The organism is Algibacter amylolyticus, assembly GCF_014202225.1.
GTDB classification, from domain to species: Bacteria; Bacteroidota; Bacteroidia; order Flavobacteriales; family Flavobacteriaceae; genus Algibacter_B; species Algibacter_B amylolyticus.
The window spans coordinates 366,636-481,978 of sequence record NZ_JACHGE010000002.1 but is presented as its reverse complement, the minus strand read 5'-3'; the positions used below and the strand labels follow the sequence as shown (position 1 = coordinate 481,978).

Genomic DNA, 115,343 nt, shown 5'->3' with positions numbered 1-115,343 from the left:
AACGGCTACTTCTCGCATATTATCGCCAATTCTTGCTACTTTAAGATTTTGTAACTCATCCCAACCCAATACAACACGCGACCAAATTCCTAATTTTTTCTGAACCGGTTCTGCTTGCCAATGGCCAACAACCACTTTACGTTTTTTACGCATTCTAGACATTATAAACCCAAACTCTCTATCGCCATGTGCCGATTGGTTTAAATTCATAAAATCCATATCGATAGTACGCCAAGGAATTTCGGCATTAAACTGTGTATGCAAATGGCATATAGGCTTATTGATAATACTTAAACCTTTAATCCACATTTTTGCAGGCGAAAAGGTATGCATCCATAATATTAAACCAATACATTCCTTTGATTGGTTGGCGGCAACACAAATGTTTGTAATTTCATTTGGTGTTTTAACGGTTGGTTTAAACACAATTTTTACAGGAATATGAGAAGATGCATTTAATCCTTTTACAATGTCTTGCGAATTTAATGCGACTTGCTTTAAGGTTTCTTCTCCATATAAATGCTGACTCCCTGTAATAAACCAGATTTCCTTTTTTGAAATATCTATCATTTTAAATACTATTTTTTAAAATTATTGACCGTAATAGGAATTTGCTCCATGTTTACGCTCGTAATGTTTTTTAATTAATGAATCCTTTAATCGTGCTGCATTAGGGTTTATTTGTTTGGTTAAATAAGCCATTTCTGCAACTACTTCTAAAACTTTGCTGTTGTACACTGCCTTATCTGCATTTTTACCCCATGCAAAAGGACCGTGATTGCCAATTAGTATCATTTCTACCTCGGTATGCGATAAACCGCGGTCTTTAAAACAATCTAAAATTTGTACTCCTGTATTATGCTCGTAATTCCCTTGAATTAAACTATCGTGCATAGGTGCTGCACATGGAATATCTGATGTTAAATGATCGGCATGTGTAGTTCCAAAAATTGGAATATCTAATTGTGCTTGTGCCCATGCCACAGAATATGTAGCGTGTGTATGCGCTATGCCACCAATGGTATCCCAATGTTTATATAAATAAGCATGCGTTTTAGTATCGGAAGAAGGATGCATGTTGCCCTCAATAATTTGATTATTAAAGTCTACAATAACGATATCATCAGGTTTTAATACTTCGTAAGCCACACCACTAGGTTTTATTGCAAAAACACCGTGTTCTCTATCTACAGCACTCACATTTCCAAAGGTATACACCACCAAATTCAAGGCATTTAATTGCATATTGGCTTCGTAACATTCTTGTTTTAAATCGTTATACACAGAGCTCATACGCTTCTTTTTTTAATCCTTCAACAAAAACACATAACTCTGAATATGATGCCATAAGTTTTTTATAATCTTCAACGTTATCTACTTCCGGAAAATACTCGGCTTCAAAATCGCTTCCCATTATTTTACTGGCCTCAATAACATCTGGATAAATACCCGCAGCAACTGCCGCATAAATGGCTGCTCCCAAAGCTGGTGCTTGGTCCGACTGCGCTACTTTAATAGGTTTATTCAACACATTAGCCAATGTTTGCATAATAAATGGCGATTTTCTAGCAACGCCACCAATGCCTATTACACTTTCAATTTTAACACCTTCTTCTTCAAAACGCTCAACTATTTTTTTAGATCCAAAACATATGGCATTTACTAAGGCCTTAAAAATATGAGGCGCCTTTGTTCCTAAAGAAAGATTAGACATGGCTGCTTTTAATTCTTGATTAGCGTCTGGAGTTCTGCGCCCGTTAATCCAATCTAATGCTGTTGGAATGCTTTCTGACAACGGTATGCCCTCAGCTTGATCACTCAATTTTTTAATGAAATTGGCATCCATTTCTTCCTTTAACTTCAGTTTTTGTTCTTCTGAAATAATATTGGATGTTAGTACCAAATTATCAATGGGCCAATACAACACATCTTTAAACCAAGCTAATAAATCGCCAAAAGCAGATTGTCCTGCCTCTAAGCCAATAAGTCCAGGTATTACAGAACCATCTACTTGTCCGCAAATACCTTTAACCGTATTATTCCCGATAATTTCGCTTGGAGAAACCATAACATCGCAGGTAGACGTTCCCATAACTCTTACCAACGTGTTCTTATCTATTTTGGCGCCAATAGCTCCAGAATGAGCATCGAATGTACCAACAGAAATTACGGTGTTAGTGGTTAAACCTAAGCGTTTTGACCAAGTTTCACTTAAACAACCTGCAACAGTATCTGATGTATAGGTTTCGTTATATAGATTTTTTCTTAAGTCGCCTAAATATGGATCTAGTTGATTTAAAAACTCCTCTGGTGGCAATCCATTCCAGCTCTCGTGCCACATGGCTTTATGTCCCGCTGCGCATCTGCTTCTTTTAAATGTTTCTAGATTTTTATTTTCTATTAACAAGTAAGTCATTAAGTCGCAATGTTCCATCCAAGTATATGCGGCATCTTTAACGGCCTTATCTGTTCTAGCAATGTGCAATATTTTTGCCCAAAACCACTCGGAAGAATAAATACCACCTTCATACTTTGTAAAATCTTCACCACCCCAATTTGCTGCTAATTCATTAATTTCATTAGCCTCGTTAATAGCTGTGTGGTCTTTCCATAAAACCATCATCGCATTTGGATTGTCTTCAAAACCTTCTACAAGAGCCAAAGGCGTTCCTTCTTTAGTTACAGGAATGGGAGACGACCCTGTGGTGTCAATACAAATCCCTTTTACATCGTTTGGATTTACATCTTGTACTACCGACTTAATGGTGCTTTCTAAACCTTCGATATGATCTAGAGGATGTTGCCGAAATTGGTTGATAGAGGCATTACAAAATTCGCTATTTAACCATCTTTGGTAATAATGAACATGCGATTTTAACTCCGCTCCAGTGGCTGTATCTATTAATACAGCCCTAACCGAATCTGACCCATAATCTAAACCAATTACATAATTATTCATTTTAAAAAATTTTATCTTATTACTGTTTTATTTTACTTAGCACATTGTATTTTAAGTGCTCTATTTCACAACAATTTTTGCTCTTGTTGTATAATTTTTAGCTCTGATATCTATAAAATAAATACCACTTGTTTTTGGAGCCGTAAGTTTAATTTGATTGGTAATATCCATTTTATCCGATTGAACACGTTCGCCCAAAATGTTGTAAATAGATATGGTTGCATTATTAATTTGAATTTTGTTATTACTCCATTTCATATTAAAATCTTCACCGGTACCTATTGGATTTGGATATACTTGTAGACCATCGTTACCCATCGGGTCTATTGATTCTGCCGAAAGACCAGTATTATTATAAAGTTCGGCTATACCTGTATCGCTTAATGCGTAGTTATAAATTCTAAATTCATCGTAACTCTGGTTGGTGTATTTATCTTGAGATTGTTGAGACTTTCCTAAGTAATTTTGATGGGTTTCACCAACATCCGATGGTGTTAGATTACAGTTATTATCTGTAAAAACTAATTCGCCATTAATAAAATATTTAAGCGTTGTTCCTTCTAAAGTTAGAGCAACATGTACCCATTCATCTACCGGAAAATCGCAAGGCATATAAATATTATATCGGTTACCTTCCAATGGAGATATTATAAATCTAGACTCTGTTTCATTAGCCTTTGGAATAAGTAGCATGTACTTATCGCCGGCCGACCCAAAATCGAAAAGACGTAAATAATTATTGGTTACTGCAGGTGTTTTAAACCATGATACAATAGAAAAATCTTGAAGTCCATACACCACATTATCACCCAATTGCACATACGATTCATCGGTTTCTGATAGTGTTACCGCACTACCATCATTACCGGCAGACCACATGGCGTTGTTTTTTAATTCGCCATGAAATCCACCCCATTCATCATAAGCTATTAATCCTGTATTTTCGTTAAACCTGAATTTTGCATGCTGCCCCATTTCTGGTTTAGCTACAAGCACATTAGATTCTGGCCCATCACCTTCGGCATTTACAGGTTGGACTTTGTAATAGTATGTATTGCCATTTACAACATCTACATCATCAACATAACGTACACCATCAAACTCGGTAGCGATAGTTGTAAATGGTCCTTCTGGATTTGATGATTTAGATATATTATAATACGTATCAAAAACAAAATTCCATGTTATAATACTAGCAGCATCTCCAGAAGATATATACAAGTTTTCTATCTCATTAGGAGCATTTATACCTAATGTTGTAACATCCACAACATTTGAGTATTCCCCTTCGCCAGAACTATTTACACCAACAACTTTATAATAATACGTTGTAGTTGCTGTTAAATTCTCATCTCTATACGTTAAGGCATCTAAGTTTTCTGCTATGATTTCAAAGGTGCCATCTACAGTATTAGCGCGTTTTAAAGTATATCTTTTAGCATTGGCTGCATTATTCCAATCTAATTGAATAATAGTTCCAGACACGGCACTACCTGTTAAAACAGGTGCTTCTGCTGGCTGATCGATAGTTACTTCTACTTCTCTAGAGTATATGGATTGCGTATCCTTATAACTCGTTGCTCTTACTCTATATTTTGCTGAATTAAACGTAAGATTGTCGTAAAATTTAACGGTTTCTCCGGCTTCATAATCCTCACCTTTTACTAAAGTTGCAATAGGTACAAATACGGCATCGGTATCTGTTTTTCTTTCTAGAATATAATTTTTACCCGTTTCGCCATTATGGTCGTACCACGAAATAAAACTTTGGCTATAATCTTCTGAAAAGTCCTGATTTAACCAAGGCGGCGCAATTTTCCATAGATGATTATATTCGTTAGACTTTTTAAAACCTGTACCAGAATTAAATTCGCCAAACATTTCGCCCGCAGGTGTAATTTGTCCACCTAGCTCTAAAGTTCTAGCATCGTTAACCCATTGGTATAAAAAGTGATGTTCTACTAAATCGTTGGTTTCAAAGTAATTTAATATTTGCTCTAGCTTCACTTTATTTCTTTCGGCATTAGCAGGTGTAAGTGGTAATGAGCCTGTTTTTTGAACACCGTTTTCATCTAAAATAGGATCGCCATTAGGGTAAAATCTAGGTCCGCTAACATCTGGCCATTTAGACGCATCTGCCCCATTGGTCCAGTTTGCACCATTATTCCATTCTGTAATCCATACTGGTCTTCCTCCAAGAGATGCTGAAGAAATATTCCATCCCCACCAACTTGTTGGTTGATCTTGATAGGCATGAAAAGCAATAAAATCTACTCGATAATTAAGTTCGTCGCAAATTTTTATAAACTCATTAAGCCACGAACTACCAATTGCTGCAGGTGCAGGTGAACCAATTCTTAAGCCCGATTTAAAAATTTCTGGCCATTGGTTGATAGCAGAAGCCACCGACATGTTTGCTTGATCTGGTCTTGCAGGTTCATTATACCCTAAAACATGAGATACATTTGTTGATGAGTTGATTTTTGTAAAAGAATCCCATCCTAAATTATGTCGCATTGGTACGAAGGTAGCATCGACACTTTCTGTGTCGCCTCCTGCCGACCAATTGTAGGTTATTGTTGGACTTGCTTGGTAATTGGCATCGCCAGCTAATTTATTTGAAAGTCCTTTTTTGGAGTTCCATTGCCATTTAAAAACTCTAATAAAGGACACAAAACTACTTTGATCTGTTGCTGTTGCAATAAATCCTTCTGGCAACATAGATACTTCCATATCGTCATCGCTAGCGATAAACATTTTACTGTAACCCGTACCATTAGCATTATTAGCCAATGTAACTGCAAACCCTTTTTTAAGTTTAAAAGATTTTACATTGTTATTAAAAGCACCTAAATCGTTATGGTAAGTCTCAACTTCAAGAGGCATAGCATCGCCACCAAAATTCTCTTCGGTGTAAATGGTAAGTGCTTCTTGCATAGCAACCTTACCGTTTGGAATAATAACACAACCCGAAGCGTAAATGGCTATTCTATCTTTGGTATCATCAAAAGGTTGTCCGTTTATGGTAACAGCATCAAACCAACTAAGTTCTTCATTTAAAAATTTAGAAGGTTTAATTCTTTCAATATATAACCACGAATCATCTGATGTTAAATCTACAGTACTGTTTCTAAGTGGGTCTGTGCCTGTTATATGTACTTCAGACTTTCCAGACACCGTAACTTCTGCATTAATAAAACGCGTAATGCTATAGTCTTCATCCGTAATACTTACAGGTGTTTTAGGATAATCGCCAGAAGATACTGGCGCGTAAGAACCAGAAGCATCAAATGTTACCGAAGCTACTTGCATGTTAACGGCACCTTCTGGATAGTTTTTTCCTATAATGATTCGAGGTTCTGCTCCAAATTTCTTAAGCGATAAATCGCCCACTAACCAAATACCTTGGCCATCGTTTTCAAATAACAAATAGTAGGTTCCTGCTTCGGTTGTAGTAAATGCTAAATTGCTATCGGCTAATTTTCGTTGGTTGCCATTACCAATAGTTGTTACAAATTGGTTAATGATATTGTTTCCTGTAGTTTCCTGGCTAGCGCTTATTTTAAATGTACCAGAAGTACCGTTTCCCCAATAGGTATATAACGAACTAAGATTATAAGTTGTGTTAGCTTCCAATGTTACTGGGTAATAATAAGAGGAAGTATTACTTACACCACTTTCCCAACGCATCATCATAAAATGATTTGTTTCTGTGTAAGTTTCGCCATTGTAAGACAAATTACTATTTAAGGTATTTGTAAATCGAACACCAGAACTACTATTTGGCGTATTCCATGGTACATTACCAGCGCCATTATTATCCCATCCAGCTTGTAAAGGGGTTTGTGTGGTTAGATCTCCAAATGCATTTTCCAGAACATTTGGCCCCTCGGTCATATTGGAAAGGTCTGGATTTGTATTTTCAACACCATCAACTATATCATAAATAACCTCTAAACTTTTAGATTCAATATAGCTCCCGTTTTGATATATATGAACAGTATTTCCTTCTACTGCGTAACGAATGGTTTGTTCTTCGGTTGAAGAAAAATTCATCATATAGGCACTCGATAAAGGCGCTGTCCACTGAAATTTATCTGTACTTAATGAGGTTCTAAAACCTGTAAAATCCTTTTTTCTAAGATCGAAATCTAATCCTCTACCATCGGCGGTATTAATAGTTGCTTTTATTTCTATAGACATGTTTTCATACATATCTACCGGAAGACTTATGATATCTACGACACCAGAACCATTAAAGTTTTGTGTTGTATGAAGTGTTGTTGGTAAGTTGCTTTTTTGTTCTAAATTAGGCTCTTGCGAATACCCTTGAGTTGTTGCTAAAAACAGAACAACACTAAAGAATCTTATTAGTTTATACATTATTTAAAGTTTAATTTAGTTAGTTTAATTTTTAATTCCATTACTAGGAAGTAGGTTTTAGTAACTGTTATAAAAATTTGGGGTATTGTTGTTTGTTTGTAAATAAGGCTTGTAGTTAAAAACCAATATTTTTTACTTTCTACAATTAAATATGTGAGGCTTGGTTAAGACCTCTAGTAATTTAGTATTCATGTATATAACATTAAAAACCATGTAAAGATTTAAGTTTACATGGTTTTTAATGAGGTTACTCTATAGTTTCACAATTTTAGAAACACTTCTTTTTCCATTGGCTTGTAAATCTAAAATGTAAGTTCCGGATTTTAAATTTTCGCCATAGCTACTTAATCCTAAACCAAACACACCTTCTTCTATTTTGGCTCCTAATATGCTGTAAATTTTATAAGACACAGATTGCTCGTTGGATTTTATATTAAATGCTCCTTTTGAAGGGTTTGGATATAATGTTACAGAGTTTAAAGTGTTATGTTTTTTTGCACTTAACGTCGTGGCTGCTTCTAATTCAGCTACGGTATAACTAGAACTTGTTTTTCCAAAAACTAATTTGTCTATTAATAATCCATTTTCTCTTGCTCCTATTTGAAACGTAACAGTTAGTGCTCCAGGATTTACAGAGTAGTTCCAATCTGTACCTGTAGCATGATAATTAGATACATTTACCCATTTCCATTCTTCAAGAATTTGCCCGCCTACATTATCTCCAGTAACAATATCTGTAGATAAAGTGTGTCCCGTCACGTCTAGTTGATTAATGTTTACCCAATAACTACCATCATCTACAACATTACTTCCAACGGCTCTAGGGGTAAAAAAACTATCGTCGTTATTACCAGCGGCACCAACGTTAAGTTTTACGTATAAATCATAAGTATCTGCTTCAGGAAAAGTTAAGCTATAAGTAATCACTTTAGTGTCGTTTCCAGGGCTTCCACTTGCAGCTAAATCTGTTGTTGGGTACACATAAGTAATAGATCCATCGGTTCCTGTAGCATAATCGCTTCCTAATGTACCAGACTCAGCTTCTACAAGAAATGGTTCTGTGGTTTGAGCATTAACAGCTGCAAAACTTAGCGCTAATAAATAAATAGTTAATGTAATTTTTTTCATGATTTTTAGTTTTAAATTAGTTAGACTTAATTTTTTAGGACAACTAAATAGTTTTACAAATACTAAAAACATGTGCTTTTTATGTGGTGTAAAACACCTGCTTATATAAAAAAACATTTAGTTGGTTTTGTAAAGTAACCACCATTGCGTTATAATAATGGGGTGTAAATCAGTTAAAAAACGGGTTGAAAACAACTTAAAAGGAAATTTATTGATTAGGCTAGATCTAGTAATAGCAAGGAACGAGACAAAACTTGTCTTGTAAACTTAATTTTTTATTACAACCATAAAAAAAGCACCTCTTTGGAGGTGCTTTTTTAAGTAATTAATTTTTTATAGCATGATCGATGGGTATGTTTTCACCAGACCATATTTTCTTTTGTGTCCATGGTTTATAAGCATCTGTCCAAAATACATCGTTAGCAGGTAAACCGAGTACTAAAAAAGCTTCGGAACATAAATACAAGCTCCCTGTAGAAATATAACCTTCTCCAATATTAGGTTGATGTCCATACAAACCAATTTGCAACCAACCCTTTTTATCGAAGGTACCAGGTGCATTTATTTGATTATGAATCATGGTATAAAAAGCTGAACGTACTTGGGCTGGTGCTACGTTTTTAGGTAGTTGATTCCAAAGTGCGACTTGCGATAATAATTGAAACGCACCAAAACGATAAGCTAAAGAGCGCCCTATTGGCGGATAGGTACCATCGGGAGAAATTAACCGTTCTTGTATAGCTGCATAGCGTTTTGCTCGATTTAATGCCGTATCAAAATCTCTTTTGTAGTGTTTATCTTTTTCAATAACTACGTTTAAAATATCCAAAATCATTGGCTGAATTACAAAACTATTGTAGTAATCCCAATGGAAGTCTGGACCATCACCATACATACCATCTCCTAGATACCATTCTTTATGTTTATTTAAAGGGTAATCTAAACGCATCATGTCTGCACCCGCATCAAACTTTAATAAAGCAGCTTCAATCATTCCAGAAAAAAGCAACCAATTACTATAATATGGTTTTATAACGCGTGTAGATTTAAAAGCTGTTAAAACATTTTCCTTTGTTTTTTCATCTAAAGGTTCCCACAGTTGTTTTGGTGCTCTAATTAAAGCTTGTGCTAAAAAAGCAGCATCCACTAAAGGCTGTTTATCGTTATTAAAATTCATAAAATCTGGCGATTCTGGATTGGTAGCATTTGCAACACAAACCTGAGCCATTTTAATATATTTAGCTCTTAACTTACCTTCTTTGGTAGTATCTGGTCCTAATTCTAACCATGGTGCCATACCAGAAAGCAACCTTCCAAATGCCTCTAGGTAGGTAACGTGTTTGCGGTCGTCCCAAGCGCCAGGAGATTTTTCAACAGGCATTTTTACTTTTAATTCATTTTTACTTAACGCTGTTAAAACCGGATCTCCAATTTTTATTAATGAAGAAACTAAAAACTCCCGCACCTCTTCAGGCGATTCTTTTTGCGCATAACTCGTGTTGAAACTTACCACAGAAATTGTGAAAATGAGAAACGCATATTTTATTTTATAGCTCATCGATATTAAAGTTTATAGATTTATTTTTTGTTTGAAATACAAGATATACTTAAAATATTTAAGCTTTATTAAACTTAGTTAAAGATTAAATACATGTACGCAAAAAGGCTATCTATACCCGATAACCTTTTTAGTTAATTAAAAAATACTTTAGTGTTTTATAACTAGTTTTTTTATGGTAACTCGGTCTCCCCGCTTCAACTTAAGCATATACATTCCTGTTGGTAATTGCGAAATATTAACAGTGGCACCTTTAGTATTTTCAATGCTTTGGTTTAATAACAATCTGCCATTCATATCATAAAATTTAGCCGTTGTTATTTGGTTATCGGTTTTAGCAAAGCTGAAATTTAAAACATCGTTTGCTGGCATAGGCCAAACAGAAAGCCCTTCAATACAATTATTTTTGCAAGCTTCTACCGATAATATTTTGTTGTACAAATTAGCAATAGCTTCTGGAGTTAAGGCGTAATTATAAATTCTAAAATCGTCGATACTTCCATTTAATAAAGGATTACTACTAAACTGACTTTTGCCTATATAATTAAACAGTGGTTTAAAGTCTATTGGTCTTGCTGTTATACTGCTTGATTCATCAATTAAAGCCCCATTAACATAAAGTCTAGATACTGTTTCCCCTAAGGTTACAGCCACATGAACCCACTCATTTTCTGGTAAGGCTTCAGTAGCATCTAATGTTTGCAAACCATTACCATTATTAATACCAAAGCGTAAATATCCTGTTCCAGAATATGGAGACATGTACATAAATTCATTTTGATTATTACCAAAATCGAAAATACGTTGCCAAACATTACCACCACCCCAATTTAACCAAGTAGCCACAGTAATTTCGCTTTGGTTTGCAATTTCTGCTGGTAATTGTAAATATGTGTCTGAGCCATTTAAAGTTACTGATTTTGATCCTACCTCGCCAGCGCTGTAAGTCACTGCTCCGGTATATGAAGCGTGATTTAAATTAGCGGACTTATCGGTAATAGTATCCTCAAACTCAAAGTGTGCAACAAGCGCATCGTTTCCTGTAGCTATTGCAGAAACTTGGTTGGAATACTCTGATTGATTTAACGATTTATCAATCGCTTTAATTTGATAGAAATAGGTAGAACCTGTTGTAATTGTATTATCTACAAACGAGGTTGCTAATACATTTCTAGCAATAGTACTGTATGGTCCTCCTGATGCTTCTGCTCTAAAAACAGTGTAACCAGTAACATCATTTTCAGGGTTTGTATTCCAGTTTAATAAAATAGATTCTTCTTGTGCAGTAGCCACTAAATTAGCTGGAGCTGCCGGGGCATTAAACTCTACCGGTGCGTCTATAGGAATAAATCGCCATTGCTGACTATAACCATTCACGCCGGTTTTTTTCTCCCATTGGCGAACATTTGCATTTTCGGAAGTTGCTGCGGCATCTAAGAATTTCCCACTAATACGACTGCCAATATAAAACCAGCCATCTTCAACATATTCAATAAACCATTGTCTATTTAAACTGCTGCTATCTTCATAAGAAATAACATTACCATTATTTTCAAGGTTAGAAGCATCAACAGCCATTTTTTTGTTAGTACTGCTTCCTAATCCAATTTTATAATAACTAAAATCGCCACCAACATTGGCAGGAACCGCACTCATTTCCCATTGCTGATAACCCTGATCGCTATCTGTAGCAACTTCTAAATTCGCTCCATTATTGGCAGAACCATTAGCAGTTTGTATCACCTTTCCGCTTTCTCTATTTACCAATTTATACATACCGCTAATGGCTGGTTGTATATCAGCGCCCCATTGAATATTAATAACACGTTCGGCATTAGGTTGATTTTGATGATACCCGGTACCACCTGGAACTTCTATAAAAAATTCTCTTTGCGGACCATAACCATCATAATAAACCGCTCTATCTGTAGATATAAATTTGTAAGATGTAGCCGTTGCTTGCCTTTCTGATGCACCAAGAAAAGCCTCAACTTTACCATCGGGAGTTCTATAAACCGACGCGGCTGTCCAATTAGGACGGTGTTCTGCATACCCTAACCTATCGCCATCTGAAGCTTTTACAAACTGCCCACCTGCAAACTCTGGTGTTCCCCACCAAATTCCCATTTGTGCGCCGTACTCCAACCCAACCATGGACTCAATAACGTTATGCAACTCATCGTTACTGGCATATAAACCATCAGTTCTTACCGTTTGAAAAAAGGTGGCATAACTATTAAAAGTCCCTGCTAATTGGTGCGTATTACCTTCATCTAATGTTGGTTTTAAAAAGGTATACCAAGGCAATGCTTGATCTGCATTTAAAGTACTAGACGAAATACGAACACCATCAAGCTCTGGTAATTTGCGTAATTCTGTATTTAAATCGGCACTAAATTGTTTATCACCATTACCGTATGAGTTTCCTAAATCGCATTCATTACAAGGTGAAACCGAAATAACTTCATGTCCCGCTTCTTCATAATATGTTATTGTTGCCGCTATGTTTGCCGCCCAAGTAACGGGGTTATAATTGCCTTGCGTTCCAAAACTAGAATCTACAGACAAACGCACACTATTCATGGTAAGTTGCATGGGTCTGCCAAACAAATCTATATATCCCAGACGCTTATCTATAAGCGCTTTAATATCCGGATGAAGCTCGCCATTAACCAAAGGTTTGTCTGTAAAATAAGAGACACGAACCACATCAACGTTATCTGCACCCATAAAAGCAATACCGCGTTTCATGTTTTCTAAACTTGCCCAAGCTGTATCTAATCCCCAAACCATGGAATTAGAATCGCCCGGAGCACTTACGCTATAAAGCAAATTTCTATCGGCATCGGGTTGAACTTCTATATGACTACTTGTACTTATTTGTGCGTTGACCTTATGAACTCCCATTGCGAATAGCAAAAAAAGTCCTGTTAGAAAGCGGATTTTTATCATAATATTAATGTACTTTTTTAGTTTAGTTGTGGTAGTGTTTTTTTAATATGAAAAGTGTCTAAAACCTAACAAGTATTAGGCTACATAGTTATTTTTCAATCGTACTAATTCCTGTTAATGTTGGTTTAACCGGAATAATACTGCCATCGGGATTAAAGGTTAATTTATCAATACATACTTCGCGATTAAAGCCTGCCGCATCACCCATATTAATGCCGTTAGGACGATTAAAACGATGATAAACAATATGCCAAATATCTGTATCTGGTGTTTGTATTACGCTATTATGCCCTGTTCCATAAAGGCCATCTTCTGGTCGTTTTTCTAAAACAATATTGTTTTCTGGAATATTTAATGGCCCTAAAGGACTATTTGAAGTAGCGTAACGCACTCTGTAATTTGGACTTCTTGTATCGTCCTCAGACCACATAAAGTAGTATTTACCATTGCGGTAAAACACTTCGGTTCCTTCTCTAAACGTACGGCCTGGGTTAAATATAACTAGAGTGTTTTTTTTAACCGAAACCATATCCGGATTAAGCTCTACACCAGCCATATAGCTATTACCCCAGTACAAATAACTTTTACCCGAAACTGGATCTGTAAATACATCTGGATCAATTTCTTGACCGCCCTTTACACCTTTTGGTCGTTCTGCTATTAAAGGTTGTCCAGAATCTTTAAAAGGACCTGTTGGAGTATCGGAAACAGCAACGCCTATTTTTTGAGCCGCGGTAAAATAATAAAAGTACTTATACTCGCCATTTATCTTCTTTTCGATAGCTGCCGGTGCCCATGCGTTTCTATTGGCCCAATCTACATCTTTTTCTAAATCTAAAATAACGCCTTCATCGGTCCAGTTTACCAAATCTGGGGAAGAAAATGTTTTAAAGTACGTACCAGACCACCCCGTAAAGCCATCGCTTGTTGGGTATAAATAATACTTTTTTGTTTTATGTGAATAGATAATTTCTGGATCGGCATAAAAACCATCTAGAACAGGATTGTTATTTTTTTCAGCTGAAACCTTATACGTTTTAGTGCGATTACCTGTTGAAAATGTATACGATAAAGGACCAGCAGAGAAATCTTGCGAACCTTCGGGAGTTACGCTAATACCTGGTGTTAATTCAAATTTAGGATCTAAACTTTTAACATTAGCATTTAGTTTTAGCGGAAGGAAAACACTAAGATTTTCATCATCGATAACCACATTGTTTTTTTTAACATGCTCTGTATTGTAAGACACAAATGCACTTTTACCTATTTTACCCCACTTGTTTAAAAGGGCTTTTTCTTCTTTTTCGGTTATAGGAAGGACCGTACCATGACGCGGATGAAAATTCATTGAAATGGCATCATCTACCACAGAGAAACTTTTTAAATCTGTACTTTTTGTAAATTGATATTTACCAGAACTATACATATCATACATTAAAATAAAGGCATCAGAATCTATCAATTTAAAAACGCTAGAACCTTCAACAGGTTTTTTGGTAACATTCATAAACCCTTCTAATTCTTTGTAACCACTAGTTAGGTTATCTGAAACGGCTTGCATAATGCCTTTTTTAGATTCGTCTTCATTCTTAAAAAACAAATGGTATTGTCCATCTTTAAAAATAATATCACCATCAATACAAGCGGCATTTGAAGGACTAAAGTACAGCTGTTTTGGTGTTGTTTTTAAGCCTGTAAAATCTTCGTTTGCATAGGCATAGTAAATAATATCTGGGTTGTTACCCGTTTGCATAGACCAGTACACCATGTATTGCTTAGTTTCTTTATCATAAATGGTTTGAGGTGCCCAAACACGATGGATATCGCCAAATTCTTCAGGGAAAGTTTCTGGTATATTTATTACGGTAGAGGTCCAATTAATTAAATCTGTAGATTTCATTAATATCATAGCATAATTTCTCCATCCTTGCTCGGTAACGTATAAATCTGTAACTACCATATAAAACGTTTTGCCATCTTCGCAACGTAAAATATGAGGGTCTCTAACGCCTCCTGAGGTACTTATAACTTTGGAGTCTACAATGGGTTCGTTATTGTTAAGCGCGTAATAATTATACCCATCTGAACTTAAGGCATACCTAATTGCTTCTTCCCCAGGACCATTACCTGTAAAATAAGTGAATAGGTAAGATTTATACTCGCTTGAACTTCCCGCACTTTTACAAGATGTAAAGCAGGCCATGGTTAAGATTAGTGATACGTAGGTAATCACTTTTTTAGTTTGGTTTTTCATGTTTTAATACTTTGATATTTTATAATTCAATACAGATTTTTCTATTATTACTCGTTACTTTCAATATATCTATACAGTTCTGAAGCCGCTAATAAAAAAGCCCCCACTCCAAAATCTGCTGTAGAATTAACATCTACCACTTGCCCAGGAATCGCCCGTTCACCAATAGGCTGCACATAACCTACTGTTCCGTTAGCCTGAAGGGCTGTTTTACTTAAATATTCCCAACTTTTTTTAACAACAGGCACATATAGGTTCTCGTTTAAAATACCGTTGTTAATGCCCCATAAATAAGCATATGTAAAAAAGGCTGTTCCGCTAGTTTCTGGTCCTGGAGCATGCGCTGGATCGAGAATACTACGTGTCCAATATCCTTCTGGTTGTTGCGATGCTTTTAAAGATTCAGCCATAGCCTGAAAACGCTTTATATAATCGTCGCGATATTTACTATTGGCAGGTAAATCTTGTATAACTTTTGCTAAACCAGCAAAAACCCATCCGTTGCCACGTGCCCAAAAATCCTTTTTACCATTAGCACTTTTGTGTTTTGGATACACATACTTTGCATCGCGGAAATATAATTTCGCAGTGTCATCGTACATAATGCTATTTGCATAACTTAAATATGTGTTTAGCTTTTCTAAATACAAGGAATTTCCGGTTACGTTGTAAAGTTTAGTCATTACTGGCATTACCATATAAAGTCCATCGGCCCACCACCAATAATCGTTTGCAGGAGTACTCATTTGGTATTCCATAACTTCGATAGCGCGTTTTATTTTTTTTGGATCCTTTTGCCCTTCTAAATTGTAGATATCTATATATGTTTGAAAACAAATTTGCCAATCGCCAAAAAGCACATAGTCATCACTTTCCCCATATCTATATTTCCACGCTTCTTTATTAGTAGATTTAGCACCTTGATATTCATTTTTTTCGGCCCAAGCTATAGAATAATCTAAAAACTCTTGATTACCAGTTACCTTATAAGCCTCTATATTACCGGTGTGGTAAGCCGCGGGATTCCAAAACGCACGATCTTGTTCGGGATGCGTTTTTTGCCAATTTTGGTTTACTTTATTAATCATAGAAACAACTTCTATTTTGCTAAAATTAATCGCCATGTCTTCCTTGGACTTCTTTTTGCAGCCTACTAAAAACATAGACACTAAAAACACACTTGTAAGAGCTATACGTTTTTGATTCATTTTATTTAATTCATTTTATTATTTCGGCTAATAACACAGGTTGTAATAGCTTTTTTTGGTAACACAAAATCTTGCTTTGGGTGTATCGATACCGTTTTTTTTAAGTTGAAACCCTCATCACCAGATGTCACATAAAGTTCCATAACATTAAAGTCTTTTGGCACACCAGAAAGTGCTATAGTTTTGTTATTTTCATGCGGATTTACAAGTACAACTACAATCTCATTTCCTGAGATATAAGCGGATTCCAAAATACCTTTAAGATCTTCTTTTTTAGATGATTTACCCAAACGAGAAACTTCAATACGTTTCATTTTAGGAGAAATAAATCTTGAATAATTACCTAAAGCCCAAAGCATTTTAGACTCGTAATACGAACCTCCATATTTATTTTTATCGATATATATTAAGCCATCTTTATAATTATACGGACTTATTGCCAACCACCAATGCCATGCCGAAGCATTTGCTATTACTAGGTCTGAATGAATTACCCGTGCCATATAAAGCGCTGCATCCATTCCTAAATCGCGACCGTTGCCTTTAATTTGTTTGTTGTTTTCTAGTATGCAATACTCCGTCATCCAATATTCTAGATGTGGATTTGTATTGATTCTATTTTGATTTAATAGCGTTCTGCTTTTAACGGCGTTATCTAAATTATAGGTAGAAAAATAACTATGCCCTGCTATTTTTTGAGCCATTGATTTTAAATCTCCAACATAACCTTTCGAGTCTTTATTGAAAAAATAGTCTATTTGATTACCTCTATTGGCATTTTCACCGTCGGTGTATAAGGCATTAATTTTACCAGCTTCGGTAAGCTCTATTTTTGATGAAATATTATTATTTATAAAAGCCTTGTCTATTTCTAGTGTAGCACGGTACAACTCACTATTATTCCATGGACTACCTTCTTGGTTACAACATTTCCATTCCCATTGTGGCTCATTAAATGGGCTTATATAATTAAAAGTTACTCCCGTTTTATTAGAAACACCTTTAACAACTTCTACCAAAAAGTTAGCATAGGATTTATAGTTTGTATTCGCCAAGTTTGATGAAACACCATCTGCAGACCAAGCTTTTCCATTTTTAGTTAGATGTACTGGTGGACTATTTACAAAACCTATAAACGTTTTAACACCATGCTTTTTGGCCGCATTTAAAAACCATAATTGCCCTGATTGTTTATCCCAATTATAACCACCATTTTCTAGCAAAAAAGATTCTGCTCTACGCCACTCATCTTTAATCTTGCTAGTATCGCCTTGTTCCGCACTTCCTGCTCCAATATTAAAGCGCCACGCGGTTAAACCAATACCTTCTGGACTTCCATCTGCTTTTTTTGTTGTACCAAACAAAAGTTTAGCGATGTGTTCCTTTTTTTCTTCGGGCCAGTGCTTACCCACAAATTGCGTTGACCAAGCATCAGAAGCACCAAAGTTTTGAATGGTTTGATACGTTTTGTTTGTATTTAATTCAATTTTTAAAACAGTGTTGGCATTAGTAGTTTGACTTCTACATTCTAAACCCCTTAAAATAAAACATGCAAATATGCACCAGAATATGGTTATTGGCTTTGTATGTGCATGTGATTTTTTCATTTTTGGTAAATACAACTACATTTAATAAAGCAACGCTGTTACTTTTAATAAAAATCCGATTTAAAAGTTATGACTAAGCTTCTTACTTTTTACTAAAACTAGTAACCCCTTCCTGAGGAATTACTGTTAGCTTATTTCCCTTACTATCAAAGTTTAAACTATCTATAGCAATTTCTCTTAACAGGGTATCATCGTTATCTTTAATGCGGTGGTATAAAATGTAATCTTGATTATTTTCGGTAAACACAGTATGGTGCCCTGGTCCTAAAGTTGTAGCGTCTTTTGATGTGGATAACACCGGGCTATTTTCGCCTTCGGTCCATGGTCCGTAAGGTGTATCGCCAACGGAGTAACGTACCATATACGTTTCGTCAATACATTTCCCTTCAGAATACATTAAGAAATACTTATTGTTTTTCTTCAGCATAAAAGGCGCTTCAAAATAATGTGGTGGTGTAATATCTTTAATATTTTTTTCATCAAAAGAAACCATATCGCTATTTAAAGGCACAATAAAACAGTGACCGTTCTTCCAGTTTAAGCCGGAACCCCAATATAAATACGCTGTACCATCGTCGTCGATAAAAGCTTCGGCATCAATCATATGATACTCAGGAAACATATCGCCTTTAATTAATGGCGAATTGTCTGCTTTGGCATTTTTCCAAGGCCCTAAAGGATTCTCGCTAACGCCAACCCAAATTTCGCTTCCTACAGAAACATACATGTAAAATTTATTATTGGCTTTTATAACTCCAGGAGCCCAAACTCTACTGCTAGTAGACAATTCTGTTTGACAAGCCTCTAGAGTTGGCCAATTAATTTTTTTGCGTTCCCAGTTTATAAAATCTTCAGATTCAAAAACAGCCAGTTCATCGCCTCCCCAAGGGTCGATGGTGGCATAAACGTAATATTTACCATCATTTTTAATTAATGAAGGATCGGCAAAATGCCCTTTAATTACTGGGTTTTCTATTTTAACAATCTCAGCTTTTACCGCTAAATCTTCTTTTTTTTGCTTACAACCAATAACGGTTAATCCCAACAAAAAGATTGATCCTAATATTAGGAATGCAACTTTATTTTTATTCATTTTATTCATCATTTAAAAAGTGGGTACAATTAAAAAAGTATATTCATAAGTGTCACTAAGCAACTTATATTCTTGGTGTGTTTGCGCTCCCCAACTGGTATCGCCACCAACACCCATTTGTTTGTAATCTATATTTAAAGCGGTTAAATCTCTTTCTTGCACATCTATGGTATGGCGGTTAGTTACAATATCGCCATCTCGCTGTCTACCATCGGTACGCTCTAAAGATTCAAAATCTTCCATAATGGCATGGTGTGCGCTAAAATCAATTGTTGGGAATCCATAAATTTTAATTCCCTTATTACCACTGTTTTTTAGACTCATCCATCTTACATCACTTTTATTGCCGTTTTCTTGCGGACGGATGTATGCCCAATTAAAATCTTTAACTAAGCCAGAATACACACCTATTTTTGCGCCTGTTTTTCTATCTAAATAGCTTTCGTAAGGCCCTCTACCGTACCAAGACACATTATTAAATTCTTTTAAAAGCTGAATACTTAAGCCTATTCGTGGTAAGTCTGGTAAATCCTTCTTTACCTTTTCAAATTTGTTATTCATTAAAATAGAACCATCTCTTTTTATAGTGTAGTTTATTTCGAACTTGGCTATAATTTCATCGGCTTTATTTTGCAAATTATATTTTACGGTAACTATAGCATTTCCATTTTTAACATGCTCGGTTATACTAGACAGTGTTCTGTTTTTAGTAACGTGTCTCCAAACTCTACTTTTCTTATCGAGGTTATTACCAAAATCGTTATCGATTGGAGCTCGCCAAAAATTAGGCGTAAAACCTTGCTGATTTTTAATGATGTTTTTACCGTCTTTAAAACTTAAATCGACTAAAATCCCAGACGCCTTATTAAACATAGCACTAACATTATCGTTATTAACTTTAATAGCCGTTTCGCTTACTTCAATATTAAGTTTTGAGGCTTCTTTTACAGTAAAATTAGGCTTAGGTGTATGTAAAACAAATTGCTCCCACGCTACTTCATGGCCTTTTTCTAAAACACCTTTTGTGTCTTTTGTTAAAGCCGAAATAGTTAGTATAAGTTCTTTGGTTTTATCGAAATCTGTTGGTGTTTTTATAGGTAAAATAGCTTTTTCTGAAGGCAACGCAGGTACAGAACTTATTGTGTTTTCGAAAAGTATTTCGCCATCTAATTCGAATTTATACTTGAAATTGAAATCACTTAAATTCGTAAAATCGAAGTTATTTTGAATTTCGTACTTATCTGAAACTTTTTTAAACTTAAGGTTTTGATACACCTTTTTAACTTCCCATAAATGAGGTTTTGGCTCGCGGTCTGGATTTACTAATCCATTTAAACAAAAGTTACCATCTGAAGGTACATCTTCTGGTCCGAAATCGCCTCCATACGCCCAATACTCTGTTCCATCGTCGGTTGTTTTTAGTAATCCTTGGTCTACCCAATCCCAAATAAAACCACCTTGCAACACAGGATATTTTTCTATAACATCCCAATAATCCTGCAAATTCCCAACGCTATTCCCCATGGCATGCGCATACTCGCACATAATATAAGGGCGATCAGTATTGTTTTCGGCATACCTAATTAGGCTGTTAATACCCGGATACATTGGGCAAACAATATCTGTATTTCTATTTTCGCCTGCTTGTTCAAATTGTACTAAACGAGTGGTATCCCTTTGTTTTATCCAATCGTAAGCATCATAAAAAACCTTACCGTTTCCGCATTCGTTTCCTAAGGACCAAATAATTACCGACGGAATATTTTTATCGCGTTCCACCATATTTTTAACACGATCCATGTGGGCCGCTTCCCATTCTGGTAAATACGCCACGTGTTTACTTTTATCAAATGGTGCCTGATTTGTAGCACCTAAACCATGAGATTCAATATTGGCCTCATTAACCACATACATACCATAAACATTAAATAGTTTGTAAAAGGCCTCCGGTTGTGGGTAATGCGATGTTCTAACGGCGTTTATATTAAAACTTTTCATGGTTTTAATATCTTTAAGCATGGTTTCTTCATCTACATAATGCCCCGTTTTTTCATGATGCTCATGCAGATTAACACCTTTAACCAAAATAGCTTTACCATTTACTAGTAACTGTCCGTTTTTTTGTTCAACGTTTCTAAAACCAACTTGCGTTCCTATACGTTCAACTACAGTATTTTCATTATTCTTTAATGATAATACCAAATGATATAAATAAGGGTTTTCGGCATTCCATGATTTTACATTTTTAATGTGTTTTTCAAATTGAATAGTTTGGCTATTAATCGATTTTTCTTCATTTAAAACCGCTTTACCATCGGCATCAAATAATTGAAATTGTACAGACCCCTTAATAGTTTGTGCCGCTTCAGAAACTTTAACCTCAAGGTTATATTTTCCATCTTGATAATTGTTTTCTAGACTTGCTTTAGACCAAAAATCTTTAAAATGAATCTGTTCTCTGGTTAGTAAATAAACATTTCTAGTCATTCCGCTTAATCTCCAAAAATCCTGATCTTCAATATAACTAGCATCCGACCATCTATAAACCTCGACAGCCAATTGGTTTTCACCTTCAACAAGATATTTGGTAATATTAAATTCGGCAGGTGTTTTACTGCCCTCGCTATACCCTACTTTTTGACCATTAACCCAAACATACATGGCAGAACTAACGGCACCAAAATGTAGAATTACCTCTTTATTTAAGGCCGCTTTAGAAATATTAAACGTTTTACGATACGAGCCAACAGGATTATAATGCGACTGAATTTTAGGTGGTGTTTTTTCGTGAGGATACTTTACATTGGTATAAATAGGAATATCGAAACCTTGCATTTCCCAGTTACCTGGAACGGTGATATCTTTCCAATCGGAAATATCATAATCTTGTTTAAAGAAATAAAACGGTCTTTCTGAAGGCGAGTTACTTAAATTAAACTTCCATACACCGTTTAATGATGTATAAAATTTTGAATTGGAAGCATTGTCTTCCATTACCTGTTCAACAGTTTCAAAAGGGATAAATGAGGCTCTAGGCGCTTCTTTATTAATATTGAAAACTTCGGGATTTTCCCAATCTTGCGTGGCTTTTTCTGTAAAAGCAACACCTTCATATTTATGATTTGTAGAACATGCATAAATAAGAACTAGAGGTAACAGTAAATATTTTAATTTCATTAATTTTAATTTATAGGTTATAATCCTTTAAGAGCTAAACAGTATTAGAAATTTAAATAATGGGACAAAAAAGAAAATGTTACTTCTTTTTTGCCCGCATTAAACTAAAACAAACAACTAATCACTATTTTAATTTTTTCTGAATTCTATTTTAGTAATGTTGGTTTTGGACCTTTGTAGGACGATTTTAGTCCGCCAAAATCGATAACAACCTTTTGTATTACCATTCCCGGATTACCAGAAATAAGCTTTAAAGTATGTTTGCCCGGTTTAGAGACTAATATTTTACTTGTATTAATTGATGCGTTTCTAATAACGTTTTCTTTCCAGTTAAAGGAGTATTCCTCTGATGCTGTGGTTTCCCAATTCACCATACTATTATCGATTTGCACGCCATAAGCAGTTCCATTTTTCTCATCTTTTCCAAAAACAGGTAAAGCATAAGTATGTACGGTAACGTAACCGGCGTTTTCTGAATAAAAATCGTATTCTACACTTGCATTTCTCCAGCCTTTATCTACAATAGTACCAAGTTGAACACTGTTACCTGAATAACCAAGTTCTTCGATAACCTGCACATTCATGCCATGTTTTTCGATTTTTCTAGAGAATTGTGATGGATCTATAGACACCACACCATTATCCTCAACGTAAAGAACATCTAATGCTTGGGCTGTTAAATCTGGGTTATGAATGGATAGGTGAATGTTCTCATTATAATCTCCGGCAGAAACTAGAATTTCGCCAGTTACATTGTCACCCTTAGGCGCTTTATCCCAATCTATGCTAACTTGAATGGTTTCTTGTGTGTTAGTTTTTCCTTTTTTCTTATTTAAAAGAATCCAAGAATTCATAGCCTTTGCTTCCCATTTTAAAGCGTTTTCACCTTTATTATAAACCTCAATACTATGCGATTGTTTGGTGAATTTGCTAAACCTAGGTAATACATTTACTTGGGTTGCAGATGCGCCACTAGGAATAAAAATGCCCATTTTAGCTTGTTTAGGAACCTCTATTGTTTCGGTTGGTGGTAATTGTATTTCTGGTAACCTTCCTGGAGCCGTCATAATACCCGTCCATTTTCCGTTTTCTAAACCATTATAATGTGCGGTAATATCTGTTAAACGCTGGTCTAAATTTTTAACCGCTTCAACCAAATTATTTGTAGCCGCTCTGCCCTGTTGAGCGTACCAACGGTTTTTTTGCGCTGCAAGCATTTTTTGATTTTCTAGAGCCGCACCAACTACTGGATAATACACCAACTGGTAAAAAGTAGATTTATATGCTTCTGGCAATGCTTTATGCAGGTTTTCTGCCTTCTTAGCAATTCTTTCGTATTCGTTATAACGATTTTCTGCTTCGTTGTAATTAGCTAAAGAAAACTCGGTATCCGAAATGCGCTCTTTAGCATCCAAACTGTTCCATCTCCAATCCCAACCCATATATTCTGGTTTACGCTCGAACCCTAAACGGAAATAACTGTTATAAATATCTTTAAAATCGGCTTGGTATTCAGCTCCAAAAATAGAGGCTAAAAAGGTGCTGTTATAATCTGGAATGCTATTGTAAGTAACCGAGTTTATATCCCAAGCAAGGTCCAAGAAAAACTGCATACCTAATTCGCCTGGTTTAATATCACCAACATTTAGCAACCAATAACGGTCTGCTCCATTTTGGTAGGCTTTAAACATTTCCTCATACATTAAAGCTGGAGGCGTAGTGTTTAACCACAAGTAATCGTTAGGTTCACCTAAATAAGAAATATGATAATAAACACCAGCGCCACCTTTACGCTTAGCTTCATCCTTATTACTTAGTTTTTTAATATATCCAAAATTATCATCTGGCCAAACTATAGTAATATCTTCAGCCAATTTCATACCACTTTTATAGATGTCTAAAACTTCTTTATACGGCACAAATATTTGAGGAATTTCATCGCTTTCCTTTTTAATATACTTGGTTAATATATCTCTTTCGGCATCGATAACCTGCTCTAAAACATTAGCTTTTGTATAGCCTTCTGGAACATCTTTCATCCCTGTATCGTGGATACCACGTATACCTACGGTATAAATATTTTCGTATGGTGCGGCTTCTTTTACACGACTATCTAAAGCGGCTAAAACACCATCTTTATTACGAACATAATCCCATGCGCCGTTAATTTTTTTATTCCATTCTGTAGTGTTGTTGTACAGTAATGGTTCTGCATGACTACTGGTCATCATGATTGCAAATTTATCTGCAACTACTTTATTTTCTGGGTATTTAAAAAAGGCACCCGTAACCTCGTGCATAGCAGGAGCTAGCATGTTTGCTTTTAAGCGAAGAAGTAACTCGCAAACTTTCTCGTATGTGTTTGGACCAATATCATTTATTTGTGGATCCATTAACTTTGAAGCCCAAGGTTTTAATCCCCAATCTTCATCGTTTATAAATACACCTCTATATTTTACAGAAGGTGCTTTAGATGTAAAATTAATATCGGCAATATGAAGTTCTTTACTTTTTACTGTAGGCACATCTGCCCAATAATACCACGGCGAAACACCTATGGTTTTAGATAGTGTGAAAACACCATAAGCAGTACCTCGTCTATCACTACCCATAATAACCAAAGCTTTATCTATACCTGGTAATGGATTTTTAATGGTTTGGTAAGCGTATTGTTCCCAAGTACCTGATAAATTTGTAGCATTTACTTTTCCTGTTTTTACTAACTTATCTATTAATTTACTTTGGCCAAGTGTACCAATTATAATGGCATTTTTAGCTTTTGGTGTGTTGGTTGTAACTATGGGTAATTTACCTGTTACGCGCTCTATATCTTTAGATAATAATTTTGATGCAATACGTACAACTTCAAAATCGGAAGCATCATAATAAATAGTAGCACTCGAATTGCTGTTTACTATAGAAAAACTACTTGATTGATTATTATTTACATTGACTACGTTTAATTGTGCATATACAGCATTAAAGCCTAACACCATTAACAAAAGTAAAAGATATAGCGGTTTAGTTTTCATTTAAAAAAAGTGGTTTAGTCTAGTTTAGTAATTTTAAAAAAAAGCCGTTGTTAAGCCTGTTATGCATTAACAACGGCATTTTTGAGTTTTATTCAGCTCCAGGATAGCCTGGGTTTTGTTTTAATACAGCTCCACGATTTCTTTCAATCTCATTAGCTGGAATTGGCCAAAGATTATAAGTTTCTTTCATGCCTTGCTCTACATAATAAGGATTAAATCGAGACACACGATCGTATAGTAAACCAAGACGCATTAAGGTTAACCTTCTTTTTTCTTCTAGTCCTAATTCGCGCATGCGTTCATCTAAAATATAATCTATTGTTACATCTCCTGGCGAAACTGGTGATGCATTTGCGCGATCTCTAATTACATTTATATCTTGAGCAGCTAAACCAGGGTTAGAATCTGCTAAATAAGCTTCCGCTCTTAATAAGTATGTTTCTGCCAATCTTAGCATATATTGATCGGTATAAGTACCACCTGCTGCCGCCGATAGCGAAAATGTATCACTATTGTTATACAAGCCATCTGGATGATTAAAAGGCGTAGTTGCCTTAGTTTGGTATGCGTAAATTGCTCTACTAGGAACTGTATATCCTTCTTGAGGATTTTCAGTAGATACGATTTCAGCTTCAAAAGGTGCTCTGTTGGCTACATATTCTCGAACAAAATTTTCGTTAGAGTTTCTAATATCGTTTACAAAATCTGGATTGCTGCTATCGCCACCCCAAATTGTATTACTAAAATATGTTGTAGAAATCATCCAACCTATACCTCTTCCTCCTGAATAATCACCTACAGGCCAATTAAACGGTGGCCTTCTTCTATTGTCTGCCGGATCGATAAGTCTTACATCTCTAATTAATGGCCCATGATGTCTTTCTAACATATAAGAACCGCCCTTACTTCCAGATTGTAAGCCACCACCTAGAACATCCAACTCAAATTGAATAACCCACAGACCTTCAGTATTTCCAGAAGTCCTATTTTGATTATTTGTTCTAAATAAATCCCAATAAATATTTCCAGGTTCGTTTGCACGTGAGCCAAAACGTGTACCTCTTTTCATTAAATCTGTAGCAGGATCATTAATAACTACTGATGCTGCTGTAATAGCTTCGGTATTTTTTCCTGTCGATATATAAGTTTCTGCTAAATAATGATAAGCAACTAAATTATTTAGTTTACCATCTTGTGCCTCTGCTATTTTTGGTAAATTTTTTGAAGCATAATCAAAATCTTCAATAATTTGGTCTAAAACTTGTGATTTTGGTTGGCGCGTAAAATCTACTTTAGGAGCCGTTATTTCTTCAGTTATTAAAGGTACATCTCCATACAAATAAACCAATGAGCGATAAGAAAAGGCTCTAAAAAATCTAGCTTGAGATAAAATATCAATGGCTTGTTCATCTGTCAAGTTAGAGCTCCCAACTCTATTAATAACTGTGTTTGCTTCAGAAATGGTTTTATACAATAGATTCCAATGAACTGTTGCTATTTGTCCAGAAGGGTCGTAAGCGGCTTCCATTCTACTATGTCTTTGAGATCCATTATTTTCGCCATCGTAAACAATATCTGTTCCATATAAGAAATCGAAAGGACGATTTTCATCTCTATTAAAATATTGTCTTCTTACTAGATAGTATAAGTTACTAACAGACGCATTAAAGTCTTCGTAAGTTATGAAGGCACTTTCTGATGTTAGTTGGTCTAATGATTCTTCTTGTAAAAAATCTTCATTACACGACCAAAAAAGTGAAATTATTGCTGTAAATATTATTATTTTTTTCATTTTAGTTTTTTTTTTAGAAAGATAAATTAACACCTAAAGAATATCCTTTTAATACCGGTCTTCCTCCTGAATTCATAGCCTGACCTGTTTCTGGATCCCAGCCATCCCATTTTGTCCAAGTTGCTAAGTTTTTTCCGCTTACATAAATACTTAAATCTGAAAGTGCTAATTTTTCAACTATAGATTTACTAAATTTATAACTAAGATTTACATCTTGTAAACGTACAAAGCTTCTATCCACATATCTTGTACCTCCAACGGCAGGTCTAAAATACGATACCGGATTTACGCCATCTGGGTTAGTTGGTGTCCAGAAATCTATTCCGCTAATGTAGTTACGCATAATGGTATTACTGTCTCTATAAAGCGCATTAGTGTTAGCCCCTAAATATTTATTTTTACCTCCTTGAATGGTGTTTAAAAACACATTTAGTGTAAATTGTTTATAGCTAAAAGAATTTAATAAACTGGCTCTAAAAGCAGGGTCTGTTGTTCCTATTATTTTTCTGTCGCCTGCAGGTGTAATACCATCAACACCATCTTGATCTACAATTCTATGGGTACCCGGGCCATATCCATCCGGAATATTTTCTTCTCCAAGTTGATAGATACCATCAATTTCATAGTCGTATATTGCATTAATAGACTCTCCTATAAATAGCCCACTAGATATTAAGTCATCCTCTATACCATCCTCATCTTCATCTTCGCCTGTTAGCTCTAAAATTTTGTTTTCATTTTTAGAAAATGAAATAGTAGATGTCCATTTAAAACTATCATTTTTAACAATATCGCCTACTAAGGCAATTTCAATACCTTTATTTTCCATTTTACCAACGTTGGTATTGATACCATCAAAACCTGTTAAGTATGGTATAGCAACTCTAAACAAAAGATCGTCTGTAGTGTTTTTATAGACATCAACACTACCTTTTAACCTATTACTAAATAAACCAAAATCAAGACCAACATTTAATCCTTTGGTTTTTTCCCATTTTAAATCTGCATTTGCTAAAGAAGTAACTTCCTGACCAAAAGCCGTACTACCACCATCGCCAAACACATAAGAGTCTACGGTTTTTAAATTAGCTAAAGATGTATATCGACCTGTCTGATTTCCATTTATTCCATAACCTGCTCTTAATTTTAAGTTGTTTACTACATTAGAGTTACTTAAAAATCCTTCGTTAGAAATTACCCATGCAAATGCTCCTGTTGGGAAATATGCGGTTTTATTATTTTCGGCAAAACCTGAGTACCCATCTTTACGAATTGTTCCTGTTAGTATATACTTTTCATCAAACTTATAATTAACTCTAAACATTTGATAGTTTAGTTGATCTTTAAAAGCCGATGATCCCGTTTCCTGTATACCTCCTATTCCTAAATTATTGTATCCTAATCCTAATCGGTCAAAGTCTTTCGCATAAGCAGAAGTCCCTTCTCCTTCGCGCTCCATAGCACCATACAAGTAAGTTGCCGTAAGATTATGTTTACCAAAAGTTCTCTTATAAGTAAGTATATTATCTAAGGTATAATCTTTATAAAAGTTTACATTTTTCCCTGCGTCACCTGTGTTACTAGCAGAGTATTTACTAGAACCATAAGTTTTAGAGATTCTGTAATTGTTACCAAAATTTACACGATAAGATAACCCTGGTAGGAAAGGGAATTTAATTTCAGAAAACACATTAGCGAATAAGTAATCATGGCGCTCGTAATCCTGTACATCATAAGTTAAAAACGGATTTGAATCCAGTGTACCTGTAGGGTTAGCTATAAGATTTCCTTCTTCATCGTAAGGTTCTAACAATGGAGGTGCAATAGCTAAACTATATAGTGAAGGTTCATCTCCATCCTTATTAACAAACGAACCAAAAGATTGAACCCCTACAGTCCACCAATCTTTAACATCGGTATCTACATTTATACGTATACTTTTACGTTTAAATTTATCATTAATTATATAGCCCTCTTGTTCGGTTAACCCAAGAGATAATAAATAACTTACCTTCTCTGAGCCTCCTGTGGCACTTACTCGGTTTTCTTTTATATTACCTTGCTTGGTTCCTTCTCCCCACCAATCAAAATCTGTATCAACTAAATTTCCATCAGATATTATCTGATCAATTAAACCTGTAGTTATATCATAATTAGGATCTAAAGTAGTATAATCTGGAGCTAAATAGGCATCTTGATAATTAATACGCCTAATATGATCTATATATTCATTTCTATTCATAGGTCTTAAATCCTCTGATGGTGTTTGAGTAGTATATGAACTTGAAAATGAAATTTTAGGCGTTTGATTTCTTTTACCGCTTTTGGTGGTAATTAAAATAACACCGTTAGCAGCTTGTGCTCCATAAACAGCAGTAGAACTCGCATCTTTTAAGACATCGACAGATTTAATATCATCTGGATTAATGGACGATAAAGATCCATTGTATTGAATACCATCAAGAATAATTAAAACATCTTGATTCCCAGAAATAGAAACTTGTCCACGAATACTTATAGATGGAGTGGAACCTGCACTATTTACTTGTCCAATATTTAATCCAGGAACAGTACCTTGTAAGGCTTGAACCGCATTTGTGTTTGGAGAATCTTTAAAAGCCTCAAGATTTGCACTAGAAACAGAACCCGTTACATCGCTTTTCTTTTGTGTACCATATCCAACAACCACCACTTCATCTAGTAAAGAAATATCTTCTTTTAATTGAATATTTATGGTTTTTTGGTTGTTTACTGGGATTTCGAGGGTCTCAAAACCAATATACGATACTACAATGGTGCTAGAACCATTGGCTTGTATATTGTAAACACCATCAAAATCTGTTACTGCTCCGGTTGCTGTCCCTTTTACTATTATAGTAGCTCCTGGTATGGATTGTCCATTAGCATCGGTTACTTTACCAGAAACTGTAATATTCTGGCCCATTGCAGTAAAAATGCCCAGTCCAAAAAAGATCGCAATTAGAACGCTTTTTTTATTAGACAGAGAAAAGCATTTCAATAATTTTTTCATAAGTTTAATTATTAGTTAGTTTAATTAGGTTTTTGTAATTCTGCCGTTACAAAGCAATTGGTTTAATATTAGTAAAAAAAGATTAAGTACTAATAAAGTGGTGAACCAAAAATAGCACAACAACATGACATTACAAGTGTAAAACTAACACTTACATTACAACTTAACGCGGTGTAAATCGGTTAAAAAACGCCCTTAAAATGACTCTTTTAAGAAACCAAAACCCAATAATAACAACACACTACAGGGTTTTTGTAATTTTTCTCACGTAACTTAAAAATATCGCTTTATATATCTACTTTCCTTTGGTTCTTATTTAAAAAACATTAAGTTTGATAACAAAATTATTCCCTTTTACTATGAATAGAATCTTATTTAAGAGAAATATAAATGGAAATATTCGACATTTAGTTTTAAACTTGGTTTCTTTTTTTCTTTGCTTAATTCCATTATTCGCTCAAGATTCAAAAATAAAAACTAATGCTACCGAAGAAATTTTAACCTTTCATTTATTGGATGTTGAAAGTGGCCTATCGCATAATGTGGTAAACAATATAGAACAAGATTCTTTAGGTTTTATGTGGGTAGGTACTATAGAAGGGGTAAACCGCTATGATGGTACTCGATTTTCCAAATTTAAAAAAGACTACAAAAACCCAGAAAGTAGTTTAAATAATAATCATATCTCTCAAATAGAAATAGATCTTAAGGGTAATATATTAATTTCTTCTGATGAAGGCTTAAACACTTACAGCACCAAGCACGAAACCTTTGAAGCTTTTAAAGTAAATAACAAAAAGTTGGTAGAACCTATTAGTTCCTTTGCTATTGGTCCCAATAGAGAGCTTATTATAGGATCTTCCAATAAAGAATGGGGATTAAGGATAATAGATAAAAACGGAAAATTAACAACCGTTAGTCATGAGCCCAATAATCCACATTCTATTTCATCAAATTATATTTCAAAAATCTTGGTACAAGGCGATTCCATTTTATGGATTGGTACAAGCAATTTTGGGCTAAATAAATACAGCTACAAAACAAAAAAAATTACTCGAGTACCTAGCGGAAAAAACAGTACCATTTCTTCAGTAGATATCCATACACTTTATAATGATAACAATGGAAACTTATGGATAGGTGGTGCCGACGGTTTACAAGTTATAACGCCTAAAGGTGATACTTTAAGTTTAAAATCTTCTTTAAATTACGGTCGCGGATTAAGTGATGAAAATGTCCTTTCTTTTGAAGAAGACAACGACAACAAAATGTGGATTGGCACACGTAACGGCGGCCTAAATTTATTAGATATACCGTCCTTTATATCGCAACAAAAACTTTCCATAAAATGGTTTCTACCAAAAAGCGATGGTTCTAGCGTTTATAACAGAACCATAACCTCTATTAAAAAAGATAGAGAAGGTAACATGTGGTTAGGAACAAGTACCGGTTTAAATTTTGTTAATCCTAACGGCGAGCCTATAAAGCGCTTTCAAAAAAACATTGATAACCCCGATGGTTTAGCTCACGACCGAATTGGAGCCTTTGCGCAAAAAAGCGATGGCAAAATTTGGATTGGTACAGATGGTGCAGGCCTTAACTTGTATAATCCAAATACAGGTAAATTTTCTAACTTTAAACATGAGCCTAATAACAAACAAAGCCTTAGTAACGATTATATAATTGCTTTACTAGACGACTCGAAAAACAGACTTTGGGTTGGTACCTACGGAGGCGGTTTAAATAAAAGAAACCCATTAACGGGCAATTACAAACATTATTTAGAAGGTAATATAGAAGATGGTAACGATGTTAGAAAAATATACGAAGATGGAAGTGGCCAGATTTGGGTAGGTACAAACCGTGGTGGCTTATTTAAATATAATGAGGCCCAAGATGCTTTTAATTACATTTCTAGTTTAGGAAAAATAGATATTAGAGATATAACCTGCGATGAAAAAGGATTTTTATGGCTTGCTACTTACGGCGATGGTGTTTTAAAATACAATCCTAAAAACGACAGTACTGTAGCATACAACATGAAAAATACCGAAGGCATGACAAGCGATGTTGTTTTTTGCTTTCTTCGTTTAAATAATGGCGATATGCTATGTGGAACGCGTTTTGGTGGTTTAGTAAGGATAAATCCAGACACACACATGGCGGTAAACTTTACAGAATACGACGGGCTTAGTAATAATACCGTAAGTAGTATGGTATTTGAAAATGACAATAGCGTATGGATAGGAACCTTTAACGGTATTAGTCATTACAATACTCATACAGATGCTATTGAAAACCTTAATACCTTTAACAACATACAACGTAGCGAATTTAATGTTGGAGCTGCTATAAAAAGTTACAACAACGACTTATACTTTGGAGGTAACAAGGGTTTTAATATGTTTAATCCAAAAAAACTTGAAAATAACACGCCTACCACCTACTCTATTGTGTTTGAAAACATACATGTACTTAATAAAAAGGTTATAGTCGATCCTAATAGTACTAGCGCTATTTTAAAAGAATCAATTTCTTACCAAAACAGTATTACATTACCACACAACCAAAGTCTATTCTCTATAAATTTTACGGTTTTAAAATACCCCATTGCCAATAACATTAACTACTCCTACATTCTAGAAGGCTACCATAACCATTGGATAGAAAACAATAGTAATGGTACCGCCAACTTAAGTAATATTCCGCCAGGTGATTACACTCTAAAAGTTAAAGCTAAATTAGGTTCTGGAAAAGAAGTTTACAATCAGTTATTAGTTACTATTACACCACCTTTTTGGAAAACCATTCCTGCATATATTCTATACCTGTTGTTTAGTATTGCCGCTATTTATCTAGCATTAAAGTACTACACCAACCATTTAAAACTAAAAAACTCTTTACTTTTTGAGAAAAAACAACGCCAATTAGAACAAGATTTTAATAAAGAAAGAATTCGTTTTTTTACAAGTTTCTCGCATGAGTTAAGAACACCTTTAACTTTAATATTAGGTCCTGTTGACGATATGCTACAAGAGCTTAACAACAAAAAGCATTTGGACCGTATGCGCTTAATAAAAAAAAATGCTACATATCTGTTTCAATCTATTAATAAATTATTAGAGTTCCGAAAATCGGAAATAGGCCTAAGCGACCTTGTTGTAAACAAGTATAATTTACCGCCAATACTAAAACAATTGGTAGATAACTATGTGTTAATGGCTCAAAAAAAAGATATCAATCTTACACATACTATACCAGACGAAGATTTTATAGCTTGGTTCGATTTAGAAAAAGTTCAAATTATAGTAAACAATTTACTATCTAATGCCATAAAGCACTCAGCAGCAAAAGGAAATATAAATGTGGCTTTAAATTACGATGAAAATAATTTTAAGATTATAGTTAAAGACGATGGTTCTGGTATTCATCCGGAAGATTTCAGTCATATTTTCGAATGGTACTACCAGTCTAAATCTTTACCAAGAAAAAAAGGCTCGGGAATAGGATTAGCACTATCTAAAAACTTTGCCGAATTACACAAAGGCCAATTAAAAGTAGAAAGCAGTCTTGGTTCTGGGTCTACCTTCACTTTAGAAATACCAAGAGATGAGACAGTGTTTATTAATAAACCTATAGACGAGCATATAAATGCACCACTAGAAGAAGTAGAAATGTCTCCAGTAAACGCATGGGCACCACTTTCGGAAAAAATTACAGATGAAAAAAAGAAAATTAATGTTACTATAGACGAGGACAAACTCGTTGTATTAGTAATTGATGATAACCCAGATATTCTTCAATATTTAGAAGGTGTATTAGAAAAAACATATGATATCATTTATGCTGAGAACGGACAAGAAGGCATTGAAAAAGCATTAAAATATGTTCCAGATTTAATTATTTCTGATATTATGATGCCTAAAAAAAGCGGTATAGACCTTTGTGAAGTGTTAAAAAACGAAACCACGACTACCCATATACCAATAATACTATTATCGGCTAAAAGTAACGAAGAAAGCATTAAAGAAGGTTATGAAACTGGTGCCGACGATTATATTATAAAACCATTTAACAGTCAAATTCTTTTGGCTAGGGTGAAAAATTTAATTGATAGTCGTAAATCGTTAAGAAAGTACTTTTTAGAACAAGAAGAACCGTTACAGTCTATTTCTAAAGATCAATCGAAATTACTAGATAAAGAAAAAGAGTTTTTAAGAAAACTAGAAACTATCATTTTAAATAGTATAAAATCTGGGAAAGCCAATGTAAAGGATATTACCAATGAAATGGGTATGAGTAGAACCCCGCTTTTTAGAAAAATTAAAGCCATAACCGGTAAAAACATTAATGAATACATTACCATGGTAAAGCTAAAAAAGGCCGCTTCGCTTATAAAAAACGAAGATTTCACTATTTCTGAAGCTGCGTTTGAGGTAGGTTACAACAGTCCGAAATATTTTAGACAATTATTTAAAAAGCAGTTTGGTACCGTGCCTTCAAAATATAAAAAGTAAAAACTTAATAAAACAAAAAATGCGCATTGATTAGTGCGCATTTTTTATATAAACAAACTAGTTTAAGTTTATACTATCTTTTAATCGTTACCCATTAAATATCGCATTCCTGTTTCTAGTCCTGCTAATTCTGCAAGTCCTTTTAACCTTCCTATTAGCGGGTAACCTGGGTTAGACTTTCTATTAAAATCATCTAACATTTTATGCCCATGATCTGGCCTAATAGGTATGTTGTAATCTTGCCTTCCACTTGCTTTTCTTCGTATTTGCTCTTGTATTATCTCTTTCATAACAGCAGCTAGATTTACACTTTCATCTAAGTGCTCAGTTTCATAAAAGTCTCCATTATCCAATATTTTTGTGCTTCTAAGGTGTAAAAAATGCACTCGATCTGCAAATTTTTCAAATATTGAAGGGAGGTTATTGTCTTTACGAGCACCTAAGGATCCTGTGCAAAAGGTAATCCCGTTATTTAACGATGGGCACGCTTTAGTTAGCCACTCAAAATCTTCAGGAATACTCATAATACGAGGTAATCCTAACAACGGAAATGGAGGATCATCTGGATGAACTGCTAAATTTACACCGTATTCCTCGGCGGTTGGTATCACTTCATTTAAAAAATACGCAAAGTGTTCTCGTAATTTTGCTTTATCAATACCATCATACTCCGCTAATAACGCTAAAAATAGTTTAACAGGTTCTTTTTCATCTTCGCCAACGGCACCATCAATAAAAGCTTGTGTAACAACAATAATATTATAGGCAATGTCTTGAATTTCTTTTTTACTCAAGGTTTTGTAAATAGCTTCGGCACCTGCTATTTGGGCTTCGGTATAATCCTTTAAAGCTTGTGGTCTGTTTAAAATATAAATATCAAAGGCTGCAAACAAATCGGCTTGATAATACATAGCTTCTGTGCCATTTGGCAAGGTATAACTTAAGCTTGTTCGTGCCCAATCTAATACAGGCATAAAATTATAGCAAATAGTCGTTATCCCGCATTTACCAAGATTCTTTACGCTTTCTTTATAGTTTTTTATAATGGCATCGCGCGTTGGTTTTCCTTTTTTTATAGCTTCACTTACAGGTAAACTTTCCACAACATCCCACGTTAGTCCGTAAGACTCTATATTGGTTTTTGTTTTTAATATTTCCTCTACCGTCCAAACCTCTCCATTAGGAATATGGTGTAATGCAGTAACCACACCTTTAGCGCCCGTTTGCGCAATTTGGGCTAAACTTATGGGGTCTTTTTCACCAAACCACCTTAATGTTTTTTTTAGTTCCATGTTAATTAGTTTTAAACACCACTAAACGAACTAAAACCACCATCGATAGGAATAATGGTTCCGGTTATAAAACTAGCCGCATCAGAACATAAAAAGTGAACCATTCCGTTTAATTCATTTATATCGCCAAAACGTTTCATTGGGGTTCTAGCCAATACTTTTTTACTTCTTTCGGTGTAAGAGCCATCGTCATTAATTAAAACTTTTCTGTTTTGATCGCCAATAAAAAATCCTGGAGAGATTGCATTTACACGCACTTTTTCGCCAAATTTAGTTCCTAATTCCATGGCAAGCCATTTTGTAAAAATATCGATACCGCTTTTTGCAACCGAATACCCTGGAACTCGAGTTATAGCACTCAGCGTAGCCATTGACGACACATTTATAATACTCCCTTTACCGTTATTTGCCATAGCTTCGCCAAAAACTAAACACGGATACACGGTACCATTTAAATTTAGGTTGGTTACTTTTTCAAAATCTTCAATCTTCATATCAAATACGGTTTGCTCTTCGGTAAGAGTTGCTCCTGGTAAATTACCGCCTGCTGCGTTAATTAAAATATCTATACTTCCCCAAGCATCAAGAATTTTTTTTCTAGTGCTTTTCATCTCTTCTACATCCAACACGTTAGACACAAACCCAATAGCTTCTCCTCCTAATGCTTTCAATTCGGCTACGCGTGTATTTACGTTTTCCTCGCGTATATCTAATACAACTACTTTACAGCCTGCTTTTACTAAATGTTTGGAAATACTGCCACCTAAAACGCCGCCTCCACCGGTAACTATGGCTACTTTATTGCTTATGTTAAAAAACATATCATTCATAATTTAATTATCTTTTATTAGTTTAATGTTTGGTTTAAATTGAAAAAACTGGCTCTTAAACCTTGTTTTCTAATTAAACAAAGTAAGATAAATAAAAGATTACTTATGACGCGAAAATTGACCGCAATAAGGTTGTAAAATGACTTTTACCGCTTAAAAAGCCTTATAAACCGCGTATACTATCAGGTTATAGCAAAACTAAGGAGGTTACAATTTGGTAGTAAATACCTCTAAATATTAATACCAAGCGACCTTAAACTATTGTTTTAAAATTACACAGGCTTAATTTCCCAACCTGGTTCGTAAGTTCTAGACCATAGCTTCATGGCTTCTCTATTAAAAATACGTCCGGTCGTTTCGTCTACCTCGAAAGCATCATCAATTCTTGAAGCAATATTTGCATAGTGCGTAAGCATCTGGCTGATAACGCCTTGTTCTATTGGAGACGTTAAGGGCGCCTTTCCTCTTATGGCTTCAAAAAAGTTTAATGTATGGTTTGTTGAAAGTTGACCACCGCCACCAAGGGAATTTCCAGACTCAATACCTTTAACAATGTTTTCTTTTAAAACTTTATTCTTTTGATCGTATAATTTATAACCATCACGATCTATAAAGACACAGCCTTTCGATCCGTAAATAATAGTACCTCTGCCGGCTCCAAATTTTCTATAACCATTTCTACTTTGTCCATCCCATTTAATGCTTCTATTGCCAGAAAACTCGAAAGTAGCTTCCATGGTATCGTACATATCCCAACCATCATCTTTATAATGAAATTTGCCCGAATTAACATGAACACGCTCTGGATATATAACATCTAAAGCCCAACGTGCAATATCTAATTCGTGGGTTGCATTATTACCCATTTCGGCTGTTCCATAATCCCAACCGTACCAATGCCAATTGTAATCCCATGTATTATCGGTATACGCTCTTCGAGGTGCTGGACCTTGAAAAAGATCCCAATCTAAACCTTCTGGCGGTGCTGTTTTAGTTTGGTGTGGCACTGCGCCTCGACTATTAGTATAAAAGGCCGTGGCTTCATAAACATCGCCAATAATACCATTATGGATATCCTTTATAATTTCTTGCGATTGCAAAGAAGAACGCTGCTGGTTACCCATTTGCACCATTCTGTTATATTTTTGTTGATAGGCTACCAACAACTCTCCTTCTTTCGGGTTATGGCTGCATGGTTTTTCTAAATAAACATGTTTACCTGCTTGCATTGCCATACATGCTCCGGGTGCATGCCAATGATCTGGTGTAGCCATGAAAATAGCATCTACCTTTTTATCGTTTATTACGTTTCGAATATCGTTTTCTAGCGTTGGTTTAATATTTAAACCCTTTAACACCACTTGGGCTGCCTTATCTCTTTGGCTTTTCATGACATCGCATAAGTACACCAATTCCACATTACTATCTTTTGCTGCAATGGCGCCTAAATAGGCTTGGTATCGACGCCCAAGACCTTGAATTGCCACATGAATACGATCGTTAGCCCCTAAGATTTTTGAGTAACTTTTTGCAGACATGGCGTTTGCTGTGCTTCCTAATGCAATTCCAGCTGTTCCTGCTGCGGCTTTTTTTATAAAATTTCTTCTACTGCTCATATGGTTTTAGTTTATAACGATTTTACTTTAATGTTTTTAAAAGACACTCTATCACCATGATCTTGCAATAAGATTTGTCCTTTATCTAACTCACCAAATTTTGGCCATTTTACATACTTACTTTCCGATACAAGTTTTAAATAATCTTCACTTTTTCGTTCGTATTCTAAAACCTTCATACCATTTAACCAATGTTCTACATGATTGTTTTTTGATTTGATATGTGCTGTATTCCATTCGCCAATCGGGTTCATGTGTTTGTTAGGATCGGCTTGTATTAAATCGTATAATGAACCAACCGTTCTGCTACCTTCATGATTCCCTAACTTAGCGTCTGGATGAAGGTCATCGTCTAAAATTTGAAATTCTAATCCTATTGAAGATCCTGGACCTTTATTAATTTCGGTATCTACATAATATTTAATCCCGCTATTGGCACCAGGTGTTATTTTAAAATCTACTTTAAATTCAAAATCGCCAAACAACTCTTGGGTTACAATATCGCCACCTGCTCTAGATTCGGCTCCTCCAGAAGATAAAACGGTTAATTCGCCATTTTCAATAACCCAACCTTCTTTAGGAAACTCATTTAATTTAGCGCCTTTCCATCCTGTTGTTGTTTTACCATCCCAAAGTAATTTCCATCCATTTTTTTGTTCATCAATGGTTAAGGCGTTTTTAGTTACAACGGGCTTTAAAGATGTGTTTTTTGAGTATTTATCTAAATTCTCGGTAAGAATATTAATGTTTTTCCAAATAATTTCTGTGCCTTCTTTTTGAGTATTATGAATACTATGCACCTGCAAACCAATAAATCCTTTTGCCGTTTTATCATCTATTAAATGCGAAGCTTCTACGCCATTTATCCACGTTTTAAGGGTATCGCCAATAGCTTCAATACGATAGTGATTCCATTCGTTTTGTTTAAACGCTTTTTGAGCAATAGGATTATTGGTTAACGGGTTTAGCCAACCTCTGCGAGCTTCATCATAAATACCTGCACTCCAAGCGCGATCCGATGGATCTATTTCTATTTGATAGCCATGTACTCTTCCATTTTTGTAATAAGGAAAACTATTTGACCTTATTTGAATACCGGAATTCATTGAAGAATCTACCTTATATTCCAACTCTAAAATAAAATCGCCATAAAGTTTATCTGACCTTAAAAAGGTATTTGGCGTATTTTTAACTGTAGTTCCTACTATAGCGCCATCTTGAACTTTATAGGTGGCCTTTCCTCCTATAACCGACCAACCACTTAATGTTTCACCATCAAACAAGCTTACCCATGGCGTGGTATCTTTTTTTGTATTATCACATCCTAGAATTCCTAGAATAGCCACTAATAAAATTAGTTTTACCGACTGTCTTTTTTTCATAATAAAGTATTAGAAATGTTTAGTTATAATTTTTTTAAAAATATATGATTTATCATCTAATGATACGGATTTTTCAATCAAAAACATGGGGAATAAGACCAATAATTCATATGCTTTAATTTATTTCAGAATGATAAATTACACTATATGAATTAATCCATTTTTTCATATTTAAAAAGAAACTTGGTCGAATTCATATACATCCGACTGGGTTCTAGCCTCTTTTAAAATACCCTCCATGTCTTTAACAACCTCTGGGTATTTCTTAGCCACATTATGTTCTTCTCCAATATCCTCTGAAAGATTATAAAGCTGAATTGGTGCATTTTGATGCTTTAAAACATTATACTTTACAGCTTTCCAATCCCCTTTTCTAACGGCTTGCCTACCCCCTTTTTCATGAAACTCCCAATATAAATACTCATGATGCTTTTGTCGCTCAGGATTGTTTAATAAAGTTGGAAGAAATGAAATACCATCTAAATTATTTGGTATGGGTAATTCTGCTATTTCAGAAAATGTTGGAAACACATCCCAAAACGCCGAGACTAAATCTGTTTTTCTTCCTGCTTTAATTTTACCTGGCCATTTGGCTATCATAGGTACGCGAATACCACCTTCGTACAAATCTCTTTTGGTTCCTTTAAGTGGTCCATTACTATTAAAGTATTTAGGATCTGCACCACCCTCGGTATGTGGTCCATTATCTGAAGTAAAAATAACAAGAGTATTTTCTTCAATACCTAAAGTTTTAAGCTTATCTATTATTTCGCCCACCTGATTATCCATAACCTCAATCATGGCCACAAATGCAGCATGCGCATCTGGTTGAGATTCGTAACTACCTTGTCTATAAACTGCTCCACCATCTGTTCCTTTAAAGTGCTTTTCGGGTAAATACTTGCTTTTATATTTAGCCATTATAGAATCGGGCGCCACTAATTCGGCATGAGGAATAATTGTAGGTACGTACATAAAAAATGTGGTGTCCTTATTTCTTTCTAGAAACTCTAAAGATTGCTTATGAATTAAGGTTGGTGCATAAACTTCCTTTTTATGCCCTACATTTCCCTTTAAAACAATAGAATCCTTATTAGACCATAAATGATACGGATAATAATGATGCCCTAATCGCTGACAATTAAAACCAAAAAACACATCGAAACCTTGATTTAAAGGATCGCCTTCGGAACCCGGATAACCTAAGCCCCATTTACCAAATGCACCCGTTACATATCCTCCTTTTTTTAAAGCTTCGGCCAAAGTAAAAGTATCATCTGGAATAGGATGCTGCCCTTCTGGCTTAACTTCTTTATTCCCTCTAATTGGCGTATGCCCTGTATGCAAACCCGTTAACAATGCTGAACGCGAAGGTGCGCATACGGTACTTCCTGCATAATGCTGAGTAAACAATAAACCTTTAGAAGCCAATTTATCTATGTTTGGTGTATTAAATTTTTCCTGACCGTAGCAACTTAAATCGCCATATCCTAAATCGTCTGCTAGAATATAAATGATATTGGGTAAGCGTTCTTTACTTTGAGTAACTTTTTTATTATCCTGTTTTTTACATGATAAAAGAAATAAAACAGTAGCAATTACCCCTAAAATTTGGGTTCTATACTTAATTACATTAAAAATTGATACCATAAAAATTAACTTTAACCCGTATTAAATTCAATTGGTTTCTTGAGCTTTCATTCGTTTTAAAGAACTAAAACCATAATACCCTACAAAAGCCAAACATAAGGCCGGTAAAATAAAAGACATATTAACTTCTGGTATGTATCCTAGTAGATTTAAATCGTTAAATCCGTCGCCACCTAAATCTAAAATTGCAGCTTGGGCAATAGGCATAAACGCGCCTCCAACAATAGCCATTACTAATCCCGCAGAACCTATTTTAGCCTCATCGCCCATATCTTTTAAGGCTATACCATAAATAGTAGGAAACATAATGGACATAAATATTGAAATTGACACTAAAGATAATAAGCCCATCATGCCCGGTAACACTATGGCTCCAATGCTAGCTATGGCGCCTCCCATTCCAAAAATCCCTAAAACTTTTGGCGGGTTTACCTTTTTCATTAAAGCGGTACCAATCCATCGTCCAGATAAAAACAAAATCATAGCCGCTACATTGTAATTCGTTGCTGTAAGGTTCCAACCCGTGCTATCGTTTAAATTATCGACGTACTGAAAAATATAGGTCCAACACATAATTTGAGAACCTACACAAGCCGCTTGTGCCAAAACACCCATTACGTAGCTTTTGTTTTGAAATAATTTTGAAAATGAATCCGACAAACTCATTTTATCTTCTACAGGCGTTTTTGGTATTTTAGTAAAAAATATAACCGCCATAATGATTAGCACCAAAATACCTAAACTTAAATAAGGAATACTAATTACGCCTAAATCGTTTTCTCGTACGGCAGCTAATTCGGTTGATGATAAAGCTGTATAAGCTTCTGCTGTGTAATCGTCTGAACGTAGCGCACCTAGCACAAATACTTATGCTATAATCATTCCTGTTAGTGATCCCACAGGGTTAAATGCTTGCGCTAAATTTAAACGTTGTGTAGCTGTCCGTTTATCGCCTAACGCTAATACTAAAGGGTTTGCGGTAGTTTCCAAGAAAGCCAAACCACAGGTTATTACCCATAAGGAAACTAAAAAGTAATTATACTCCTCATATTTAGCTGCTGGATAAAACAAAAATGCACCAATGGCATAAAGCGACAAACCCAATAAAATTCCTGATTTATAACTGAACTTTCTAATAAATAGAGCTGCCGGTAAAGCCATAAAAAAATAGCCAAAATAAAAAGCAAATTGCACTAATGATGCTTGAATATTGGACAATTCGGGCATTACTTTTTTAAATGCCGATACCATAGGATTAGTTAAATCGTTAGCAATACCCCATAAAGCAAATAATGTTGTTATAATTATAAAAGGAAATAATAAATCTTTGCTAACTATAGGAATCTTAGTCTTGTTGGTCATTTAGTTGGTTTTAATTGTAATTTTTATAGAATTGAAGGTAATGTTCCGGTACTATCTGAAAATTTCTCGGTAGGCACATCTATTTTATTCAACATGCTTACAAATAGATTAGACATGGGTACTTCCTTTTCATTAAATTTTGTGTAGCTACCATGATTTACTCCTAAATTTGAACCACCAGCCAAAACCAATGGACAATTTCTAGCATTATGGGTTGAACTACAAGCACTACCGTAAAGAATTAAGGTATTATCTAAAAGGGAACCGTTCTCATCTTTTGTGTTTTTCATTTTATCAATAAAATATGCAAACTGCTTTGCGTACCACTGGTCTAAACGCCCCCAATCTTCCCAATGTCCTTTTGTTTTATCATGCGAAATACTGTGATGCCCTTTTAGTTTTAAGGCTATTTTGGGGAAATTATCGCCAAATCCCATGCCGTCTTCTCGTGCCATCATATAGGTCATAACCCGAGTAGCATCCGTTTGAAAACCAAGTACCATTAAATCAATCATGGAACGCACATAATCTTGTGGTGCATCAGTAGGATCGACATCCATATTAATTAAACTGGCATCAAATGCTTTCATAGGTACATTCAACCATTTTTCGTTTCGCTTAACCTGTTCTTCAACTTGATTTAAAGACGTTAAATACTCATCCAATTTCATGGTATCATTTGCTCCTAAACGTTTTTGAAGACTTTTACTATCTTCTAAAACCAAGTCTACTATTTTCTTTCCTTGATGAATACTCTTTCTTCTTTCGTTTGTAGAACCTCCTCCGTTTGGAGAAAAATAACGTTCAAAAATTTCGCGTTGACGATGCTCGGAAGGAATTGGTCGCCCTGATGAATTAAAAGACAAAGTTGAGACTCTTGATTTGTAACCTACGCCACCATCGGTAGATAATGATAATGATGGAAAACGTGTATATCTACTAAGTTTTTCGGCTGCAACCTGATCGACCGAAATACTATTTTTGTACTCCCCACGTAAATCGCCTCCTGTTAACCACGTATCGCCAGCAATATGACCTAATACTTTACGACTGTATGGATGACTTAACCCTCCCATAATCGAGATATCGTTTCTGTAGGCTTGTAAAGGTGATAAGGAATTAGTTAGTTTATAATTTGAACCTTCGCCCTCTGGAAACCAGTTCCAACTTTTATGAAATGCACTTTCTTTAGGTGGCAAGCCCACACCATTAGGAAAGTATAAAAAACACAGTCGTTTAGGTTTTACAGGTTCTAGAAACTTAGAAACTCCACTCATGGCCATACTTTCAAAGTAAGGCAGCATACATGCTACTCCTAATCCTTTAATAAACGTACGACGATCTAAATGCCAAGGTTTTTTACTCATGATCCAAATATTTTATTAAACCAATTCCGTTCTTTTTTGTAAAATGAAGAACTTAAAACGATTTGTTCTATTACAGTTTGAAAACGGAAATCGTCTTCTATAACGTTTTCAACTATTTTATTTATTTCTTTTTGATCGGCAAAACTTACATCGCGTCCTAAGGCGTATGCGTAAAGATGCTCGACTAAGGATTTTGTAAACTCTTCCTTTTTCATTCTAATGATATAATCCTTTATTCCTTGCACGCCTTCAACTTCGGTGCCATCTGGTAGTTGAGATTTTGTATCGATAGGTTTACCTTTTGATGTTAATTGATACCTACCAACGGCATCGTAATTTTCAAAAACAACACCATAAGGATCTATTTTTTTATGGCAATCCAAACACGCTGCTTTATTACGGTGTAAAAACAGTTGTTCTTTTAAGGTCATGTCTTCAAACCCCGGAGTGTCTGTATCCAGCTCTGGCACATTTGGCGGCGGTGGCGGTGGCGTATCGCCCAATATTTTTTCTTTTAACCAAACGGCACGCTTAATAGGATGCGCCTGAACACCATCGGAATGGCCATTTAAAAACGCCCCTTGAGAAAGCAAACCGCCTCTGTTTAAATCCTTAGGTAACTCCACAGGACGAAACTGATGACCTTTAACCCCTTCAACCCCATAAAACTCTGCTAAATTTTGATTCAGCATAGCAAAATCTGAGTCTATAAAATTGAGAATACTCATGTTATTTTTAAGTACATAACTAATAAACTCGTAGGTTTCATTGGCCATGTCTTCTTTAACAAACCTAGTGTAATCTTTATATTCATTTACATCGGTATCCATGGTTTTATGTCTATCTAATCGCAACCATTCGTAAGTAAAAGAATGAATCATTCGCGCTATTTTAGAGTCGTTTACCATACGTTCAATTTGCTCGGGTAATTCATCATGTAAATCGCCTTCGGCAGCCAAGGCCGTTAAGGTTTCATCGGGAGGCGAATTCCATAAAAAATAAGCCAATTGCGAGGCTAGGAAAAATTCATCTTCAGACTTTTTGTTGTCTGGTGAATTAGAATCTTCAGGCTCAAACAAGTAAATAAAATTAGGCGAACATAAAACGGCCACCAAAACCTCTTTAACGCCGTCTTCATAACGGTCGAAATCATGTTTTATACTGTTCCAAAAATCGACATACCTATTTAGTTCTTCTGCGGTAACAGATCTTCTAAAAGCTTTAGTCATAAAACGATTTAAAACTTCTTTTGTATAGACTTCTTTATCTGATTTATTAGACGAATCGAAAAAGATTTCGGTATGGCTATTTGGAGGCCAAACGGGATGGTAAGGTGCTTCAAACTCAACCGATTTAATAAGCAAAGGCGGACCTGTAAGACTATTTTCTTTAACCAAATGATTATTCCAAAGTCCTACGGTTAACATGTTTGCAAGGTCTCCACTTACTTGATTTCCTGCTAAAGGAATGGGTAAATTTTCTAATCGTCCTTTAAACTCGTAGGTTTTTAATTCCCCAAACGGGACGTTAACTTCCACACATTCATCAAAGGTTTTATAATCCATACCATCGTCTGTTCGTGTGCCCGAAAACACCTGAATGGATGGATTAACACCGGCATATTGCTGACTATTTAATTTAGCTTCTTGCTCTAATATTTGCGGTAAAGGATCGTTTTCTGCTAGTGGTGTTAGTACAATATGGCTAAAGCCAACAAAAAATTTACCACCAATATATCCTTTATGTGTTCCTTTAGATAAATACGCTAAAGTAACTGGAGTAACTACTTGATCTGCGGTTTCTAAGCTTTTATCCATGTACAAGCGCTCACTTACGCGCCCTTCTTTACTACCTCCAAAAAGACTAATTTGGTACGATGGCATAGCATCTTCAGAGCTATAAGGATGCACCAAATCTACCTGATAGATTCCCGATTTTGGCACCTTATACACAAACTTAGTTTTTACATTATTTGCAACGTTATCTGGCATTAACCAGCGTTTGTCTTTTAAAACAAAGCCTTTAGGATTTTTAATATCCTTAGCGACTACTTTAATAGCTTTAGGTGTTGTTCGTGCAGGTACTTTTTTTCTTAAATCGATAAGACGCTCAACCGAAGTAGATAGATAACCTTTTGATGCTTGGACTCTAAAAACAAAGTCTCCAGTTCTTGGAAAATCTTCTTTAACCAATAATTTTAAATTTGGTGAAGGCCCTTGCCACGACTTAGGCGCCACTTCTTTAGCTGGTAATGCAGAATATAGTAACATACCCTCCTTTTCTACGCTATACCTGTTACTTGCCGAACCGCGCATGCCAATACCTATTTTGTTTTTTAAAGCTAAAAGGGAATCTTTTTGAGTCATAGAAGCGCTAGAAAGAGGCCTACCGTTTTCGTCTAAAACATCGATAGTAAAATCCTTATTATTAATGGCTGCCGTTTGGTAACCACCATACTGCGCACCCGTTTTACCATCGCCTGTATTAGCACCTATAGTAACTTTATATTTTTTAGATTCTGGCTTATCTCTAAATACAATAGCCTTATCCAATGCCTCTCGGGCTATTTTTTGATAGTAATCAATATGTAACGCAGATGTTTGTAGTACACTACCATTGTTACTAAATCCCATTTTAGATTTACCATCGTCTGGTAAAACATCGCCAAAGTTAACGTTAACACCAAGTAACTCGTTTAAACTATTGGTGTATTGCCTTTTGGTTAATCTGCGCATCACACCTTTATTACTAGCTTGTTTTGCAGCAGCCGCTTTTTCTAAGTTAGTTGTCATCCAATCTACAACATCACGTCGTTCTTGATCACTTAATTGAGGCTCTTCCTTTGGAGGCATTTCTCCAGAATTAATCATATCTAAAGCGGAATGCCAACCTTCGGCATCTGGTCCGTTTATCATATCCCAATTCAAAACATCTAAACGTACACCGCCCTTTTCTTTTTCAGGGCCATGACAATCGTAACAATGTTTTTGCATTACAGGTTTAATATTATTTTTAAAATACAAAGCAGCCTCTGATGTAGAATCATTTGGATTCATTGCTAGGTAAGAATCTTGATTTGAAACGCCCAGAACCGCTTTCATTTTAGACGGCATATACTTAGTTAAATATGCTTCTCCATGGGTTAACGAACCTCCATAATGCCCAGCAAAAGACAATAAAACCACATTTACTAAAAGAAATAGCTTATAGGCTTTACTGACTTTGTTTGAAGCTTCGGCAGATTTTTTATTACGTAAAACCAAAAGCCACACACAAATTATTGCAGTGAACCATCCTAACCATTGGTGGGTGTTTAATAAATCTTCATTATAATGTCCGCTTGAAGCCAGAAAAAAACCTAAAACCACAGTTAGCAGAACACTAACTACCGAAAACCATAGCAAAATATTACACGCTGAATGTAAATGTAATTCCGGTCGTTTTGCATTAATAATTTCTAGCACAAACAAAACAACTAAAGCACCAATAGGTAGGTGTAAAATTATGGGGTGAAACCGACCTAGAAAAAAGATAAATGTATTTTCTGAATCGCCATTAAAAGGTATTAAGAGCAGTCCTAAAAGAACTAAGGTGAATACAAAAGCAAGTATCAGTTTGTTTTTCATAAAATAATAAACCGTTTATTTTGTAATACTATATTTTATAGCTTTTAACAAATAGCATTCTTCAATTTTAGCTTCGTCTGTCGTTTTTAAATTCATTGTTAGCTATCTGACAGATATTAAAGCGTATTAAAAAAAACTTTAAAGAGTAAATATATAAAGTCGGTTATCTTTTTTGTATAAATTATATCTCATCTATTATAACATATGACTCAATTAGCACTTTTATTAACGATTTAGCTGCTTACTAGCCATAAACTCATTGCGTTTTTATATAATTTTCGTTAGGAAGTATACCCCTAAATTATTTACAAATTTCGAGTTGCAAAAAATTATAGCAACTTCTAAAAAATTAATTCATATAGAAACCTTTTGATACCTCTCCTCTGTTTTAGCAAAAAGTATCATGCTTAAAAAAAAGTAAAAATAAAAGTGATAATTTTTTTATTTAGAATGATTCTTGATTAAATTTGTCAAAAAATAACAGATTATTTTTATTAAGTCTAAATAAAAGATTAAACCATTTATATTTTAAACCATGAATAAATTAGTGAAAATTGTATTGCTTTTAGTTTGTAGTCTAAATGCCATAGCACAAGACAGCAACCTATTAAGAGATAGAAAATTTTGGGCTAAAAAGCCAAATTTAGAAACAGTTAAACAAACCGTTAAAGCTGGACACAGTCCAACCCAACTTACATCCTCTGGTTTTGATGCTGTTACCAATAGTATTTTTGCAAAGGCAGATTTAGACATTGTAAAATACCTATTAAGTTTTAAAGAAAACAACCCTAATAAATTAACGCACGATGGCAGAACCTATATTTTTTGGGCGGCTTACTCTGGCAATTTAGAGTTAGTAAACCACTTATTAGAATCTGGTGCGCGTGTTGATATTATTGATGATAAAGGAAGTTCTCCATTAATTTTCACAGCAGCAGCGGGCGTTACGGATACAAAAATTTATGATGCGCTTATAGCACACGGTGCCAATGTAAAAACCGAAACTAGTAAAGATGGCGCTAATGCCCTTTTATTATTAATTCCTAAATTATCAGATTTTGAGATTGTAGATTACTTTGAAACTAAAGGTATTAGCTTAAAGAGTAAAGATAACTATGGTAATGGGGTATTTAATTACACCGCAAAAACTGGTAACATTGCTATGCTAAAGCAGCTTGTAGCTAAAGGTATTGAGTACAATACTATAAATAAAGACGGTGGTAACGCTTTTATTTTTGCCAGTCAAGGTGGTCGCGGACACTCTAACGGTATTGAAGTTTACAACTATTTAGAAAGCCTAGGTATTAATCCAAACATAACAACAACCAATGGTGTAAACCCGCTTTTAAATGTAGCTGGAAGCACTAAAGAGACCGCCGTAATTGACTATTTTATTAGCAAAGGATTAGATCCTAATGCTACCGATAAAGACGGTAATACTCCATTTATTAAAGCTGCTCAGGCTAATAGTTTAGAGGTTGTAAAACATTTGCATAACCTAACTAAAAATATAAATTTAGTTAACAAAGATGGGCAATCTGCTTTAACGCTTGCCGTAGAACGTAATAAACCAGAAGTAGTAGCTTATTTACTTGAACAAAACGCAAATGCTAACCTTGTAGATCATAATGGTAATAATTTAGCATATTATTTAGTAAACGCTTACAGACCGCGTAATAAGGTCGATTTTTATGAAAAAGCAAAACTACTACAAGCCAAAAATGTAGATTTTACAGCAACTCAAGCAGGTAATAATACGCTATACCAAATTGCCATTGAAAAATTAGATTTAGAGCTACTTAAATTTTTAGAGCCAACAAAAATTGATATCAATGCGGCCAATAACGAAGGGCTATCTGTACTACATATTGCAGCCATGAAATCTAAAGACGATTCAATTTTAAAATATCTAATTGCTAAAGGTGCTAATAAAAGTGCTTTAACAGAATTTGAAGAATCTGTTTACGATTTAGCACAAGAAAACGAGCTTCTTAAAGCCAACGCCATAGATATTAATTTTTTAAAATAATTTAGTATGACAACCTTATTAAAACAGACCAAATATATGGCGTTTCTTGCCATTTTAGTAGTGACTTTATTTGCCTTTTCTCCTAAGCCAAACACCTTTAAATGTATGGTGCAAATGATTAATTATTCGGGTGAAGGCGCTTATGTTGTTATCTCGCTTATAAATCCGGAAGGGGGCTATGAACAAACACTTTATGTACAAGGTGATGATGATGAATGGTACCACGATATAGCAGAATGGTGGCGTTTTTTCGGAAAAACAAAAACGGATATTGATGCCATTACTGGCGCTACTATTGGTGGTGGCGAGCGTGCCATTAATGTTATTGAAATAGACCAGGATAAAATTGATGCTGGTTATAGCCTTCGTTTTGAAACCGCTGTTGAAGACAAAGAATATTATATTAAAGATGTAGAGTTTCCTTTAACTACCGAAAACATAAAGCTAAAACATGAAGGCAAAGGGTACATCCGATACGTTCGAATGATGCCACAAAAGTAACAAATAAACACTTGAATGTCTTGTCTTATCCAAACGCAGTTAAGACAAGACATTATAAATCTTATAGCAACAATCAAATAAAACGTTTTAATGAAACCTCGTTAAATGCGCTACAAATTTTGCACCAATGACCATTTCTATATGGAGACTTAGCCATCTTATTTTGGCTATTTCTTCTTCCTTATTTATAATTCTTGCCGCTTTAACTGGTACTATTTTGGCTTTCGAACCCATATCGAATCAGCTAAAACCTTATGCTGTAAAAGATGCTCAATCCCTTAGTATTTCTAAAACATTAGAAAGTCTAAAAACGGAATACGATGAGGTTATCTATTTGGACATTGATAAAAATGATTTTATTTCCGCTTCGGTAGTTACAAAACAAGGCGAAAGCGAAACCTTTTATATCGATCCGTTTACCGCAAAAAAAACGGGAGATATTATTGAAAAAGCCCCCATATTTAGTTTTGCAACAAATTTACACAGATCTCTATTTTTAAAATCTACAGGGCGTGCCATTGTTGGCATTGTATCCTTTTTGCTGTTTTTAATGGCGGTTACAGGTATTATTTTAATAATAAAACGTCAAGGTAGTATTAAAGCTTTTTTTGCCAAAACTATTAAAGAAGATTTTAACCAATACTACCATGTAATACTAGGTAAATACACCTTAATACCAATAATTATAATTACCATTACGGGCGTGTTTTTGTCCTTGGAAAGGTTTTCGTTATTACCCGAAACAAAACACAAACACGTTAAAACAAAAACTACAACTTCTACCCCATCTAAAATTACGGATTCGAATATTTTTAACAGCTTAACCTTAGGTGATATAAAACGTATTGAGTTTCCTTTTTCTAATGATATTGAAGATTACTTTATTTTAAAATTACATGATAAAGAAGTCTATGTAAACCAGTATAACGGAAAAATAGTAAGTGAGAAATCGGATGGTTTTATAACTCTTGCTACGAGTTGGAGTTTATTTTTACATACGGGAGAAGGCTCCATTATATGGTCTTTTGTTTTACTATTAACAAGTATTAGTATATTGTTTTTTGTTTTCTCTGGGTTTTCTATGACCTTAAACCGAAAACGTAATGCTGTAAACATTAAAAATAAGTTTAATAAAGATGCTGCCGAATACATTATACTTGTTGGCTCGGAAACAGGCAGTACTTTTGGCTTTGCTAAATTATTACTAAACGCTTTAATTGCCGAAGGAAAATCGGTTTACATCTCAGAATTAAACCAATATACTACTTATAAAAAAGCAACTCACCTTGTTGTCCTTACCTCCACTTACGGCGAAGGCGATCCTCCTGTTAATGCCAAGTATTTTGAAAAACTCGTACAAACTACTCCGCAACAAAACAACTTAAAATATGCAGTTGTTGGGTTTGGCTCGTTGGCCTATAAAGGCTTTTGCAAATATGCCATTTTGGTAGATTCTATGTTACAACAACACCAAAAATACATGCCTTGTATGGCGCTTCATAAAATTAACAATCAATCGTTTACCGAGTTTAAAAACTGGATAGATTCCTGGGGTAAAACAAAAAATCTAACACTCAATGTTAATGAGCCTCCAACAAATCATAACAAAAAAAAACTAAGCTCTTTTAAAGTAGTAAAACGCACGACCATAAATAGCGATAATTCATTTTTACTAGAATTACAACCCATTAAGAAAAGAGCTTTTCGGTCTGGCGATTTACTCTCTATTATACCCAAAGAAAACGAAGTACCTAGGCAATACTCTATTGGCAAAATTGGAAAAAACATTCTTTTAAGTATTAAAAAACATGAGTTTGGAATATGCTCAAACTATTTAAACGATTTAAAACTAAACGATATGTTACCTGCTGCTATAGAACAGAATAAAGACTTTCATTTTCCAAAATCGGCAAAAGAAGTAATTATGATTTCCAACGGTACCGGAATTGCTCCTTTTTTAGGAATGATTAGCGATGATAACCTAAAACATTCTAAAAACTACCTGTTTTGGGGCGGACGCACAAATGAGTCATACAAGATGTACTCCAAACATATTGACGATGCCTTTTATAATAAAAGATTATCTGGTGTTTATTTAAGTTTCTCGCAAGGCGAAAGTCAGAAAAAATATGTTCAAAATGCATTAATGGAAAAAGAAGAGTTACTATCTAGAGTTTTAAAAAACAAAGGAACTATAATGATTTGCGGTTCTGTAGCTATGCAAAATGGTGTTTTAAAAACCCTAGAAAACATATCCAAAAACAAGCTTAATGCCCCGTTAAACATGAATTTAATAAAAACAGACTGCTACTAAAATTTAAGACCATGTGTACCAAAATAAAAGTACTTTCTAAAGTAAAAAGCGGCGAATTATACCTGTGTTGCCAATGTGAAATTTATCATTTAGAATTTAATAATATATACCTGGAGCTTAACAAAAAAGAGTTTAAACAATTTAAATCTTATATACTAGATCTAGAAATTGAATACTGGCAAATTAAATATGCATCGGCTAGAGTAAAACGTAAAATCCCTATTCCATCCATGCAGCACAATCTAGTTTTAATGTTTAATAGCCAAGAAATTTTAGAACTAAAACACCTTTTTTCCACTACTTCAAACCATGTTTTTACTAAGAACTTAACAACAAAAGATATCGATTATACGCTAATTTTAAATTAAACATGGACGATATTACAGTAATATATAGAAATGATTTTGGTTTAGTTTTTTGGTGGAAGCGCTGTGCCGTAGAGGATTACAAAAAAATAAATTTAGTTTTTAATAATACTGCATTGCATTTTACAGCCTTAGAATTACTCACTTTTTTACAACATATTGAAACCTCTATAAATAAACTAATTACTACTTGTAATAGCAACAATCAAGAACAGCTCATGCTTTTGGAAACTCCAGCCCCTCAAGTTAGTTTTGTTTTAAATTACGAAGACTTAATTGGCATTGAAAACTTAGTTATAGGTACGTTGTACGAACTTGAATTAAATACTGGTTTAAAACACTACAAAAATCAAAATACAAACAGAAAAAACAAATTTTAACCTTTCTTAGATATCCTGTTACCAGAACACTTACTTCGTTTTTCTAAAAAAAAGGTGTTACTTTTAAATTAAGTAGCACCTTTATTAATAATATCAAAAAATCTCTTTTTTTAGGATAGGTACACGTAAAGTAATATTACTAGAGTACACACTGTATAACCAACAGGCTTTAAGTATTTCCATGGCGTAATATCCACTTGTTTAGTATACTCTTCCTCAAATGCTGTTTCTCTTGGTTTAAAATGACTAATAATAAACATAAGAGCAATTGTTAACACGAAAAGAAGCCCCATAAGGTGTAAGAAGTGAATATCCGGCTTAATAACATATAATATAATTAAATAGGTTATTGCACTAAATAAAATGGCAATATTAGCCGATTTACCAGTCACGCGTTTTGAAAATATTCCAACAATAATTATAGCTAAAATAGGCACACTATGTGTTCCATTTAGTTGCTGTAAATAGGTAAAAACACCACCCTGAACACCATATAACATGGGTGCAATAGCCATAGAAAAAACGGCTAATACAACACCGAAAGTTTTTCCTGCTTTCACAACCTTCATTTCTGAGGCATCCTTATTAATATATTCTTTATAAAAATCTAGACCAAACAAGGTAACAGAGCTATTTAGCGCACTATTAAATGAACTTAAAATAGCACCAAACAATACAGCTGCAAAGAAACCAATAAAGGCTGCTGGCAGTACTTTTTTAACAAGCATTGGGTAGGCCTCATCTGCATTAGGAATATCGCCATTAAAAATATAAAATGCTATAATACCAGGTAATACCACAATAATAGGTCCTAATATTTTAATAAATGCAGCTAATAAAAGTCCTTTTTGTCCTTCCTTTAAATTTTTAGCACCTAACGCTCTTTGAATAATAGCTTGATTTGTTCCCCAGTAATAAAAATTTACTATTATCATACCAGTAAATAATGTCCAAAACGGCACATCAGAATCTGGACCACCTATAATATCAAACTTTTCAGGTAAACTAGTTGTTAGAATATTTAATCCGTCAAACATATTTCCATCACCAATATACATTAAACCAAAAACGGGAATTAATGATCCTCCAATAATTAAACCAACAGCGTTAATTGAATCTGAAACGGCAACGGCTTTTAGCCCACCAAAAATAGCATAAATACTACCTATAATTCCAATAGACCAAACAGTTACCCAAAGTGCAGCAACAGGCTCCATTCCTAACATTTCAGGAATATCAAACATACTATTAATAGCCAATGCCCCAGAATACAAAACTGTTGGTAACATTGAAATAGCATAACCCAATAAGAACAATAAAGAAACAATAGTTTTTGTTGTTTTACCATAACGCTTTTCAAGAAATTGCGGAATGGTTGCTATACCTACTGTAAGGTACTTTGGTAATAAAACAAAGGCAGTAAAAACCATAGCAATAGCTGCTATAACTTCATAAGCCATTATAGGAAGTCCATCTCTAAATGATACACCATTCATACCTACAATTTGTTCGGTAGATAAATTTGTAAGCAACAACGAACCGGCAATTACTGGACCTGTTAAACTTCTTCCCCCTAAAAAATAGCCATCGGAGGTATTCTCATTGGTTTTTCTAGTGGACCACCACGCAATAATTGCAACAAGTAAAGTAAAGCCAACAAACGATATTATTCCCATAATTTAAAATTTTTATCTATTTAGTTTTTAGTTTAATAATCGTAAATATACAGATTTATTTGAGAGAACATCTAAACGAAAATTAATATGTGTTATATTTACAGTTATTTTAAAGAAATAGAGAAAGTCTTCATAATTTTTCACATAAAATCAATTTATTATAAAATTTTTAAAACACGACTCTACTAAAACATTTAATACCACTATTAAATAGTTTTTCAAAACGATTAACCCTATCATTTTTAAATAAAAACTGTGTTATGTACCACTTCAAAAAAAAACTAATTGGCCTCCTAATTGGGATATTATGTATAAGTTCTGTAAACTCACAAATTGATACTCTTTTGGTTTATAGTAAAACCATGCAGAAAAACATTCCGAACTTAATTATTACTCCAGATAATTCTTCGGGTTACAAAAAGCCTGTATTATACCTACTTCATGGCGCTAATGGAAACTATACAGAATGGTTAAAACATGTACCTGCATTACAAGAATATGCCAAAAAATTCGACATAATTATAGTATGCCCTGATGGAGGAATTACTAGTTGGTATTTTGATAGCCCTATAGATACAAAGATGCAATACGAAACTTACATCTCTAAGGAGCTAATTGAAGCCATTGATAGCAAATACAAAACAATTACAGAAAAAAAAGGACGTGCTATAACGGGACTAAGTATGGGAGGACATGGTGCATTATATCTTGCCTTTAAACATCAAGATATTTGGGGAGCAACAGGCAGTATGAGTGGTGGTGTAGACATTAGGCCTTTTCCTAATAATTGGGATATTTCTAAACGTTTAGGAACATACCCTAAAAATAAAGATGCTTGGGAAGAAAACACGATAATAAACTTAGTGTATTTACTAGATGGCAACTTAAAAATAATTTTCGATTGCGGTACTAATGATTTCTTTTACCAAGTAAATAAAAACTTACACAAAAAATTATTGGAAAGAAATATAGCCCACGATTATATTGAACGTCCAGGAGGTCATGATTGGAATTACTGGTCTAATGCTATAAAGTATCAGTTAACTTATTTTAATGATTATTTCAAAAAATAGAAACTCTTCTTACTTCAGTTTTAAATACCTTTTATTAAATATTAATGCATTACCTTATAATTTAATATAAGCTTTTGATGTGCATAACTTATAGCTATAATTACACTATTGTGGGATAAAAATAAAAGTCAAATTATTTATTGAAGTGCACCTATTAGCTGAGAAAAGTGTACACCTAATTGCGCACCTTTTATTTAATTTTAAATGACACCAAACTAAACCATATAAAACAAAAAACACCGTTAATCATGGATTAACGGTGTTTTAAATAATACCTATCTCTAGGTTAGTCGGGGTGGCAGGATTCGAACCTGCGACCTCCGCGTCCCAAACGCGGCGCGATAACCGGGCTACGCTACACCCCGAATTGGTTATCTAAATTTCAATGAAGAAACTTGCGGAGAGACGGGGATTCGAACCCCGGGTACCCTTTTGGGGTACGACGATTTAGCAAACCGTTCCTTTCGGCCACTCAGGCACCTCTCCAGTAATTTATTAAATGAACTACGCATTTGTTTTTAAATGCGGATGCAAATTTAGTTTTTATCTTAAAGAACGCAAACATTTTTCAAGTTTTTTTTACTTTTTATTCAGGATATTCAATTCTTAAATGATAAATGTTTGCAAGCTTGTGCTTTAGCACTTTTTTTATCGATTGAATTTCTTTAAAAGTTATGTTCGCATTTAAAAATTGACCTTCTTCAATCTGTTTATTTATAATTTTTTCTACAAAGGCTTCAATTTTGGTTGAGGTTGGCTCCTTCAAGCTTTTAGATGCCGCTTCAATACTATCGCACATCATTAATATAGCCGTTTCTTTACTAAATGGTTTAGGTCCGGGATAGCTAAAATCTAATTTATCGATTTCCATATCTGGATAATCCTTTTTTTCTTGCATATAAAAGTAATATACAACACTAGTACCATGATGCGTTCTTATAAAATCAATAACTCTATCTGGTAAATTATTTTTTCTCGCGATTTCTATACCATCAATAACATGATCGGTAATTATTTTAGCACTTTCTTTGGAGGATAACTCATCGTGCGGATTGATACCTGTGGATTGATTTTCGGTGTAATACGTAGGGTTTTTCATTTTACCAATATCATGATACAGTGCTCCTACCCTAACTAACATCGCATTTGCTCCAATTTCATTAGCCGACGATTCTGCTAAATTTGCTACGTTTAATGAGTGATGAAATGTGCCTGGTGCTTTATTTGAAAGCTCTTTTAGTAATTTACTATTGGTATCAGAAAGTTCTAGAAGTGACACATCTGAAACTAACCCAAAAAGCTTTTCATAAGCATATATTAAAGGCTGCACAAACAAGGTCGCTAATCCACATAAAATAAACCATATAAATGTTTCCCACTTTAAGGTTTCAACACTTCCTTCGTGAATTACAAAAAAAGCAAAATAAGCTATAATATAAATAAGTGTTATCTGCCCTACCGAAATAAACAAATTAGCCCGTTTATAAAGCTCGGATACCGTTAAAATAGTTACAATTCCTGCTATAATTTGCAAAAACAAATACTCGTAACTATTGGGCACAATGAACCCTAATAAAAGCACTGTTAATACATGTGCAAATAAACCAAGGCGCGCATCAAAAAAGGCTTTAAACACTAATGGTAAAATACATATTGGAACAATATAAATATATTTAGAATCGTATTTAACCACCAAAGTGGTAATAAAAACCATCAATAATATATTAAAAAATATAAAGGTCACTTTGGTGTTATTCTCAAAAACGGCTATTCTATATTTTCTTAAAAAAAGAAGTAACATTAATAGCGCTAAAGCCACAAGTAGCGTATAAGCGAACAAAACCCAATTGTAATTAGATTCGTTCCAAACCTGAGATTCGTATTCTGACTGTAAAGATTTTAAAATTTGATATTTATCGCCTTCAATAACTTCACCCTTAGAGACAATTAAAGTTTCTTTGGCAACACTTCCTCTTGTATGTGATATTCGGCTTAATTCATCATTAATAGCCTTATCCGTAAAAGATTTATTATAGGTAATATTAGGTTCAATTAAATCGAAACAAAACGCTAAAAACTGAGTTTTAAAACTAGACAAATTACTTTTTGCTAATACGCTTTCTATAACACGGGTTACGTCGTTTTGCTTGACAAGATTAGAATAGAAACCATCTTGTTTTTTTTCTCTTCCATCCAATATAACAATGGATCTATCCTTATCAAAATCGTAGTTTTCACTTAAAACGCCATAAGCATACAATTCTGAAACCACTTGCTTACCTGCATCAAACAATTTAATTGAAATACTCCTAGATAAAGAATCGGGAAATGAAACTGCAAACTGCTCGTTATAAGAATCATTAACCTTTTTCTGTACAGTATTATCTAAATCGAAATACAGCGTTGCATGCTCTGTAATACTCTTTTTTTCTGAAGCAATTTCAGCATCTGTTTTTTTAATTGCAAAATCAAACGGTGCTTGTAAACTTTCAGATTGCCAAGGTTTGCCTTTTTCAAAACTATATTTAAACTTCCCGCTTTTAGGAAACAAATAAACAATTAAAAATGTGGTGCATATAAACAACAAGACTTTATATATTAAAGCATGATTTTTATATAGTTTATTTATTAAGTCTTTCATGTATTTGTATTCAATCCTTCTAAATGAATGGTGCGCAATTTAGCATCAACTAGATAAATAGCTGCCCTAAATTATTCCGCTAGATATCATTAAATTCGTCTAAAAATCAAATGTAATAAATTTATTGCCTTATAATGGGTTTTACACGCAAGTCCTATTAACATTTTTTTACTCCTTAACCAATATATCCAGTTAGTTAAACTTTTTAAATTTTACCTAAATATAAACTTTAAAAAACGCTAAAAACATGAGATTAAACGACTGCTTTTAAGAGAAACAAAAAGCAAGGTGATTAGTTCTATTCTAATCTTTCAAATTTCTACTAAAAAATCGTTATTTTCGCAAGTACTACACTAAAACCTTAAATTGATGAATAAAGAAGTCGTAATTGTTTCTGCAGCAAGAACTCCTATTGGAAGTTTTATGGGTGCTTTATCAACTATACCAGCTCCTAAGTTAGGAGCCATTGCTATTAAAGGCGCTTTAGAAAAAATAAATTTAAGTCCAGAACTAGTTGACGAAGTTCTAATGGGTAACGTGGTGCAGGCTGGAACCGGTCAAGCTCCAGCAAGACAAGCTGCTATTTTTGCTGGCATTCCAAATACAGTGCCTTGTACAACAATAAACAAAGTATGTGCTTCGGGTATGAAAACCGTAATGCAGGCCGCACAAGCTATAGCATTAGGTGACGCAAATATTGTGGTTGCTGGCGGTATGGAAAACATGAGTCTAATACCACACTATTTATACGCTAGAAACGCGACAAAATTTGGACCGACTACCTTGGTAGATGGTATGCAGAAAGATGGATTAGTTGATGTTTACGATCAAAATGCAATGGGTGTTTGTGCCGATGCATGTGCCACCAAATATGAGTTTTCTAGAGAAGATCAAGATGCGTACGCTATACAATCCTATAACAGGTCGGCAGCGGCTTGGGATAACGGTAAATTTAATAATGAAATAGTACCTGTTGAAGTGCCTCAACGTCGTGGAGAACCTATAATAGTAGTTAAAGATGAAGAATACAGCAACGTAAGAATGGATAAAATTCCGCAATTACGACCGGCTTTTTCTAAGGATGGTACAGTAACTGCTGCAAACGCTTCGACGATAAATGATGGTGCAGGCTCCATGGTTTTAATGAGTAAGGAAAAAGCACAAGAATTAGGACTAAAAATTTTAGCAACCATAAAAAGTTATGCTGATGCTGCTCACGAACCAGAATGGTTTACAACAGCGCCATCTAAGGCGTTACCTAAAGCTTTAAGCAAAGCAGGAATTTCTTTAAATGATGTTGACTTTTTTGAATTTAACGAAGCTTTTTCTGTTGTAGGTTTAGCTAATATTAAAATATTAGGCCTTACAGATAAAAATGTAAATGTTAATGGTGGTGCGGTTTCATTAGGCCATCCACTTGGATGTTCTGGAGTTAGAATTTTAATTACTCTATTGAATGTTTTAGAACAAAATAACGCGAAAATTGGTGCTGCAGCTATTTGTAATGGTGGTGGTGGTGCTTCTGCTGTAATTATTGAACGTCCTTAACAGATAAAGTTACAACCGGCTAAAACAGTATTTACCCCAATGGACCACAGAGCTATTTTTCTTTTTAGATATTTTATAACACTATTTTTTTAATGCAATACGGTATTTGTAATTTAAGCATTGTTCCGCTTCGAAATGAACCAGCAGATGCTAGTGAATTAATTTCGCAAGTTATATATGGCGACTTTTTTAAAATTTTAGAACAACGTAAGCAATGGACTAAAATTAGACTAGCTTTTGATAAATATGAAGGTTGGGTGGACAATAAACAGTATGCCGAAATTACTGAAGAACAATATAAAGACCTACATAACCAAAACCCAATATTATCAACCGATTTAGTTGAGTTTATTGAAGATAAAAACAATCAGCTATTCCCTATAACCATTGGCTCTAGTTTAAACGGACTATCCTTAGTAAATCATAATTACGAAGGCAACTCCATTAATAGAAAACTGGAAAAATCTAATATTATCCAAACGGCATTTACTTATTTAAATGCGCCGTATTTGTGGGGTGGAAAAACACCTTTTGGTATTGATTGCTCTGGATTTACACAAATGGTTTACAAGCTTAATGGTTATAAATTATTGCGTGATGCCTCGCAACAAGCAACTCAAGGAGAAGCTTTAAGTTTTATAGAAGAAAGCGAACCAGGTGATTTAGCCTTTTTTGATAACAACGAAGGTATAATAACGCACGTTGGTATTATCATGGAGGACAACTACATTATACATGCCCACGGTAAAGTTAGAATTGACCGCTTAGACCATTCTGGTATTTATAATGTTGACAAAAAAATGCACACACATAAACTCCGCGTTATAAAAAAGATAATATAAAAAAAGCCGCTAAATAGCGGCTTTCTTATATAAATTTATGAAAACAGATTGCCTTATTGACCAGACATTGCTGCAATTTTATTGCTCATTTCATTTGCTTTGGCTGTTTCACCTAAAGCTAAATAAATGTTTTTTAACTGCGTATAAATATCAGATTTAGTATCCGGATTCTTACTTATAAAATCAAGTAGAATATCAGCTCCGTTTTGAAACAACTGATTCTTTTCAACCTTAAATTTTTCGTATTTAGCGTCATCAGCTTTACTCATACCAAGTTTCCCCATAGCTTCAATTACCACGTTTCCTTTTTCAATATAATAATTTGAAAGGTTTAATGCAGCATCAGAATAACTAGGCTCTAAACTTAATACTTTCTCAAAAGATTTTTTAGCAGCTTCTGAATCACCTTTATTCATATTAACAACACCAACATTATAATGTAATGATGCGTTATCTGGTTGCTTAACTAAAGCTTGTTCAATAAGATCTTTAAATTTATCTTCATCCTTTAACTGTAAATAAATATTAGCTTCGTTAATAATTAAATCTACATTGTCTGGATTTTCAGCTCTAGCGTCTTTAATTGCTGTAAGCGCTTTTTCATTATCGCCATTAGAAATATAAATAAGCGCTATATTTTTAACAATCTCAGGTTTTTTCGATTCCGTTGTGCGCTCACCTGGCTTGATATAAGTTCCCGTTTTTACGTATAAATCTCGAGTTTCTTTGGTTAAGATTTCTTCTTCACCAGTCTCCTTATTTGTTGCAAAATATTCTTTTGAAACTCCGGTGTATCCCAAATCTTTTAGCTCTTCATAAAGACTTAAAGCTCTATCGTATTCCTGTTCGTTTACAGCAGTTGCCGCCGCATAGTAAAGAAACATAGTATCTTGAGTTTTTACTCTATATGCTTTTTCAAAATACTTTGAAGCCTTAGAATAATCCTGACCTTCATAAGCTTTATTACCAGTAGTAATTAAGTTGTTAGAAATGGTTTGCTTCATCTCTTTAATTTCAGAGCCATAAGCCCCTTCTACCTTCTCTAAATTTTCAAGAGCCGCACTAATATCATTAATGCTTCCTTTTCCGTTAGCGTACAGAGCTTGCCCTTTTAAGAAGTATAACTTAGCTTTCAACTTATCGTCCATACCAGACAATAAGCCTTCAGCTTGAGTAATAGCTGCTTTAGCTTCAGCGAAATTGTTACTTTTAATAGCTTTCTCTGCAAGTTTCAATTCTTTTTTCTGTGCAAATGTAAATGCACTTATTGAAAATGCTAAAGCGATGATTAATTGTTTTTTCATTTTAAATAATATTAAATTTAAGATTCAGTGTTATTATCTTCTATATCAGTATCAAGAGTTGTGCCATCATCAGAAGCATCAATGTTTTCGCTATCTTCAGCGATTATTACATTTCCATCCTCGTCTAATTCCACTTCATCTTCATCATGCATCACTTTTGCAACAGCGGCTATTGAGTCTTTACCTTTAAGGTTAATTAATTTAACACCTTGAGTAGCACGTCCCATAACTCTTAAATCTTTTACAGCCATTCTAATAGCTATACCAGATTTATTGATAATCATTAAATCATCGTCGTCTGTCACATTTTTAATAGACACTAAGTTACCTGTTTTTTCTGTAATAGAAATGGTTTTCACACCTTTTCCACCACGATTGGTAATTCTGTAGTCCTCTAAGCTAGAACGCTTACCATAACCGTTCTCTGATACAACAAGTACGTTACTCTCCATATCATCGACAGCAATCATACCAATAACTTCGTCTGTTTTTTCATCTTGTAAACGAATACCTCTTACTCCTGAAGCACCACGTCCCATAGGTCGAGTTTTAGCCTCTTCGAAACGAATAGCTTTACCAGATTTTAAAGCTAACATAACTTGACTTTCGCCTGTAGTTAATTTAGCTTCTAATAAAACATCGTCATCTTTAATAGTAATGGCGTTAATTCCGTTTGTTCTAGGACGAGAATACTGCTCTAATGAGGTCTTTTTAACTTGACCTTTTTTAGTCGCCATAATGACGTAATGACTGTTAATATACTCTTCATCTTTTAAATCTTGAGTACAAATAAATGCCATTACCTTATCGTCTTGCTCAATATTTATAAGGTTTTGAATAGCTCTACCTTTAGATGTTTTACTACCTTCTGGTATTTCGTAAACCCGCATCCAGAAACATTTTCCTTTTTGAGTAAAGAATAACATGTATTGGTGATTTGTACCAACAAATAAATGCTCTAGGAAATCTTCATTTCTTGTGGTAGATGCTTTTTGCCCTACACCACCTCTATTTTGAGTTTTGTATTCTGTTAAAGATGTACGTTTAATATAACCTGCATGAGAAATAGTGATTACCACTTTTTCGTTAGGAATCATATCTTCAATACTTAAATCTCCACCAGCGTATTCAATTACAGAACGACGCTCATCACCATACTTTTCTCTTACTACTTCTAACTCTTCTTTTATGATGTTCATTCTACGATCTTTTTTCTCTAAGATATCCTTAAGATCGATAATAGTCTTCATAATTTCTTCGTACTCTCCACGCAACTTATCTTGCTCTAAACCAGTAAGCTGACGCAATCTCATCTCTACAATTGCTTTAGCTTGAATTTCAGAGAGTTTAAAACGTTCAATTAAGTTAGCTCTTGCTTCATCTGCATTCGATGATGCTCTAATTATTTTAATAACTTCATCAATATTATCTGAAGCAATAATTAAACCCTCTAAGATATGAGCTCTCTCCTCTGCTTTACGCAATTCATAAGTAGTACGTCTTACTACTACCTCATGTCTGTGTTCAACAAAATAATGAATTAATTCTTTTAAGTTTAACATCTGCGGACGCCCGTTAACTAATGCTATGTTATTAACACTAAATGAGGACTGTAACGCTGTATATTTGAATAACTTATTCAATACGATATTCGGGATAGCATCACGTTTTAAAACGTAAACAATTCGCATTCCGTTTCTATCAGATTCATCTCGAATAAGCGAAATACCTTCTAGCTTTTTATCGTTAACTAAGTCGGCAGTTTTCTTAATCATATCCGCCTTATTCACTTGGTATGGAATCTCGTCAACAATAATACATTCACGACCGTTTACCTCTTCAATATTGGTTTTAGCACGCATTACAATACGACCTCTACCTGTATGAAAAGCTTCCTTTACACCATCGTAGCCATAAATTGTTCCTCCTGTTGGAAAATCTGGCGCTTTTATGTGTGTAATTAGCTCATCAATTTCAATATCATTATTTTCAATGTATGCTATTGTACCATTAACAACTTCGGTTAAATTGTGAGGTGGCATATTTGTAGCCATACCTACTGCAATACCAGAAGCTCCGTTAACCAATAATCCTGGAATACGAGTTGGTAAAACTGTTGGTTCCTGTAACGTATCATCAAAATTTAATTTATGATCTACAGTTTCCTTATCAATATCTGCCAACATGTCCTCAGAAATTTTACGCATACGCGCTTCTGTATAACGCATTGCTGCGGGACTATCACCATCAATTGACCCAAAGTTACCTTGACCATCTACAAGCATATAACGCAAACTCCATTCTTGAGCCATACGCACCATAGCATCGTATACTGATGTATCACCGTGTGGGTGATACTTACCTAAAACTTCTCCAACTATTCTTGCGGACTTTTTATGTGCTGTATTAGCTCTAACTCCCAGTTCGTGCATACCGTAAAGTACACGTCTATGAACCGGTTTTAAACCATCTCTTACATCTGGTAAAGCACGTGACACAATGACTGACATTGAATAATCAATGTAAGCCGATTTCATCTCATCCTCAATATTAATAGGGATCAATTTTTCTCCTTCTGCCATATATAAATTAATTTAGTTTTATGTAAATTTCTTAACACGCTAATATAAGAATTCCAACAGTCACAGTACGACTATGAGCCCTCCTTTTTCATGTAATTTATTAACAATTTACACGACTTAATTCGTTAATAAGTATGAGCGTTAAAATTTTGATTTAATAAAGTTTTTTTCGTCAATTAGCGCTAAGTACTCAAAACATTTAGTTTTTCGGCTTTTTCACTTATTCTTTTTCCATTTTTTAGTGCTAAAGCTTAATCCAAAGCACAGGATATTATTGTTTTTTTCTGCTTTGGCATAACATAATTTTAAGACTTAAAATCTTGTTAAAACCTAAATGTTTTTAGTATTAACACATTTTTAGGTATAGTTTTTGACTTTAGTTAAAATGTTTTACTATTTTTAAAGCAGAAAGGACACGATTTATGGATGATAATTTTTCCCCAAGAGTAAAAAATGTAATTGCGTACAGCAAAGAAGAAGCATTGCGTTTAGGTCATGATTTTATTGGCACCGAACACCTTATGCTTGGTCTTTTGCGCGATGGCGACGGCAAAGCAATAAATATTTTAAATGCTTTAGATATAGATTTAAATCATTTAAGACGAAAAGTTGAAATATTAAGTCCTGCGAACCCTAATATCATAATAGCTTCTAATCAAAAAAAGAACTTACATCTCACTAGACAAGCAGAACGAGCGCTAAAAACCACGTTTTTAGAAGCCAAATTATTTCAAAGCACCTCTATTAATACGGCGCATTTATTACTTTGTATTTTAAGAAACGAGAACGACCCCACTACCAAGCTTTTAAATAAGCTAAAAGTAGATTACGATAATGTTAAAGAACAATTTAAACTTATGATTACAAACGACAACGACTATATAGAGCCTAAGTCTGAATTTCAAGATGACGACAATGCACCAGAAGAAGAATCTACAAAGGATAACATTTTTAATGCTCCAACAGGTAAGACGAATAAAAAGTCAAAAACTCCTGTTTTAGATAATTTTGGACGGGATTTAACAGCGATGGCTGAAGAAGGCAAACTTGACCCTGTTGTAGGTAGAGAAAAGGAAATACAACGTGTGTCTCAAGTTTTAAGTAGAAGAAAGAAAAATAACCCACTTTTAATTGGTGAACCGGGAGTTGGTAAATCTGCCATAGCAGAAGGTTTAGCACTTAGAATTGTTAAGCGTAAAGTATCGCGTATATTATTTAATAAACGTGTTGTAACTCTAGATTTGGCAAGTTTAGTTGCTGGAACAAAATACAGAGGACAGTTTGAAGAGCGCATGAAAGCCGTAATGAACGAGCTTGAAAAAAATGATGATGTTATTTTGTTTATTGACGAAATACACACCATTGTTGGTGCTGGAGGAGCCACTGGGAGTTTAGATGCTTCAAACATGTTTAAGCCAGCTTTAGCAAGAGGCGAAATACAATGTATTGGTGCTACAACCTTAGATGAGTACAGACAATATATCGAGAAAGATGGTGCTTTAGAGCGTCGTTTTCAAAAGGTTATTGTAGAACCAACTACGGTTGAAGAAACTATCGAGATTCTTAATAACATAAAAGGCAAATACGAAGAACATCATAATGTTGATTATACACCTGAAGCTATTGAAGCTTGTGTAAAATTAACCAATAGATACATGACCGAACGCTTTTTACCAGACAAAGCTATTGATGCTTTAGATGAAGCGGGGTCGCGCGTACACATAACAAACATTGAAGTTCCTAAGCAAATTATTGAGTTTGAAAAACAACTTGAAGATATCAAGGAATTAAAAAATGCTGTTGTTAGAAAGCAAAAATACGAAGAGGCGGCAAAACTTAGAGATGATGAAAAACGCATTGAAAAAGATTTAGCAATAGCTCAAGAAAAATGGGAAGAAGACACCAAACAGCATAGAGAAGTTGTTACAGAAGACAATGTAGCCGATGTAGTTTCTATGATGACCGGAGTGCCTGTTAACAGAATTGCGCAAACCGAAATTAACAAATTAGCAGAACTACCTAACCTTATAAAAGGAAAAGTAATTGGTCAAGATGATGCGGTTGCTAAGGTCGTTAAGGCTATTCAACGTAACAGAGCTGGACTTAAAGACCCTAACAAGCCCATTGGTTCGTTTATATTTTTAGGGCAAACAGGCGTTGGAAAAACCCAATTAGCAAAAGTACTATCTCGCGAATTATTTGATAGTGAAGATTCTCTAGTTAGAATTGACATGAGTGAATACATGGAAAAATTCGCTATTTCTAGATTAATTGGAGCACCTCCAGGATATGTAGGCTATGAAGAAGGCGGACAATTAACGGAGAAAGTTAGAAGAAAGCCTTACGCGGTTATTCTTTTAGATGAAATAGAAAAAGCACACCCAGATGTATTTAACATGTTGCTTCAAGTGCTTGACGATGGCTATTTAACAGATAGTTTAGGCAGAAAAATTGATTTTAGAAATACTATCATCATCATGACGTCTAACATTGGTGCTCGTAAATTGAAAGACTTTGGTACCGGAATTGGTTTTGGTACAGCGTCTCAAAAAGCTCAAGAAGATGCTAATGCAAAAAGCGTTATTGAAAATGCGCTAAAAAAATCGTTTGCACCAGAATTCTTAAATAGAATAGACGATGTTGTAGTTTTTAATGCTTTAGAAAAAGAAGACATTAACAAAATCATCGATATTGAATTAGAGAAACTATTAAATAGAATTAAAGGTTTAGGTTACATTTTAACAATTACCGAAACTGCAAAAGACTATATAGCAGAAAAAGGTTTCGATAAACAATATGGAGCACGTCCTTTAAAAAGAGCGATTCAAAAATATGTTGAAGATGCTTTAGCTGAAGAAATTGTAGCATCAAATCTACAAGATGGCGATAATATTAAGATTGATTTAAACAACGATTCTGATGAACTTGTAATATCAATTGAAAAAGCTGAAAAACCAGCCGAATCATAATTTTAAAAGCACATTAAATTTAAAAGCCCGAATGTTACATTCGGGCTTTTTTTATGCCTTATAATTACAAGTAAAATTAGTAAATATTTAAATCTTACATTTTTATGAATGCAGCGAGAAGACACACAGCCTATTATTAAGTGAACCCATTTTTATATTACGGAATAATTTGCTCGGGTTCCTCGTGTAAATAATGCTCAGAATAAATTTTAGTAAAATGAGCCCCGTAAAACAAAATTAAACTAGAATACGACACCCATAACATAATCAAAATAATTGCTCCCGCAGCACCATAAGTAGATCCAGGTTCCATTTCGCTAAAATATAGTGCTAAAAGATATTTCCCTAAAACGAACAACACAGACGTAAGAGCAGCACCAATACGAACAGCACGCCATGGTATTCTGGCATTTGGCAGTATTTTAAACATAGTTGCAAAAAGCACATAGATCATTAACAAGGAAAGAATCACATCTAAATAATAAACATAGTCAACAAAATCTATTGGTATATAATGTTTTAAATTTTCACCAAAAGCGCTTAAAGCAGACGTTAGTACAAAACTAATTAAAAGCAAAAAGCCAATAACAAGAATAAACCCAAAGCTTTTAATCCTGCCAAAAACAGTCTCGATTAATCCATTTTTAAATCTTGGTTTCGCTTTCCATATTTTGTCTAAAACATTCTGGATTTGAAAAAACACTCCCGTAGAACCATAAATTAAAGTTCCAACGCCAATTAATGTAGTAAAAATAGATGTTGAGGCTTCTCCTCTATCAACCATCATAAGTCTTATCGATTCTGCAGTCTGAGTTCCCAATGCTTTAGAAATTTGAGCCAACAATTCTCCTTGAACTATCTCTTTACCCCAAATAGCACCTACTAGATTTACTATAATTACCATTAATGCGGGTAAAGATAAAATGGCGTAATATGCTACCACAGCACTTCTCTCAAAAGGATCACTATTAAACCAGGATTTACTTGCCTTAACTATAAGCTTTGGCAAATCAATAATTTTAAATTTGTTTTTTACTTCTTGGGTTTTCATTTTAAAACATTTATTTAAAACGCTCATTAGGCACTCTAAAAAGTAAAATAATGCCAGCTAAAAAGAAAACGAATAGAAACAAAATTCCGTTTCGCATGCTTCCAGTTATCTGATCTATAAATGCAAAAATCACCATACCTATCACAATCCCTATTTTTTCAGCAACATCATAAAAACTAAAATATGAAGTGGTATCTTCCGTTTCTGGCAAAAACTTAGAATAGGTTGAACGGGCCAAAGCTTGTATCCCGCCCATTACTAAACCTACCAAGCCAGCAGCAATATAAAACTCCGTTGGCGTATGCATGGTATAAGCATAAAAACACAATCCCATCCATGTAATATTAACTACAATTAGCGTTTTAATATTCCCGAATTTTGATGAAGCAAGAGAAGTTAAAAACGCCCCTAAAATGGCAACAAGCTGTATAATTAAAATACTACCTATTAATCCAAATGTTTTAGCATCACCATCTCCCCATAAAATTTCTTCTTCTCCAAAATAAACAGCTACCAACATAATGGTTTGTACAGCCATACTAAACACAAAAAAGGCATGCAAATAGCGTTTTAATCTTAAATTTTCGTTTAAATCTTTCCACACTAAACGCAATTCTTTAAAGCCATTAAATATAATAGCCCTAGTGACTTTATGTCCGTTAGAAGTTCCTTTTGGCAACCAGTAAAAACTATATTGACTAAAACCAATCCACCATAAGCCTACAAGCACAAATGAATAACGCATACCTACTTGGGCTGCAGATTCAATTATTTCGCCATTTTCTGAAATTTTATCGGTAATAAAAAAAGTAGATGGATACATAACCATGGCTAAATTTAAAACCAATAACAAAACACTACCCAAATACCCCAACGAAAATCCTTTAGCACTAATACTATCTTGTTGCTCCGGAAATGCTATATCTGGCAAATACGAATTATAAAACACTAAGCTTCCCCAATATCCTATTAACCCCATAAAATAAAACAGTAAACTTAAATGAATCTTATCTGGAGTAATATCAAACCAGTATAAACCAATGCAACCAATACTACCAACATAACAGAAAAATTTCAAAAAATTCTTTTTATTTCCTACGTAATCAGCAATACCAGATAGAATTGGCGAAGTAAAAGCAACAACCAAAAAAGTAAATGCCGTAACAAAAGTTATTAGCGCTGTACTTTTAAACTCGAAACCAAAAGCCAATACCGTTTTAACTTCCGAAGTACTTTTAAGAAACAATGCCGAGTAAAAAATAGGAAATATAGACGAAGCAATGGTTAATGTATACACAGAATTTGCCCAATCGTAAAAGGCCCATGCATTTAATAACTTTTTACTTCCTTTCTCTAAAAATACCATAATAAAAAAGCTGCCCTTTTATGAGCAGCTTCGAAAATAAGCAAATATTTTATTTATATCGTTAATACTAATTTCTAAATGTAGTAACGCCAAATTTCTTAGCCTCGGCTTTTGCACTTGGCGCCCATTTAGTAAGGTTAGCAATTCTTGTATCGTTTGATGGGTGCGTACTCATAAACTCAGCAGGAGCTTGACCACCACTGTTAGCTTTCATACGTTTCCATAATTCGGCAGCTTCATCTGGATTATAACCCGCAATAGCCATTAAATAAATTCCGATTTGATCAGATTCAGTTTCATGACTTCTACTAAAAGGTAACATAACACCTAATTGCGATCCAATACCATAATATTGGTTAAAAGCATTTCTTGCATTCTCATCTTTAATAGCAATATTTCCTGCAACAGCAATACCTTGTTGTAAATATCCAGCACTCATACGTTGCTGTCCGTGGTTAGCTAAAGCGTGAGCTACCTCATGCCCCATAATAGCTGCAACACCAGCTTCATTTTCTGCTATTGGTAATATTCCAGTATAAAATACAATTTTACCACCTGGCATACACCATGCATTTACAGTAGCATCGTCTACTAAATTATACTCCCATTTATAATCATTTAAATACCCTTCATTTCCATTAGCATTCAACCAACGTTCGGCAGCAACTGCTATACGTTGCCCTACTCTTGTAATCATTTCGGAATCTTTAGTTCCAGTAATTACTTTGTTTTCATTCAAAAATTGACCATATTGAGCAAAAGCTGTTGGAAACAACTGAGAGTTAGGTACTAAAGCCATCGTTTTCTTTCCTGTAAAGGGGTTCGTAGCACAAGAAAATACTAGAGCCGATATGGCTATTAAGCAAAGGGTGTATTTCATTTTCATAATTCGATGGTTTAATTTCAAGTCTTAAAAATACATAAAAAATGCATTGTTATTTTAATTGGACACTTAAATTATATTTTTGTCACATATTAAAAAAACCTAATGGTACTTTTGTTATGTTTTGAAAATTATTTCGACTTAAACATTATAAAAAAATTGAATATATGAACAAGTTAATAATTGCTTTTGCCTTAGTTTTATTTTTTAATTGCAACTCTACGGCGCAAAAAAAAACAAATACCAAGGAAGAGACTTATAAAATAAATAAAACAGAAGCTGAGTGGAAAGCGCAATTAAGCGCTAAAGAATTTCATGTTTTAAGACAAGCAGGAACAGAACGTGCTTTTTCAAGTCCGTTAAACAAAAACGAAGCAGAGGGTATTTATGTTTGTAAAGGTTGCGATACACCTTTATTTAAGAGTGCTCATAAATTTGATTCTGGTACAGGTTGGCCAAGTTTTGATAGAGAAATAAAAGGCAATGTTAGTTTTTCTACAGATTACGATTTGGGTTATGCCAGAACCGAAGAGCATTGTGCCACATGTGGCGGTCATTTAGGACATGTTTTTAATGATGGACCAAAGCGCACCACAGGTATGCGTCATTGTATAAATGGCGTGTCGCTAAAGTTTATTCCTAATAACTAAAAGGAAATAAATTGCTATCCAAATTTCAAAAAATTATTGAAGTGCATTAAAAGCTTGCTATTTAAAAATTGACGCTTTACCTTTATTACATGGAAAGTTATTTAGAAAGCGTAAATAAACAGTTTGAGTATTACAAAAGCTTAGGCGATAAAACGTTTAAACAGCTAAGTTTTGATGACATGCTTTGGCAAAGTGATGAAGATGCCAATAGTATTGCTATACTTGTTAAACACATAGCTGGCAATATGCGAAGCAGATGGAGCAATTTTTTAACTGAAGATGGCGAGAAAAGCTGGCGAAACAGGGATGATGAATTTGTTAGTGACTTCACTTCGGAAGAAGCTGTAATAGCTACTTGGGAAAGCGGATGGTTTTGTTTATTTAATGCTATTAGAGCTTTAAAACCCGAAGATTTAGAACATATTATTTACATTAGAAACGGCGGACACACGGTTACAGAGGCCATAAACAGGCAACTAGCCCATTATGCTTACCACGTAGGACAAATTGTTTTTTTAGGCAAACTATTAAAAGGAAAGGAATGGAAATCGTTATCTATTCCAAAAGGTAATTCTGCCACGTATAATAAGGCCAAGTTTAATAATGAGAAGGAGCGCAGACATTTTACTGATGATCTTTAAGCAAGTTGACAGTATACAGCCGCGGTATGCAGTTTGTTTCGTTGTGGTGATAAGCTTTAAGTCATAAAAATAAAGAGGCAAGTATTTTTTCTTGTGAAGATCTGGAGTCTTAGCATTATTTAAGAAGTTTACCTGACCTGCGAGGTTTTTAAAACCTTGTAGGTCTTATTTCTTATAATAAAACTAATCTATAAAAGGCGTGAAAAACTAAATCTTAAAACCATTATTTAGTAAGTATGCCCCGCGATAAGGATTGAGGCATTTGTTGAAGTTCTTTTTGTGTTGTTGCACGTATGCAACACAAAAAAGCGACTGCTGAAATATTTATATTCACGATTTAATATATTAAAAATATAAACCGATGAGTAAAGCCTGACCCGATTTTTCTTCTGAAATCGCCCAAAGGTTATTATACTTTATGTTTGTTTTTAAAGGGACGAATTATTAATCGGGCTTCCCTGTCGAAACGAACATAATTATACACCCAATTTACAAACACCACCATTCGGTTTCTGAAACCTATTAGGAAAAACAGGTGTACAAACATCCAAACATACCAAGCAAATACGCCTTGAAATTTCCATCGTTTTAAATCGACTACGGCTTTATTTCGTCCAATTGTTGCCATAGCACCTTTGTCGGTATAGCTAAAGGGCTCCATATGTTGGTTTTCAATAAGTTTTAAAATATTATCGCCTAATTGGTCGCCTTGTTGTATGGCAGGTTGTGCCATCATTGGGAAACCATGCGGAAACTCATCACTTACCAAGCAGGCAATATCGCCAATAGCAAATATGTGGTTATAGCCTTTTACTTGGTTAAACTCGTTTACCAAAAGCCTGTTGCCACGGCTAACAAGATCTTGCGCATCTAGACCTTTTATGGTGGCTCCTTTTACGCCTGCCGCCCAAACTAGAGTGGCGGTTTCGAAGGTTAAATCGGTATTTGTGGTAACCGTTTTGCCATCGTAATTGGTTACTCTAACGTTTTTCCATACGTTAACGCCTAGTTTTTCTAGAAAATCTTCTGCCTTTGCCGAGGCTTGCGCGCTCATACCTTTTAATATGCAATTGCTAGATTGCACGATATGAATTTGAGCCAAACGCGTATCTAAATCTGGATAATCTTTTGGCAAGATGCCTTTTTTTATTTCGGCCAATGCACCGGCAAGCTCTACGCCTGTTGGTCCGCCACCTACAATTACAAAATTCATTAAAGCGTTACGCTCGTTTAAATCTGAGGTTAAAAGAGCATCTTCAAAATTTTCGAGAATTAAACTTCTTAAATCTAAAGACTGCGGTATGGTTTTCATGGCCATACTGTGTCTTTCGACTTCGGTATTGCCAAAAAAGTTTGTTGTAGATCCCGAAGCCACTACTAAATAATCGAATTTTAAGTTACCTATATTGGTTTTTACCTTGTTTTTTTGAGTATCTATCTCCTCGACATCTGCTAATCGAAAATAAAAATTTGGAAAGTCTTTTAAAATTTTACGAATAGGGTAAGCAATAGAGTCTGGCTCTAAACCACCTGTAGATACTTGGTAAAGTAAAGGCTGAAAGGTGTGATAGTTATTTTTATCTAAAAGTACAACTTGCACTTCTTGTTTAGATAATTTTTTTGCTAAGGCAACGCCTGCAAAACCACCGCCAATAATTACAATGCGAGGAAAACTCGTTCTAGGTATGTTCATAAATAAAAACTTGCAGCGCAAAGGTAATAAAACAAGTACAGATTCTATTCCTTATTATAAGGTTACAAAACAACAATTACATAATGGATATTACTTAATATTTTTTTTTGGATTTAATAAGTTCTCTATTCTTTTTTAAAAATCGATTTCGTAAATTCGCATTCTAAACTTTTTAACAAATGAGTAAATACGATATTATTGTTCTTGGAAGTGGTCCTGGTGGTTATGTAACAGCTATTAGAGCATCACAATTAGGTTTTAAAACCGCTATTGTTGAAAAAGAAAATCTTGGTGGCGTATGCTTAAACTGGGGTTGTATTCCAACAAAAGCTTTATTAAAATCGGCTCAGGTTTTTGAATACCTAAAGCATGCTGAGGACTATGGTTTAAAAGTAAAAGATGCAGAACATGATTTTGATGCTGTTGTAAAACGTAGCCGTGGGGTTGCAGATGGTATGAGCAAAGGTGTTCAGTTTTTAATGAAGAAGAATAAAATTGATGTTATAGAAGGTTACGGAACACTAAAACCTGGTAAAAAGGTTGAAGTTGATGGTACCGAATATAGCGCTAACAATATTATAATTGCAACTGGTGCACGTTCTCGTGAGTTACCAAGTTTACCACAAGATGGCAAAAAGGTAATTGGATACAGACAAGCCATGACCTTAAAGAAACAACCAAAGAAAATGATTGTGGTTGGATCTGGTGCTATTGGTGTTGAATTTGCATATTTTTATAACTCTATTGGTACAGAAGTTACTATAGTAGAGTATTTACCAAAAATTGTTCCTGTTGAGGATGATGATGTATCTAAGCAATTAGAGCGTTCTTTCACAAAATCTGGAATTAAAGTTATGACATCGGCCGAAGTAACATCGGTTGATACTTCTGGAAAAGGTGTTAAAGCAACAGTAAAAACAAGTAAGGGTGAAGAAGTACTTGAAGCAGATATTATTTTAAGTGCCGTTGGTATTAAATCTAATATTGAAAACATTGGTTTAGAAGATGTAGGCATTGTTGTTGATAGGGATAAAATTATTGTTAACGATTTTTACCAAACTAACATTCCTGGTTATTATGCTATTGGAGATGTTACTCCTGGTCAAGCTTTAGCTCATGTCGCTTCCGCGGAAGGGATACTATGTGTAGAAAAACTTGCAGGAATGCATGTTGAAGCTATAGACTACGGAAACATACCAGGTTGTACATATTGTTCTCCTGAAATTGCATCGGTTGGATTAACTGAAAAGCAAGCAAAGGATAAAGGTTTAGATATTAAAGTTGGTAAATTCCCGTTCTCTGCTTCTGGTAAAGCCAGTGCTGGTGGAAATAAAGAAGGCTTTGTAAAAGTTATTTTTGATGCCAAATATGGCGAATGGTTAGGTTGCCACATGATTGGTGCTGGAGTTACCGATATGATTGCTGAAGCTGTTTTAGGACGTAAACTTGAAACTACAGGTCACGAGGTATTAAAAGCTATTCACCCTCACCCTACAATGAGTGAAGCGGTAATGGAAGCTGTTGCAGCTGCTTATGACGAAGTAATACATTTATAAGACTATAAACGTTTAAACGATATAAAAAATGCGATTCAAAACTGAATCGCATTTTTTTTAGAATTTATATTTAGCACCCAACTTTAAAATCGAATTAGTAGTTGGCATACTGGTTTTAAAAGAATTCTCACTTTCTAAGTTATAATTAAACCTCGCATCCATTAAAAACGATTCGTTAAACTCGTATTGTACACCTAAGGTTCCGGATGGGCTTACCTCTTCTACCGTTCCGTTTACGAGTAATAAATTTAATGTTGGCCCAAACAAAACATGAAACTTATTACTAATGCTATATTTTACCAGTAAAGGAAAATCTTTTACCATATAATTTGTACTAAAACCACCAAAGTTAGTTTGCACGTTTTCAGCTCTTAAAATCCAGTTTTTACTTATATTATATTCTGAAAAGTAGGTAGCGAAGGGTAAGACTTCGTTATTAATATTAACCTCATTACTAATGTTAAACGACGCTTCCTTTTTAGTATCACTTTCTTGCCCATTAACATTGCAAAAACAAGGACAGATTATCCATAAAATAATTAAGTTTCCTCTCACAGCACAGAATTGTAAATTTAATACTACACAAACCTAAACTATATTATTTAAATTTATCTTAAAAATTTTATAATAAAAAATGCGATTCAAAACTGAATCGCATTTTTTACATGGTTTTTATTTAGTGCTTTTCACCTTTCAAGGAAGCTAATTACATCCTTATTCTAAAAGCTCTGAATAGCCAACTCGTAACTTTGTAAGCCAAAGCCAAGAATAACGCCCTTAGCATTAGGAGAAATAAAAGATTGATGCCTAAACTCCTCGCGATTAAACGTATTTGAAATATGCACTTCTACAACGGGCGTTTCAATAGCTTTAATAGCATCGCCAATACCAATAGAAGTATGTGTATAAGCCGCTGCGTTTAAAATAATACCATCAAAATTAAAACCGACTTCATGCAATTTATCTATTAATTCGCCCTCTATATTCGATTGAAAATAATCAATAGAGACGTCCGGGTATTTACCTTTCACTTCTTCTAAAAACTCTGTAAAAGACAAACTTCCGTAAATATTAGGTTCTCTCTTTCCTAATAGATTTAAATTAGGACCGTTTATTATGATTAGTTTTTTCATGTAGTAAAGATATTTAAAAAATGAGCATAAAAAAACCGAAGCTATTAACTTCGGTTTTTTTTTCTATTATTTTGGTATGTTTATTATAATTTGTATAATAAACCAAAAGAAGCATTACCACTAAAAGGGTTAGCAACATCTCCAAATCCTAAGTTAAAATTAGATTCTGCTTTAGCTCCATCAACATCAGCCTTTGTAGATGTGAAACCTAATACGTTTCTTAAACCAAAAGTTAAAGCAATTTTTTCTGTTACAAAATAGTTAATACCTAAGTCTAAACTAGCACCAATAGCGTTAACTTTAAAGTCGCTAATTTTATTATCACTAGTAGCATAAGCAATACCAAACTCAGTAAACGTTTTAAAACGTTGTCCTAAATCTAAAAAGTAGTAACGAGCAAACACTCCAGCACCAAATGTAGAGTTATCAACAGTATCAGTTCCTGAAACTTCTTCTTTAAATGAATTAAAAGTTAATTGACCTCCAATAGCTAAATCTTCATTTAAAAAGAAACCAACTTTAGGAGCAATTGTAAAACTGTTTGTTTTTTCATCAAAGTTTTTGTCATTAGTACTACTAAATCCGATGTTACCTTCTAAAAAGACATCACCTTCATTAAATCCATAAGCTTTTGCATCATCTTGAGCATTTACATTTGATAATCCGAATACTGCAACCGCAGCAATAATTAATAATTTTTTCATAATTGTTTAAGTTTGATTGTTTGAATAATTTCGGTGGCAAATCTAATTTTTAGAACTGTAGTAGAAGTCTATAAAATGTTAAAATATAATGCATTTCATCGATTAAATAAGCGCTTTTAAGGATATTTTTACTAAAAACCAAGTACTATTTATTTTATCTTTTAAGTGCTTTTATTTCAGTTTACTGCATAAAAAAAAAGGGAAGCTATTAACTTCCCTTTTTTTTATTAAATACTTAAATTTATAGCTTATAACCTACGCCAACGAAAAAACCACTTAATTTAGAAGAATACCCACTTGGAGCATCTTCAATTAAGTTAGCTAAACCTAAACTATATCTAGCTTCAACAAAAAACTGCTCAGAAATGTCGTATGCAGCTCCAGCTTCAACACCAAAATTTAACGACTTTACACCTTCTCCTGTATCAAGCAAAATCCCTAAACTAGGACCAGCTAAAACACTAAACTCCTCCGAAACAGGAATTTTAGCCATAAGAGGAATAGCGATTTGATCTAATTCATCAATAGAAACATACATAACACTAGGTTGAAACACAAATGATTCTGAAACATCAATATCAGCAAAAGCTCCAATATAAAAGCCAGTTTCTGAAGTGGAAACACTTGCTCCTTCAGCTTTAAACTTCATAGAAGCAAAATCAGCCCCTGCTTTTAAACCAAAGTTTTGAGCACTAACGCTTGTTAATCCGAATACTGCAATAGCAGCGCATAAAAATAATTTTTTCATAATTTAAAATGTTTTTAGTTTGATTACAGCAAATTAAAGCTAAATTTTTGAAAAATACTACAAATACACCAATGTTATTAACAATTTTGTCAACAATATTTCGTAAAACACTGTAATTAAATGTTTTAAGATTCAACTTATTAACAATTCTAGCTAATAATTTAACCGTATTGCATAAAAAAACTACACATTGCACCTATAAATAGTTACTTTTACAACTATGAAATGGAAACACGCTTTAAACGATTACCAACTATATTTAAAGATAGAACGCGGGTTATCGCAAAATTCTATCGATAATTATGCCTTGGACGTCACGAAGCTTATAAATTTTGTTGAAGCTAATAACATAAACCATACGCCTGTTAACATTACCTCAGAGCTTATTCAACAATTTATTTATGAGATTGCTAAAATTGTTAATGCTAGATCGCAATCTAGAATAATATCTGGCCTGCGCAGTTTTTTTAATTATTTAGTATTTGAAGATTACCGAAAGGACAATCCGTTAGAATTAATTGAATCTCCCAAAATAGGAAGGAAACTACCAGACACCCTATCGGAAGCCGAAATAGATACAATAATAAAAGCTATTGATTTAAGTAAGCCTGAAGGCGAACGTAATAGAGCCATGTTAGAAACCTTATATGGTTGCGGGTTGCGCGTAAGCGAGTTAATAAACCTAAAAATATCAGACCTATTTTTTGATGAAGGCTTTATAAAAGTTACCGGTAAAGGAGACAAGCAGCGTTTTGTCCCTATTATAGATGTTACCAAAAAATATATAAATATTTATAGGACTAGTATTCGGGTTCATTTAAACATTAAACCGGGGCACGAGGATACCTTATTTTTAAACAGACGAGGTAAACAGTTAACGCGCGCTATGATTTTTACCATAATTAAACAATTAGCGGTGAAAATTGGGTTAGAAAAAAATATTTCGCCACATACTTTTAGACATTCTTTTGCCACACATCTATTACAAAATAATGCCGATTTACGCTCTATTCAGCTTATGCTAGGACACGAAAGCATTACTACCACTGAAATCTATGTGCATTTAGATAAAAGTCATTTAAGCGAGGTGGTTGAGAAATACCACCCTAGAAACTAATAAAAAGTAAAAAAAAAGAGAACTCTACTACATCTATTTCTTTTATTTCCAGCTAATTATTTGTAAATTTATAAAAACCAATCCCCTAAATCTTATTAAACTAACATAATAACAACTTTTATATATGCCAATATTTAACAAAGTTAGAGGATTATTGAAGTTGGATAAAACTGATATTCCCCTTAATAATGTTGGACAAGAAAATTCAAAATGGGAATTAGCGGTAGACATTACCAATATTGGTGTTTGGGAGTTTGACGCCACCATTAATAAAGTATACTTCTCTGAATCTTCTAAAAGAATTATTGGTTTTGAGAATGACACTACCTTTGGATCCAATGTTAATGATTGGAACAAACGCGTTCACCCCGACGACAGAGAGAAATATTATAAAGACTACCAAGACCATTTAGAAGGCCTAAAACCTATTTACATTAATGAACACCGCGTAAAATGTAAAGACGGTACTTACAAATGGATATTAGACAAAGGCAAAATTATAAAATGGGATGATAACGGTACACCTATTCGTTTTCTAGGTACACATATAGATATTACCAACCTTATTGAAAATGAAATTAAAATATCGAACACGTTAAACCTTGTTAGTAAACAAAATAATAGACTTAAAAACTTTGCGCATATAGTTACTCATAATTTAAAACAACATGCTAGTAATTTTGAGAGTTTATTAAAATTTCATGAAGAATCTAAGTCTGAAAAGGAAAAAGAAGACCTATTACAATATCTTAAAAGCTTATCTGCTTCGCTTACTAAAACCATTAGTAACTTGCATGAAATTGTATCGATACAAAACCATAAACCTACGGCATTTAAAAAACTCTATTTAGCCGAAGAGACAGATAAAATACTAAACATGTTAAACCTTGTTATTACAGAAAATAAGGCTACTATTAACAACAATATAAACCCTAAGCTATTTATTTATTATAATGCGATATACTTAGAGAGCATTATACAGAACCTACTTACTAATGCTATAAAATACAAACATCCAGATAGAGATCCCGTAGCTACAGTTAGCACGATTATTAAAGACGAAAAACTCCAAGTTATTGTTTCTGATAATGGTATTGGAATTGATTTAGAAAAATATGGCGATTCTATTTTTGGCTTGTACAAAACATTTCATAACAATAAAGATTCGGAAGGTGTTGGTTTATACTTGATAAAAAACCAAATAGAGACTTATGGCGGCAAAATAAATGTTGAAAGCACTCTTAATGTAGGCACTACGTTTACGGTAACTATACCAAACAAAAAAAGTCCAGTTTAAAACTGGACTTTTTTATATATTAAATAATCTTAATTTTCTTTTTACTTAGCAATATTAACTGCTCTTGTTTCTCTAATGACAGTTACTTTAACTTGACCTGGATACGTCATATCAGTTTGTACTTTTTGAGAAATACTAAATGATAAATCTGCCGCTTTTTGATCGTCTACTTTTTCGCTTTCAACAATAACACGTAGTTCTCTACCCGCTTGAATTGCGTAAGCTTTTTTAACACCATTAAATCCAAAAGCAATATCTTCTAAATCTTTTAAACGCTGTATATAACTATCTAAAACTTGACGTCTTGCCCCTGGTCTTGCTCCCGAAATAGCATCACAAACTTGTACAATAGGTGCTAATAACGATTTCATTTCTATTTCGTCGTGGTGTGCTCCAATAGCATTACAAACATCTGGTTTTTCACCAAACTTCTCAGCCCATTGCATACCTAAAATAGCGTGTGGAGTTTCCATATCTGCTTCGGCATCTGGCACTTTTCCTATATCATGTAATAAACCTGCTCTTTTAGCCATTTTAGGGTTTAAACCTAATTCTGCTGCCATTACGCCACAAAGCTTAGCCACTTCACGCGAGTGTTGCAACAAGTTTTGGCCGTAAGACGAACGGTATTTCATTCTTCCAACCATTTTAATTAACTCAGGATTTAAATTATGAATACCTAAGTCTATAACAGTACGCTTACCAACTTCTATAATTTCCTGCTCGATTTGCTTTTGAGTTTTCTTAACAATCTCTTCAATTCTAGCAGGGTGAATTCTACCATCGGTAACTAATTTGTGTAATGATAAACGTGCTACTTCTCTTCGTACAGAATCAAAACATGATAAAATGATTGCTTCAGGAGTATCATCTACAATAATCTCAACACCTGTTGCTGCTTCAATAGCTCTAATATTACGACCTTCTCGACCAATAATACGTCCTTTAACATCATCAGATTCAATATTAAAAACAGACACACAGTTATCTACCGCTTCTTCTGTTCCAATACGCTGTATGGTGTTTATTATAATTTTCTTAGCATCTTGTTCTGCTGTAAGTTTAGCTTCTTCTAAAGAACTTTGTATAAAAGCCATAGCATCATTTTTAGCTTCACCTTTTAAAGATTCTACTAATTGCTCTTTAGCTTCTTCTGCAGAAAGGCTTGATATAACCTCTAATTGCTGTACTTGGCTTTTATGTAACCTATCTACCTCTTCCTGCTTTTTATCTAAAACATCAAGTCTGTGGTTGTAGTCATTAATTTTACTTTCAAGACTTTCGTTATGCTTTTTACTTTTAGCTAATTCGCTAGACACTTGCGACTCTTTATCGCGTGTTCTTTTTTCAGATTCAGCCATTTTTTTATCGCGTGCTAAAATGACCTTTTCATGCTCAGATTTTAGTTCGATAAATTTTTCTTTAGCCTGAAGAATTTTATCTTTTTTAAGGCTTTCACCTTCGCTGTTTGCTTCTTTAAGTATTAAAGCCGCATTTTTTTTCGCTTCTTTTACAAGTTTTGAAGCATTATTTTTTTCTAGTGTTTTTGCTATTACAAAGCCAATTATTAGCCCTAATATAACACCACCTACTGCAAATATAATTGAGTTATCCATCGTTAATTTAGTTGATTATAATATAAAATGCCCTTTTGACTATTTAATCATTTCAGTCAAATTGGTATATAAAAAAGCCTACACCAGTATAAAGTTTTGTATAAACTCCTTAAAAACAAGTTTAGGGCTAACAAGCTGATCAAGGATCTGCTCGAGTAACCAAAAATAAATTTGGTACTAGCAGCTTGCTTTTACAACTTAAACTCACCCTTTTTAAAGAATTAACGTTGAGTTTATCAAAAAAAATAACCAATGTAGGCAGTAACTTTTAGTTTATTTTAAAGAACGTATTAGAGACTATATATGCGATTGTAATAAATCGTTTAAAGCATTTAGTTTTTCTTCTACATGCTCACTTACAGTTGCTTTATCTATAGACTTCTGCTCTACTTGAGATGCAAATTGTAAGGCACACATGGCCAAAACATCTTGTTTATCTCGAACAGAATAACTTTGCTCAAATTGTTTTATCATCACTTCAATGTTCTTAGCCGCTTTACGCAATCCTTCCTCTTGACTTGCATCAATCGTTAAAGGATATACTCGGTTAGCTATAGACAGCTTTATTTTAAGCTTTTCGGACATTGAATGTAATTAACTTTAATCAGCGAGTTGAGCAATACAATGATCAATATCTCTAATTAATGCGTTTATTTTAAGCTTAGTTTCTCTTTTATTTTCGTCACTACCAAGTATTGTATTTGCCATTTTAAGAGCTTCGTACTTTTCTTCCCAACTAGCAATATGCTTTTGTTGTGTTAAATTTTCTTGCTTTGAAATCTCTAATTCTTCATTTAATTTCAAATTAGCACGTTTTAAAAGCTCAAGTTTGTGTAATACTTTACTAATCTTGTTTTCTAAAGAATCTACAATATCTTCAATATTACTCATTTACAAATTTCAATACTTACCTTACAAAGTTAACATTCTTAGCCATAAATTACAATTGTTTTGTCATAAAATTTCAGTTTCATTATTTATCATGGTATCAAAAAACACATGGCTTGATTATTGTATTATTTTTTGCACTTTCATATCAAATTAATATTTTAGCCATAATACTCATATATGCGAATTATACTGTCCCTCATTTTAGTTTTTTCATTATTCAGTAATGCTCAAAACAATTACCCACAAGATTATTTTAGTTCACCACTAGAAATCCCATTAGTTTTGGCTGGCACGTTTGCCGAATTACGTTCTAATCATTTTCACTCGGGTGTCGATATAAAAACCCAGCAACGCGTGGGCTTAAAAGTTAAGGCCGTAGCCGATGGTTTTGTTAGCAGAATAAAAGTATCGCATTATGGTTACGGAAAAGCCTTATACATAACCCATCCAAATGGTTATACCTCGGTGTATGCGCATCTTCAAAAATTCTCGCCAGATATTGAAGCCTTCATCAAAAAGCAACAGTACGAGCAAGAATCTTATGAAATTGAATTATTCCCCAAAGCCGAAGATTTACCACTTTTAAAGGACAGCCTAGTTGCTTACAGCGGAAACACAGGAAGTTCTGGCGGTCCACATTTACATTTCGAAATTAGAGATAAAGAAGAACGCCCAATTAACCCAATGCTTTTTGGGATGGATATAAAAGACACCACCTATCCAACGGTGAAATCCATTTACGCTTATCCTTTAGATGACCATTCGTTTATAAATAAATCGAATACCAAACAAAAATTACGATTAACAGCGCTTAAAAATGGTGATTACACTACCGAAAACATTGAAGCCTTTGGTAATATTGGTTTTGCGGTAAACACTATAGACAGGCAAGATTTGGCAGCAAACTCTAATGGTGTATATAACATTCAAACCTTTATAAATGGAAATAGAAATTTTGAAATAGACTTTGGACGCTTCTCTTTTGATGAAACCAAACATATTAATCAGTTAATAGACTATGAACATTTTACAACCGAAAAGCAACGGATTCAAAAATTATTCAAGAAAAACAATCCGCTAAGTCTATATAAATCGGTGTTAAATGATGGTGTTATTAAAGTAGAAGACAGCACCTATTCAGTATATAAAATAAGAGTAGCCGATTTTAAAAACAATGAATCTTGGATAACTGTACATATTAAAGGCAGCAAACAAAGCATTACTAAGCCTAAAGAAAAACGTATTACACCATACTACATTAAGGCTAACCAAGCTACAAACTTAAAAGCAGGTAATGTAACAGTCGATTTTTATAAAGACACTTTTTACGAAGATTTCTTTTTAGATTTTGAAGTGAAAAATGACACACTTAAACTTCACAAAGACATTAAGCCTACTAAAAAGAATTTTAATATTACCTACGATGTAAGTAGGTTTACAAACGAAGACAAAAACAAACTCTATATAGCCAAATTAATAGGATACAAAAATTATCCAGCCTACACGTCAACAAAAAGAAAAGGCGATTTACTTACGGCAAGCACAAAAAAACTAGGCACATTTGCTTTAACCATGGACACAATAAGTCCTAAAATTTCGGCTGTAAATTTTAAAGACAAACAGTGGTTAAGTAAGTATCGTTATTTAAAAATTAAAATTACAGATGAAGGCTCCGGGATATCTAATTTTAGAGCATCTATAAACGGGAAATGGATTTTAATGGAGTATGAATACAAGAAGAATATGCTAACTTACGATTTTAATGATAGCATAATTACAGACACCAAAAACAATTTAAAAGTAATTGTTACTGATAATGTTGGAAATAATTCTACTTTTGAAACGTTCTTTTATAGAAAATAAATTTTACACACTTGAAGGCAAAACAACTACTAACCACTACCCTATTTTTTTTAACCATAACATTTAGTTTTGCCCAAAGCGCAACGCTTCGAGGTGTTATTTTAGATGAAAAAAATCAGCCCATTGAAAATGTTAATATAAAAACTGACACTTCTGGTGCGCAAACAAATGCCAATGGTTTTTATACCTTAACAATTCCTGCAAGTAAAGATGTTACCGTAGCCTTTACTCATATTTCGCATAAAAAGATTAGAAGTACTTTCAATTTAAAAAATGGTGAAAACTTAGAGTTTAACCCCGTAATGAGTACAACTATTGAGCAAATAGCAACCGTTATTGTAAATAGTAATAGACGTAAAGAAGTTGAAGGCATAATAACTATAAAGCCAGACGTTATTAGAAAAATTCCTGGGGCGAATGCTGGTGTGGAAAATTTATTGCTAACCTTACCAGGAGTTAGTAATAACAACGAACTTAGTACACAATATTCTGTTCGTGGTGGAAATTATGATGAAAACTTAGTTTATGTAAATGGTATTGAAGTATATCGTCCGTTTTTAGTACGTTCAGGACAACAAGAAGGACTTAGTTTTGTAAACACAAATTTGGTACAGAATGTAGATTTTTCTGCTGGTGGTTTTCAAGCGAAGTATGGCGATAAGTTATCTTCGGTATTAGATATTACCTATAAAAACCCATATCAATTTGAAGTTAACGCGGATTTAAGTCTTTTAGGTGGCGGTCTTTCAGTTGAAAACATAAGTAAAAATTCAAAATTCACGAGTATCGTTGGAGTGCGTTACCGCGATAACAGTTTGCTTGTAAATGCAAAAGAAACCGAAACCAATTTCAAACCCACTTTTGCAGATGCACAAGGATATTTCACTTATAAATTTTCGAATAAATTTCATTTAAGTTTTTTAGGTAGTGCATCTATAAATAAATATGACTTTGAACCGCAAACGCGCCAAACTAACTTCGGAACCTTAAGCGAACCTGTAGCATTATTAGTGTTTTATGATGGGCAAGAAAAAGACAGGTACCAAACCCTTTTTGGTGCTTTTAAAGGGTCTTACTTTGTAAATGACGATTTAACGTTAAAATTAATAGCGTCTACCTACCATACTACCGAGGAAGAGTACTTTGACATTTTAGCGCAATATCGTTTAGGCGATGTAAATAGTAATATTGGTGATGAAAATTTAGGTGAAGTTGAGTTTAGCCAGGGTATTGGTAGCCAATTAAACCATGGCAGAAACGACTTAGATGCTCTAATAACGACTATTGAACATAAAGGAGATTTTAAAGTAAATGATAATCGTTTTGAATGGTCTGTAAAATACACCAATGAAGATATAAGAGACCGTTTGGTAGAATGGGAAACTATAGACTCTGCAGGATTTTCATTAAGACCTCCAAAAACAACTACTAACGAGCAACCTTACGCACCTTTTACAGGTCCGTTAGTTCCTTTTCAAAATGTAAGAGCAACAAACAACACTCAAATAAACCGAATACAAGCCTATGGCCAATGGAGTAAACGTAGCACTTTAGGAAGTAGCGATGTTTGGTATAACGCCGGTATTCGTGCTCATAACTGGTCTGTTAGTGGCGATGGTATTTCAACATCAAATCAAGTGGTTTTTAGTCCGCGTGCACAATTTGCCATAAAACCAGATTGGGAAAAAGACATGCTATTTAGAGTAGCAGGAGGTTTATACTACCAACCACCATTTTATCGAGAACTTAGGGATGTTAATGGGGTTGTGCAACCAGATGTGAAGGCGCAAAAATCTTTTCACTTAGTTTTAGGAAACGATTACAGCTTTAAAATGTGGGATCGCCCTTTTAAATTAACCTCCGAAGCCTATTATAAAAACCTTAGTAATGTTAATCCGTATACCCTAGAAAATGTACGTATTCGTTATGCTGCCAATAATAACGCTAAAGCCTACGCATATGGTTTAGACTTGCGCTTAAATGGTGAATTTGTCCCTGGCACAGAATCGTGGCTTAGTTTTGGGTATTTAAAAACCGAAGAAAACATTGATGACAGAGGTTACATTGCAAGACCAACAGATCAGCGTTTAAAATTCGCTGCTCTATTTCAAGATTATGTGCCTAATATGCCAAACTTAAAAATGTATTTAAATATGGTGTTTAATACGGGGTTACCAGGTGGTTCGCCTAGTTATGCAGACCCGTATTTATATCAAAGCAGATTACCATCGTACAAACGTGCAGATTTTGGTCTTCAATATGTATTGGTTGATGCTAACAAGCGTTTTGATCAAGGCTGGAAAAAACCATTTAAAGACTTATCATTTGGTTTCGAAATATTCAATCTTTTTGATGTTCAAAACTCTATAACCAACACTTGGGTTAGAGATGTAAGTAGTAAATCGCAAATTGCTATTCCTAATTACTTAACACCACGGGTTTTTAATGTAAGAACGACTATGAAGTTTTAATTAATTATTTAATACTTAAATTTTCTGAAAACACGATAAGGCTATCTGTTCCAGAACCGGTTAATCTTTGAGTAAACACTTCAATATAATCGCCATTAGCCAAATCGACATTCGCATTTATAGAAACATTTTGAATTTGAGTATCACTATCAATATACACAATAGAATTCGACTCTGTAATTACAGCCCCATTTTTTGCAACAACAAAAGCATAAAAATTACCAACCGCACCAGTTACACGTATAGATAACGATGCATTTATTTGGAACTCTCTAGACTTTAATCCATCATAGTACAACCTGTTATTATCACCCAAGTCTACAATAAACCTAAACAAACTATTAGCTTCAAAAGTACCGTCACCTTCTATCTCTACAGCAGTACCATTAGTTATACTTTGGGTAAAACCTGTTGTTAAATTACCATTATAGTAAAAGTTACCAGATGCTACGCCATCGGTTTCTACTGCAATTCCCGGGGTATTAACATCCCAATCATTAGTAAAATCATATCCTGTATATGGAGACGTTCCGTTTATATAGTTACCTCCGCCTAAAAACGAAACATTACGTATAGATGCTCCTCCCGTTACAGAGGTTACAGCTGAAACATCCATTCCTGCTATAGCAGTAGTAACTTCACTAAAACCGCCTTGTCTAGATATCACATCAAAATCTCCTGTAAACGTTTCATAAACACCTCCATTACTACTATCCCATCCACTTGAATTTATTAAAACTTCATTAATATCAGTATACGTTATTCCATCCGCATTATTTACAAACTGAACGATACTAAAAAAAATAAGATTAAATGATGACAACGTACCAACTGACGCCGAATTTGCTATAACACAATCCCTTACAATAAGCGTTTCGGCAAAGCTTCCAGTTATATCAAATACTGAGCCTCCAGTAACTGATATGGTTAGCCCTCTAATAGATCCTCCTGAAACACCTTGAAATAGTGTTCCTCCCGCTTTTAACAAAATATCTTCATTAGTATCTTCCCCTATTACGTATGCCCCATTTAAGTTTATAGGAGCAGTTAAAGTAATGGTTCCATTTATTTCATAAAGAAAATTTTCATCTAAAAAATATTCTAAGCCGCCTCCTGCTGCAAGTTCATCTGCTAAGTCTGCCTCAGATTTAACTAATTTGTAATTATCTCTGGTAACGGAGCCCTCTAGTTTTACCCAGACAGAACTATCAAAATAGAAAAAAGCATCTTCTTCAGTATCAAAAACCAAAAGTCCTTCGGCCGGATCACTTATAGCGATTCGATCTGCAGTTATCATTCTTGGGGCTAGAAATCCTTGAGAATCTGAAGTTATATCTAAAGCAGAAGATTCATGTGGGGCTGTCGTTCCAATACCAACTTGCGCAGAAGCTATTGTTTGGATGGTAATAAAAATAAAGATAAGGGGATAAAATCTCATAACGATTCATGTTGGTTAAAGCGTGAGAGACTTACAATGCAAAAATATACAAAAAGAACTACACTAAGAGCTTTTTATCCAATAAAAATGAATTTTAACAGATTTTGTATGAAAAAATACACAGGTTTTATTGAGCGAACGCTTTTAAAACATTAACAACATAGTCCACTTCTTCTTTAGTATTAAAAATGCTGAAAGAGAAACGGATAGAAGGCTTTTCTAAATCCTCATTACTTAAAATTTCAGATAATACATGCGATTTTTGGGAACTTCCGCTTTGGCAAGCACTTCCTTTAGAGCAAGCAATTCCTTTTAAATCTAATTGAAACAACAACATAGCTGCCTTTTTAGGATCAATTGGCAAACACACATTTACTAAAGTGTAAGTACTTTTATCAAAATCATTAGAACTTCCGTTAAAAGTCACATTAGGAATTGCTGCTTTCATCGTATCAATAAAGTAGCTCTTTAATTCTTTTATATATTGTGCTTCTTTTTCTAAATTATCATTGGCCATTAGTAATGCTTTTTCCATCCCAACAATATTATGTACACTCTCTGTTCCTGCACGAAGTCCGCGCTCCTGCTCACCTCCAACAATTAAAGGCTTTAATAACCCAGAATTTTTTCTAATAAATGCAAAACCAACACCTTTAGGGCCGTGGAATTTATGCGCTGCAGCTGCTACAAAATCGACCTTAATCTCTTGTAAGTCCATGTTATAATGTCCAATAGATTGCACAGCATCCGAATGAAATAAGGCGTTATTCAATTTACACATATTGGCAACTTGCTTAATATCCAAAACAGAACCAATCTCGTTATTAATGTGCATTAAACTCACTAAGGCTTTAGCGTTTTTTTGTAATAAACGCTCTAAATGACTGTAATCTATCTGGCCACTTGGTTTAATATCCACATAACTAATAGTTATACTGTACTCCTTTTGTAATTTTTGAATGGTATGTAAAACAGCATGGTGTTCAATTTTTGTGGTAATAATGTGTGTTACACTCAAATCTTTTACTGCACTATTTAAAACCAAATTATCGGCTTCGGTTCCACCAGAAGTAAATATAATTTCGCCTGCCGAGACATTTAAACTCTGTGCAATGGCTTTTCTTGATTTTTCAACTAATGCCTTTGAAGACCTACCAAAACTATGAGAAGATGATGGATTACCAAAATTAGTTCTCATAACTTCCGAAATAGCATGAATAACTTCTTCACGCAAAGGTGTAGTGGCTGCATTATCAAAATATACTGACTTCATAAGGCTGTAAATTAAAGTTCAAAAATACTTGAAATAAAACGATTAGCAATCATAGCTTTTAAAGATTACATTCTAGGATAAAAAAAGTAAGCTATTTTTTAATAGTAAATTAGCTAAAACACAAGTATATTCTAATTCCCCATCGCTTTACCTAACAAAATACAAACGACAAAATAACAAAATTTACAGATTGCTTTGAACTTTATTTAGGATTACTACGTTATGAATATCAATTCTATTATTTTTGCCTAAAACCTAGAAACAATGCGTAAGTTATTTTTTGTTTTATTCGCTTCAAGCTTACTAACCTTTAATGGTTGTGATGATGGAGATATTATAACAGTTGAATTAGATTTTGATGACACTTTTCAAGTATGTGAAGGTGGCGACGATTTGGTTTTTTACAAAACTAAAGATGATCCGTCTGAATCTTTATCTTTAAAATTAACCAATGTTAGTATTGCAAATATTCTAGATGTAGATGAAACAGGTGTATTTGAAAAAACATATACCATAAGTACCACAAACCCTTTTAATTACAGAACTTATAGTAACACATCGTTACCAAGCGATTTATTTTGTGAGGTCATACCAAGCTCTGCAGTAAATATAACTCAAGATATAGAAAGTACTAGCGGAAGCGCCTATTTAAAAACGGTTTTAACGGAAGATGATAATGATGGAATTCCTGCCGAATTAGAAGACTTGAATGGTAATGGGGATTATGAAGATGATGACACCGATGGCGATGGCATACCAAACTATATTGATGCCGATGATGATGGCGATAATATTTTAACTAAAAATGAAAATCCAGACCCAGATGGCGATGAAGATTTAAGTGATGCACAAGACACCGACGGCGATGGAACTCCTGATTATCTAGATACCGATGATGATGGCGATGGTGTTGATACAAGAGATGAAGAAAATGATAGTCAAGATCAAAATCCAGCAAACGATTTTTCCACAAGCGAAATAGCCGATTACTTGAATAAAGACATAGATACTTCTGTTCCAGCGACTGCTTACAGAGAGCATACTATTAGTCAAGAATACTTGGTAACGTTACAAATATCAAATTTTGATTTAGAATTAATCTCTTTAGATGTTTTTGATTTTGGTGCCTTAGATGATGGCAATACAACAGACACTAGAACAGTAACTCCAGATTTTCCTTAATTAATTAGCCACATTTTGGTATATATAAACCTCGGTTGCTCCTAAACCATATTTTTGATAATTGGCATCGTAATACTTAACGTTGTTATAGCGGCCAAATAAATATTCGAGCTCCATTTTTAAAACACCCTCGCCCACACCGTGTATAAAAACCACTTTTTGGATACGGTTTTTAATAGCATACTCTAGTTTATGTTTTGCTGTATCTAATTGAAGAGTTAGCATATCGTGATTAGACATACCGCGATAAGATTTTACCAATTGATGAATGTGCAAATCCACTTCCATTGTGGGCTGAAACCTTTCCTTTGCTTTTACCTTAGGTTGATTTTTTCGTTTAGGTATTTCTTTTTCTGAAACAACCGTTGCAATATTCGAATTTGAAAAAATCTGATTAGCTATAGATTCTTTTTTATCCTTTATAACCAATTCATGGGTTTCAAAATCTAATAAAAAACCATCTTCAGTTTCAATAGAAATGGTGTTTCCTTTTATATGTGTAATAACACCAGATAAATCTTCATCTAAAACCAAAACAAAATTACCTACCTTAAATCTCATAGTTAGTCTTCTTCAGAATTATTTATATCATCATTATTTCTGCTTGGTATTGTTTTTGAAACTCTGTAAATGCCTATCATTAACAAAACAATACCACCAATTAATATGTATTGATTTTGATTGGCATCAACTTTAGCATACATGGCTACAAAGGCACCAACAATAATGAAAACATAATTTAAATATTTCATTCAATAGTATTTTAACCACGAAATTACATTAAAAATAACAATCCTATCAAATTACGAAGCACTATTTTATTGCCTAAAAACAACACAACAGCGTTAAAAAGAGAGACCTATATATACAATAATATAAAAATACTATCTTTACAGCTTAATTAACCCCATTTAATTATGACCTATAAATTTACTTTACTACTACTCCTTGCTGCTAATTTTATATTTAGCCAAGATCCAGATTTATATGTAGACGACAATAGCTTTTTATATGCTAAGGATATTGTAGTGTTTGTAAATAACGATATAAGACTAGAAACTCCAACATCTAACCTGTATTTTAGAGGGGATGCACAGCTTGTTCAAAACAATGACATTAAGAACTCTGATGCTGGAGCATTATCGATTTATCAGAATCAAACTACGGGTGTTTATGAATACAACTATTTCTGTTCGCCAGTAGGAGCTCCTGTTGATGGTACAATTAAAACAAATGTTCCTTTTAATGGCTCTACAATATACGACCCAGCCGATGAAACAGATATAGAAAATGTAACTTCAACGCCTTATGGTTTTATTCCGGCTTACGAGGGGACAGCAACTGCATTATCTAGCCATTGGATGTACACCATACGCGATGGCGAAGGTTACTGGAATTGGAAACAAATTTTAAACACAGGAGATGCCGAAACAGGTTATGGTTTTTCATTAAAAGGAAGCCCTAACCCTAATAATATGTTAGATTTTAGAGGTAGACCAAACAATGGTACAATTACAGTAAGTTGTGTTTTTGATGGTACTGATGACCAGCCATCTGGAACACCAAACACTGTTGTAACTTTAACAGGAAACCCTTACCCTTCTGCATTAGATTTAAAATTATTTTTAACTGATGGCTTTGGATTAACTGATAGTTTTGGAAATTCTGTTGCAACAGGAACCAACAATAGAAATGTATTAAGTGGTGAAATTTTCTTTTGGGAACAAAAAGTAAAAAATTCTCATTATTTAGCAGCATATGAAGGTGGATATGGGGTCTATTCTCCAGGTGACCCAAATGATCTTTATGACAATGGAAGTTATACAGTTGCAACTTTCGAAAATTATAATGATGCAGACGGAAGTACCAATGGGTCTACTTCTGGAGTTTCTACTGATTATGATGCAAATTTTTCTAGACGCTATGCCGCAATTGGACAAGGCTTTGTTATTCAAAGCGCTGCACAAGCAAGTGCAGGAGCAAGTTCTGGAGGCGACGCAACGTTTACAAATGGCATGAGACTCTTTTTACCTGAAGACTCTACTCCTACTGGTAATGGCGCTATATTTGCTAAAAGTTCAAATAAAAAAAATAAAAGCGTTTCCAATGTAGTTGTAATGTCCCATAATGGTGTAGATTATAAATCTATTTTTGAAAACCCTACCATAATTCCAGAAATAAAACTGCATTCACATATTAACAAAACTTTCTATAAGGAAAATGTTATAGCTTTTAGAGAAGGCACACCAAATAACGAAGTTTTCAATAAGTTTTTTGATGCACAAAATATAAATGATTTAGCAGATGATGTTTATCTATTTTCAAGTGAAAAAGAGTTAGTACTTAAATCGATTAAATATAACGAAAACACAAGATTACCTTTAGGCATAAAAACTGCAACGAGTAATACCGTTATAGACATTACTATCCACGAATTAAAAGATATGCCTAATGGTGTAAATGTCTACATTTATGACAATGAAACAGATACGTATACCGATATTATAAACAACAAGTTTAATGTTACTTTAGACAAAGGTGTATATAACAATCGTTTTGAAGTTACATTTACTAAAACCGACACGAGTTTAAGTACCACAGAAAATACTCTTGATAGTTTTAAAGTATTTCAAAACAACACCATTTCTGAAATAAGTATTATAAATCCAAACAGTTTAGACATCAAGTCTTTTACCCTGTATGATGTTGCTGGAAAACAAGTTATGCAACATGTTATTTCATCTAACTCTGCTAAACTTAGCTATTCAACTAAAGCAATTAGCGATGGTGTTTATGTAGCTAAAATCGATTTAAAAGACAATAAGATTTTTAACAAAAAAATTATAGTAAACAATAAAAATTAAAATAAGCCAACACGTTTTCTTAAATCACTTTTAGTAATTTAGCCATATTATATTTATAATTTATGGAAGAATACATGTTGCCGTGCATAAATAAAAAACTCTTTGGAGTAGATTGTATGGGTTGTGGTATGCAACGTGCAATGGCTCTGTTATTTAGAGGTGAATTTCTTGACGCTTTTCAAATGTACCCTGCTATTTATAGTTTAATTACTTTATTTTTATTCATTGGAATAAATATTTTCTTTAAATTTAAACATTCGAATAAAATAATTGGAACTCTAGCTATTTTAACTGTAGTAACAATTATAATAAGTTACATTATTAAAATAACTAATTAAAAATTACACATGGAACAACAAAAACTCAATCCAACACTTGTTTACGTATTAGCAATTTTAGGACTTTTATGCTGCTGTATGGGCGGTTTAGGATTTATTTTAGCAGGTATTGCCTTTTTTATTGCAGCAAGCAAATTAAAAGCGGCAAAACTTAACCCTGAAAATTTTGACATGGCAAGCGTAAAAGCTATGAATACGGCAAAAACAGTAGCTTTAGTAATATTGATAATCAATATTTTATACTTTGTTTATTATGTCTATTTAATATCTACAGTCGGATGGGATGAAATCATGAGACAATCTCAAGAAATGATGGATCAATATCAAAACCAATAATTAAGCATAAAATTACAAATAAAAAAAGCGACCAAATGGTCGCTTTTTTTATGCCTTAATGTTTACATATTTAACTAGAACAATGCCGCTCCGGTTGCTACTCCTATAATCACTAAAATATAAAGCGAAAAAATAACAATCGTAAAAATGCCCATATACTTATAATGCGATTTTAAATTTAAAAATGCCATTTTAAAAGCTTCATTATTTTTCAATTTTAAAGCTTGCTTCATTTTGTTCGAAAATTTAAACAAATACAAAACCGGAAATAAATAAACGAGTGCTAAAATAATATAAACTATTCCAACACCAGCAGAGTATCCTAATCCATAAGCATCGGCACCTCCTAATTGATTCATACCCGTGTAAAGACTCACACCAATGCCACCTAGAACCATAAATCCAATTCCAATAAAACCAAGAATTGACAAAAAATAAGTCCATTTAGCAGTTTCGTTTAAATACCCTCTAATATCTTCACTTACTTCCAATTCAAAGCTTTCAAAAGCCGATTTTTGTTCCATATATATTTAATTAATTTTCAAATTGTTTTAACGTTTTCTTTATAATACTAACGCAATCCAATAGCTGAGCTTCCGTCATAACTAAAGGTGGCGCAAAACGAATAATATTACCATGTGTTGGTTTTGCAAGTAAACCATTATCACGTAGCGCTAAGCAAATATTCCATGCGGTATCACTCTCCTCATCATCATTAATAAGAATGGCATTTAGCAAGCCTTTACCACGCACTAAATTAACAATATTACTGGTTTTTATGTAATCATTTAATTCACTTCTAAATAAATCACCAAGCTTATACGCGTTTTCTGCAAGATTCTCATCTCTAACAACCTCTAATGCTGCCATAGCTACTGCTGCAGCTACCGGATTTCCTCCAAAAGTACTGCCGTGGTTCCCTGGTTTAATTACATCCATTACATTATTATTAGCCAAAACTGCGGACACTGGATATACACCACCACTAATGGCTTTTCCAAGAATTAAAACATCGGGTTTTACATCTGGTGATTTATCACAATTTTTAGTTTCACAACTACAGTTACCACAAGTAGCTAATAAACGCCCCGTTCTAGCAATACCAGTTTGCACTTCATCAGCAATAAACAAAACATTATATTTTTCGCAAAGTGCTTTTGCCTTTGTTAAGTAATCATCGTTAGGCACATATACACCTGCTTCACCCTGTATCGGTTCTACTAAAAAACCTGCCACATTACTATTGGCTTTTAAAGTAGCCTCTAAAGCTTCAATATTATTATATTCAATTTTAATAAAACCATTGGTGTAAGGACCAAAATTTTTACGTGCCACAGGATCGTTAGAAAACGAAATTATAGTCGTTGTACGCCCATGAAAATTATTTTCGCAAACAATAATTTCGGCTTTATTTTCATCAATCCCTTTTACCTCGTAAGCCCATTTTCTACAAAGTTTTAAAGCCGTCTCCACAGCTTCAGCTCCTGTATTCATAGGTAAAAGCTTATCAAATCCAAAAAACTCGCAAGCAAATTTTTCGTATTTACCAAGCATATCATTATGAAATGCTCTAGATGTTAAAGCTAAGGTTTGCGCTTGCTTCACCATAGCATTTACTATTTTGGGGTGAGAATGCCCTTGATTTACCGCAGAGTATGCCGATAAAAAATCGTAATACTTCTTGCCTTCTACATCCCAAACATACACACCTTCTCCCCTGTTTAATACTACAGGTAACGGATGGTAGTTGTGTGCACCATACTTGTTTTCTAAATCTATCGCTTGTTGCGAAGTTAATTGGTCTAAAATTGCCATTTTAAAAAAATTTAAATATTAAAAATATGCAATTCCTTCTGCACCTTTATCCTTTCGAAAAGTCTCGAAAATTCAGCGTGGGAGAGAAATCATCCCTAGGAATAGCGAAATTAATTAAAAAAAAACAAAAATATGTGACGTTTCAAATGTTTATGTGTCTTATAAGTAACTAGAAATAGTTAAAACAATATAAAACACGTATTACGTTTAAAAATATATAAATACTTAACCTCTATTAAAAATGGTAAGCTGCTTGGTATCCCAACTAATGCAGCTTTTCTTTTGCCCTTAATTTGTGCGTTACCACAAGGGTCGGGCTTTACATTACAAGTCCTCGCACTTCCTGCGTCAGGCTGTGGGCTATTCATTTCAATCCCTAACGCAAATAGCTTATAGTATATCAATACACTAACGAGCTTAAAAAACTAAAAAGGTTCATTTTATTTTAAAAGAATTATTATTTCCTTTAAAGTTAATCTAAATAAATCCGTTTTTATTACTGGCTATTATTATTTTTGCAGCATGTCAAGAAGAAGTAAACAAAGAAAACAAGTTTTTGAAAGCGTAGAAGTTATTGATGCTGGCGCTAAAGGAAAAACAATAGCAAAAGCACCAGACGGAAAAGTAATTTTTCTTCCTAACGCCGTTCCTGGCGATGTGGTAGATGTGCAAACGTTTAAAAAACGTAAAGCCTATTACGAAGGTAAAGCCACGGTGTTTCATAAACTTTCAGATAAAAGAACCAAACCAGAATGTTCACATTTTGGAACTTGTGGTGGTTGTAAATGGCAAAATATGGCCTACGAGCATCAGTTGTTTTACAAACAAAAAGAAGTTACTAATAACTTAACACGTATTGGACATATTGAGTTGCCGGAGATTACACCTATTTTAGGTTCGGCAGAACAGTATTTTTACAGAAATAAAATGGAGTTTTCGTTTAGCGATAGCCGTTGGTTAACACTAGAGGAAATTCAGTCGGATGAAGATTTAGGAGATAGAAACGCTCTAGGTTTTCATATTCCAGGAATGTGGGATAAAATTTTAGATGTTAAAAAATGTCATTTACAAGCGGACCCCTCAAACTCTATAAGAAACGCTGTTAAAACATTTGCTATTGAAAATGATTTGGAATTCTTTAACACAAGAAACCAAACCGGATTATTAAGAACCATGATGATTAGAACCTCTACCACAGGTGATATTATGGTTATGATTCAGTTTTTTAAGGAAGATAAAGCTAAGCGCGAATTAATCTTGGACTTTTTAGCAGAAACCTTTCCGCAGATTACCTCTTTACAATATGTAATTAACGGAAAAGCTAACGATACTATTTACGATCAAGAAGTGATTTGCTACAAAGGTAACGATCATATTTTTGAAGAAATGGAAGGCTTAAAGTTTAAAATTAACGCCAAATCGTTCTACCAAACCAACTCTAACCAAGCATTCGAACTATATAAAATTACAAGAGATTTTGCAGGTTTAACAGGAAATGAATTGGTTTACGATTTATATACAGGTACCGGAACCATTGCTCAATTTGTTGCTAAACAAGCTAGTAAGGTTGTTGGTGTAGAATCTGTACCCGATGCTATAACTGCAGCAAAAGAAAATGCACAATTAAATAACATAAATAACGTTGAGTTCTTTGTTGGCGATATGAAACAGGTTTTTAATACCCAGTTTATTGAAACCCACGGACAACCAGATGTTATAATTACAGATCCGCCAAGAGATGGCATGCATAAAGATGTGGTACAACAAATATTAAACATTGCACCAAAACGTGTGGTTTATGTAAGTTGTAATAGCGCTACACAAGCTAGAGATTTAGCTTTAATGGATGCCCAATACAAAGTGATTAAAACCCAAGCTGTAGATATGTTTCCACAAACTTTTCACGTGGAAAATGTTGTACTTTTGGAAAGAAGATAAATTTTGATGAAAAAAATAAGCCTACTTTTTATAATTCTAATTATCGTTGGAAATTACAGTTGCGAACGCGATGATATTTGTCCGGACTCCACACCAACAACACCGCGATTAATTATAGATTTTATAGATGCTACGGATTCTGATATCTTTTTAAATGTTTCTGACTTAGTCGTTATTGGTGTTGAGAACGACGAATTTTTAGATGAGTATTTAGAAGATTATGTATTTACAAATACCGATAATGTTATTTTGCCGCTTAAAACAACAGACAACACCACCGAATACATACTTGTTAGTGATGCCGAGGTAAATGATAATGATACACCCGATGATGATACAGATGATTTTATTGACGGTAATTATGATAAAATCATTATAAACTACAGCCGAGAAGAAGTATACGTATCGCGTGCCTGCGGCTACAAAACTATTTTTAAAAACGTAACCCTAACCATAGTTGAGGACGACGATAACTGGATGATTTCTAGACAACCTTTAACCGATAATCAATCTGTAGAAGATGAAACAACAACACACTTTAATATTTCGCATTAGTACACTAATATGCCTTTTGTTATTTTGTGTGTCTGGACATTCACAAAACGATAGCATTGTTAGTACTGCAAACGATTCAACTAAAATAAAGCTAAAATACGGACTGCGTTTAGGTGGTGACATAGGTAAATTGGCACGTTCTTTTTTTGATGATGATTACAGTGGTTTTGAAATTATGGCCGATTATCGCTTAAAAGAAAAAATGTATCTAGCTGCCGAATTAGGTTTTGAAGAAAAAAACACCTTAAACGATTATTTAGATGTTACAACCACCGGAAGCTATATAAAAGGTGGTGTAGATTTTAATATGTATGAAAACTGGCTAGACATGGATAACATGATCTACACTGGTTTTCGTGTGGGCGCAAGTACTTTTAGTCACGATTTAAATAAATTTACAGTTTACAGTATCGATCAATATTGGGCACCACAATATACATCCGAAGAGAATCAAGAATTTAAAGGTTTAACCGCTATTTGGGCAGAAATTATTTTAGGAATGAAAGCCGAATTGTTTAACAACTTTTACATTGGTTTAAATTTACAATTAAAAGCTTTAGTTACCGAAACGGTTCCTGATAATTTTGAAAACGTGTACATTCCAGGGTTTGGCAAAACCTATGATAGTAGTAGAATTGGAACGAGTTACAGTTACTTTTTAGCGTATAGAATTCCGCTATTTAAAAAAGTAAAACAATCTAAAACTACTGAATTTACAAAGCCAGAAAAAGACTCTAGACCGCCACCACCAAGAGACAGACCTTAAAAAGCATCTACTTAAGTATTATTTGCGCTTGATGCGTAATTGGAAAATTACAAGAGTTTGCAATAAAACATAAGCTATTAGCTTTGTCATGCAACGCTTTAGCGAGTTCCACTTGCGAATCATCCTTAATGGTTACCACGGGTTTTAAAGTTACTTTACTAAAATGCCCACTACCCGATGGCTCAACATCTAAAATAGCCTCGGCAGTATCGGTAAAACTTACAACCTCAATGTTATTTTGCGAACACACATATAAATAAGACATCATGTGGCACGATGCTAAGGCCGATAACAATAAATCTTCGGGGTTATAACGCGTATCGTCCCCACGAAAGGTTTAACTAACGATTATGCTACTGTTAGTTTTGCAAACCTAAATTACTCCCGATTTGAAAAACGTTAGCCAGAAATAAATGTGGTGTCAGTTAAACTACTTTTTAGTTTATAGAATTTCACTTTTTAAGAAGGCCAATAAGTTTTTTTTAGCTCTAATACTTTGTTGATAAGATGGTTAGTTTCTTTTAACAAATATTATTAAATCTTCCCTTATTTCATTTGCTTTTTCTTACATGTTTAAGTTAAATTAGCTTCTTAATTTGCTATTAATTGTTTTAATAATAAACAACTAAGAGTAAACAATTTAACAAATTATTTAATTTTAAAAATCAAACAAAAATGATTAAAAAAACAATGAGATTATTTACAATTGCTTTTACAGCATCAATTCTTTTAACTTCTTGTTACTCGTATACCAGCGTTGTTGGCGCAGGAGCAAAAGGTAATACGGAAGTTACTAAATGGAATCATTACTTAATTGGTGGATTAGCTCCAGTTGGAGTTTCAGACACTAAGGAAATGGCAAATGGTTCTGAAGATTATACTATTTTCACAAGACATTCTTTTGTAAACGGTTTAGTAAATGCAATTACTTTTGGTCTTTATACACCAACAACTACTACAGTAAAATATTAATTAATATTTAAACGAAAATGAGCGGGATTCATGCCGCTCATTTTTTATTTTTATGAAAAAAGCAATTCACTATATAGCTATTATAGCATCGTTAGTATTCTTATATAATATTATTCAAATTCTATCTTTAGGTCTATCCAAACTGAGTGAATTTGGTTATGGTGCTTTGGTAGGTAAAACAATTTTATTTATAATATCTCTTATAATTGTTTTTATTACCAGAACAAAAAAGCAATAAGACTTTTATACCAAATTATCTTAGTCCTTAGTTACTAAAATCTCCACATAGTGTTTAATTGGAAAATTACAAGAGTTTGCAATAAAACATAAGCTATTAGCTTTGTCATGCAACGCTTTAGCGAGTTCAACTTGCGAATCATCCTTAATGGTTACCACGGGTTTTAAAGTTACTTTACTAAAATGCCCACTACCCGATGGCTCAACATCTAAAATAGCCTCGGCAGTATCGGTAAAACTTACAACCTCAATGTTATTTTGCGAACACACATATAAATAAGACATCATGTGGCACGATGCTAAGGCAGATAACAATAAATCTTCGGGGTTATAACGCGTGTCGTCCCCACGAAAGGGTTTAGCGGCCGAAACTTCTAAAGGTGTGTTTTTATTAGCAATAGTTACCTCGTGGTTTCTACTAAAACCTCTTGGGTTGGCTGTGGTTTCATTGTCGCCAATTTGCCAATTTACCTCGGCTTTAAATGTGTGTTTAAAAGACATAACTAGTTTTCTTAATATTACAGCTGATTAATTAGCGTTTACAATCTTCCATTCCCCAAGCATCTAAGCTTCTTAAAATAGGCTCTAAAGATGTTCCTCTTTCCGTTAAACTATACTCCACTTTAGGCGGAACAACCGGAAATACTTTTCGGTTAATTAGGCCGTCTTTTTCCAATTGCCGTAAGGTTTGGGTAAACATTTTATTAGAAATGCCAGGTATCTTTTTTTGTAATATGCCCGAACGTAAACCACCTTCTAGTAAATGGAATAAAACCAATGGTTTCCATTTTGTACCTATTAAATTCATGGTGTAATTTAAAGGACAATTAATTTCTTTTTTCAAAATTCACACATTTAATTATCTATAAATCAGCAATTAACTCTTTTAGTTATGTATATTACATTTGGGTAAGTTATTGCCAATTAAACAAATATAGAATATTTTTGCAATCTAAATTATGTATTATGACAACAAATAAAGATTATCCTAAGTCCTTTTCTCATATTGGACTTACTGTACCTAATATAAACGAAGCTGTAAAATTCTATTCGGAAGTTATGGGTTGGTATGTTATTATGGAGCCTTCAAAAATTAAAAAAGAAAAAGAAACCGCCATTGGCCAAATGTGTATTGATGTTTTTGGTGACGAGTGGACCGAGTTTGAAATTGCCCATTTAGCAACTTCCGATGGTATTGGAGTTGAGTTATTTTCGTTTCCGCATGGTGTAAAAGAGGCTCCGGAATTTAATCCATTTAACACTGGGCTTTTCCATTTTTGCATACAAGACCCAAATATTGAGGACCTCATTGAAAAAATTATAGCTTACGGTGGTAAACAACTTATGCCTATTAGGGAATACTACCCAGAAGACAAACCTTTTAAAATGTGTTATGTTGAAGACCCTTTTGGGATTGTTTTTGAAATCTACACACATAGTTATGAGTTAACGTATTCTTCGGGTGCTTATGCTAAGTAAGAATCATTAACGTTTTAAAATAATTAAGTATCTTTATTTTAAGTAGACAAAACCCCTGTTTAATCAGGGATTTAAACATTTGAAATAGAAAAAATAGTAATGGAAAATACATTAGTGGACATGATGTCAAATTTTCTTGACTTAAGTATTGAAGAAAAGCAAGAAATAAAAAAAGCCTTTCCTATTAAGACTTTAAAAAAAGAAACGACTCTGCTTAAAGAAGGACAAATTGCTAAAGATGCATTTGTTGTTATAAAAGGTTGTATTAGGGAATATTCCATTGTAGATGGTGAAGAGGTAACTTCTGAATTTTATACCGAACTTCAATCGGCTGCAAATTTTGATAGTATGGCTAACAAAAAACCTTCTAAGTATTACTTTTCGTGTACTGAAGATACCACGGTAGCCATTATGAACCCAGAAAAGGAAAATGCGTTATATAAAAAATTTCCCCATTTTGCTGAAATCTGTCGCGTAGAAATGGAAAAGATGTTGGGTGAAAATCAAGAAGCATTTTCAAAATTCAAAAATGCTTCTCCTAAAGAACGCTACTTAAACTTACTAAAAAACAGACCAGACTTAATGCAAAGAGTACCTCAATATCAAATAGCTAGTTACCTTGGTATTAAACCAGAAACGCTAAGCAGAATACGCAAAAGGATTTTAATTGGTGATTAAAATTTAAATCCAAAATTTAAACTAGGCTCAAATATATAGTTGGGCTTTCCAGATTCTATTACTGCAAAATCATCAGGGTAATTTGTATCAATTGGCCAATATTTAAGAGCATAAGCAGGTTCTAAATAGAAACGATTTTTAAAAAACTCAAAACGATAACCTGCAATTAATTGAAGATACAATTGAAAACCTTTTTGAGTTTTATTGTCATTTATATCATGATATTGTTTTTTAAAGGAAGTGGCTTGAATTGTTGTAAACACGCCTTTCCAATGAAAACGTTGATACCCTACTCCTATTCCGGTAGCTCGTACAAAACCTGGATATAGTTCTTCTGAATCGCCATAGGTTCCTAAAGGTTCAGAATATTTCCAAGTATTAAACTCAACAAAAACCCGATCTTTTTTGGTGAGTCTGTTTCCGTAGGTTAGTAAGTAATATTCGGGAGAGTCAGAAAGAAAATTTCCTAACATAAAAAAAGACGATCCAATAGAATGTTTATACGCAACAGCGTTTTCTGTTTGTGCGGTATTTTGACCAAAAGCGAAAATGCCTGTCAATATAAAAAATACTGCTATTTTAACTTTGAAAATCATAGGTTTGAAGTGTTATAAATTATGTCTACAAACTTAGATTTTCTCTTTTTCCTTTTAATTGACTAAAGTCAAGAAATGATTGTACACTACTGCTAGTAATTACCAGTAGCGAATTGAGTAAGCTAAAATATTAACAGATTCCTGCTTTCGCAGGAATTTAGTCCTTGTTCATGTATTTACCTTTTTTACTGCCCTCGTACATAACGTACTTTACTAAGCGCGATTCTAGTTTGGCATTATAAAGCTGTATTTTTCTAGATGGACGCAAACCTACAAACTTTAAAGCATCGAGGTTCGAGGTTATAAACCAAGCATCGGTACCTGGATAATTTTGTTTTAACGTATCGCCAATGTTGGCATAAAACTCTTCCATATCGATATTTAAACGCTCGCCGTAAGGAGGGTTAAACACCATATGTAGTTTGTTTTCGCCCGCTTTTTGTGTTTTAAAGAAATCTTCGTGGCGTACCTCGATAAAATCTTCTAACTGGGCGTTTTTTACATTATCTATAGCTTTTGAAACCGCACTTGGAGCTTTATCATACCCTGTTATTTTATGATGGAAATCGCGAGTTTTACCTAGCAAGGATTCTTCAATTTTCTCGAAAAGCTCGACATCCCAATCTGGCCAGCGCTCGAAAGCAAATTCTTTTCGCATAAGGTTTGGCGGAATGTTACAGGCTATCATAGCGGCTTCAACGAGCATGGTTCCGGAACCACACATAGGGTCCATAAAATCGGATTGACCATCCCAACCGGATAACATAATTAAACCTGCTGCCAATACTTCGTTTATTGGTGCAATATTGGTTGCTGTTTTGTAACCACGTTTGTGCAGAGAATCTCCCGATGAATCTAACGAGATTGTACAACGACGCCTATCGATATGTACATTAATTTTTACATCTGGAAATTTAAGATCTACGTTTGGGCGTTGACCATCGGTTTCTCTAAATTTATCTACAATGGCATCTTTTGTTTTTTGTGCTATATAAAGCGAGTGCGTAAATAAATCGGAATGAATGGTAGCATCGATAGCTAAAGACCCTGTAGGTTTTAGATATTGGGTCCAATCCATTGCATAAATTTTATCGTATAAATCTTGCTCGCTATTTACATTAAACGAATGTATGGGTTTTAATATTTTAACTGCTGTACGCAATGCTAGGTTACATTTGTACATGAAGCCTTTATCGCCAGAAAAAGCAACGTTACGCACGCCCTTTTTTACATGCATTGCACCTAATTGTGTAAGCTCGTTGGCCAATAAATCTTCAAAGCCAAATAAGGTTTTGGCAACCATATTGAAATTTTCTCCCATTTTTTTCGTCTTTATACGTAAAGCAACTTAAATTTTAAATTTTCTGCTTTTTCTTTTTGCTTTTAACTTGTTTAAATTTTTAAACCGTAACTCAGGCTATGCTTAAAAATTCTGCCTTGTTATAAACAAAAATAAATGTCGCTAAATTACCTAAAAACCCAATTACATTAGGTATTACATTGCAAAAATAACGTAATTTTGCGGCAAACATAACGTTTATTGATAAATCCGGGTTAAGGATTGAAGTGGAAAGCCCACAGCACCTTTTTTGGTGCGAGGACTTGTAACGAAAAGCCTGACCGCGCTTTTGGGCGTGGTAACCCCCAAACAACACTATGACTAATAACACAACGACTTGGTTTTCTTCTTGGTTTGACACGCCATATTACCACATTTTATACAAGGACAGGGACGACACAGAGGCGCAAGCTTTTATGGAAACTTTAACGGATTATTTGAATATTCCGGAGGGCGGCACTATACTTGATTTGGCTTGTGGAAAAGGCAGACACGCCTTATACCTTAATAAAATTGGGTATGATGTTACAGGTGTAGATTTAAGCGAAAACAGCATTAAATTTGCTAAACAGTTTGAAAACCACCGCCTTAAATTTGATGTGCACAACATGTGTAAACCATACCATAAGGAGTTTGATGCGGTTTTTAATTTGTTTACTAGTTTTGGCTATTTTGAGGATGATGCCGATAATTTAAAAACCATAAAATCTATTAAAGAGGAGTTAAATGAATTTGGTTTTGGGGTAATTGATTTTATGAATAGTGAGTTTGTTATTGACAATTTGGTGCCCGAGGAAATTAAAACTGTTGATGGCATCGATTTTCATTTAAAACGCTTTGTTGAAGATGGATATATTATAAAAGATATTACTTTTACGGCCGATGATAAGTTTTATAATTTCCAGGAGCGCGTTCGTGGGTTTACTTTAGCGGATTTTGAATTGCTTTTTGAACAGGCTGGCGTGTATTTATTGGAGGTTTTTGGTGACTATAAATTGAGAAAATTTAGCCCTAAAACATCGGAACGCTTAGTGATGATTTTTAAATAAGTCAAACCGTATGTGACACCAAATTATTTTGACTGTTACGGATTATTTTAGATTGAGTTTTAAATTTGAATAGTATTTTTTTTGAATGGATAAGTTTCTTTTACCTTTATTGGCGGTAGTTTTAGGTTTTATTTTAGCGCTTATAACCAAAAAGCAAAAATCGTGGAACACCAAGCTATTACTTTCTTTTAGTGGTGCTTTTTTATTAGCGTTAACGCTTTTTGAATTGCTTCCGGAAGTGTACAACCATTTAGACACAAAACTTACTGGACTTTTTATAATGTGCGGTATTATGCTGCAAATTGTATTGGAATTATTCTCGAAAGGTGCCGAACATGGGCATGTACATATCCATAAAAACAAAACTATTTTCCCTTGGCTATTATTTATTAGTTTGTGTATACATAGCTTTTTAGAAGGCTTTTCTATACACGACCATAATGATATGGTTTATGGCGTTCTAGTGCATAAAATACCTATTGCGACTTTAATTACCATGTTTTTATTACAATCCAACTACACGAAATTACAAATTGGTGGCTTTTTAGTGGCTTTTGCTTTTATGACACCTTTAGGTACTTGGATTTCGCATAACTCGACGTTTCTTGCCGATTACGCACACATGATAAACGCTGTAGTTATTGGTATATTTTTCCATATTTCGACTACCATTTTGTTTGAAAGTGGCGACGGACATAAGTTTAATTTCTCGAAGTTTATTTCGATTATATTAGGTGTAGCGGTGGCTTATATGATTTAAAAAAGACGGAAGGTGGGTAACGGATGACGGAAGCATTCAAGATTGTAATTGAATGAAAAAAAACAGTGTTTTTAATGTTTAGCAAAGAAGAATCAAGACGTTTAAGAGAAGAATTTTGGACCAGCTTTGGAAAATCGTTTCCACGGAAATGGGTATTGTACGATACCAAACTAAAAGGCTTTAGTTTTAAATTTCATTTTGATAATAGAACGGCTTTAGTAGCTCTAGATCTTGAGGACGATTTAGAACACCGCATTAAATATTGGGAAAAACTAGTGGCTTTAAAATCGATTTTATTAGACGATTATCTTCCTGAAGCTATTTACGACGAAGAATATTTTTTAGAAAACAAAAAAGAGATTTCTAGAATTTACGTGCCTTTAGAGCAAAAAGTATCGATACATAACAAAAACTCCTGGCAAGATGTTATGGTGTTTTTTAATACACACATGAGCTTGTTTGAGGCTTTTTTCGAGGAATATAAAGAGGTTATTGAGGGATAATATTCCTGCCAACGCAGGAATCTGATACATGGAAAACGCTTTTACAATACTTACTTAAAAACTTAATTCTAGGTGTATTGATGAGATTCCTGCCTACGCAGGTATTTGTTTAACCATCTCATAATCGTCCATAATAAAACCATTTCCAATATCGGCAACAATAGGCCCGATATTTTTAAACCCTAGTTTTTCATAGGCTTTAATTGAATTTGTATTATGAATATTTACAGTTAATCTTATTTTATTAAGCTCGTACTGTTTAGCTTTATCCTCAACAAAAGCCATGGCCGTCTTCCCTATTTTTTTTCCTCTATAAGTACTCAGTACATAAATTTTACTTAAAAATAAAGCATCGGTTTCCTTCTTTATGGAGATATAGCCAACGGAAACGCCTTCGAATTTTAAAATATAATATGTATAGCCATTTTCAACTTGCTCTGTAATAGGTTTTACCGATTGAAATTTTTCTAGCATGTAATCTATTTGTGGCTTACCAACAATAGGAATATAATGCTCGCGCCAAATAACATCTGCTAATTTTTCAATTTGGTGGTAATCTTTGGTGGTGTTAGCTATTTCAATTTTTATTCTATCAAATAACATAATTAAAAATCATTAAAAAGTGAAAAACGGCTCCTGCCAAAACAAACAAGTGCCAAATAACATGATTGTACGGTATTTTATCAATGGCGTAAAACACAATACCAACGGTATAAGCCATACCGCCTGCAAACAACCAAAAAATGCCTTGTTCTCCTATTTGGTTAGCGAGGTTTGAAAAATCGAAAACAATTAGCCAACCCATTACTAAATACAATAAAGTGGAGAAAAGCTCGAACCTTCCTGTAAAAAACAACTTTAAAATAACGCCAAAAGCTGCAATACCCCAAACTATAAAAAAAAGAATCCAACCTAAGGATTCATCTAACGAAATTAAACATACCGGTGTGTATGTTCCGGCTATTAAGAAATAAATACTAATATGATCTGCAATCCTAAAATAGTGTTTATAGCGCTCCTGTTTTACAGCATGATAAAATGTAGAGGCTAAAAACAAAATAACAATAGAAAGGCCGTAAAGTATAACACTAAACAAACTCCAATCTGTTTTATTGGTATTGTGTGTTAAAAGTAATACCAAGGCAACAACTCCAAATAAGGCACCCAAAGCATGGGTTATACTGTTTAGTTTCTCTTCGAATGGCGATTGAATACGCATTTATTCAGGAGTTTTTTGATGCACCCATTTATTGGTTAAATCGTAAAAATCAAATTCGATTGCCGATTTTTGTTGTTCCAAGCGTCCGCTTTGAAAATTTCGTTGTAAAATATCTTCAATTAAATAATCTTCTTTTTCGTTTTCTGGGTCGTACTCACGTTTTAAAGAAATATCGAACATACTTGCTGTTGTATTATACCAAAAGGCTCGCCAACCGTTACGCAGTTCTTTAACAAGCTCGAAAGCCGTTACACCGGTTTGCCTGTGAATGAGCTTTACCAAAATCTGCCCTTCGGTACGGGTCATTTTTTTTAATTCTTCAGAAAACTCACCTTCAATATACTTTTGTACGCGCTTGGTGTAACGTTTTTTATCTCGGTTTTTAGTGAGCGTCAGCATGCGCGAGTTCATAGAATCTAATCGTTCGGCAGCCATTTTAGCATACGGATATACTTTAATGGTTTTACGGCGTAGAATTAAATATCTAATTCTGTCCTTTTTACTATTAAACTCCAATCTATGTAATAGCATGACTTCATCTAAATCTATAGATGTTCTGGGTACCGAATCACCTTTAATAATTAGGTACTTTTCAGACACAGAATCCTGCTTAATTTCTTCTATTTGGGCGAAGAGTAAGACTGGGAAAAATATAAGTATGTATTTTAAGTATTTCATGCAATAAACAATGGGACTTTTATTATGCCAAAAATACTCATTTTATGATAATTGAGACCGTTGAAAATTGAAATAATCAAGATACTTGGCTGTCCAAGAGAAAAAAACGATAACTTTGTTAACATCGACAGACTTCAATAAAACAACATTTTAACTAACGTAATATCTATAACAAAAATGAATAAAAAATTTATAGCACCTCTATCCACATGGTTAGTTTTTAGTACATTCTTAATATTAAGTAGCTGTAACAACGGTGCTAAAAAAACTGAAACAGTAGAAACAGAAAAAACTATTTATGCCAGCGAAGTTATTCCTTTTTTTAACGATTGGAAATTGATTTTAGGTGATGGCTCTAACGTTGGAAAAGCAATAAATTTTGAGCATAAAGATTTTTTCTATACTGAAAATGATGGCGAAAATAATTGGGTAGTTTTTAAGGCTCCTAATGCTGGCGATACCCACGGGACATCGAACAATATTAGAACAGAATTAGCACAGGTAAAAAAGTTTTATCCTAAAACAGCTAACGATAAATTAACGGCAACGCTTAAGGTTATGAATGTTTCTACTACTGGTGATGCGCGTGTAGCAGCTACACATGCTGTGGTAGTTGGACAAATTCATAGTGCCGATAAACACGAAAACGAACCGCTTAAAATATTTTACAAAAAATTCCCAGGCCATACAAAAGGATCGGTATTTTGGCATTATGAAATTAATACCGCTGGCGATGATAATTCTGGACGATGGGATTATTCTTCGGCTGTTTGGGGTAACGATTTTTCTGTTGTTGGAACTGAGGTTAATACGTATCCAGAAGAACCAAAAGATGGTATTGCTTTAGGTGAAGAATTTAGTTATGAAATAGAAGTCGTAAACGGTATTATGACACTAACCTTCTCGAGCAAAGGGCACGACACAAAAACATTTACAAAAAACTTAATAGAATCTGAATACACCGCAACTGCCGACATACCTGAACAAACCCAAAAATTATTTGTTCCTCTGGGGCAAGATGGTGTGGAACGCCAAGAAGCATACACAGGCGAAGGTTTATTTTTTAAATTAGGCTGTTACAACCAAACCAATGGTAAATCGCCAGAAATAAACAAAAACTGGTGTTCTGGAGCCGAAACTCATGAAGGCGATCTTGAAAAACAATATGCGGATGGTAATTATGCCGAGGTATGGTTTAAAACAGCAAGTTTAAGAATTAGTGATGCCTCGGTATCTAACCAAGAGTATTTTGATAAAAATGACTAACTCTCCATAGTTCTAAAAAAACAAATCTATTTTAAAACAACTTAAATTTTGGTTTAAGCCAAAACGCTTCGCTTAATCTTAACTAAATACTATTTAAAAACTAATCATTTTACCAATGATAAAACTAAACACTACTATTTTATTCTTATTATTTACCTATTTAGGATTCGCCCAAAACACTTACACAGGCAATCTTACACTAACCACGCAAGCAGAAATTGATGCCTTTACTTATACTGAAGTAACCGGCAACCTTTTTATTGATGAAACTTTAGATGGAGAAATTGTAAATCTTAATGGGTTAAGTACACTTACACAGGTGGGTGGTACTTTAAGAATTTTTGGAAATAAGCAGCTTACGTCCTTAAACGGATTGGAAGCACTTGTTTCTGTTGGCCAAATTTTACAGGTAGATTCTAATACCACAATTACCTCTTTAAGTGGTTTAGATAATCTTATATCGATAGGTATCAATTTGAACATTTCTAGAAATACAGCGCTTACCACATTAAGTGGTTTGGATGCTCTAACATCGGTAGGTGGCGAATTAGATCTTGATAGAAATTATAGCCTAACTAACCTTTGTACTATTTCAGGTTTATTTGGAGATGGAACAGGACAAATTTCGGCAGAAGAATATGTTTTAATTGGAAATGGTTACAACCCCACTTATACAGAAATACAAAATATGACCGATTGCAGTATTACATCTACGGCTACCGTTTATGCTGGAAGTATTATACTAACTAGTCAAGCTGAAGTTGATGCCTTTTCTATTACGCAATCAAATATAACAGGAAGTTTAGTAGTTACTGAAGCCACACCAAATGATATTACTAACCTAAATACTTTAACTAGCATTAATACCATTGGTGGTGAAGTATTTATACAAAGTAACGCTGCACTAACTTCTTTAAGCGGTTTAGATAATTTAACAACGGTTGGAGGTAATTTTTTTATAGACAACAACGATAGTCTTACATCTTTAAACGGATTAGATGCGCTTACTACTGTTGGCGATTATTTTTATGTGTATAGAAACGACTCTCTTCTTACTTTAAGTGGCGTAGATGCACTTACTACTGTTGGCCGATTTTTTAGAGTTAGAAACAATCAATCTCTTACTGCTTTTAATAGCTTAAATTCACTTACTACCGTAGCAACAAGTTTTTGGGTTTGGGATAATCATGCCCTTGTTTCTTTTAATGGTTTAACTAATTTAACCACCATAGGCGAAGATGTTCAAATTTTTCAAAATGATGCACTTACCTCATTAAACGGTTTGGATAATCTTACGTCCGTTGCTAGAAACTTAAATATAAATACTAATATTGAACTTGAAGAATACTGTGCCATTGGCTCTTTAATTGGAGATACAGATCCGGGGCAAATATCGGAAGCTGAATATAACGTTTTCAATAATGGGTATAACCCAACTTACACAGAAATTCAAGGAACTACTACTTGTAGCACGCTTTCGGTTAATACTGAAGTTAAAAACTCATCTATTCGTATTTTTCCTAATCCATCTAATAACTTTATACAAATCTCTGGAATTTCGGAAACGCTTAGTTATAGCTTATATGATACTTTAGGGAAAGCAGTAAAACAAGGATCTATTTCTAACAACGAAAAAATTAATATTAATAGCCTACCTAAAGGGCTATATTATTTAAATATTGGTAATACTATTTATAAAAAAGTTATTACCAAATAGTATAACATTAAAACTTATGCTGTGTTACTAATTAGCCTAAGCTTGCGTTAGGGATTGCAAAGGAAAGCCCACAGCCTGACGAAGAAAGTGCGAGGACTTGTATTGTAAAGCCCGACCCTTTATGGGTAACGCCCAAAAACTTTAAATTAAGAAACAATTATAGATAATATATTATTATTTTAGTACAAAATTTATATAAATGGCAAAGAAGAGCATATTGAACAAAAAGTCTATGGACTTTTTAGAAAAATATTTAAATAACGCAGCACCAACAGGATATGAGTGGGACGGACAAAAGCTGTGGATGGATTATTTAAAACCTTATGTAGATGAATTTATTACAGATACTTATGGTACTGCAGTTGGAGTTATAAACCCAAAGGCAAAATATAAAGTAGTTATTGAAGGGCATGCCGATGAGATTTCGTGGTATGTTAATTATATATCGGATAACGGATTAATTTACGTGATTAGAAATGGCGGTAGCGATCACCAAATTGCACCGAGTAAAATAGTTAATATCCATACTAAAAATGGCATTGTAAAAGGTGTTTTTGGGTGGCCTGCAATACATACGCGTAATAAGGCTAAAGAACAGTCTCCTAAGCCCGATAATATTACTATTGATGTTGGTGCAAAGGACAAAGACGAGGTTGAAAAAATGGGAGTTCATGTGGGTTGTGTAATTACGTATCCGGATGAGTTTCATATTTTAAATGGTGATAAATTTGTTTGTCGTGCATTAGATAACCGTATGGGTGGTTTTATGATTGCGGAAGTGGCGCGTTTACTTAAAGAAAACAAAAAAACGTTACCTTTTGGTCTTTACATTACCAATTCGGTTCAAGAAGAAATAGGTTTACGTGGCGCAGAAATGATTACACATACTATTAAACCAGATGTGGCCATTGTTACCGATGTTACTCACGATACTACTACGCCAATGATTGAGCCTAAAACGGCTGGATTGCTAGAAATTGGCAAAGGTCCTGTTGTGGCTTATGCTCCGGCAGTACAACAAAAATTAAGAGATTTAATTACAGATACGGCTGAGGCTAAGAAAATTCCTTTTCAACGTTCGGCTTTATCGCGTGCTACAGGAACCGATACCGATGCTTTTGCTTACAGCAATGGTGGTGTTGCTTCGGCATTAATTTCGTTACCATTACGCTACATGCATACTACCGTAGAAATGGTGCATAGAGATGATGTTGAAAACGTTATTAAATTAATTTACGAAACATTACTAAAAATAGAAGACGGCGAAACGTTTAGCTATTTCAAATAAAATTTAAGCCTCTTAACCGAGGCTTTTTTTAGGTTTATGGACGAATATTTAGATATGTTGATGCCCAAGGACATCCTACAGGAAAATCGGAATTAAAACCATCTATATCATTTATTTTCAAGAACTTAAGCCGTATTCAATTTTTAAATGTATTTATTAAAAACATAAAAATCGCATCCAAAAGGATGCGATTTTTATTGCAATCGAAAACTGATTAATTAATTCTCAATAATCATTTTCTTAGTGTCTATTTTAGTACCAGCAACATAAAGCGTATAATAATACATACCAGCAGATAAATCTCTAGTATTGATATTTAGTTCTTGTTCCCCCCTTTCATTTAGATCGATAGTTGATATAATTTGTCCAGCTGTAGAAACGAATACCATAGATGCGCTTCCTAAGACACTATTAGGTATGAAATATCTTATTGAAGAACTTTCTGAAAATGGATTTGGTATATTTTGATACAAGATAATTTTTTCATTGCTTGCTTTTCCCGATTCAGAAGTACTCAACGATCCTCCACAAGCACAAGATTCTATAGCCATTACTCTACTTAATAAATCGTCTATTTGTGCTTGTTGCGATGTGTTTTCTGCTTGCAAAGTAGATAGTATTGGAGACAAATCCACATTTACTGAAGTACCTCCCTCGATAGCTACTGTAAGTGTAGTACCTGAAAGCGTTGCTGCGGTTAGATTTTGGTCATCTGTACCTGCTCCATCTTGTAATGAAGATAGATCTACTCCTGTTCCTCCACTAATATTTAAAGTTGATCCAGATAATGATAAATCTTGAGCATCGGTATTATCTAAGTAACTTGATAAATCGATAGTGGTAGCTCCTCCTGAAATGCTCAACACATCTGAAGCTATTGATAAATCTTGCTCATCAGTATTATCTAAGTAACTTGATAAATCGATAGTTGTTGTTCCGCCTGAAATGCTCAACACATCTGAAGCTATTGATAAATCTTGCTCATCAGTATTATCTAAGTAACTTGATAAATCGATAGTGGTAGCTCCGCCTGAAAGACTCAACACATCTGAGGCTATTGATAAATCTTGCTCATCAGTATTATCTAAGTAACTTGATAAATCGATAGTTGTTGTTCCACCTGAAATGCTCAACACATCTGAGGCTATTGATAAATCTTGCTCATCAGTATTATCTAAGTAACTTGATAAATCGATAGTGGTAGCTCCTCCTGAAATACTCAACAAATCTGAAGCTATAGATAAATCTTGCTCATCAGTATTATCTAAGTAACTTGATAAATCGATAGTGGTAGCTCCGCCTGAAATACTCAACACATCTGAAGCTATTGATAATCT

At 34.0% G+C, this 115,343-nt stretch carries 84 protein-coding genes, 2 tRNA genes, 1 other RNA gene and 2 pseudogenes (1 of these 89 only partly in view); 33 read left to right on the top strand and 56 right to left on the bottom strand.

Annotation, left to right across the window (positions count from 1 at the left end):
* The 15 genes from araA to HNQ90_RS07040 form a co-directional block, all read right to left on the bottom strand.
* On the bottom strand, nt 1-570 hold the start of the coding sequence (araA, locus tag HNQ90_RS07110; RefSeq protein ID WP_144117173.1) for an L-arabinose isomerase. The gene continues 939 nt to the left of window position 1, outside the view; 570 of the gene's 1,509 nt are visible here — the first part of the coding sequence; its start codon is at nt 568-570; the stop codon falls past the left edge of the window.
* 21 nt (nt 571-591) lie between these two features.
* Nucleotides 592-1,293: an L-ribulose-5-phosphate 4-epimerase gene (locus HNQ90_RS07105; protein ID WP_144117172.1), complete on the bottom strand. Its 702-nt coding sequence runs from the start codon at nt 1,291-1,293 to the stop codon at nt 592-594.
* A complete protein-coding gene (locus HNQ90_RS07100) occupies nt 1,277-2,959 on the bottom strand; it encodes a ribulokinase (protein WP_144117171.1) in 1,683 nt (560 codons plus the stop codon). The genes HNQ90_RS07105 and HNQ90_RS07100 overlap by 17 nt, the downstream gene beginning before the upstream one ends.
* Before the next feature lie 60 nt (nt 2,960-3,019).
* Entirely contained in the window at nt 3,020-7,342 is a 4,323-nt protein-coding gene (locus tag HNQ90_RS07095) for a glycosyl hydrolase (RefSeq protein WP_144117170.1), read from the bottom strand.
* Between the two features lie 252 nt (nt 7,343-7,594).
* Entirely contained in the window at nt 7,595-8,470 is an 876-nt protein-coding gene (locus HNQ90_RS07090) for a T9SS type A sorting domain-containing protein (RefSeq protein WP_172625899.1), read from the bottom strand.
* A 325-nt stretch (nt 8,471-8,795) separates the two neighbouring features.
* The gene (locus tag HNQ90_RS07085) at nt 8,796-10,028 is read right to left on the bottom strand and encodes a DUF2264 domain-containing protein (RefSeq protein ID WP_144117168.1); all 1,233 of its coding nucleotides are present in this window, start codon (nt 10,026-10,028) and stop codon (nt 8,796-8,798) included.
* Nucleotides 10,029-10,178: 150 nt separating this feature from the next.
* Nucleotides 10,179-12,980 (bottom strand): LamG-like jellyroll fold domain-containing protein, encoded by a 2,802-nt coding sequence (locus HNQ90_RS07080; RefSeq protein WP_144117167.1) that lies wholly within the window; start codon nt 12,978-12,980, stop codon nt 10,179-10,181.
* A gap of 88 nt (nt 12,981-13,068) precedes the next feature.
* Nucleotides 13,069-15,234 (bottom strand): glycoside hydrolase family 43 protein, encoded by a 2,166-nt coding sequence (locus HNQ90_RS07075; protein ID WP_241678385.1) that lies wholly within the window; start codon nt 15,232-15,234, stop codon nt 13,069-13,071.
* Between the two features lie 47 nt (nt 15,235-15,281).
* Nucleotides 15,282-16,442: a glycoside hydrolase family 88/105 protein gene (locus tag HNQ90_RS07070; RefSeq protein WP_144117166.1), complete on the bottom strand. Its 1,161-nt coding sequence runs from the start codon at nt 16,440-16,442 to the stop codon at nt 15,282-15,284.
* Nucleotides 16,443-16,447: 5 nt separating this feature from the next.
* The gene (locus HNQ90_RS07065; RefSeq protein ID WP_144117165.1) at nt 16,448-18,049 is read right to left on the bottom strand and encodes a glycoside hydrolase; all 1,602 of its coding nucleotides are present in this window, start codon (nt 18,047-18,049) and stop codon (nt 16,448-16,450) included.
* A gap of 82 nt (nt 18,050-18,131) precedes the next feature.
* On the bottom strand, nt 18,132-19,142 hold the full coding sequence (locus HNQ90_RS07060) for a family 43 glycosylhydrolase (RefSeq protein ID WP_144117164.1): 1,011 nt from the start codon (nt 19,140-19,142) through the stop codon (nt 18,132-18,134).
* A 12-nt stretch (nt 19,143-19,154) separates the two neighbouring features.
* Nucleotides 19,155-22,319 carry a beta-galactosidase, LacZ type gene (gene lacZ / locus HNQ90_RS07055; RefSeq protein WP_144117163.1) on the bottom strand — a complete coding sequence of 1,055 codons (3,165 nt, stop codon included), beginning with the start codon at nt 22,317-22,319 and terminating at the stop codon, nt 19,155-19,157.
* 146 nt (nt 22,320-22,465) lie between these two features.
* Nucleotides 22,466-25,351, bottom strand: coding sequence for a glycosyl hydrolase 115 family protein (locus tag HNQ90_RS07050; RefSeq protein ID WP_241678384.1), 2,886 nt, complete (start codon nt 25,349-25,351; stop codon nt 22,466-22,468).
* 88 nt (nt 25,352-25,439) lie between these two features.
* The gene (locus HNQ90_RS07045; RefSeq protein WP_144117162.1) at nt 25,440-27,143 is read right to left on the bottom strand and encodes a RagB/SusD family nutrient uptake outer membrane protein; all 1,704 of its coding nucleotides are present in this window, start codon (nt 27,141-27,143) and stop codon (nt 25,440-25,442) included.
* 13 nt (nt 27,144-27,156) lie between these two features.
* Complete coding sequence (locus tag HNQ90_RS07040; protein ID WP_144117388.1) at nt 27,157-30,087, bottom strand: SusC/RagA family TonB-linked outer membrane protein; 2,931 nt, start codon at nt 30,085-30,087, stop codon at nt 27,157-27,159.
* A 446-nt stretch (nt 30,088-30,533) separates the two neighbouring features.
* Here HNQ90_RS07040 and HNQ90_RS07035 point away from each other — a divergent pair, with 446 nt between their 5' ends.
* Entirely contained in the window at nt 30,534-34,691 is a 4,158-nt protein-coding gene (locus tag HNQ90_RS07035) for a hybrid sensor histidine kinase/response regulator transcription factor (protein ID WP_144117161.1), read from the top strand.
* 80 nt (nt 34,692-34,771) lie between these two features.
* Here the strand turns inward: HNQ90_RS07035 and uxuA are convergent, their stop codons facing one another.
* The 8 genes and pseudogenes from uxuA to HNQ90_RS06995 form a co-directional block, all read right to left on the bottom strand.
* Nucleotides 34,772-35,983, bottom strand: a complete 1,212-nt coding sequence (gene uxuA, locus HNQ90_RS07030; RefSeq protein ID WP_144117160.1) for a mannonate dehydratase — start codon at nt 35,981-35,983, stop codon at nt 34,772-34,774.
* A gap of 11 nt (nt 35,984-35,994) precedes the next feature.
* A complete protein-coding gene (locus HNQ90_RS07025; protein ID WP_338081400.1) occupies nt 35,995-36,804 on the bottom strand; it encodes an SDR family oxidoreductase in 810 nt (269 codons plus the stop codon).
* A 281-nt stretch (nt 36,805-37,085) separates the two neighbouring features.
* Nucleotides 37,086-38,429: a Gfo/Idh/MocA family oxidoreductase gene (locus HNQ90_RS07020; RefSeq protein WP_144117158.1), complete on the bottom strand. Its 1,344-nt coding sequence runs from the start codon at nt 38,427-38,429 to the stop codon at nt 37,086-37,088.
* Between the two features lie 11 nt (nt 38,430-38,440).
* Nucleotides 38,441-39,811 carry a 3-keto-disaccharide hydrolase gene (locus HNQ90_RS07015; RefSeq protein ID WP_144117157.1) on the bottom strand — a complete coding sequence of 457 codons (1,371 nt, stop codon included), beginning with the start codon at nt 39,809-39,811 and terminating at the stop codon, nt 38,441-38,443.
* 171 nt (nt 39,812-39,982) lie between these two features.
* Nucleotides 39,983-41,461, bottom strand: coding sequence for an arylsulfatase (locus HNQ90_RS07010; RefSeq protein ID WP_144117156.1), 1,479 nt, complete (start codon nt 41,459-41,461; stop codon nt 39,983-39,985).
* Between the two features lie 27 nt (nt 41,462-41,488).
* Nucleotides 41,489-42,823: pseudogene (gene fucP, locus HNQ90_RS18120) on the bottom strand (L-fucose:H+ symporter permease).
* Between the two features lie 23 nt (nt 42,824-42,846).
* Complete coding sequence (locus tag HNQ90_RS07000; protein WP_144117155.1) at nt 42,847-44,190, bottom strand: DUF1552 domain-containing protein; 1,344 nt, start codon at nt 44,188-44,190, stop codon at nt 42,847-42,849.
* Nucleotides 44,187-47,816 (bottom strand): DUF1592 domain-containing protein, encoded by a 3,630-nt coding sequence (locus HNQ90_RS06995; RefSeq protein WP_144117154.1) that lies wholly within the window; start codon nt 47,814-47,816, stop codon nt 44,187-44,189. Before HNQ90_RS06995 ends, HNQ90_RS07000 begins: the two co-directional genes overlap by 4 nt.
* A 535-nt stretch (nt 47,817-48,351) precedes the next feature.
* Between HNQ90_RS06995 and HNQ90_RS06990 the strand changes: the two genes are divergently transcribed.
* From HNQ90_RS06990 to HNQ90_RS06970, 5 genes are all read left to right on the top strand, one after another.
* A complete protein-coding gene (locus HNQ90_RS06990) occupies nt 48,352-49,845 on the top strand; it encodes an ankyrin repeat domain-containing protein (protein ID WP_144117153.1) in 1,494 nt (497 codons plus the stop codon).
* Nucleotides 49,846-49,851: 6 nt separating this feature from the next.
* Nucleotides 49,852-50,346, top strand: a complete 495-nt coding sequence (locus tag HNQ90_RS06985; protein ID WP_241678382.1) for a DUF2271 domain-containing protein — start codon at nt 49,852-49,854, stop codon at nt 50,344-50,346.
* Between the two features lie 127 nt (nt 50,347-50,473).
* Nucleotides 50,474-52,660 (top strand): PepSY domain-containing protein, encoded by a 2,187-nt coding sequence (locus HNQ90_RS06980; protein WP_183822300.1) that lies wholly within the window; start codon nt 50,474-50,476, stop codon nt 52,658-52,660.
* A gap of 11 nt (nt 52,661-52,671) precedes the next feature.
* Nucleotides 52,672-53,028 carry a DUF6686 family protein gene (locus tag HNQ90_RS06975; protein ID WP_144117151.1) on the top strand — a complete coding sequence of 119 codons (357 nt, stop codon included), beginning with the start codon at nt 52,672-52,674 and terminating at the stop codon, nt 53,026-53,028.
* A gap of 2 nt (nt 53,029-53,030) precedes the next feature.
* Nucleotides 53,031-53,405: a hypothetical protein gene (locus tag HNQ90_RS06970; RefSeq protein ID WP_144117150.1), complete on the top strand. Its 375-nt coding sequence runs from the start codon at nt 53,031-53,033 to the stop codon at nt 53,403-53,405.
* A gap of 110 nt (nt 53,406-53,515) precedes the next feature.
* On the opposite strand, the gene HNQ90_RS06965 is transcribed toward HNQ90_RS06970, so the two are convergent.
* Nucleotides 53,516-55,081 carry a solute:sodium symporter family transporter gene (locus HNQ90_RS06965; protein ID WP_144117149.1) on the bottom strand — a complete coding sequence of 522 codons (1,566 nt, stop codon included), beginning with the start codon at nt 55,079-55,081 and terminating at the stop codon, nt 53,516-53,518.
* 362 nt (nt 55,082-55,443) lie between these two features.
* On the opposite strand from HNQ90_RS06965, the gene HNQ90_RS06960 reads away from it, so the two are divergent.
* A complete protein-coding gene (locus HNQ90_RS06960; RefSeq protein ID WP_241678381.1) occupies nt 55,444-56,154 on the top strand; it encodes an alpha/beta hydrolase in 711 nt (236 codons plus the stop codon).
* Between the two features lie 290 nt (nt 56,155-56,444).
* Here the strand turns inward: HNQ90_RS06960 and HNQ90_RS06955 are convergent.
* The 3 genes from HNQ90_RS06955 to HNQ90_RS06945 form a co-directional block, all read right to left on the bottom strand.
* Nucleotides 56,445-56,519, bottom strand: a tRNA-Pro gene (locus HNQ90_RS06955).
* Between the two features lie 33 nt (nt 56,520-56,552).
* Nucleotides 56,553-56,640 (bottom strand) — tRNA-Ser (locus HNQ90_RS06950).
* 100 nt (nt 56,641-56,740) lie between these two features.
* Nucleotides 56,741-58,795 (bottom strand): HD family phosphohydrolase, encoded by a 2,055-nt coding sequence (locus HNQ90_RS06945; RefSeq protein WP_144117147.1) that lies wholly within the window; start codon nt 58,793-58,795, stop codon nt 56,741-56,743.
* A gap of 369 nt (nt 58,796-59,164) precedes the next feature.
* Here HNQ90_RS06945 and HNQ90_RS06940 point away from each other — a divergent pair, with 369 nt between their 5' ends.
* Both HNQ90_RS06940 and HNQ90_RS06935 read left to right on the top strand, forming a co-directional pair.
* The gene (locus HNQ90_RS06940) at nt 59,165-60,343 is read left to right on the top strand and encodes an acetyl-CoA C-acyltransferase (protein WP_144117146.1); all 1,179 of its coding nucleotides are present in this window, start codon (nt 59,165-59,167) and stop codon (nt 60,341-60,343) included.
* A gap of 92 nt (nt 60,344-60,435) precedes the next feature.
* Nucleotides 60,436-61,185: a C40 family peptidase gene (locus HNQ90_RS06935; protein WP_144117145.1), complete on the top strand. Its 750-nt coding sequence runs from the start codon at nt 60,436-60,438 to the stop codon at nt 61,183-61,185.
* 53 nt (nt 61,186-61,238) lie between these two features.
* On the opposite strand, the gene HNQ90_RS06930 is transcribed toward HNQ90_RS06935, so the two are convergent.
* Together HNQ90_RS06930 and gyrA are read right to left on the bottom strand one after the other, a co-directional pair.
* Complete coding sequence (locus HNQ90_RS06930) at nt 61,239-62,489, bottom strand: tetratricopeptide repeat protein (RefSeq protein WP_144117144.1); 1,251 nt, start codon at nt 62,487-62,489, stop codon at nt 61,239-61,241.
* A 17-nt stretch (nt 62,490-62,506) separates the two neighbouring features.
* Nucleotides 62,507-65,071 (bottom strand): DNA gyrase subunit A, encoded by a 2,565-nt coding sequence (gene gyrA / locus HNQ90_RS06925; protein WP_144117143.1) that lies wholly within the window; start codon nt 65,069-65,071, stop codon nt 62,507-62,509.
* A gap of 422 nt (nt 65,072-65,493) precedes the next feature.
* On the opposite strand from gyrA, the gene HNQ90_RS06920 reads away from it, so the two are divergent.
* The gene (locus tag HNQ90_RS06920; RefSeq protein WP_144117142.1) at nt 65,494-68,040 is read left to right on the top strand and encodes an ATP-dependent Clp protease ATP-binding subunit; all 2,547 of its coding nucleotides are present in this window, start codon (nt 65,494-65,496) and stop codon (nt 68,038-68,040) included.
* 157 nt (nt 68,041-68,197) lie between these two features.
* Here the strand turns inward: HNQ90_RS06920 and HNQ90_RS06915 are convergent, their stop codons facing one another.
* From HNQ90_RS06915 to HNQ90_RS06905, 3 genes are all read right to left on the bottom strand, one after another.
* Nucleotides 68,198-69,091, bottom strand: a complete 894-nt coding sequence (locus HNQ90_RS06915) for a YihY/virulence factor BrkB family protein (RefSeq protein ID WP_144117141.1) — start codon at nt 69,089-69,091, stop codon at nt 68,198-68,200.
* A 10-nt stretch (nt 69,092-69,101) separates the two neighbouring features.
* Complete coding sequence (locus tag HNQ90_RS06910) at nt 69,102-70,457, bottom strand: MFS transporter (RefSeq protein ID WP_144117140.1); 1,356 nt, start codon at nt 70,455-70,457, stop codon at nt 69,102-69,104.
* A 67-nt stretch (nt 70,458-70,524) separates the two neighbouring features.
* Complete coding sequence (locus tag HNQ90_RS06905) at nt 70,525-71,343, bottom strand: M48 family metallopeptidase (protein ID WP_144117139.1); 819 nt, start codon at nt 71,341-71,343, stop codon at nt 70,525-70,527.
* A 164-nt stretch (nt 71,344-71,507) separates the two neighbouring features.
* Between HNQ90_RS06905 and msrB the strand changes: the two genes are divergently transcribed.
* Together msrB and HNQ90_RS06895 are read left to right on the top strand one after the other, a co-directional pair.
* On the top strand, nt 71,508-71,990 hold the full coding sequence (msrB, locus tag HNQ90_RS06900) for a peptide-methionine (R)-S-oxide reductase MsrB (protein ID WP_144117138.1): 483 nt from the start codon (nt 71,508-71,510) through the stop codon (nt 71,988-71,990).
* An 89-nt stretch (nt 71,991-72,079) separates the two neighbouring features.
* The gene (locus HNQ90_RS06895) at nt 72,080-72,631 is read left to right on the top strand and encodes a DUF1572 family protein (protein ID WP_144117137.1); all 552 of its coding nucleotides are present in this window, start codon (nt 72,080-72,082) and stop codon (nt 72,629-72,631) included.
* A gap of 409 nt (nt 72,632-73,040) precedes the next feature.
* Here HNQ90_RS06895 and HNQ90_RS06890 read toward each other — a convergent pair whose 3' ends face one another.
* Nucleotides 73,041-74,324 (bottom strand): NAD(P)/FAD-dependent oxidoreductase, encoded by a 1,284-nt coding sequence (locus tag HNQ90_RS06890; RefSeq protein WP_144117136.1) that lies wholly within the window; start codon nt 74,322-74,324, stop codon nt 73,041-73,043.
* A gap of 179 nt (nt 74,325-74,503) precedes the next feature.
* Between HNQ90_RS06890 and lpdA the strand changes: the two genes are divergently transcribed.
* Nucleotides 74,504-75,880, top strand: a complete 1,377-nt coding sequence (gene lpdA, locus HNQ90_RS06885) for a dihydrolipoyl dehydrogenase (protein ID WP_144117135.1) — start codon at nt 74,504-74,506, stop codon at nt 75,878-75,880.
* 57 nt (nt 75,881-75,937) lie between these two features.
* Here the strand turns inward: lpdA and HNQ90_RS06880 are convergent, their stop codons facing one another.
* The 4 genes from HNQ90_RS06880 to HNQ90_RS06865 all read right to left on the bottom strand — a co-directional run bounded on the left by HNQ90_RS06880 (nt 75,938) and on the right by HNQ90_RS06865 (nt 78,465).
* Nucleotides 75,938-76,435: a porin family protein gene (locus HNQ90_RS06880; RefSeq protein ID WP_144117134.1), complete on the bottom strand. Its 498-nt coding sequence runs from the start codon at nt 76,433-76,435 to the stop codon at nt 75,938-75,940.
* A gap of 164 nt (nt 76,436-76,599) precedes the next feature.
* Entirely contained in the window at nt 76,600-77,013 is a 414-nt protein-coding gene (gene aroQ, locus HNQ90_RS06875; protein ID WP_144117133.1) for a type II 3-dehydroquinate dehydratase, read from the bottom strand.
* A gap of 83 nt (nt 77,014-77,096) precedes the next feature.
* Nucleotides 77,097-77,717 carry an outer membrane beta-barrel protein gene (locus HNQ90_RS06870; RefSeq protein WP_144117132.1) on the bottom strand — a complete coding sequence of 207 codons (621 nt, stop codon included), beginning with the start codon at nt 77,715-77,717 and terminating at the stop codon, nt 77,097-77,099.
* Between the two features lie 241 nt (nt 77,718-77,958).
* Nucleotides 77,959-78,465, bottom strand: coding sequence for a porin family protein (locus HNQ90_RS06865; RefSeq protein WP_144117131.1), 507 nt, complete (start codon nt 78,463-78,465; stop codon nt 77,959-77,961).
* A 220-nt stretch (nt 78,466-78,685) separates the two neighbouring features.
* On the opposite strand from HNQ90_RS06865, the gene xerD reads away from it, so the two are divergent.
* Nucleotides 78,686-79,582, top strand: coding sequence for a site-specific tyrosine recombinase XerD (xerD, locus tag HNQ90_RS06860; RefSeq protein WP_144117130.1), 897 nt, complete (start codon nt 78,686-78,688; stop codon nt 79,580-79,582).
* Between the two features lie 124 nt (nt 79,583-79,706).
* Entirely contained in the window at nt 79,707-80,879 is a 1,173-nt protein-coding gene (locus tag HNQ90_RS06855) for a sensor histidine kinase (RefSeq protein WP_144117129.1), read from the top strand.
* A gap of 41 nt (nt 80,880-80,920) precedes the next feature.
* On the opposite strand, the gene rny is transcribed toward HNQ90_RS06855, so the two are convergent.
* The 4 genes from rny to HNQ90_RS06835 form a co-directional block, all read right to left on the bottom strand.
* Nucleotides 80,921-82,495 (bottom strand): ribonuclease Y, encoded by a 1,575-nt coding sequence (gene rny / locus HNQ90_RS06850; RefSeq protein ID WP_144117128.1) that lies wholly within the window; start codon nt 82,493-82,495, stop codon nt 80,921-80,923.
* A gap of 102 nt (nt 82,496-82,597) precedes the next feature.
* A non-coding RNA gene (ssrS, locus tag HNQ90_RS06845) (6S RNA) lies at nt 82,598-82,728 on the bottom strand.
* A gap of 64 nt (nt 82,729-82,792) precedes the next feature.
* Nucleotides 82,793-83,080 (bottom strand): cell division protein ZapA, encoded by a 288-nt coding sequence (locus HNQ90_RS06840; protein WP_144117127.1) that lies wholly within the window; start codon nt 83,078-83,080, stop codon nt 82,793-82,795.
* Nucleotides 83,081-83,095: 15 nt separating this feature from the next.
* Nucleotides 83,096-83,386 carry a hypothetical protein gene (locus HNQ90_RS06835; RefSeq protein ID WP_144117126.1) on the bottom strand — a complete coding sequence of 97 codons (291 nt, stop codon included), beginning with the start codon at nt 83,384-83,386 and terminating at the stop codon, nt 83,096-83,098.
* Nucleotides 83,387-83,563: 177 nt separating this feature from the next.
* Here HNQ90_RS06835 and HNQ90_RS06830 point away from each other — a divergent pair, with 177 nt between their 5' ends.
* Together HNQ90_RS06830 and HNQ90_RS06825 are read left to right on the top strand one after the other, a co-directional pair.
* Nucleotides 83,564-85,249 (top strand): M23 family metallopeptidase, encoded by a 1,686-nt coding sequence (locus HNQ90_RS06830; RefSeq protein ID WP_144117125.1) that lies wholly within the window; start codon nt 83,564-83,566, stop codon nt 85,247-85,249.
* A gap of 11 nt (nt 85,250-85,260) precedes the next feature.
* Nucleotides 85,261-87,720: a TonB-dependent receptor gene (locus tag HNQ90_RS06825; RefSeq protein WP_221279777.1), complete on the top strand. Its 2,460-nt coding sequence runs from the start codon at nt 85,261-85,263 to the stop codon at nt 87,718-87,720.
* Between the two features lie 4 nt (nt 87,721-87,724).
* Here HNQ90_RS06825 and HNQ90_RS06820 read toward each other — a convergent pair whose 3' ends face one another.
* Complete coding sequence (locus HNQ90_RS06820; protein ID WP_144117124.1) at nt 87,725-89,158, bottom strand: cell wall anchor protein; 1,434 nt, start codon at nt 89,156-89,158, stop codon at nt 87,725-87,727.
* 127 nt (nt 89,159-89,285) lie between these two features.
* Nucleotides 89,286-90,431 (bottom strand): cysteine desulfurase family protein, encoded by a 1,146-nt coding sequence (locus tag HNQ90_RS06815; RefSeq protein WP_144117123.1) that lies wholly within the window; start codon nt 90,429-90,431, stop codon nt 89,286-89,288.
* A gap of 264 nt (nt 90,432-90,695) precedes the next feature.
* Here HNQ90_RS06815 and HNQ90_RS06810 point away from each other — a divergent pair, with 264 nt between their 5' ends.
* Nucleotides 90,696-91,613: a hypothetical protein gene (locus HNQ90_RS06810; RefSeq protein ID WP_144117122.1), complete on the top strand. Its 918-nt coding sequence runs from the start codon at nt 90,696-90,698 to the stop codon at nt 91,611-91,613.
* On the opposite strand, the gene HNQ90_RS06805 is transcribed toward HNQ90_RS06810, so the two are convergent.
* Together HNQ90_RS06805 and HNQ90_RS06800 are read right to left on the bottom strand one after the other, a co-directional pair.
* Nucleotides 91,614-92,174, bottom strand: coding sequence for a Smr/MutS family protein (locus tag HNQ90_RS06805; RefSeq protein ID WP_144117121.1), 561 nt, complete (start codon nt 92,172-92,174; stop codon nt 91,614-91,616). It abuts the gene before it with no gap.
* A gap of 2 nt (nt 92,175-92,176) precedes the next feature.
* Entirely contained in the window at nt 92,177-92,365 is a 189-nt protein-coding gene (locus tag HNQ90_RS06800; RefSeq protein ID WP_144117120.1) for a hypothetical protein, read from the bottom strand.
* Between the two features lie 165 nt (nt 92,366-92,530).
* Here HNQ90_RS06800 and HNQ90_RS06795 point away from each other — a divergent pair, with 165 nt between their 5' ends.
* The 3 genes from HNQ90_RS06795 (at nt 92,531) to HNQ90_RS06785 (ending at nt 95,151) form a co-directional block, all read left to right on the top strand.
* Nucleotides 92,531-94,477, top strand: a complete 1,947-nt coding sequence (locus HNQ90_RS06795) for a T9SS type A sorting domain-containing protein (RefSeq protein WP_144117119.1) — start codon at nt 92,531-92,533, stop codon at nt 94,475-94,477.
* A gap of 62 nt (nt 94,478-94,539) precedes the next feature.
* Nucleotides 94,540-94,815 (top strand): DUF2752 domain-containing protein, encoded by a 276-nt coding sequence (locus HNQ90_RS06790; RefSeq protein WP_144117118.1) that lies wholly within the window; start codon nt 94,540-94,542, stop codon nt 94,813-94,815.
* 9 nt (nt 94,816-94,824) lie between these two features.
* Nucleotides 94,825-95,151, top strand: a complete 327-nt coding sequence (locus HNQ90_RS06785) for a CCC motif membrane protein (protein ID WP_144117117.1) — start codon at nt 94,825-94,827, stop codon at nt 95,149-95,151.
* A gap of 74 nt (nt 95,152-95,225) precedes the next feature.
* Here the strand turns inward: HNQ90_RS06785 and HNQ90_RS06780 are convergent, their stop codons facing one another.
* Together HNQ90_RS06780 and rocD are read right to left on the bottom strand one after the other, a co-directional pair.
* A complete protein-coding gene (locus tag HNQ90_RS06780) occupies nt 95,226-95,675 on the bottom strand; it encodes a DUF5362 family protein (protein WP_144117116.1) in 450 nt (149 codons plus the stop codon).
* 10 nt (nt 95,676-95,685) lie between these two features.
* Nucleotides 95,686-96,966 carry an ornithine--oxo-acid transaminase gene (gene rocD / locus HNQ90_RS06775; protein ID WP_144117115.1) on the bottom strand — a complete coding sequence of 427 codons (1,281 nt, stop codon included), beginning with the start codon at nt 96,964-96,966 and terminating at the stop codon, nt 95,686-95,688.
* 522 nt (nt 96,967-97,488) lie between these two features.
* Here rocD and rlmD point away from each other — a divergent pair.
* Genes rlmD through HNQ90_RS06760 form a run of 3 tightly spaced genes read left to right on the top strand, consistent with a single transcriptional unit; the run spans nt 97,489 to nt 100,225 of the window.
* Nucleotides 97,489-98,904: a 23S rRNA (uracil(1939)-C(5))-methyltransferase RlmD gene (gene rlmD, locus HNQ90_RS06770; RefSeq protein ID WP_144117114.1), complete on the top strand. Its 1,416-nt coding sequence runs from the start codon at nt 97,489-97,491 to the stop codon at nt 98,902-98,904.
* A gap of 6 nt (nt 98,905-98,910) precedes the next feature.
* Nucleotides 98,911-99,459: a DUF6452 family protein gene (locus tag HNQ90_RS06765; RefSeq protein WP_144117113.1), complete on the top strand. Its 549-nt coding sequence runs from the start codon at nt 98,911-98,913 to the stop codon at nt 99,457-99,459.
* Complete coding sequence (locus tag HNQ90_RS06760) at nt 99,425-100,225, top strand: DUF6048 family protein (protein WP_221279774.1); 801 nt, start codon at nt 99,425-99,427, stop codon at nt 100,223-100,225. The genes HNQ90_RS06765 and HNQ90_RS06760 overlap by 35 nt, the downstream gene beginning before the upstream one ends.
* A 7-nt stretch (nt 100,226-100,232) precedes the next feature.
* Here HNQ90_RS06760 and HNQ90_RS06755 read toward each other — a convergent pair.
* A pseudogene (locus tag HNQ90_RS06755) lies at nt 100,233-100,559 on the bottom strand (OsmC family protein); the annotation flags it as partial.
* Nucleotides 100,560-100,915: 356 nt separating this feature from the next.
* Here HNQ90_RS06755 and HNQ90_RS06750 point away from each other — a divergent pair.
* Nucleotides 100,916-101,197, top strand: coding sequence for a Bor family protein (locus tag HNQ90_RS06750; RefSeq protein WP_092852474.1), 282 nt, complete (start codon nt 100,916-100,918; stop codon nt 101,195-101,197).
* Between the two features lie 258 nt (nt 101,198-101,455).
* Here the strand turns inward: HNQ90_RS06750 and HNQ90_RS06745 are convergent, their stop codons facing one another.
* Nucleotides 101,456-101,935: an OsmC family protein gene (locus HNQ90_RS06745; RefSeq protein WP_144117111.1), complete on the bottom strand. Its 480-nt coding sequence runs from the start codon at nt 101,933-101,935 to the stop codon at nt 101,456-101,458.
* Between the two features lie 31 nt (nt 101,936-101,966).
* On the bottom strand, nt 101,967-102,242 hold the full coding sequence (locus HNQ90_RS06740) for a winged helix-turn-helix transcriptional regulator (protein ID WP_144117383.1): 276 nt from the start codon (nt 102,240-102,242) through the stop codon (nt 101,967-101,969).
* Nucleotides 102,243-102,400: 158 nt separating this feature from the next.
* On the opposite strand from HNQ90_RS06740, the gene HNQ90_RS06735 reads away from it, so the two are divergent.
* Both HNQ90_RS06735 and HNQ90_RS06730 read left to right on the top strand, forming a co-directional pair.
* Nucleotides 102,401-102,913 (top strand): VOC family protein, encoded by a 513-nt coding sequence (locus HNQ90_RS06735; RefSeq protein WP_144117110.1) that lies wholly within the window; start codon nt 102,401-102,403, stop codon nt 102,911-102,913.
* Nucleotides 102,914-103,012: 99 nt separating this feature from the next.
* Nucleotides 103,013-103,591: a Crp/Fnr family transcriptional regulator gene (locus HNQ90_RS06730; protein ID WP_144117109.1), complete on the top strand. Its 579-nt coding sequence runs from the start codon at nt 103,013-103,015 to the stop codon at nt 103,589-103,591.
* Here the strand turns inward: HNQ90_RS06730 and HNQ90_RS06725 are convergent.
* Nucleotides 103,588-104,187: a hypothetical protein gene (locus tag HNQ90_RS06725; protein ID WP_144117108.1), complete on the bottom strand. Its 600-nt coding sequence runs from the start codon at nt 104,185-104,187 to the stop codon at nt 103,588-103,590. The two genes, HNQ90_RS06730 and HNQ90_RS06725, sit on opposite strands and share 4 nt — an antisense overlap.
* A gap of 157 nt (nt 104,188-104,344) precedes the next feature.
* Nucleotides 104,345-105,508 (bottom strand): THUMP domain-containing class I SAM-dependent RNA methyltransferase, encoded by a 1,164-nt coding sequence (locus HNQ90_RS06720; RefSeq protein WP_144117107.1) that lies wholly within the window; start codon nt 105,506-105,508, stop codon nt 104,345-104,347.
* A gap of 335 nt (nt 105,509-105,843) precedes the next feature.
* Here HNQ90_RS06720 and HNQ90_RS06715 point away from each other — a divergent pair, with 335 nt between their 5' ends.
* The 3 genes from HNQ90_RS06715 to HNQ90_RS06705 all read left to right on the top strand — a co-directional run bounded on the left by HNQ90_RS06715 (nt 105,844) and on the right by HNQ90_RS06705 (nt 107,838).
* Entirely contained in the window at nt 105,844-106,575 is a 732-nt protein-coding gene (locus tag HNQ90_RS06715; RefSeq protein WP_144117106.1) for a class I SAM-dependent methyltransferase, read from the top strand.
* Nucleotides 106,576-106,660: 85 nt separating this feature from the next.
* Nucleotides 106,661-107,335 carry a ZIP family metal transporter gene (locus tag HNQ90_RS06710; RefSeq protein WP_144117105.1) on the top strand — a complete coding sequence of 225 codons (675 nt, stop codon included), beginning with the start codon at nt 106,661-106,663 and terminating at the stop codon, nt 107,333-107,335.
* 74 nt (nt 107,336-107,409) lie between these two features.
* Nucleotides 107,410-107,838: a DUF4268 domain-containing protein gene (locus tag HNQ90_RS06705; RefSeq protein ID WP_144117104.1), complete on the top strand. Its 429-nt coding sequence runs from the start codon at nt 107,410-107,412 to the stop codon at nt 107,836-107,838.
* 93 nt (nt 107,839-107,931) lie between these two features.
* On the opposite strand, the gene HNQ90_RS06700 is transcribed toward HNQ90_RS06705, so the two are convergent.
* From HNQ90_RS06700 to HNQ90_RS06690, 3 genes are read right to left on the bottom strand one after another with little or no spacing between them, the layout of a single operon-like run.
* Entirely contained in the window at nt 107,932-108,441 is a 510-nt protein-coding gene (locus HNQ90_RS06700; protein WP_144117103.1) for a GNAT family N-acetyltransferase, read from the bottom strand.
* A complete protein-coding gene (gene trhA / locus HNQ90_RS06695; RefSeq protein ID WP_144117102.1) occupies nt 108,431-109,057 on the bottom strand; it encodes a PAQR family membrane homeostasis protein TrhA in 627 nt (208 codons plus the stop codon). The genes HNQ90_RS06700 and trhA overlap by 11 nt, the downstream gene beginning before the upstream one ends.
* Nucleotides 109,058-109,735 (bottom strand): DUF4294 domain-containing protein, encoded by a 678-nt coding sequence (locus tag HNQ90_RS06690; RefSeq protein ID WP_144117101.1) that lies wholly within the window; start codon nt 109,733-109,735, stop codon nt 109,058-109,060. It abuts the gene before it with no gap.
* 177 nt (nt 109,736-109,912) lie between these two features.
* Here HNQ90_RS06690 and HNQ90_RS06685 point away from each other — a divergent pair, with 177 nt between their 5' ends.
* The 3 genes from HNQ90_RS06685 to HNQ90_RS06675 all read left to right on the top strand — a co-directional run bounded on the left by HNQ90_RS06685 (nt 109,913) and on the right by HNQ90_RS06675 (nt 114,006).
* Complete coding sequence (locus HNQ90_RS06685; protein WP_144117100.1) at nt 109,913-111,001, top strand: polysaccharide lyase family 7 protein; 1,089 nt, start codon at nt 109,913-109,915, stop codon at nt 110,999-111,001.
* A 115-nt stretch (nt 111,002-111,116) separates the two neighbouring features.
* Nucleotides 111,117-112,718, top strand: a complete 1,602-nt coding sequence (locus HNQ90_RS06680) for a T9SS type A sorting domain-containing protein (RefSeq protein ID WP_144117099.1) — start codon at nt 111,117-111,119, stop codon at nt 112,716-112,718.
* 199 nt (nt 112,719-112,917) lie between these two features.
* The gene (locus HNQ90_RS06675; RefSeq protein ID WP_144117098.1) at nt 112,918-114,006 is read left to right on the top strand and encodes a M42 family metallopeptidase; all 1,089 of its coding nucleotides are present in this window, start codon (nt 112,918-112,920) and stop codon (nt 114,004-114,006) included.
* A gap of 218 nt (nt 114,007-114,224) precedes the next feature.
* On the opposite strand, the gene HNQ90_RS06670 is transcribed toward HNQ90_RS06675, so the two are convergent.
* On the bottom strand, nt 114,225-115,343 hold a 1,119-nt coding region (locus HNQ90_RS06670), incomplete at its 5' end, for a T9SS type A sorting domain-containing protein (protein ID WP_183822297.1).

Coding starts and splice junctions, on each gene's coding strand:
- HNQ90_RS07105 (WP_144117172.1), bottom strand. CDS start 1,293: ATGAGCTCTGTGTATAACGATTTAAAACAAGAATGTTACGAAGCCAAT.
- HNQ90_RS07100 (WP_144117171.1), bottom strand. CDS start 2,959: ATGAATAATTATGTAATTGGTTTAGATTATGGGTCAGATTCGGTTAGG.
- HNQ90_RS07095 (WP_144117170.1), bottom strand. CDS start 7,342: ATGTATAAACTAATAAGATTCTTTAGTGTTGTTCTGTTTTTAGCAACA.
- HNQ90_RS07090 (WP_172625899.1), bottom strand. CDS start 8,470: ATGAAAAAAATTACATTAACTATTTATTTATTAGCGCTAAGTTTTGCA.
- HNQ90_RS07085 (WP_144117168.1), bottom strand. CDS start 10,028: ATGAGCTATAAAATAAAATATGCGTTTCTCATTTTCACAATTTCTGTG.
- HNQ90_RS07080 (WP_144117167.1), bottom strand. CDS start 12,980: ATGATAAAAATCCGCTTTCTAACAGGACTTTTTTTGCTATTCGCAATG.
- HNQ90_RS07075 (WP_241678385.1), bottom strand. CDS start 15,234: ATGAAAAACCAAACTAAAAAAGTGATTACCTACGTATCACTAATCTTA.
- HNQ90_RS07070 (WP_144117166.1), bottom strand. CDS start 16,442: ATGAATCAAAAACGTATAGCTCTTACAAGTGTGTTTTTAGTGTCTATG.
- HNQ90_RS07065 (WP_144117165.1), bottom strand. CDS start 18,049: ATGAAAAAATCACATGCACATACAAAGCCAATAACCATATTCTGGTGC.
- HNQ90_RS07060 (WP_144117164.1), bottom strand. CDS start 19,142: ATGAATAAAAATAAAGTTGCATTCCTAATATTAGGATCAATCTTTTTG.
- lacZ (WP_144117163.1), bottom strand. CDS start 22,319: ATGAAATTAAAATATTTACTGTTACCTCTAGTTCTTATTTATGCATGT.
- HNQ90_RS07050 (WP_241678384.1), bottom strand. CDS start 25,351: ATGAAAACTAAACCGCTATATCTTTTACTTTTGTTAATGGTGTTAGGC.
- HNQ90_RS07045 (WP_144117162.1), bottom strand. CDS start 27,143: ATGAAAAAAATAATAATATTTACAGCAATAATTTCACTTTTTTGGTCG.
- HNQ90_RS07040 (WP_144117388.1), bottom strand. CDS start 30,087: ATGGGCCAGAATATTACAGTTTCTGGTAAAGTAACCGATGCTAATGGA.
- HNQ90_RS07035 (WP_144117161.1), top strand. CDS start 30,534: ATGAATAGAATCTTATTTAAGAGAAATATAAATGGAAATATTCGACAT.
- uxuA (WP_144117160.1), bottom strand. CDS start 35,983: ATGGAACTAAAAAAAACATTAAGGTGGTTTGGTGAAAAAGACCCCATA.
- HNQ90_RS07025 (WP_338081400.1), bottom strand. CDS start 36,804: ATGTTTTTTAACATAAGCAATAAAGTAGCCATAGTTACCGGTGGAGGC.
- HNQ90_RS07020 (WP_144117158.1), bottom strand. CDS start 38,429: ATGAGCAGTAGAAGAAATTTTATAAAAAAAGCCGCAGCAGGAACAGCT.
- HNQ90_RS07015 (WP_144117157.1), bottom strand. CDS start 39,811: ATGAAAAAAAGACAGTCGGTAAAACTAATTTTATTAGTGGCTATTCTA.
- HNQ90_RS07010 (WP_144117156.1), bottom strand. CDS start 41,461: ATGGTATCAATTTTTAATGTAATTAAGTATAGAACCCAAATTTTAGGG.
- HNQ90_RS07000 (WP_144117155.1), bottom strand. CDS start 44,190: ATGAGTAAAAAACCTTGGCATTTAGATCGTCGTACGTTTATTAAAGGA.
- HNQ90_RS06995 (WP_144117154.1), bottom strand. CDS start 47,816: ATGAAAAACAAACTGATACTTGCTTTTGTATTCACCTTAGTTCTTTTA.
- HNQ90_RS06990 (WP_144117153.1), top strand. CDS start 48,352: ATGAATAAATTAGTGAAAATTGTATTGCTTTTAGTTTGTAGTCTAAAT.
- HNQ90_RS06985 (WP_241678382.1), top strand. CDS start 49,852: ATGACAACCTTATTAAAACAGACCAAATATATGGCGTTTCTTGCCATT.
- HNQ90_RS06980 (WP_183822300.1), top strand. CDS start 50,474: ATGACCATTTCTATATGGAGACTTAGCCATCTTATTTTGGCTATTTCT.
- HNQ90_RS06975 (WP_144117151.1), top strand. CDS start 52,672: ATGTGTACCAAAATAAAAGTACTTTCTAAAGTAAAAAGCGGCGAATTA.
- HNQ90_RS06970 (WP_144117150.1), top strand. CDS start 53,031: ATGGACGATATTACAGTAATATATAGAAATGATTTTGGTTTAGTTTTT.
- HNQ90_RS06965 (WP_144117149.1), bottom strand. CDS start 55,081: ATGGGAATAATATCGTTTGTTGGCTTTACTTTACTTGTTGCAATTATT.
- HNQ90_RS06960 (WP_241678381.1), top strand. CDS start 55,444: ATGCAGAAAAACATTCCGAACTTAATTATTACTCCAGATAATTCTTCG.
- HNQ90_RS06945 (WP_144117147.1), bottom strand. CDS start 58,795: ATGAAAGACTTAATAAATAAACTATATAAAAATCATGCTTTAATATAT.
- HNQ90_RS06940 (WP_144117146.1), top strand. CDS start 59,165: ATGAATAAAGAAGTCGTAATTGTTTCTGCAGCAAGAACTCCTATTGGA.
- HNQ90_RS06935 (WP_144117145.1), top strand. CDS start 60,436: ATGCAATACGGTATTTGTAATTTAAGCATTGTTCCGCTTCGAAATGAA.
- HNQ90_RS06930 (WP_144117144.1), bottom strand. CDS start 62,489: ATGAAAAAACAATTAATCATCGCTTTAGCATTTTCAATAAGTGCATTT.
- gyrA (WP_144117143.1), bottom strand. CDS start 65,071: ATGGCAGAAGGAGAAAAATTGATCCCTATTAATATTGAGGATGAGATG.
- HNQ90_RS06920 (WP_144117142.1), top strand. CDS start 65,494: ATGGATGATAATTTTTCCCCAAGAGTAAAAAATGTAATTGCGTACAGC.
- HNQ90_RS06915 (WP_144117141.1), bottom strand. CDS start 69,091: ATGAAAACCCAAGAAGTAAAAAACAAATTTAAAATTATTGATTTGCCA.
- HNQ90_RS06910 (WP_144117140.1), bottom strand. CDS start 70,457: ATGGTATTTTTAGAGAAAGGAAGTAAAAAGTTATTAAATGCATGGGCC.
- HNQ90_RS06905 (WP_144117139.1), bottom strand. CDS start 71,343: ATGAAAATGAAATACACCCTTTGCTTAATAGCCATATCGGCTCTAGTA.
- msrB (WP_144117138.1), top strand. CDS start 71,508: ATGAACAAGTTAATAATTGCTTTTGCCTTAGTTTTATTTTTTAATTGC.
- HNQ90_RS06895 (WP_144117137.1), top strand. CDS start 72,080: ATGGAAAGTTATTTAGAAAGCGTAAATAAACAGTTTGAGTATTACAAA.
- HNQ90_RS06890 (WP_144117136.1), bottom strand. CDS start 74,324: ATGAACATACCTAGAACGAGTTTTCCTCGCATTGTAATTATTGGCGGT.
- lpdA (WP_144117135.1), top strand. CDS start 74,504: ATGAGTAAATACGATATTATTGTTCTTGGAAGTGGTCCTGGTGGTTAT.
- aroQ (WP_144117133.1), bottom strand. CDS start 77,013: ATGAAAAAACTAATCATAATAAACGGTCCTAATTTAAATCTATTAGGA.
- HNQ90_RS06870 (WP_144117132.1), bottom strand. CDS start 77,717: ATGAAAAAATTATTAATTATTGCTGCGGTTGCAGTATTCGGATTATCA.
- HNQ90_RS06865 (WP_144117131.1), bottom strand. CDS start 78,465: ATGAAAAAATTATTTTTATGCGCTGCTATTGCAGTATTCGGATTAACA.
- xerD (WP_144117130.1), top strand. CDS start 78,686: ATGAAATGGAAACACGCTTTAAACGATTACCAACTATATTTAAAGATA.
- HNQ90_RS06855 (WP_144117129.1), top strand. CDS start 79,707: ATGCCAATATTTAACAAAGTTAGAGGATTATTGAAGTTGGATAAAACT.
- rny (WP_144117128.1), bottom strand. CDS start 82,495: ATGGATAACTCAATTATATTTGCAGTAGGTGGTGTTATATTAGGGCTA.
- HNQ90_RS06840 (WP_144117127.1), bottom strand. CDS start 83,080: ATGTCCGAAAAGCTTAAAATAAAGCTGTCTATAGCTAACCGAGTATAT.
- HNQ90_RS06835 (WP_144117126.1), bottom strand. CDS start 83,386: ATGAGTAATATTGAAGATATTGTAGATTCTTTAGAAAACAAGATTAGT.
- HNQ90_RS06830 (WP_144117125.1), top strand. CDS start 83,564: ATGCGAATTATACTGTCCCTCATTTTAGTTTTTTCATTATTCAGTAAT.
- HNQ90_RS06820 (WP_144117124.1), bottom strand. CDS start 89,158: ATGAGATTTTATCCCCTTATCTTTATTTTTATTACCATCCAAACAATA.
- HNQ90_RS06815 (WP_144117123.1), bottom strand. CDS start 90,431: ATGAAGTCAGTATATTTTGATAATGCAGCCACTACACCTTTGCGTGAA.
- HNQ90_RS06810 (WP_144117122.1), top strand. CDS start 90,696: ATGCGTAAGTTATTTTTTGTTTTATTCGCTTCAAGCTTACTAACCTTT.
- HNQ90_RS06805 (WP_144117121.1), bottom strand. CDS start 92,174: ATGAGATTTAAGGTAGGTAATTTTGTTTTGGTTTTAGATGAAGATTTA.
- HNQ90_RS06800 (WP_144117120.1), bottom strand. CDS start 92,365: ATGAAATATTTAAATTATGTTTTCATTATTGTTGGTGCCTTTGTAGCC.
- HNQ90_RS06795 (WP_144117119.1), top strand. CDS start 92,531: ATGACCTATAAATTTACTTTACTACTACTCCTTGCTGCTAATTTTATA.
- HNQ90_RS06790 (WP_144117118.1), top strand. CDS start 94,540: ATGGAAGAATACATGTTGCCGTGCATAAATAAAAAACTCTTTGGAGTA.
- HNQ90_RS06785 (WP_144117117.1), top strand. CDS start 94,825: ATGGAACAACAAAAACTCAATCCAACACTTGTTTACGTATTAGCAATT.
- HNQ90_RS06780 (WP_144117116.1), bottom strand. CDS start 95,675: ATGGAACAAAAATCGGCTTTTGAAAGCTTTGAATTGGAAGTAAGTGAA.
- rocD (WP_144117115.1), bottom strand. CDS start 96,966: ATGGCAATTTTAGACCAATTAACTTCGCAACAAGCGATAGATTTAGAA.
- rlmD (WP_144117114.1), top strand. CDS start 97,489: ATGTCAAGAAGAAGTAAACAAAGAAAACAAGTTTTTGAAAGCGTAGAA.
- HNQ90_RS06765 (WP_144117113.1), top strand. CDS start 98,911: ATGAAAAAAATAAGCCTACTTTTTATAATTCTAATTATCGTTGGAAAT.
- HNQ90_RS06760 (WP_221279774.1), top strand. CDS start 99,425: ATGAAACAACAACACACTTTAATATTTCGCATTAGTACACTAATATGC.
- HNQ90_RS06750 (WP_092852474.1), top strand. CDS start 100,916: ATGAGATTATTTACAATTGCTTTTACAGCATCAATTCTTTTAACTTCT.
- HNQ90_RS06745 (WP_144117111.1), bottom strand. CDS start 101,935: ATGTCTTTTAAACACACATTTAAAGCCGAGGTAAATTGGCAAATTGGC.
- HNQ90_RS06740 (WP_144117383.1), bottom strand. CDS start 102,242: ATGAATTTAATAGGTACAAAATGGAAACCATTGGTTTTATTCCATTTA.
- HNQ90_RS06735 (WP_144117110.1), top strand. CDS start 102,401: ATGACAACAAATAAAGATTATCCTAAGTCCTTTTCTCATATTGGACTT.
- HNQ90_RS06730 (WP_144117109.1), top strand. CDS start 103,013: ATGGAAAATACATTAGTGGACATGATGTCAAATTTTCTTGACTTAAGT.
- HNQ90_RS06725 (WP_144117108.1), bottom strand. CDS start 104,187: ATGATTTTCAAAGTTAAAATAGCAGTATTTTTTATATTGACAGGCATT.
- HNQ90_RS06720 (WP_144117107.1), bottom strand. CDS start 105,508: ATGGGAGAAAATTTCAATATGGTTGCCAAAACCTTATTTGGCTTTGAA.
- HNQ90_RS06715 (WP_144117106.1), top strand. CDS start 105,844: ATGACTAATAACACAACGACTTGGTTTTCTTCTTGGTTTGACACGCCA.
- HNQ90_RS06710 (WP_144117105.1), top strand. CDS start 106,661: ATGGATAAGTTTCTTTTACCTTTATTGGCGGTAGTTTTAGGTTTTATT.
- HNQ90_RS06705 (WP_144117104.1), top strand. CDS start 107,410: ATGTTTAGCAAAGAAGAATCAAGACGTTTAAGAGAAGAATTTTGGACC.
- HNQ90_RS06700 (WP_144117103.1), bottom strand. CDS start 108,441: ATGTTATTTGATAGAATAAAAATTGAAATAGCTAACACCACCAAAGAT.
- trhA (WP_144117102.1), bottom strand. CDS start 109,057: ATGCGTATTCAATCGCCATTCGAAGAGAAACTAAACAGTATAACCCAT.
- HNQ90_RS06690 (WP_144117101.1), bottom strand. CDS start 109,735: ATGAAATACTTAAAATACATACTTATATTTTTCCCAGTCTTACTCTTC.
- HNQ90_RS06685 (WP_144117100.1), top strand. CDS start 109,913: ATGAATAAAAAATTTATAGCACCTCTATCCACATGGTTAGTTTTTAGT.
- HNQ90_RS06680 (WP_144117099.1), top strand. CDS start 111,117: ATGATAAAACTAAACACTACTATTTTATTCTTATTATTTACCTATTTA.
- HNQ90_RS06675 (WP_144117098.1), top strand. CDS start 112,918: ATGGCAAAGAAGAGCATATTGAACAAAAAGTCTATGGACTTTTTAGAA.